At 46.5% G+C, this 115,343-nt stretch carries 80 protein-coding genes, 1 pseudogene, 1 riboswitch and 1 other annotated feature (1 of these 83 only partly in view); of the genes and pseudogenes, 64 read left to right on the top strand and 17 right to left on the bottom strand.

The window, feature by feature from the left end; all coding sequences use genetic code 11:
* Positions 1 to 328 precede the first annotated feature (328 nt).
* The 3 genes from A8709_RS12790 to A8709_RS12780 are packed head-to-tail and all read right to left on the bottom strand — an operon-like array spanning position 329 to position 5,110.
* Positions 329 to 1,942 carry a helix-turn-helix domain-containing protein gene (locus A8709_RS12790; RefSeq protein WP_244163179.1) on the bottom strand — a complete coding sequence of 538 codons (1,614 nt, stop codon included), beginning with the start codon at positions 1,940 to 1,942 and terminating at the stop codon, positions 329 to 331.
* Positions 1,926 to 3,713, bottom strand: coding sequence for a cache domain-containing sensor histidine kinase (locus A8709_RS12785; protein ID WP_065852781.1), 1,788 nt, complete (start codon positions 3,711 to 3,713; stop codon positions 1,926 to 1,928). The genes A8709_RS12790 and A8709_RS12785 overlap by 17 nt, the downstream gene beginning before the upstream one ends.
* Before the next feature lie 35 nt (positions 3,714 to 3,748).
* The gene (locus A8709_RS12780) at positions 3,749 to 5,110 is read right to left on the bottom strand and encodes a sulfatase-like hydrolase/transferase (protein ID WP_065852780.1); all 1,362 of its coding nucleotides are present in this window, start codon (positions 5,108 to 5,110) and stop codon (positions 3,749 to 3,751) included.
* Between the two features lie 189 nt (positions 5,111 to 5,299).
* Here A8709_RS12780 and A8709_RS12775 point away from each other — a divergent pair, with 189 nt between their 5' ends.
* From A8709_RS12775 to A8709_RS12765, 3 genes are read left to right on the top strand one after another with little or no spacing between them, the layout of a single operon-like run.
* The gene (locus tag A8709_RS12775) at positions 5,300 to 6,244 is read left to right on the top strand and encodes a carbohydrate ABC transporter permease (protein WP_065852779.1); all 945 of its coding nucleotides are present in this window, start codon (positions 5,300 to 5,302) and stop codon (positions 6,242 to 6,244) included.
* Between the two features lie 15 nt (positions 6,245 to 6,259).
* Positions 6,260 to 7,090 (top strand): carbohydrate ABC transporter permease, encoded by an 831-nt coding sequence (locus A8709_RS12770; RefSeq protein ID WP_065852778.1) that lies wholly within the window; start codon positions 6,260 to 6,262, stop codon positions 7,088 to 7,090.
* 29 nt (positions 7,091 to 7,119) lie between these two features.
* Complete coding sequence (locus tag A8709_RS12765; protein ID WP_065852777.1) at positions 7,120 to 8,457, top strand: ABC transporter substrate-binding protein; 1,338 nt, start codon at positions 7,120 to 7,122, stop codon at positions 8,455 to 8,457.
* Positions 8,458 to 8,535: 78 nt separating this feature from the next.
* Here A8709_RS12765 and A8709_RS12760 read toward each other — a convergent pair whose 3' ends face one another.
* Positions 8,536 to 9,447, bottom strand: a complete 912-nt coding sequence (locus A8709_RS12760) for a helix-turn-helix domain-containing protein (RefSeq protein ID WP_065852776.1) — start codon at positions 9,445 to 9,447, stop codon at positions 8,536 to 8,538.
* 141 nt (positions 9,448 to 9,588) lie between these two features.
* On the opposite strand from A8709_RS12760, the gene A8709_RS12755 reads away from it, so the two are divergent.
* The 5 genes from A8709_RS12755 (at position 9,589) to A8709_RS12735 (ending at position 18,984) form a co-directional block, all read left to right on the top strand.
* Complete coding sequence (locus tag A8709_RS12755; RefSeq protein WP_065852775.1) at positions 9,589 to 11,721, top strand: glycoside hydrolase family 3 protein; 2,133 nt, start codon at positions 9,589 to 9,591, stop codon at positions 11,719 to 11,721.
* Between the two features lie 84 nt (positions 11,722 to 11,805).
* Positions 11,806 to 12,063: a binding site (T-box leader), on the top strand.
* Between the two features lie 80 nt (positions 12,064 to 12,143).
* The gene (ileS, locus tag A8709_RS12750; protein ID WP_065852831.1) at positions 12,144 to 15,224 is read left to right on the top strand and encodes an isoleucine--tRNA ligase; all 3,081 of its coding nucleotides are present in this window, start codon (positions 12,144 to 12,146) and stop codon (positions 15,222 to 15,224) included.
* A gap of 148 nt (positions 15,225 to 15,372) precedes the next feature.
* Positions 15,373 to 16,116, top strand: a complete 744-nt coding sequence (locus A8709_RS12745; protein ID WP_065852774.1) for a response regulator transcription factor — start codon at positions 15,373 to 15,375, stop codon at positions 16,114 to 16,116.
* Positions 16,117 to 16,118: 2 nt separating this feature from the next.
* Entirely contained in the window at positions 16,119 to 17,867 is a 1,749-nt protein-coding gene (locus A8709_RS12740) for a sensor histidine kinase (RefSeq protein WP_065852830.1), read from the top strand.
* A 136-nt stretch (positions 17,868 to 18,003) separates the two neighbouring features.
* Positions 18,004 to 18,984 (top strand): alpha/beta hydrolase, encoded by a 981-nt coding sequence (locus A8709_RS12735; RefSeq protein ID WP_065852773.1) that lies wholly within the window; start codon positions 18,004 to 18,006, stop codon positions 18,982 to 18,984.
* A gap of 82 nt (positions 18,985 to 19,066) precedes the next feature.
* On the opposite strand, the gene A8709_RS12730 is transcribed toward A8709_RS12735, so the two are convergent.
* Positions 19,067 to 19,381: a hypothetical protein gene (locus A8709_RS12730; RefSeq protein WP_065852772.1), complete on the bottom strand. Its 315-nt coding sequence runs from the start codon at positions 19,379 to 19,381 to the stop codon at positions 19,067 to 19,069.
* 90 nt (positions 19,382 to 19,471) lie between these two features.
* Positions 19,472 to 20,335: an AraC family transcriptional regulator gene (locus A8709_RS12725; protein WP_065852771.1), complete on the bottom strand. Its 864-nt coding sequence runs from the start codon at positions 20,333 to 20,335 to the stop codon at positions 19,472 to 19,474.
* A gap of 147 nt (positions 20,336 to 20,482) precedes the next feature.
* On the opposite strand from A8709_RS12725, the gene melA reads away from it, so the two are divergent.
* On the top strand, positions 20,483 to 21,781 hold the full coding sequence (melA, locus tag A8709_RS12720) for an alpha-glucosidase/alpha-galactosidase (RefSeq protein ID WP_065852770.1): 1,299 nt from the start codon (positions 20,483 to 20,485) through the stop codon (positions 21,779 to 21,781).
* A gap of 350 nt (positions 21,782 to 22,131) precedes the next feature.
* On the opposite strand, the gene A8709_RS12715 is transcribed toward melA, so the two are convergent.
* From A8709_RS12715 to A8709_RS33675, 5 genes are all read right to left on the bottom strand, one after another.
* A complete protein-coding gene (locus A8709_RS12715; protein ID WP_065852769.1) occupies positions 22,132 to 22,449 on the bottom strand; it encodes a dehydrogenase in 318 nt (105 codons plus the stop codon).
* 92 nt (positions 22,450 to 22,541) lie between these two features.
* Positions 22,542 to 23,921 (bottom strand): sensor histidine kinase, encoded by a 1,380-nt coding sequence (locus tag A8709_RS12710; protein ID WP_065852768.1) that lies wholly within the window; start codon positions 23,919 to 23,921, stop codon positions 22,542 to 22,544.
* Entirely contained in the window at positions 23,918 to 24,598 is a 681-nt protein-coding gene (locus tag A8709_RS12705) for a response regulator transcription factor (protein ID WP_065852767.1), read from the bottom strand. Before A8709_RS12705 ends, A8709_RS12710 begins: the two co-directional genes overlap by 4 nt.
* 157 nt (positions 24,599 to 24,755) lie before the next feature.
* Positions 24,756 to 25,202, bottom strand: a complete 447-nt coding sequence (locus A8709_RS12700; protein ID WP_065852766.1) for a cupredoxin domain-containing protein — start codon at positions 25,200 to 25,202, stop codon at positions 24,756 to 24,758.
* A 190-nt stretch (positions 25,203 to 25,392) separates the two neighbouring features.
* Positions 25,393 to 25,875, bottom strand: a complete 483-nt coding sequence (locus A8709_RS33675) for an HPP family protein (RefSeq protein ID WP_244163174.1) — start codon at positions 25,873 to 25,875, stop codon at positions 25,393 to 25,395.
* 113 nt (positions 25,876 to 25,988) lie between these two features.
* Here A8709_RS33675 and A8709_RS12690 point away from each other — a divergent pair, with 113 nt between their 5' ends.
* The 14 genes from A8709_RS12690 to A8709_RS12625 all read left to right on the top strand — a co-directional run bounded on the left by A8709_RS12690 (position 25,989) and on the right by A8709_RS12625 (position 47,026).
* Positions 25,989 to 26,900 (top strand): LysR family transcriptional regulator, encoded by a 912-nt coding sequence (locus tag A8709_RS12690; protein WP_065852764.1) that lies wholly within the window; start codon positions 25,989 to 25,991, stop codon positions 26,898 to 26,900.
* 169 nt (positions 26,901 to 27,069) lie between these two features.
* Positions 27,070 to 27,669, top strand: a complete 600-nt coding sequence (gene uptA, locus A8709_RS12685) for an undecaprenyl phosphate transporter UptA (RefSeq protein WP_065852763.1) — start codon at positions 27,070 to 27,072, stop codon at positions 27,667 to 27,669.
* A 76-nt stretch (positions 27,670 to 27,745) separates the two neighbouring features.
* Positions 27,746 to 28,312: a thioredoxin family protein gene (locus A8709_RS12680; protein ID WP_065852762.1), complete on the top strand. Its 567-nt coding sequence runs from the start codon at positions 27,746 to 27,748 to the stop codon at positions 28,310 to 28,312.
* A 19-nt stretch (positions 28,313 to 28,331) separates the two neighbouring features.
* Positions 28,332 to 28,955 carry an MBL fold metallo-hydrolase gene (locus A8709_RS12675; protein WP_065852761.1) on the top strand — a complete coding sequence of 208 codons (624 nt, stop codon included), beginning with the start codon at positions 28,332 to 28,334 and terminating at the stop codon, positions 28,953 to 28,955.
* Between the two features lie 301 nt (positions 28,956 to 29,256).
* Positions 29,257 to 29,541, top strand: a complete 285-nt coding sequence (locus A8709_RS12670; RefSeq protein WP_065852760.1) for a hypothetical protein — start codon at positions 29,257 to 29,259, stop codon at positions 29,539 to 29,541.
* A 208-nt stretch (positions 29,542 to 29,749) separates the two neighbouring features.
* A riboswitch (cobalamin riboswitch) is annotated at positions 29,750 to 29,954 on the top strand.
* Between the two features lie 158 nt (positions 29,955 to 30,112).
* On the top strand, positions 30,113 to 37,537 hold the full coding sequence (locus A8709_RS12665) for an S-layer homology domain-containing protein (protein ID WP_065852759.1): 7,425 nt from the start codon (positions 30,113 to 30,115) through the stop codon (positions 37,535 to 37,537).
* Positions 37,538 to 37,605: 68 nt separating this feature from the next.
* Positions 37,606 to 38,505 (top strand): DUF4430 domain-containing protein, encoded by a 900-nt coding sequence (locus A8709_RS12660; protein WP_065852829.1) that lies wholly within the window; start codon positions 37,606 to 37,608, stop codon positions 38,503 to 38,505.
* Positions 38,505 to 39,395, top strand: a complete 891-nt coding sequence (locus A8709_RS12655) for an energy-coupling factor transporter transmembrane component T (protein ID WP_065852758.1) — start codon at positions 38,505 to 38,507, stop codon at positions 39,393 to 39,395. Before A8709_RS12660 ends, A8709_RS12655 begins: the two co-directional genes overlap by 1 nt.
* Positions 39,368 to 41,059, top strand: coding sequence for an ABC transporter ATP-binding protein (locus tag A8709_RS12650; RefSeq protein WP_065852757.1), 1,692 nt, complete (start codon positions 39,368 to 39,370; stop codon positions 41,057 to 41,059). The genes A8709_RS12655 and A8709_RS12650 overlap by 28 nt, the downstream gene beginning before the upstream one ends.
* A complete protein-coding gene (locus A8709_RS12645) occupies positions 41,026 to 41,772 on the top strand; it encodes an ECF transporter S component (RefSeq protein WP_065852756.1) in 747 nt (248 codons plus the stop codon). Before A8709_RS12650 ends, A8709_RS12645 begins: the two co-directional genes overlap by 34 nt.
* 320 nt (positions 41,773 to 42,092) lie before the next feature.
* Complete coding sequence (locus A8709_RS12640; protein WP_141692517.1) at positions 42,093 to 43,037, top strand: hypothetical protein; 945 nt, start codon at positions 42,093 to 42,095, stop codon at positions 43,035 to 43,037.
* Positions 43,034 to 44,461: an MBOAT family O-acyltransferase gene (locus A8709_RS12635; RefSeq protein ID WP_065852754.1), complete on the top strand. Its 1,428-nt coding sequence runs from the start codon at positions 43,034 to 43,036 to the stop codon at positions 44,459 to 44,461. Before A8709_RS12640 ends, A8709_RS12635 begins: the two co-directional genes overlap by 4 nt.
* 303 nt (positions 44,462 to 44,764) lie before the next feature.
* Positions 44,765 to 45,919 carry a Gfo/Idh/MocA family protein gene (locus A8709_RS12630; RefSeq protein WP_065852753.1) on the top strand — a complete coding sequence of 385 codons (1,155 nt, stop codon included), beginning with the start codon at positions 44,765 to 44,767 and terminating at the stop codon, positions 45,917 to 45,919.
* Between the two features lie 24 nt (positions 45,920 to 45,943).
* A complete protein-coding gene (locus tag A8709_RS12625) occupies positions 45,944 to 47,026 on the top strand; it encodes a Gfo/Idh/MocA family protein (protein WP_065852752.1) in 1,083 nt (360 codons plus the stop codon).
* Here the strand turns inward: A8709_RS12625 and A8709_RS12620 are convergent.
* Positions 47,010 to 47,912 carry an AraC family transcriptional regulator gene (locus A8709_RS12620; RefSeq protein WP_065852751.1) on the bottom strand — a complete coding sequence of 301 codons (903 nt, stop codon included), beginning with the start codon at positions 47,910 to 47,912 and terminating at the stop codon, positions 47,010 to 47,012. The genes A8709_RS12625 and A8709_RS12620 overlap by 17 nt on opposite strands.
* Positions 47,913 to 48,574: 662 nt before the next feature.
* On the opposite strand from A8709_RS12620, the gene A8709_RS12615 reads away from it, so the two are divergent.
* The 4 genes from A8709_RS12615 to A8709_RS12600 are packed head-to-tail and all read left to right on the top strand — an operon-like array spanning position 48,575 to position 52,277.
* On the top strand, positions 48,575 to 49,303 hold the full coding sequence (locus A8709_RS12615; protein WP_065852750.1) for a (Fe-S)-binding protein: 729 nt from the start codon (positions 48,575 to 48,577) through the stop codon (positions 49,301 to 49,303).
* A complete protein-coding gene (locus A8709_RS12610) occupies positions 49,300 to 50,814 on the top strand; it encodes a LutB/LldF family L-lactate oxidation iron-sulfur protein (protein ID WP_065852749.1) in 1,515 nt (504 codons plus the stop codon). The genes A8709_RS12615 and A8709_RS12610 overlap by 4 nt, the downstream gene beginning before the upstream one ends.
* Positions 50,807 to 51,547, top strand: coding sequence for a LutC/YkgG family protein (locus A8709_RS12605; protein ID WP_065852748.1), 741 nt, complete (start codon positions 50,807 to 50,809; stop codon positions 51,545 to 51,547). Before A8709_RS12610 ends, A8709_RS12605 begins: the two co-directional genes overlap by 8 nt.
* 22 nt (positions 51,548 to 51,569) lie before the next feature.
* Positions 51,570 to 52,277: a FadR/GntR family transcriptional regulator gene (locus A8709_RS12600; RefSeq protein ID WP_065852747.1), complete on the top strand. Its 708-nt coding sequence runs from the start codon at positions 51,570 to 51,572 to the stop codon at positions 52,275 to 52,277.
* Between the two features lie 73 nt (positions 52,278 to 52,350).
* Here A8709_RS12600 and A8709_RS12595 read toward each other — a convergent pair whose 3' ends face one another.
* The 4 genes from A8709_RS12595 to A8709_RS12580 form a co-directional block, all read right to left on the bottom strand.
* The gene (locus tag A8709_RS12595; protein ID WP_065852746.1) at positions 52,351 to 53,436 is read right to left on the bottom strand and encodes a Ger(x)C family spore germination protein; all 1,086 of its coding nucleotides are present in this window, start codon (positions 53,434 to 53,436) and stop codon (positions 52,351 to 52,353) included.
* A complete protein-coding gene (locus tag A8709_RS12590; protein ID WP_065852745.1) occupies positions 53,427 to 54,533 on the bottom strand; it encodes a hypothetical protein in 1,107 nt (368 codons plus the stop codon). The genes A8709_RS12595 and A8709_RS12590 overlap by 10 nt, the downstream gene beginning before the upstream one ends.
* A 3-nt stretch (positions 54,534 to 54,536) precedes the next feature.
* Complete coding sequence (locus A8709_RS12585; RefSeq protein ID WP_065852744.1) at positions 54,537 to 55,874, bottom strand: spore germination protein; 1,338 nt, start codon at positions 55,872 to 55,874, stop codon at positions 54,537 to 54,539.
* Positions 55,875 to 56,112: 238 nt separating this feature from the next.
* Entirely contained in the window at positions 56,113 to 59,049 is a 2,937-nt protein-coding gene (locus A8709_RS12580; RefSeq protein WP_141692516.1) for a glycosyl hydrolase family 95 catalytic domain-containing protein, read from the bottom strand.
* Positions 59,050 to 59,456: 407 nt separating this feature from the next.
* Here A8709_RS12580 and A8709_RS12575 point away from each other — a divergent pair, with 407 nt between their 5' ends.
* From A8709_RS12575 to A8709_RS12485, 20 genes and pseudogenes are all read left to right on the top strand, one after another.
* Positions 59,457 to 61,079, top strand: a complete 1,623-nt coding sequence (locus tag A8709_RS12575; RefSeq protein WP_065852743.1) for an extracellular solute-binding protein — start codon at positions 59,457 to 59,459, stop codon at positions 61,077 to 61,079.
* Between the two features lie 93 nt (positions 61,080 to 61,172).
* Positions 61,173 to 62,102 carry an ABC transporter permease gene (locus A8709_RS12570; RefSeq protein WP_065852827.1) on the top strand — a complete coding sequence of 310 codons (930 nt, stop codon included), beginning with the start codon at positions 61,173 to 61,175 and terminating at the stop codon, positions 62,100 to 62,102.
* A gap of 10 nt (positions 62,103 to 62,112) precedes the next feature.
* Complete coding sequence (locus tag A8709_RS12565) at positions 62,113 to 62,994, top strand: carbohydrate ABC transporter permease (protein WP_065852742.1); 882 nt, start codon at positions 62,113 to 62,115, stop codon at positions 62,992 to 62,994.
* Between the two features lie 159 nt (positions 62,995 to 63,153).
* Positions 63,154 to 65,508 (top strand): AraC family transcriptional regulator, encoded by a 2,355-nt coding sequence (locus tag A8709_RS12560; RefSeq protein ID WP_244163173.1) that lies wholly within the window; start codon positions 63,154 to 63,156, stop codon positions 65,506 to 65,508.
* A gap of 18 nt (positions 65,509 to 65,526) precedes the next feature.
* Positions 65,527 to 67,116 carry an extracellular solute-binding protein gene (locus A8709_RS12555; protein WP_084224884.1) on the top strand — a complete coding sequence of 530 codons (1,590 nt, stop codon included), beginning with the start codon at positions 65,527 to 65,529 and terminating at the stop codon, positions 67,114 to 67,116.
* A 211-nt stretch (positions 67,117 to 67,327) separates the two neighbouring features.
* Positions 67,328 to 68,212: a carbohydrate ABC transporter permease gene (locus A8709_RS12550; protein WP_065852741.1), complete on the top strand. Its 885-nt coding sequence runs from the start codon at positions 67,328 to 67,330 to the stop codon at positions 68,210 to 68,212.
* A complete protein-coding gene (locus A8709_RS12545; protein ID WP_084224883.1) occupies positions 68,209 to 69,093 on the top strand; it encodes a carbohydrate ABC transporter permease in 885 nt (294 codons plus the stop codon). The genes A8709_RS12550 and A8709_RS12545 overlap by 4 nt, the downstream gene beginning before the upstream one ends.
* Positions 69,094 to 69,267: 174 nt before the next feature.
* The gene (locus tag A8709_RS12540; protein ID WP_065852740.1) at positions 69,268 to 71,085 is read left to right on the top strand and encodes a sensor histidine kinase; all 1,818 of its coding nucleotides are present in this window, start codon (positions 69,268 to 69,270) and stop codon (positions 71,083 to 71,085) included.
* 16 nt (positions 71,086 to 71,101) lie between these two features.
* Positions 71,102 to 71,386, top strand: coding sequence for a hypothetical protein (locus tag A8709_RS12535; protein ID WP_065852739.1), 285 nt, complete (start codon positions 71,102 to 71,104; stop codon positions 71,384 to 71,386).
* Positions 71,387 to 71,391: 5 nt separating this feature from the next.
* Positions 71,392 to 73,032: a helix-turn-helix domain-containing protein gene (locus tag A8709_RS12530; RefSeq protein ID WP_065852738.1), complete on the top strand. Its 1,641-nt coding sequence runs from the start codon at positions 71,392 to 71,394 to the stop codon at positions 73,030 to 73,032.
* A 113-nt stretch (positions 73,033 to 73,145) separates the two neighbouring features.
* A complete protein-coding gene (locus A8709_RS12525) occupies positions 73,146 to 74,453 on the top strand; it encodes an ABC transporter substrate-binding protein (protein WP_065852737.1) in 1,308 nt (435 codons plus the stop codon).
* Positions 74,454 to 74,612: 159 nt separating this feature from the next.
* The gene (locus A8709_RS12520; protein ID WP_065852736.1) at positions 74,613 to 80,900 is read left to right on the top strand and encodes a discoidin domain-containing protein; all 6,288 of its coding nucleotides are present in this window, start codon (positions 74,613 to 74,615) and stop codon (positions 80,898 to 80,900) included.
* 80 nt (positions 80,901 to 80,980) lie between these two features.
* On the top strand, positions 80,981 to 82,750 hold the full coding sequence (locus tag A8709_RS12515; RefSeq protein ID WP_065852735.1) for an S-layer homology domain-containing protein: 1,770 nt from the start codon (positions 80,981 to 80,983) through the stop codon (positions 82,748 to 82,750).
* Between the two features lie 99 nt (positions 82,751 to 82,849).
* Positions 82,850 to 86,563, top strand: a complete 3,714-nt coding sequence (locus tag A8709_RS12510) for an NPCBM/NEW2 domain-containing protein (RefSeq protein ID WP_141692515.1) — start codon at positions 82,850 to 82,852, stop codon at positions 86,561 to 86,563.
* 461 nt (positions 86,564 to 87,024) lie between these two features.
* A pseudogene (locus tag A8709_RS12505) lies at positions 87,025 to 89,685 on the top strand (DUF5695 domain-containing protein); the annotation flags it as partial.
* Positions 89,665 to 90,129, top strand: a complete 465-nt coding sequence (locus A8709_RS35665) for a galactose-binding domain-containing protein (RefSeq protein ID WP_425262324.1) — start codon at positions 89,665 to 89,667, stop codon at positions 90,127 to 90,129. The pseudogene A8709_RS12505 and the gene A8709_RS35665, both read left to right, overlap by 21 nt.
* A gap of 466 nt (positions 90,130 to 90,595) precedes the next feature.
* Entirely contained in the window at positions 90,596 to 92,572 is a 1,977-nt protein-coding gene (locus tag A8709_RS12500) for a glycoside hydrolase family 127 protein (RefSeq protein ID WP_065852733.1), read from the top strand.
* A 160-nt stretch (positions 92,573 to 92,732) separates the two neighbouring features.
* Positions 92,733 to 94,139, top strand: a complete 1,407-nt coding sequence (locus A8709_RS12495) for an ABC transporter substrate-binding protein (protein WP_065852822.1) — start codon at positions 92,733 to 92,735, stop codon at positions 94,137 to 94,139.
* Between the two features lie 72 nt (positions 94,140 to 94,211).
* The gene (locus A8709_RS12490; protein ID WP_065852732.1) at positions 94,212 to 95,147 is read left to right on the top strand and encodes a carbohydrate ABC transporter permease; all 936 of its coding nucleotides are present in this window, start codon (positions 94,212 to 94,214) and stop codon (positions 95,145 to 95,147) included.
* On the top strand, positions 95,144 to 96,013 hold the full coding sequence (locus A8709_RS12485; protein ID WP_065852731.1) for a carbohydrate ABC transporter permease: 870 nt from the start codon (positions 95,144 to 95,146) through the stop codon (positions 96,011 to 96,013). Before A8709_RS12490 ends, A8709_RS12485 begins: the two co-directional genes overlap by 4 nt.
* A gap of 225 nt (positions 96,014 to 96,238) precedes the next feature.
* On the opposite strand, the gene A8709_RS12480 is transcribed toward A8709_RS12485, so the two are convergent.
* Positions 96,239 to 97,327, bottom strand: a complete 1,089-nt coding sequence (locus A8709_RS12480) for a stalk domain-containing protein (protein WP_065852730.1) — start codon at positions 97,325 to 97,327, stop codon at positions 96,239 to 96,241.
* A gap of 189 nt (positions 97,328 to 97,516) precedes the next feature.
* Between A8709_RS12480 and A8709_RS12475 the strand changes: the two genes are divergently transcribed.
* The 17 genes from A8709_RS12475 to A8709_RS12405 form a co-directional block, all read left to right on the top strand.
* Complete coding sequence (locus A8709_RS12475; RefSeq protein ID WP_065852729.1) at positions 97,517 to 98,674, top strand: YhgE/Pip domain-containing protein; 1,158 nt, start codon at positions 97,517 to 97,519, stop codon at positions 98,672 to 98,674.
* Between the two features lie 18 nt (positions 98,675 to 98,692).
* Complete coding sequence (locus A8709_RS12470; RefSeq protein WP_065852728.1) at positions 98,693 to 99,280, top strand: TetR/AcrR family transcriptional regulator; 588 nt, start codon at positions 98,693 to 98,695, stop codon at positions 99,278 to 99,280.
* 15 nt (positions 99,281 to 99,295) lie between these two features.
* Positions 99,296 to 100,270, top strand: a complete 975-nt coding sequence (locus A8709_RS12465; protein ID WP_065852727.1) for a PfkB family carbohydrate kinase — start codon at positions 99,296 to 99,298, stop codon at positions 100,268 to 100,270.
* 677 nt (positions 100,271 to 100,947) lie between these two features.
* Complete coding sequence (locus A8709_RS12460) at positions 100,948 to 101,655, top strand: CpaB family protein (RefSeq protein ID WP_065852726.1); 708 nt, start codon at positions 100,948 to 100,950, stop codon at positions 101,653 to 101,655.
* Positions 101,656 to 101,734: 79 nt separating this feature from the next.
* Positions 101,735 to 102,973, top strand: coding sequence for a CpaE/TadZ family protein (locus tag A8709_RS12455; RefSeq protein WP_084224879.1), 1,239 nt, complete (start codon positions 101,735 to 101,737; stop codon positions 102,971 to 102,973).
* Between the two features lie 23 nt (positions 102,974 to 102,996).
* Positions 102,997 to 104,532: an ATPase, T2SS/T4P/T4SS family gene (locus A8709_RS12450; RefSeq protein WP_065852725.1), complete on the top strand. Its 1,536-nt coding sequence runs from the start codon at positions 102,997 to 102,999 to the stop codon at positions 104,530 to 104,532.
* 104 nt (positions 104,533 to 104,636) lie between these two features.
* Complete coding sequence (locus A8709_RS12445) at positions 104,637 to 105,461, top strand: hypothetical protein (protein ID WP_141692514.1); 825 nt, start codon at positions 104,637 to 104,639, stop codon at positions 105,459 to 105,461.
* 12 nt (positions 105,462 to 105,473) lie between these two features.
* Entirely contained in the window at positions 105,474 to 106,373 is a 900-nt protein-coding gene (locus A8709_RS12440; protein ID WP_084224878.1) for a hypothetical protein, read from the top strand.
* A 22-nt stretch (positions 106,374 to 106,395) separates the two neighbouring features.
* Positions 106,396 to 106,545 (top strand): hypothetical protein, encoded by a 150-nt coding sequence (locus A8709_RS34520; RefSeq protein ID WP_167357069.1) that lies wholly within the window; start codon positions 106,396 to 106,398, stop codon positions 106,543 to 106,545.
* A gap of 16 nt (positions 106,546 to 106,561) precedes the next feature.
* Positions 106,562 to 106,708, top strand: a complete 147-nt coding sequence (locus A8709_RS34515) for a hypothetical protein (RefSeq protein ID WP_167357068.1) — start codon at positions 106,562 to 106,564, stop codon at positions 106,706 to 106,708.
* Entirely contained in the window at positions 106,705 to 107,130 is a 426-nt protein-coding gene (locus A8709_RS12435) for a hypothetical protein (RefSeq protein WP_065852723.1), read from the top strand. The genes A8709_RS34515 and A8709_RS12435 overlap by 4 nt, the downstream gene beginning before the upstream one ends.
* Before the next feature lie 43 nt (positions 107,131 to 107,173).
* Positions 107,174 to 107,629, top strand: a complete 456-nt coding sequence (locus A8709_RS12430; RefSeq protein WP_244163171.1) for a hypothetical protein — start codon at positions 107,174 to 107,176, stop codon at positions 107,627 to 107,629.
* Positions 107,630 to 107,720: 91 nt separating this feature from the next.
* Positions 107,721 to 108,899, top strand: coding sequence for a M24 family metallopeptidase (locus tag A8709_RS12425; protein WP_065852721.1), 1,179 nt, complete (start codon positions 107,721 to 107,723; stop codon positions 108,897 to 108,899).
* A 590-nt stretch (positions 108,900 to 109,489) separates the two neighbouring features.
* Positions 109,490 to 111,628 (top strand): 5'-nucleotidase C-terminal domain-containing protein, encoded by a 2,139-nt coding sequence (locus tag A8709_RS12420; protein ID WP_167357067.1) that lies wholly within the window; start codon positions 109,490 to 109,492, stop codon positions 111,626 to 111,628.
* Between the two features lie 92 nt (positions 111,629 to 111,720).
* The gene (locus A8709_RS12415; protein WP_065852719.1) at positions 111,721 to 112,839 is read left to right on the top strand and encodes a BMP family ABC transporter substrate-binding protein; all 1,119 of its coding nucleotides are present in this window, start codon (positions 111,721 to 111,723) and stop codon (positions 112,837 to 112,839) included.
* 107 nt (positions 112,840 to 112,946) lie between these two features.
* Entirely contained in the window at positions 112,947 to 114,515 is a 1,569-nt protein-coding gene (locus A8709_RS12410; RefSeq protein ID WP_065852718.1) for an ABC transporter ATP-binding protein, read from the top strand.
* Positions 114,496 to 115,343 carry the 5' portion of an ABC transporter permease gene (locus tag A8709_RS12405; protein WP_065852717.1) on the top strand. The gene runs 232 nt beyond the window's last position, so 848 of the gene's 1,080 nt are visible here — the first part of the coding sequence; it begins with the start codon at positions 114,496 to 114,498; its stop codon lies beyond the right edge, outside the window. The genes A8709_RS12410 and A8709_RS12405 overlap by 20 nt, the downstream gene beginning before the upstream one ends.

Genomic DNA, 115,343 nt, shown 5'->3' with positions numbered 1-115,343 from the left:
TTGCGTAAATTCCGAGAAATAAGGGATCTACGTTCCCAAACGGGCAGCAGGGGCTCACATGGGCACCACAAGTTGCTTGGACAGTAGCCTCAGTTCACAACCATTGGACCTGAAGTTTTCACCGATGGTGCTCACTTGGCGACACAAGTAACTTAATTGTGAACTTGGACTCGTATCTTTGAGACTCTAAGGCCTTCACCCTAGCAGCATACAACCCAAAAAGACAACCGATCCCGGTTGTCTTTTTTGCTACCAAAGCCCAACGGATGCGGCACTAACTGGCGGTGAGTCTATCGGCGGCGCATCCTAGCATCTCCCTACATCATCCCTACATCCTCCTCCTATACTCCGAAGGAGACAACTGCGTAAACCCGCGAAACAGCTTGATAAAATAGCTCGTATGTTCAAAACCAAGCTGCTCCGCGATTTGTTCAATACTCGCATCGGAGGTGTCTAAAAGTTCGCGCGCGCGCTCCATTTTGGAGCGAGTGACGAACTCGACGAAGGTTTCACCGGTTTCTTTTTTGAACAGGCGGCTGAAATGGGAGGGGTTCAGGTTCAGGCGACCCGCCATTTCTTCCATACTGGTCCGTTCGCCTAGATGAAGCAGGATATAGCGCTTCGCATCGGCGATTTCTTTGCGCACGGTGTGATGGCTGAGCGCTTGTACGGCTGCTCTTTTATCCAAGAGAAACTGATGCGTCCACTCTTGCAGATGATCCAGTGTAACGATCGCATAAATAGTCTGGTGCAGCAGCTCGGCCTTGAAATTCGAGACAAAATGCTGCATCACGATATATTTGAGCTCCAGCTCCATCACCAGATTGACCATCCAGCTGCGCACGGTATCTACAGGATAGTGTTTGGTTCGAAAGAGCCCGAACCATTTGGTCATCGCAGCTTGCAGATCCTCTTCATTGCTGCTCTGGATACAGGTGCGGAAATCTTGAACAGCTTCGGAGTAATGTACGAAGAGGTCGTCGTCCGTGGGCACCATGGGTACAACAGGTCCGATTCGCTTTTCTCCGGCATAGAAACGAAATAACTTGGCATCCAGCAACGCTTGGATTTGCTTTTTCAACGAAGGCAGATCATCACAGAGCTCCCCGATATAGAGCGAGATATCGATGCGCATGTAATGGTGGAAAGCCTGCTGCGCCTGGTGGAGCGCGGTACGGATTTCTTCATGTATGTTTCGTTTCAACGTTCTGGGGAAGGGAAACAGCAGGATCGCGTGCCGCTCATCCAGAGAGAGATTAACGCAGCCCTCGGTAGATATCGACTCGTTTAAGGTGTTATCCAGCACAAACTGCACCAAATGAGCGCCGCCAAAACGTGACTCCACATCGGCGATGCGCTCGGGTAAAGCGAGAACAGGCAGATAGCAGCTGCCATCTTTCAGGTGGATGCCGAAGGACGCGGCCTTCTCTGCCCACTCGGCTGCGTTCAGTACAGGCTGCTCGAGCAACGTTCGCAGGAAGGTGGAACGGATGACGGAGCTGTTTTGCTGCACGACTGCCTGCAGCTTGCGGACGTCCTGCTTCGCAGTTCTTTCCTCATTCATCTGCGAGACGAGCGTTTGGAGCAGCTCGATGAGATGCTCGATCTGCAAGCTCTCCTTAAGCACATACTCGCTTACATGCAATTTAACGGCTTTCTGCGCATAGTGAAAATCTTCGTGGCAGGAAAGGATAATCGTTTTTAACTGCGGATTGCTAGCGCGAACCTTCTCTAAGAGCTCGATGCCATCCATAATCGGCATTCCGATGTCGGTAAGGAGGATGTTAGGGCGATGCAGCTCGCAGGCCTCGAGGGCTTCTTCACCGTCGGCACAAGCGGCCACAAGGGTTAATCCTAAGGATTCCCAAGGGATGCTTGAGGTTAAATAATCTAGGATCGGTATATGATCATCAGCGAGCACGACTTTATACAAGAGGTTCACTCCTTCTGAAATCAGCAGGAATATGGAGTTCAATCGTCATTCCTTGTTGTGGCTGGCTGTGAATGTTCATCTCGAAAAGATCGCCATAAATCAATTTAAGCCGTTCGTATACATTCGAAAGACCGATACCGGAAGAACGTGTGCCATCCAGCATCGCGGATTGGATGACGATCTGCTGCTTGTTGCGAAGGAGGCGTTCTTGTAATTGCCGGAGGGTCACGTCATCCATCCCTTTGCCATCGTCTTTGATCGTAATGAGTAAGGTGCTGCCCGTCTTCTGAGCACGGATTACGATAGTGCCCTTCTTGCGATTAAAGCCATGCTTATAGGCATTCTCGATGAGAGGCTGAAGGATAAATCGCGGTATTTCTTCCATCAGCAGCTCGGGGGCCACATCTACAAATACGGCAGCAGGATGCCGAATGGCAAAATTCATCAAATCCATATACTGCTTAATCGTGGCAAGCTCGGCATGTAAGGGAATGAACTCCAGTTGATTGGAAATCATCGCACGGAGCAGGGAAGACAGGGATTCGACTAGTTCGGCGTTCTCTTTATCCTCCTTCATCAACAGCTTCAAGCGTATCGAGCTTAGCACGTTAAAAAGAAAATGCGGATGAATCTGGGCTTGCAGCATAGCTAGCTCCGCATGACGCTTCAGTTCTTGCTCGAGTTTCACATGCTCCAACATCTCCAAGATGCGGTCCAGCATGTTGTCAAAAGAGCGGCCGAACTGCCCGACTTCGTCACCGCCTCGAATATTCGAGCGGACACTCATGTCGCCAGCTTCGACTTTTTGCACCACAAGACCCAGTACTTTGATCGGCTTTGTGAAACGCTGTAGCAGGTAGACAAGGGCAATCAGAAAGCCTGCTGCGAAAAGGACTTGCAGAATGAGGCCGGAATGGTACATGCCTGTGAGTTTTTCTGTCAGTTGTTCGTAGGGAGCCACACTCACGAGCTTCCAACCGGCAAAGCGCAAGGGAAGGGACGTATAAAGCTGATTGGTACCATGCAGCTGAATCATGCCTGATGGGTTGACTTGGTTGACATCCATAATCGTATGAAAGGATTGCCCGATGAATCCGGTATTACGGTTCGATAAGATCTGATCATTGGCGTCTAGCAAATAGACATCCTCTGTAAACCCATCGAATAAATTACGAATCGCACTCTCGGATCGACTCACGATCAGCGATGCGAGTGGCTTAGGCGAGTCGCTGTACAGCATCCGTGAAGTCATGAATACGTAAGGATTTTCTTTGGCCTGAAGCGGAAGGTAGTTCGGCTCTGCACCAATAAATAGCGTGTCATAGGCAGATAAGCTGGCTAGCTTAGGGAACCAGTAACGCTTCATGAAGAGGAGCGGGTCCCAGTCGTAAAATGAGTAGTCCGAGTATGCGCGGCCGTCTGTCATCAGCAGAGTTAACTGCAAATCAGGCTTTTCACCGGCGATCTGTTCAAGCCGTGTGGTGATCTGTTTCGCGGCTAGCGGGTCCGTTTTGCCATTTTCCATCAAGCCTCGGAGCTCGGGGTCGAATTGAATGAAATTGGAAATAGAAACCATTTCATCGAAAATATTATAGATTTGATTCTGAACGATCTGCAGCGATTGGGCAGATTTCTCTTGTGTCTGCTCACGAATAATGCGTTCAGAATACACAATGGTCACATAAAGCATCAATAAGGTAGGAAATACCAGGCATGCGATCGATGTAAGAATGAGCTTCTGCCGAAGTGATAGTCTATGAAGATATTGTAGGAATCGCATGTCTGGATGACCTCCCTAGGTTGTTTCTCTAGCTGTTATACGTATCCTGCGTTCTGATAAGAGGGATCAGCCTCAGGCCCGAAGCCTAGCTCGCCGCGACGCTTACGGAACTGCACCACTTGCTGCGCATACTCCGGTTCATCAATGAAATTAAGCGATTCCTCCGGGTTTCGGTGTAAATCGAATAGCACCTCGGGCATCGTTTCGCCATAATATTGATACTTGAGATGATCGCGCTTGATCATGAGATTAGTGCCCATAAATTGCGAGATGGTTTCATTATTCCACGCTTCTCCGTTTTTGGCCATGAGGGGGACAAGACTTCGACTATCGAGCTCTTGCGGAACAGGCGTATCGGACAGATCGCATAAGGTTGCAAAAAGGTCACAAAGATTGACGTTCTCTTCCACAACGCCGCCATCTGGGAACTTCCGTGGGTAACGGATGATCAGCGGAACTCTAGCGCTTGCCTCGAAGAACTTCTGCTTCTCCCAAATACCATGCTCCCCCAGCATCTCGCCATGATCACTCGTATAGACGATGATCCAGTCATCGAGGTTTTGCCCGGCGTGGGTGAGGGCATCTAGCACTTCCCCGTACAGGCTATCGATCGTTTCAACCATCCCATAGTAGGCTGCTGTGGCTCGGCGCAGATCGCGCTCTGTGACATCAGAACCTGCTTTCACTTGATGTTGGGACAGAAACGGATGATCAAACACTTCTTCGTTCAAATAAGGATCTACACGATTTAAATAATAATTAAATTTATCTTCGCTCGTAAAGTATGGATAGTGTGGTTGAAGCAAGCTTACCTTCAGGAGTAATGGTTGTGTTTGATCTCTATCATAGTACGGATTGCAGAAAAAATCCTCGATAAACTGCTTTGCTCCCTGCACAGCGTACTCGTCATGAGATACGCATAGCCCTCTGCCGACGCCAGCGCGTGTAATTTCTTTGGCATTCGACCATTTGACTTCTGCGAAATGTTTGCGATGATCCATCGCCTTACCGCCGATATAATAGGGGTTTACTTGGATATCTCCGCTGATTCGTGACGTCCAGCCCTGCATTTGATCCGTTCCGAGGTGATGAAGCTTCCCACTGACGACCGTTTCATAGCCCTCTAAGGCGAATTGCCTAGCGAAGGTCATGGAGCCAGGGGCTAAATCCTGCCCGAACTTCTCGCACTTGCTCGTACGAGGGAGCTGACCCGACATGATACATTGGCGAGCGGGAATGCAGATCGGGGAAGGGGTATAGGCATTGCTGAAAACAACACCATCCTTAGCAAGCTTATCCATAATGGGAGTGCGTATAACGGTATTGCCCGCCCAACCGGCAACATCCGGGCGATGTTCATCACTCATCAGAAATAAAATATTCGGTTTCTTATCCATCGTTCGTCTCTCCTTTGGCTGTTGGATACTTACTATAATAGTGAGTTTTGGCGCCTAGCACATTCAACGAATTTTGCAAAAACCAAAAAAATTCGCGCATTTTTTTTCGCAAATAGAAAAATTCGTTTCATGTATTTCCTAGTCGAGGCTCCTATAATGAGCGTATACAACGATGATTGAGGTGATTACATGGAACAAGTGTTAACCAAAAGTGTAACGGATGCGAAGAGCCAGACAACACCCCGTTATGCGCGTAAGCAGTCATTTTACGATACAATCGCGGGTTATTTGTTTATCTCGCCAATGTTGATTACAACGACGGTACTCACGATTATCCCGATTCTGCTGTCCGCTTTGATCTCCTTTACGGATTGGAATTTTATTACAGGCATAGGGCACATCAAGTTCATCGGGGTCACGAATTACCAAGGTCTGTTACATGACGAAAGCTTCTTGCGGGCGATTAAAAATAATATCTACTTAATGGGTGTCGTACCCGTCGCCATGTTCCTGTCACTGGTCTTGGCTGTGCTGATTAATTCAGCCACCTACTTCAAAACCTTTTTCAAAGTCATCTATTTCATGCCCTTTATCTCCAGCTTTGTTGCGGTAGCCGTTCTCTGGCGAATTTTATTTCATCCGAACAGTGGACCGATCAATGGCTTCTTGAAATCGATAGGCATTGCACATCCACCGATGTGGCTGGCTGATCCCAGCTATGCACTCCTTTCCGTCATGATCATTATGGTGTGGGCGTCGCTCGGGTTTAATATGATTATCTTTCTAGCAGGCTTGCAAAATATTCCTAAAGATCTATATGAAGCAGCTGGGATTGACGGTGCATCGCCGATAAAACAATTCTTCTCCGTTACGCTGCCGATGCTGTCACCAACAACATTTTTCCTGCTGATAACGGGGATTGTATCGTCCTTCAAAGCGTTCGATCTCATCATGATTCTGACAAATGGTGGACCGGCCGGCTCGACATCGGTTATCGTGTTCTACTTATATGAAACCGCGTTCATTAATTTGAAATCTGGTTATGCATCTGCTATTGGGATGATTCTGCTGTTCTTCATTCTACTTATCACGTTAATTCAATGGATTGGCCAGAAGAAATGGGTAAATTATTAATCGGGAGGTGATCCTATGCCAAGAATTCGACTCTATCGCACGTTAATCACACTAGGCATGGCGCTTGGGGGCATTATCTTCGTTCTGCCGTTTGTTTGGATGCTTTCCGCCTCCTTCAAGCCGGAGCTGGATGTTCTGACTTATCCGATTCAGTGGATTCCTCACACCTGGCAGGCTTCAAAAAATTATAGCGAAGTGTGGGCAGGCGCCCTGCCTTTTACGCTATATTATTGGAATAGCTTGAAAGTCACGATCATGACGACACTTTTTTCTTTGCTCATCTCCTGTATGGCGGCTTACGGCTTCTCGAAAGTGGTCTTCAAGGGGCGCGATCTCATCTTCGTACTCGTGCTTGCAACGTTCATGATTCCGCATCAAGCAATTCTCGTGCCGCAATTCATCATGTTCCGCTGGTTAGGCTTATTCGACAGCCATCTGGGTCTTGTTTTAATTGGCGCCTCAGGCGTGCTCGGTACGTTTTTGCTTCGGCAGTTTTTCATGGGCATTCATAACGAAATTATCGAATCTGCCCGCATGGATGGTGCGAACCACTGGGTGACCTTTTATCGGATTACACTTCCGTTAGTGAGACCAGCGATGGCCACCTATATGATCTTGCGCTTCATCTGGACATGGAATGATTATCAGAATCCACTTATTTTCCTGCGTTCCGAACATTTGTTCACCCTTCAACTGGGCATGCGGAAATTTGCTGATGTGAACGGCGAGTACTTATCTCTGATCATGGCAGCAGCCGTTTCAGCTATTCTTCCTTTGTTGATTATTTTCATCATAGGTCAAAAGCATGTCATTGAGGGTGTTGCTTCAGGAAGCGTCAAGGGTTAGTACATTCAGACTTAGGGGGAATTTATAGGATGAAAACAACATGGAAACAAACCGCAATTGGCATGACGGCAGCAGTTGTACTGCTTACAGGATGTGCATCCAAAGGAACAGAAGGCAGCACGACGCCAGCATCGAGTGCCAGTGGCAAGCCAGTAACGATCAAGCTGCATACGTGGAACAACTTAAAGAATGATGGTTTTGATGTTGTCATCGATGCCTTCGAGAAGAAATATCCGAATATTAAGGTGGAATTCGTGTCTGCTGGCGATAACAACTCCTTAGAAGCGCTTAAAAAAATTGACCTTGCGGCAGCGTCGGCCGAAGATATGGATGTGATCATGCTCCCGGCGTCGAGCTATCTGACTCAGCGTGCTGCGCTGGGCATGTTCGAGCCACTGGACGCCTATTTGAATAAAGATGGCATCAAGATCGATGACGAGTATATGGGTGCTACACAATTAAATGGCAAAACCTATGGCATTCCAGGGAAATCCGTGACACAGTTCGTTACCATTAATGAAAACCATTTGAAAGAAGCGGGTCTGACCGTGCCGAAAAACTGGACATGGGATGACTACCTCGACTATGCGAAGAAAATGACGAAGACCGAGGGCGGCAAAACACGTTACGGCACGTTTTTCCATACCTTTATTAACTTCACATACCTGGCTCAATTTGGTCAAATGCAAAACTCCGGCCTCGTCACCGATGATGGGAAAAGCGCCAATATTAACACGCCATTCATGCGTAAATCCTTAGAGCTGCGCTTGCAGGCAGAGAAGGATAAGTCAGCGACCCCGTACGCCGAGGTGCTGAGCCAGAAGCTGAACTACCGTCCGCAATACTTCAATCAGAATACGAGTATGATGGCTGTAGGCTCCTTCATTATTGCGGAAACAGGCGGCTCGGACGCAGTGCCAGCGACGTTCAAGACAGTCTTTGCACCATGGCCGACGATGAACAAAGGAGAGCCTAACGTAACGCCAGTTGGTGGAGACAACTTTGCCATTTACAATAACTCGAAGCATAAGCAAGAAGCGTATACCTTCATTCGTTGGTTCACAACCGAAGGTCTCGTGCTGCAGGGCCGTTTCATTCCTTCTTGGAAAAAAGCAAACCTGGATCAAGTCGTTGATCAAATCGTTTCCAAAACGAAGTCGCCTGCTATGGTAGATAAAGAATCGCTACTGTATGTGTTGAAAAACACGGCGGCTGCGAAAGTAGCCACACCGCTGACATATCAAGCCGAGGTCGAGAAAATCATGCAAGAAGAATTCGATAAAATGATGCTGAAAAATCAGGATATCGATACGACGATCAAAACCGCGCAGGATAAGATTCAGAAGCTGGTGGATTCGAAAAAGTAATTGAAGTGGGAAGAGCCTTCGCCGGGGTGGCGGAGGCTTTCTTACTTTAAGCTGTGTGGGTTTATGCCGTTAGTTTCATTATTTAGGCTGTAAGTGTTTGAATTCTTTTTGTAACTTTTTCGGGGAAAGGTTGTATTCCTTTTTGAACAGCCTATAAAAGCTGGAATAATCGGGAAATCCACATTTTAAGGAAATATGCTCTATGGATATTTGATTTTGTCTAATCATAGTTACAGCGTAGGATAGTCGCTTTAAGGATACATAGCGATAAAAGGGAAGGTTCATATTTTTTGTGAAGTAATGAGAGAAGTAGTATTTATTTAAATGGAAATAATCGGATACGTTATCTAAGCTTAAATCCGACTCTGTCAAATGAGATTCAATGTATTCAAGTATAGCTATGAATCTGGGGTCTTGTTCATTTTTGTTAGAAAGATTTGGGATACTGCTTGCAGGGTCAAAGATGTCCTGAAGTACTTGGAATAATAAATAGTTGATCGAAAAGGAATGATTGTTTTCCCCATTTGTTAGTCTTTGATTCATTTCTTGAAGAGAAGAAGTGATATGTTGAAAGATTTTGGCATGCAGATGGAGCACGTAGGAGCCTTGTGTCTTTTGATTGATAACATGCTCTTTCATAGAGGGGGAGCTAGACATAAAGTCATCCATTAAATGTTCACTGACACTAACAATGATGCGTTTATAGGTATCGAAATTTTTAACAACCGCTTGATGAACGGCATAAGGAGGGATGATTACAACATCTCCTCTCTTGAGGGAATAGGACTGACCTTCACAAAAAAATTCGACCTCCCCCTCTAAAAATACAAGGATTTCTGTCACATCGTGCCTATGTAATCGGAATAAATCCTGGATTTGGGAAGGATGAAGGGAAGACTCGTTATTTTTCATAAGCCAATCGTGAGATTTACTAAAGTAATTCATTTCAAAACCATGACTGATGACTGGAATAAGAACAGATGGCTTCATGGGGATTGGCTTCCTTTCGAACAGCAATAATTACAATATTTCTAGCAATAAGTATCATTTATTTTCAATATTTTGTTGTTATTATAGCAGTATAACAGTAAATCAAGAAAGCGGTAACCCATTCATTAGGAGGTATTGATCATGGAAATGGACAAGAAACAACCTCATTTAGAAGTGAGATCCAAGAACATCATGGAAGTGGATGGATTACAATTTAAAGATTTGAATGGCAACGGGAAACTAGATCCCTATAAAGATTGGCGTTTGAGTCCGAAGGAACGGGCAGAGAACCTGGTTTCTTTGATGAATGTAGATGAGAAGATCGGGATGATGCTGATTAATACACGTCAGATGGGGCTTTCTCAGAAGGATAAGAGTAAGACAAGTCACAATGGTGTGCTGGATGAAGGTATTGTTGAAAAGGGAGAAAGTATTTTCGCCATTACCAAAGTAATGGGAACCACGCATACGCTCGAAAACATGCATTTACGTCACTTCATTCTGAGAGATAACTGGAGCCCAGCTCAAATGGCCGAGTGGGTGAATACTATGAACGAAGTATGTGAAGGAACACGCCTCGGTATTCCTTGTTTAATCGCATCTAATTCAAGAAACGAAAATACAGAATTTATCTTTGGTATGAATGATGCAGCAGGCATTTTCTCCACTTGGCCAGGAACGCTAGGCCTCGCGGGAGCAGCTAAGGGCGATATTAAAAATGGCGGTGATGCCTCACTTATTAGCCAATTTGCCCAAATCGCCCACGATGAATGGGATGCTACGGGGATAAGAAAAGGCTATATGTATATGGCTGATACGGTTACAGATCCTAGATGGCAACGGACGTATGGTACGTTTGGTGAAGATCCAGTATTTATTGCAGATGCCATCGGCCGCATTATCGACGGTTTTCAAGGGGAGCGCTTAGGAACACATAGCATTGCGATGACAACGAAGCATTTCCCAGGTGGAGGGGCAAGGGAAAATGGCTTTGATCCTCATTATGAGCAAGGAAAGTGGAATTTATATCCGACGCCAGGAAGCCTGGAGAAGTATCATTTACCTCCCTTTCAGGCTGCGGTTGATCATGGCACTTCCTCCATTATGCCTTATTATTCGATGCCAAGTATTAAGAAGAGTGTCGTCCAACAATTCGAGGGTGAAGACATACCATACGAAGAGGTCGGTTTTACATTCAATCACTACTTCCTCCAGCATATCCTAAGAGATAAACTAGGGTTCAAAGGCTATGTCAACAGCGACAGCGGCATTACGAGCAAAATGAGTTGGGGCGTTGAAGCATTAAGCGAAGCTGAACGTTTTGCTAAAGCTATTAACGCAGGTACAGATCTGGTTGCGGATACCAATGATATTGAAAATTTGAAAGCAGCAATCACGAATGGATGGATAAGTGAGCAACGTATCGATCAAGCGAATGTACGTCTTCTTACCGAAATGTTTACTCTAGGTCTGTTCGATGATCGTACCTATGTTTCAACAGATGCAGCTACAGCAACCGTTAGTAACCCTGCTCATTGGGAAGCTGCGTATCAAGCGCATATAAAGTCAGTAACCGTGCTGAAGAATCAAAAGCAGACATTGCCTTTAACTGTTGAAAAACTAGGGAATAAGTTGGTTTATGTGGAAGTTTTTCATAAGGAGACAGAACGAGCAACTGCATACACGGCAAAAGCAAAGAGAGAATGTCAGGAGCTTGGACATTTTACGTTAACTGATCACTATGAGGAAGCTGAAATCGCGATTGTGTTCTTACACCCCAAATCGGGCGCTTATTTCTCTGCTACGCCAGGATTATTGGAGCTTGAAATTTGTGAGAATAAGACAGAAACCGCTCTAGATGGTTCTTCCTACCAAGAAACGACCTTAACCGGTATGGATCATCTAAGAGAAGTTGCAGAAAGCATTCATAGCCGTGGCGGTAAAGTTATTATGAGTGTCAATGTGACTTTGCCATGGATCCTCGGCCATGTTGAGCCATTGGCAGATGCTTTGATTGCAGGCTACGATACCTTCTATAAGGCACAATTTGAAGTTATGGCAGGCAACATCCGGCCTATCGGTGTATTACCATTAACCTTGCCAGCGAGTGAAGCCGTCATTGCGGTTGATGAAAATGGGAATTGCGTGTCGAGAAACGATGTGTCGGGTTATGATAAGGACAACTATATGCCCGAAGGACTCACCTATGCCTATAAAGATAGCAATGGTAATCGATACATACTGGGTCATGGTCTAACCTATGAAGACCAATGATCAATAAATCCGCTAATCCATGCGGGTGAAACCATTTGACTTTTTCTCCTATTGATGCAAAAATGAATTAACTGAATGTTCGATTAAAATTCATTGACGAGAAAGAGTACGCTAATCCCCTTGTTCCACAGAGAGTTGGTGCATGCTGAAAGCCAACGTTCAAGACTTAGCTGAAAATCCTCTCCGAGAAGGAAAGCTGAAGTAATTAAGTAAGCTGACCCGGGTTCCAGCCGTTACAAAGGATGCGTATGATGGTACGTAGTAAGAGGTGTCGTAAGATCATGTTCTACATGATCGTTACGGAACTAGGGTGGTATCGCGAGATGAAATCTCGTCCCTTATGGGGCGGGATTTTTTTGCGTTTTCTCACGTTTCCGTCAATGAATGAACTTCAAGTTGTAGGTAGAGAGAGGATGGGAAATATGAGAAAAGTGGATGTAAAAGAGAAGGCAAGGACTCGTGAACTTCGTGTTCTTGAGCAGTGGAAACAACAGGATACGTTCCGTCAATCGATAAAAAACCGCGAGGGGAAGCCGAACTTTGTTTTTTATGAAGGGCCTCCAACTGCGAATGGCGAGCCTCATATCGGGCACGTACTTGGGCGTGTGATTAAAGACTTCATCGGCCGTTACAAAACGATGTCTGGCTACCGCGTCGTCCGCAAAGCAGGTTGGGATACGCATGGACTTCCTGTCGAGCTTGGTGTGGAGAAGAAGCTAGGCATTTCCGGTAAGCAGGAGATTGAAACCTACGGAGTCGCCGAATTCGTGGAGAAGTGCAAAAGCAGTGTTTTCGAATATGAGAAACAGTGGCGTGAAATGACCGAAGCGATCGGCTACTGGACGGATATGGAACACCCGTATGTGACCCTGACGAACGATTATATCGAGAGTGTATGGCATATTTTATCCACGATTCATCGAAAAGGACTCCTGTATAAAGGTCACCGCGTAAGCCCGTACTGTCCAGATTGTCAGACAACGCTCAGTTCTCATGAAGTTGCACAAGGCTATGAGGACGTCAAAGATTTGAGCGCCACCGTGAAATTCACAAGTAAAAGCGGGCCTGAACATTTCCTAGCTTGGACGACAACGCCGTGGACATTGCCTGCAAATGTAGCTTTGGCTATCAATAAAAATTTGGATTATGTCAAAGTAAAAAAGCATGACGAAGTGTATATCGTAGCCAGTAATTTAGTCGAAAAGGTTATGAAAGAAGACTACGAAATCCTATCCACGCATAAAGGTGCTGAATTCATAGGCACGCCTTATGTGGCGCCATTTGGCTATGTAAGTGTGAACAAAGGACATTTCGTCGTAGACGCGGACTACGTCAGCGACACTAGCGGTACAGGGATCGTTCATATTGCTCCTGCCCACGGGGAAGATGATTACCGCACTGTCCGTCAGCACGAATTGGATTTCGTGAATGTCGTGAACACGGCTGGGCGTTACACCGATCTGATCACAGATTTTGCAGGACGGTTTGTGAAAGATTGCGACATTGATATTGTGAAGTATTTATCTGAGCGTAATCTATTGTTCTCTAAGGAGCGATATGAGCATAGCTACCCGTTCTGCTGGCGCTGTAAATCGCCGCTTCTCTATTACGCGACCGAGAGTTGGTTCATCCAAACGACAGCAATTAAAGATCAATTGATCGAGAACAACAGTCAAGTTACCTGGTATCCTGCACATCTGCGCGAAGGTCGTTTTGGTAAATTTCTGGAAGAACTTGTCGATTGGAATATCAGTCGGAATCGCTATTGGGGGACGCCGCTGAATGTATGGGTATGCCAAGATTGCACAGCGGAATATGCGCCAGACAGCCATAAGGATCTCCGGGAGAAGTCGATTCATCCGATCGATGAAAGTCTTGAACTGCACAAACCCTACGTGGATGAAGTGAAACTTCGCTGCTCATGCGGCGGTATCATGGATCGAACGTCGGAAGTAATTGACGTCTGGTTCGATAGCGGCTCGATGCCATTTGCCCAGTATCATCAGCCATTTGAACACATCGAACAATTCCAGGAGCAGTATCCTGCTGATATGATCTGCGAGGGGATTGATCAAACGAGAGGCTGGTTTTTCAGCTTATTGGCTGTCTCCACCCTCTATAATGGGAAAGCTCCGTACAAAGCTGTTCTTTCAACAGGTCATGTCCTTGATGAGAAAGGCCAAAAAATGTCCAAGAGCAAGGGCAACGGCATCGATCCATGGGAAATCATCAACGAATTTGGAACGGATGCTTTCCGGTGGGCTTTGTTAGCTGACAGCGCACCTTGGAATAGCAAACGATTCTCCAAGCAAATCGTAGCCGAAGCGAAATCCAAAGTTATAGATACAATCCATAACACCCATGCTTTCTATGCGTTGTATGCGACGATTGATCAGTATAAGCCAGAGGAGCATTCGCGGCAGAAAACAGTGAATGTTTTGGATCGATGGATCGTGTCGCGATTGAACAGCACGCTGCAGGGCGTTGTGAAGGGGCTTGAGATCAATGATTTCTTGAACCCAGCGAAGCAAATCGAAGCTTTTGTAGATGAATTAAGCAACTGGTACATCCGGCGTTCGCGGGATCGGTTTTGGGGGAGCGGGTTTACGGAGGATAAGGTATCTGCTTATCAAACGTTACGCGACGTTCTATTGATCCTTGCACGAATGATAGCTCCTTATGCGCCGTTACTTGCAGATGATTTATACGGTAATTTGGGAGGTATGGACAGTGTTCACCTAGCCGATTACCCGACGGTAGATGAGTCTGTATACGATGTAACGCTTGAAAATGATATGGAAGCTGTGAGACAAATCGTTGAATTGGCTCGCAATATCCGGAATGAAACGGGAATTAAGACCCGGATGCCGCTGTCTGAATTATTTGTGTCCCTTGACCGCGAATATAATTTAGGTCAGTTTGAAGACATTATCAAGGATGAGATCAATGTCAAAGAAATCCGCGTAGTACAGAGTGATGCTGGTTTCGTACGCTTCCTTTTCAAATTAAACTTGAAGACAGCAGGGAAAAAGTATGGGAAGCTCGTAGGGCCTGTGCAAACGTATTTGAAGCAGTTATCTCCTGAACAAACGAAAGCAACCATGGACAACGGCTATCTGGATGTTACGGTGGAGGGAGAAACCTTGCATATCTTGCTTGATGATTTACTTGTAGAAAAGCAAGCGAATGAGGGCTTCGCCTCAGCATCGGGGTACCAGATGACGGTCGCCTTAAACGTGGCAATGACCGAGGAATTGGAACAAGAAGGTGCTGTGAGGGAAGTCGTACGTGCGGTTCAGGATTATCGTAAAAAGCTAGGGCTCCCGATCGAACAACGCGTTCATCTCGTTCTTGATGTGGATGCTAAGTTGAAAACAGCGCTGCTGCGCTTTGAGGATGTGCTGCAGGAAAACGTGCTGCTATCCAGTGTTAGATATGCCGCGGTGCCAGAAATGGAATCCGCTTCGTTCGGGGAGTACCAATGCAGATTACTGATTGAGTAAAGTAAAGATTTGAAAAAGCAGGACGCCGCGGCGCCTGCTTTTTTGGCATGTGAAATGAATTAAGCTTCCGTTAAGGTTGGTAAAATTCCTAGCCAGAAAAATCATGTTATGATGTAAAAATATCAGTTAGCGGAAGGAGACTGCCTCCATGAATGATGCAAGGATTTTGCTTGTTGATGATGAGCAATCCATTTTGGAGCTATTACAGACGGTACTACGTAAGGAAGGCTATCTACATGTCGATTCAGTGAAAACAGGTGAAGAGGCGATTGAGGCTTGCAAAGCCAAAAAATACGATGTCATTGTATTGGATGTGATGCTGCCTGGACGCAGCGGAATTGATGTGTTTCCGTTTATTCGGCAAACGACCGATGCGCCAGTTCTGTTTCTGACAGCTCGATCGTCCGATTTTGACAAGCTGACCGGCTTTGCAATTGGCGGAGACGATTATATAACCAAACCCTTTAATCCACTGGAAGTGGTTGCCCGCATACGCGCACAGCTGCGGCGATATGTTGGTTCAACATACGGTAAGCTGTCAGAGGCAACCTCACCTAGATCGACGAACGTCTTCGATTACGGCCGGTTTAAGTTAGATGAGTTAGCAGGGGAACTGCTCGTGGAGGGACAGGTTGTTTCCTGTCCAGCGCTTGTCTTCCAATTGCTGCTCTTCTTATGTAAAAATCCGAATCGGATTTACACCAAAAGTGAATTGTATGAAAAGGTTTGGGGAGAAGAAGCTTTCAGTGATGATAATACGGTCATGGTGCATATTCACCGTATAAGAGAACGTATCGAAGCAGATCCGTCCTATCCGAAGTTTATCGTTAACGTCAGAGGTCTTGGCTATAAGATTGTGAAAGATGAGCTGCAAGAATTATCCGCGCCATGACCATGAATATCAAGCGCCGATTAACGCTAAAGTTCGTTCTTCAGCTCGCTATCGCGGGCATGGTTGTCTTGCTTATCGCGGGGTTTACGATCTTCTGGATGCTGCAGCGTTTTGTTGAAATCAGTGTCACGCGTGATTTTGCCAGTGTAGGGTTGGAAAGGGTTGTAGAATCTTCTGTGCTCGGAAAAGAGGGTATTCGTTTTGCTCCGAGCTTGTTGGAACAAGTGAAGGATCACGATGGCTGGCTGCAAAGTCTTGATGAGAAGGGGCATGTAGAAAATGCCTATAATACACCGCAAGATGTACCCACGCAATATGGACCTGGGGAGTTGGTAGCTTATTGGACAGGGGCAACACCGTTTCCATACCAACTGGCACTATTGGTTCAAGAGAAGGACGGAAGGCTGTATACGTTGGTATATGGGGCTCCAAATCGATTAGACCCTCTATTAAAGCAGGTGAGTAATGGAACAGGCGCTGCTGACGACAAGTCGTTAGTGATCCCTGATGCCTTGGCGGAGGAACTCAAAACGGCTCATGCTTTTGTTCAATTGTTGGATTCGTCAGGCGTGGAACTGAACGCTTATAACAAACCTAAAGAGGTGCCGTCCCAATATTCGGTTCAGGAGCTTGCGCTTCGGACACTGTATAACGATCGATACGGCTATCGTATTAAAACTTCCTATGATGAGCAGACGGGACGCACATGGCTAGTTGGAGAGCCAAATACCCGAGGGAATCTGGGCACGAAACCGTGGATGCCAGAGGAAGTAACAGTTTTCATTCGTGGTTCAGCTGTCATGTTGGGTGTCTTATTGATTTTGTTTGTCTTGCTATCCCTATGGCAGGCCCATCGTTTTGGAGCGCCGATGCTCCATATGCTGGTATGGCTGGATTCCATAGGCAACGCGGTGTATCAAGAGCCTGTTGATCGCAAAGGCTTCCATCGCAGCCGTACGCCAACAGGCAAATGGCGGCGACGGTACCGCATTTTTGCCGAGGTGATGGTTTCAATCGAGAAGTTATCCACCGCCTTGCAGAGGGATCTAGCTACGAGGGAGCAGTCGGAGAGCCTGCGGGAAGAATGGATTGTGGGGATTACGCATGATTTGAAAACACCGTTGTCTTCGATTACAGGCTATGCCCATTTACTTGCGGAGCCTGCTTATGACTGGTCCCAAGAGGAGGCACGCAAGTTCTCAGCAACCATGTTGGATAAATCAGCCCATATGGATGCGCTTATCAACGATCTTGCGATGACGTATCGGCTGAAGACAGGTATTCTTCCTCCGGTAACGATGGAGGTTGAGTTGAACGCTTGGCTGGAGCAAATGCTCATTCAGGCTGGGGCTGATCCTGCTTACGGGATGCAGCGCATTGTATTTCATGCTGCGCAAACCGATGTCTGGGCTACGTTGTACACCCCATGGCTGGAGCGCGTCGTTAATAATTTAACAGCCAATTCACTTCTTCATAACCAGCCTGATACGATTTTGACGGTCTCTCTCTGGGGGAGTGAAGATGGAAGCAAAATCATGATTCAATTCGCCGACAATGGCAATGGCATGGATGAAGTTACATTAAACCGGCTGTTTGAGCGTTATTACCGCGGTACGGATACGGCATCCACATCCAACGGATCTGGACTCGGGATGGCGATATCCAAGGGGCTGATTGAAGCCATGGGGGGCCGAATTGCGGTTGAGACCCAACTGGGGGAAGGAACCATTATTCGGTTGATATGGCAGTGATAGATGCTGAATAGGTATCATAGATGCTCTCCGTTAATTACAGATCTTAATAACTAATTAAGCTGGAATTAAGGTGCCGTTTTCTCTCATGTAAGATTGCGCATTTATAATGAGGGCATACAAGGAGAGTGGGCAGATGAAAAAGTGGCTGAAAAGATTAAGGAAGATGGTTGTTATCGCGTTGGCTGTTATTCTTGTTCTTCTGGGATCAGGAGCGTTATATGAACAGGTAAGCCTCCGGAAGGATCTGAAAGCCTATACCCCTAGCGGTAAACTATACAAAGTAGATGGGAAAAATATGCATATATATACCGGTGGTCAAGGGGATGTGACCGTTGTATTCGCTTCCGGTTTGGGCACCGCCAATCCCTATGTTGATTTTTCACCGTTATATGACAAGCTTGCACCGTATGTGAAATACGCTGTTTACGATCGGTTCGGCTATGGGTACAGTGATACGACGGACAAGAAACGTGACATCGATACGATAACCAACGAAATACACGAAGTGCTGCAGCTATCCGGTCAAAAGCCGCCTTACCTGTTTGTCGGACATTCGCTCGGTTCCTTAGAAACACTCAGGTTTGCACAGAAATACCCAGATGAGGTAAAGGGCATCGTCATGGTGGATGGAGGAAGTCCCGAATTTTACTATAACGATACGGAGTATCCAGCATATGGCGGGTTTATCAAAAGTTTGCTCATAAATACTGGCGTTTTTCGGATGCTCTTTCACTTTGATAGTGTTATCGAAAGTTCACGCTCCATTCGCAATAACTTGAAATTCGTGCCCGATGAACGCAAGGAGGTTGACCTGAAAGCCACGTTACTTAAGCTTGAAAATGCCAATATGGCTGACGAACTGCGTCTTTCCCGGACTAATGCGAAGGTCGTTTTGGATGATAAAAAGCCCTTCCCTTTTCCGCTTACCGTGCTGACATCCGATTACTTGGGAGCTACGGGAGCTAGCAATGACGTCTGGAACAAATACGAAGCGGAATTTACTTCTTGGTCCTTACAAGCGAAGCAAGTGGTGGTCAAGGATACCGAGCATTATATTCATCAATATCGCCCTGATCTTGTTGCAGATGAAATATTAGCCATAGCCAAGCGGTAATCATTGGATCCATGAGAAAGAAGGCTGCCAGCAACTGGCAGCCTTTTCGAGTATCGGTAGGTAAGTGTATCTTAACCGTTAATTACGAGTCGAGTTGATCGGGTTCGGCCTGCGCTGCAGTTTCCTCAGCAGCCTGCTCCTCAGCTTGTTCCCCAGCTTGTTCGTCAGGCTGCTCACCTGCCTGCTCCTCAGCTGGATCGGCCTCAACACTAGCTTCTTCCGAAGCGGCAATTTCTTGCTCGACTGGGGATGTGTTCTCTCCTTGGAGTTGTTGGAGCGCCTCAAGTCTAGTGCTTAAGCTCTTAATTCTTTCATTCGCTTGGATGCTATCACCAGATAATTGCTTCGCGTGGCGGAGCAAAGTTTTTACTCTTTCAATTTCGGCTGCGTGTGCCATCGTTGTGTTGCCTCCCCATAGTTTATTCCATTTGTTGAGCACGAAGGAAAAGGATCATTCCTAGAAAAGTGTATACTTTTCCAGGTTGTACTACAAGGAAAATTGTCGAAGTTCTTTGCGGTACACGGAAGGCGCAGAGCCGCTCCATTTGTGGAACTGCTTCGAGAAATAGAGCGCATCATTGAAGCCGACGGAAGAGGCGACCTGATCGATGGTCATAGCGGTTTGGAGCAGCTGCTTGGCCCGTTCCATGCGGATATTGAACAGGTACTGCATCGGCGATAAGCCGGTGGATTGTTTGAACATTTTACACAAATAGGTTCGATGGTAGCCCAAATTACGTGCCAACTGATCGATGGATACCGATTGCGTGTACTGCAGCTCTAAGTAACGGATGGCCTGTCCGACTTGGCGTTTGATATCTGTTTCGGCGGTTGGCTTATTCGTTATGTGATGTGTGTTGGCACGCCCAAGCTCACGCAGGAGCAGCTTCAGCCAGCCTTCGGATTCCAATTCTTCGAGCTGAGGAAAGTCCGACTGTTGGAAGCAGGAACGAATGTGGCGATAGTAGTGTCGAATCTTACGCGGGTTGCTCCCTGAAACGACGGCCTGCTGTGGAGAGACGCCGATCTGTGCAAACGTAGTACCCGCACTGCGCCCAGTGAAGGCAACCCAAATATAATGCCAAGGGTTATCGGCATCCGCGATATAGGTGAAGAGCTCGCCTGGATGTATGAAAAAGGAATCGCCAGCGGTGCAAGTGTAGGTGCGCCCTCCGGTTTCAAAAGTACCCGTTCCCGAGAGGACGGTATGAACGAGATAGTAGTCATGAACGGCGGGGCCCATTTTGTGCAGGGGATGAGGTGTGCCTTCACCGCTGAAAAGGACGGATAAGTCCAGATTACTATGAAGCGGGTTGATGCTTATGGTGAAATATTTATGATCCTGATTCATGGGAGCCTCGACTTGTTTTTATTTTTTAGGTTACTCTAATAAACTACAAATGTCCATATTGGAGTTGTTTCAATCCATATGCTTCCATACGTGTCTGCGCTATAGTAAAGATAAGCTAATAGATTGCAATTTGGAGGAGATTCTTATATGTCTAAGATTACTTTTTTAGGTGCAGGAAGTACCGTTTTTGCGAAAAATGTGCTCGGCGATTGCCTGCAAACTCCAGCATTACAAGGGTTTGAAATCGCTCTCTTTGATATTGATCATGAGCGCTTGCAAGATTCAGCGAACATGCTGAATAACATCAAGAAAACAAGTGGAAGTACCTCCATTATTAAAGCGTATACAGACCGTAAAGAGGCGCTAAGAGGTGCCAAATATGTGGTGAATGCGATCCAAGTAGGTGGCTATGATCCATGTACGATTACGGATTTTGAAATTCCGAAGAAATACGGTTTACGTCAAACGATTGCGGATACAGTTGGGATTGGCGGTATTTTCCGCAACCTGAGAACGATTCCAGTGATGCTTGATTTCGCAGCCGATATTCGTGAGGTATGTCCAGATGCGTTGTTCCTCAACTATACGAATCCGATGGCGGTCTTAACGAATGTTATGAACACTTACGGTGGTGTTCGTACGGTTGGTCTGTGCCACAGTGTGCAGGTGTGTGTGCCGCATCTTTTTGAACATTTGGATATCGATCAAACAGGGGTTAAAGCGAAGATTGCCGGCATTAACCATATGGCATGGCTGCTTGAAGTGACGAAGGATGGCGTAGACTTGTATCCGGAAATCAAGAAACGCGCTGCCGAGAAGCAAAAAGAGAAGCACAAGGATATGGTTCGCTATGAAATGATGCTGAAATTCGGTCATTACATTACGGAGTCGTCGGAGCATAATGCCGAGTATCATCCGTACTTCATTAAAAGGAGTTATCCAGAGCTGGTGGATCGCTTCAACATCCCACTGGATGAGTATCCGCGTCGTTGTATTGATCAGATCAGCCGCTGGAAGCAAATGCGCGAGGATCTTGTGAATGATGCGAATCTGACGCATGAGCGTTCGCATGAATATGCTTCGTATATTTTCGAAGCGATCGAGACGGATGTGCCGTTCAAAATTGGCGGTAACGTCATGAACACAGGCTTGATCACGAACTTGCCGCGCGAAGCGTGCGTGGAAGTACCTTGCTTGGTTGACCGCAACGGTGTGACACCTACGTATGTAGGGGATCTGCCTCCACAGTTGGCGGCGTTGAACCGCACGAACATCAACACGCAGCTGTTAACGATTGAAGCGGCGATTACGGGTAAACGTGAGCATATTTATCACGCGGCGATGCTGGATCCGCATACGTCAGCAGAGCTGTCGATGGATGATATTGTCGCGATGTGCGATGAGTTAATTGAGGCTCACGGCAAATGGTTGCCGGAGTATAAGTAAGAAGAGAGCCGCGGGGATGGAGAATCCCTGCGGCTTTTATTATCGTGTGTGGCGGGCACAGTAATTACATCGAGTAAATGGATGTTATGTAGCTAATTTATCAGGTTTCACTCTTTTATTCCAAATAAATGGAATTCGTACAGTTAATTTTAGCTAGTTTAGAGTAATGTGAGGAAGTTGGCTAAAATACCTGTATGTTATCCAGTTAAACTCCAAAAGTGACGAATATCTCGGGAATTACCTGCATGTTTTCCAGTTGATTTGCGAGCAGCTATTCTAAAAAGTAAAGCCTGCCAACCTCTGGCAGGCTTTACGAGTAGTTGTGGCTCAGCAGACTCCGGCTTGCATCATCAACCGCCAAACGCATCGCGAAACGCGTCATTCAAGACTTCTAATTCGACTTTCCATATTGGAGCGATCTCGGGCCCGACCTGCTCGTCAAACCAGTCGGCAAGTGCCCGACGGTTACTGCCATGATCGACGATGAAGGGGAGATTCAGCATCACTTTTTTCACGTAGATCGTCTCGGCATCTTTAATTTGCTCGGGGGATAGCCAAATTTTGAGCCGCTTGATGGTCCGGTACAGCTCTTTGCTGCAGGCTCTGCGAATGCCGCGAGCATTGGGATATTGCTGTTTATGCTTTTCACTTTGCTTCTGGTACACCATGCTGGGATCGACACTCCTCTCTCTGTTATATGTATGCACAGAGAGGGGGGAGAGCGACTAGAGACAAGAACCTATGGCGCCCAAGTTTGTCATTACAATCGCGGCAATCGAACGGTAAAAGTCGTTCCTACACCAAGCTCACTCTGGACATGAACGGTGCCGCTGTGCAGCTCGATGATTTTCTGAACAATGGATAAACCGAGGCCTGTGCCGCTGCTAGCGCGGTTTCGTGCGCGATCCGCTTTGTAGAAGCGGGTGAAAATATGAGGCAGCTCGGCCTCCGAAATTCCAATCCCTGTGTCGCGAACCACGATAGTGACGGCTGATTCCGAGGGCTTAATTTCAATATGCAACACGTCGCCATGCCGCGCATACTTAATGCTGTTCGTGATGAGATTGAGCCAAACCTGATGCAGCAATTGGTGATCGGCAGAGATGTCTGTTTCGGGAAGATCGAGTTCGATCTCGATGTCTTTCTCGGACCATTGCCATTCCGTATGGATGAGGATTTGGCGGATTTGCTCGTCCAATCGATAGACCGTTCGTTTAATCACATGACTCTCTTTATCTAGCGAGGCTAGCGTTAGCAGCTGCTTACTGAGTGAGGACAATCGTTTACTTTCGTCTAAAATGATATGAAGATAGCGCTCTTTCTCCTCCTCGGAGGTTCCTTGATCCAAGATGGATTGAGCGAAGCCCTGAATCGATGTCAGGGGAGATTGAATTTCATGGGAAACATTGCCCACGAATTCTTGCCGCATCTCATCGAGCTGTTTCAGCGATTGCGCCATGTACGTAAAATCTCGGGCCAGCTCCCCGATCTCATCCTGCCGCGACACGTCCATGGCCATGTCATAGCTGCCGCCAACGATGCGCTTCGTGGCTTCACGCAATCTTTTGACAGGCTTCACGATGAATTGGGAGAAAATCACGATCAGCACGATGCTGAATACGAAAGTTATGCCAAGAAGGAAGGCCATCAGGACGCGCACGGCACCGATTTGCTGCTCCAAATTAGGTCGAACAAAGAGAGCATACGTCTTCCCCTGCACTTGAACAGGAACGCCGATACTGTTGCGCAGGCTATCTTCAAAATACCCAATAACCATTAACAAATGCCGCTCTTGCAGCATCCCGCGATACGTCCCACCCGCCAAAACCTGACGAATGTGCGCAGGATCAAACACCGTATGCTTATAAGGCGTCCCGTAGAAAGTTCCCTTCATCTGCTCGTCCACGACATAAAGTTGAAACCCCATATTGGCAATATGGGTGAAGTAAGTCGCAGGCTCTACATCCGGCATTTCCTCGTAAAGCGTGCGAATCTCCGTTGTTATTTTCCAAATCTGCTCCTCATTCTGATCTCTTAACTTCGCTTGATAGTACCAATTTGAGAGAAAGAGAGCGAGTACCGAACTGACCATAGCAATGAGAATAAATGTAACCACGATGCGAAAATAAAGTGTTTTCACCGATCGTTCACCTCAAGCTTGTAACCAAGCCCTCTAACCGTCGTAATAATAAAATCGTCTGTTAGCTCATAAAACCGCTCGCGTAGTCGCTTAATATGAACATCAATGGTACGGCTATCGCCCTCGTAGTCGGTGCCCCATAACATCTGAATCAATTGCTCACGGGTAAAAATGCGTCCCGGATGACTCGCTAATTGCGCGAGCAGTTGAAATTCCTTAAGCGGCAGCAGGAGCGTCTCGCCGGCAATCGTGACTTCATAACTCTTGCGATTGATCACCGTCTGCCCCAGCGTTATGATTTCCGAGGAAACCAACTGATATCGACGCAGTAAAGCGCGAGCACGGAAAAGCAGCTCCTTCGGCTCGAACGGCTTCACCATATAATCATCGGTGCCGGAGGCGAAGCCTTTTTCTTTATCTTCAATTTCTCCCTTGGCTGTCAAAAGAAGAACGGGAATATCGTAATGCTCTCGAATTTCGGAGCACAGCTCCAAGCCGTCACGCAGCGGCATCATCACATCGACTACCGCCAGATGGATTTGTTCGGTTTCGAGCAGCTTAGATGCTTGTTCACCATCATTAGCTTCAAATACGGCGTAGCCTTCTTTGGAAAAAAGGAAGCGCAGCAACTCACGAATATGCGGATCGTCGTCAGCGACGAGGATATGTGTTTTCACAGGGAAGCACCTTCCATCTACAAAATGGTACAGCTTGGCATCAGTGTAAACGAAAAAAAACCAGAATGCTACTCCTGATCGGAAGGCGCTGTAAGGACGTCTCGATGAAACAGGAGGGGAGCATGCTGGTTTTTGGGAAAGAAGTACGTTAAACCTCTTAGTTGACGTCAATATAACCGATCATCGGGCCATTATGGGCCATATCCGTATGTGTCATGCAGATAAGTCGATAGGTGCCTGCTTGATTGGCGGTAAAATGTACAATGGTTTCTTTCCCTTTTTTGACCTCACCGCTAATATTCATGCCCTCGATGAAAAAGGGATGGCTGTCCCCGTTCACACCATAGATGCTGAGCTTGATATGCTCACCCTTCTTCACGGCAACAGAGCCTGGGTCCCAGCGGTAAGCTTCGATCGTTTTGCCATCTGCGGTGGTGGATTTGAACTCCCCGACTACCATGTGGATGGTGCGTTCTGCGGTTGGCTCCGCTAAGGTTGGCACGATGCTCCCCCGATTCATATACAGCCAGCCTATCAAAATGAGTACAAGTGCGGCTGCGATTTGGTAAAGATGCTTGCGTTTGACAATCCATACTCGGGACATAGGGTCCGCCTCCTGTACAAGGGTCTTGTACATCTTATGCGAGGGCTTGTCAGCGCATGAATCGGGATTGCGCAGGCGGCGTGCGGAGGCTGATGAGGGCTCTAGTGCAGTCTGGTGAGCAGGACGCTAAGCGGGCCGTAAGGCAGGGCGTAAAGCAGGCCGTAAAGCAGGCCGTAAAGCAGAAGAAGGCCTACCACCAGGTGGTTGGGTAGGCAGTGCGGGTTGCCCTATGATACCCCAGGGCAACGAGCACGATCAGCGCTGCGCCGAGCAGCACCGGCGTGAGCAGGAAGCTCCAGCCGGCGCCTGTGAGCATCACGAGCAGCGGGTCGGCGCCTGCGGGAGGGTGCAGCGTGCGCGTCAGCTGCATGAGCGTGATGGCGGTGCCGACCGCGAGAGCGAGGCTCCACGCGTGCACGCCGAACGCGTGGAGGGCGCAGAGCCCGACGAGCGTGCTCAGCACGTGGCCGCCGATGAGGCTGCGTGGCTGCGCGAGCGGGCTCTGCGGGAGCGCGAAGGCGATGACGCAGGAGGCGCCGAAGGGCGCCATCAGCAGCGAGGTGTGTGCGAGGTCGCCGAGCAGGCTGCACAGCAGGATGGCGAGGAAGCCGCCGAAGCCGGGGATGAGCTTGACGAGCACGGGAGAGAGTTTCGGACGAAGACGAGTGAACATGGGTGTGCCTCTTTTCATTGTGATATACCTGATGGTATCATGGATGTATCAATTTGAATAACGAATGATTATGATACTAGGTATTTGATAATTCGATGGGTGGTGGGTGTCCAATGTTGGAACAACTGGATGGCCGAAGCATGAAGACCTTCATCACGGTGATGGAGGAGGGAAGCTTCAGCAAAGCCGCGCACAAGCTCGGTTATGTACAATCCACCGTGACCATGCACATCTTGCAGCTTGAGCAAACCCTGGGACAGTCGCTCTTTCAGCGTTTGCCGCGGGGGGTTGAATTGACGGCTGCAGGGCGGGAAGTGGCGCCGTATGCGTACCGTTTTCTGCAGCTGGGCGAGTCCTTGCAAGAGAAACTAACGGGGCTCGGAGAACCCAAAGGTATTGTTCGCTTGCGGGCACTGGAATCATTCTGCGTACCGCATCTGCCGAAGATGCTGCCTGCGTTGTTTGAGCAGTACCCGCAGATCCAGCTGCAGCTGGAGACGGGCTTCCAACGCGATATTATTCAGGAAGTATCGGCTTATCGCGTAGATCTTGGCATCGTGCCGCGTGACCCGAAGGCGCGCAATCTCACTTTTATCCCGCTGCTGGCGGATGAATTGGTGTGGGTAGGCGCTCCGGCGTTGGTGGAGCGGATTGAGCGAGAGGGCTGGAAGGAGGTCGCACAGACGCAGGTGATTGGCTTCGGCAGCCGCTGCATCTATCAGTCGATGGCCTCGCAGGTTTTGGCAGATAAGGGGATCGCTAGCTTTACTGAAATGGCCTTTGACAGTACGGAAATGCTCAAGCAAACGATGATGTGTGGGATGGGGCTTTCATTGCTGCCTGTTACATCTGTGGCAAAAGAGCTTGCGGAGGGTAAGCTGATGCGCGTGCGGCAGGAACCATCCATTCCGTTGGAGCATGGCCTGATTCATCGCGCCGGCAAGGAACTGAGCACACCTGTAGAAGCTTGCAAAGCGTATATTCAGGCGTATTTTAGCAAAGAGATGCATATAAGTAGAGGATAAGAGCTCGTCTATGTTAAAGTATAAGGGAGAGGAATAGGCGAATTTAACAGGAGAAATTCCAGCTATTCGTTGATTCATGGCTCCTAGACAGAAATTAGATGTAGTTTTTCCCGCTAATGTAAGGTAAGGAGTAATAGGGACGGAAAGTTTACCGAAGAGAGGGTTACGAATGAGTGATATGATTCACAGTGTTTTAGTCTATTTAGAAGGTCTGGGGTATTGGGGGATTTTCCTTGGCTTAATGCTGGAGGTGATTCCGAACGAGTTGCTTTTGGCCTATGCCGGTTATCTGGTTTCCAATGGTCAAATTAACTTCGTAGGTGCTATTCTTTGTGCGGTCGTAGGCGGAACGTTGGCTCAGGTCGTACTCTATTGGATCGGCCGTTATGGCGGTAGACCATTCTTGGAGAAGTATGGCAAATACCTGCTGATCAGCAAGCATCACATCGATGTTGCAGAGGAATGGTTTAACCGATATGGAACAGGGATGATTTTTACAGCGAGATTCATTCCGATTGTAAGGCACGCGATTTCGCTTCCTGGCGGCATGTCCAGAATGCCTTTAGCCAAATTTACACTATATACCGCATTAGCGCTCATTCCTTACTCGTTTCTCTATGTGTATCTAGGGATGAAGCTGAAGGATAATTGGGAAACCATTGGCGAGTACGCAGGGCCTTATATTAAACCTTTGATTATCGCGGCAATTGGACTAACGATTCTTTATGTGGGTTATCAACTGTATTTAAAAAGAAAAGCGAAAACGTAGTGAGATAGATTTGGCGGTTTCGCTTGCTTTTGTTACAATGAGTGAGAATAAGGATGATCTTGGGAGGATGAGAACGATGGGTGCAAATCTTGCTAGTAATCTGGGTACAGGCTTGAAGCCGAAACAGTTTATTGAAAGTATGGAGAAAAATAAAGAACAATTCTTGGCCTATTACGACGGCTTTGCTTGGGACAACGAAGAGGATAAGGAATATTTCGAATCTCTTAACAATCGCGATGATCTTCGTTGTTTAATTATTGCTGCTGACTGGTGTGGCGACGTTGTTCGCAACGTGCCTGTTGTTTTCAAAGCTCTGGAAAACAGCGGTATTCCAACAGAAGTTCTTATTATCGAGCAAAATTATGATGTGATTGATCAGTTCCTAACAGGCGGCGGACGTGGGATTCCAATCGTTGTCTTCACAGATACAGGCGGCTTCTCGCTTGGACACTGGGGACCTCGCCCGAAAAACGTGCAAGCGGTTATGACGCAATTCAAGAAAGAAAATCCAGATCGCGAAGCGGCCGATTATAGCGAAAAAATGCAAGTAGCCAGAGCCGAAATGGGCCGTCAATATGGCGAAGGTAACGGATACCACGCTGTTATTGTGAAGGAACTTCGTTCATTAATCGAGTCGTTCTAAAGGTGAGGGTGGCAGCACGATGATCAACATTCAATCCTTCGTCCTGGGTCCGGTTCAGACGAACGCTTATCTGCTCTCGAATCCAGAGACGAATCAAGGTATCATTATCGATCCCGGCATGAATCCGAAATCGCTGATCAAAAAAATTGCCGATATGGATATCGTTGCTATTTTGCTTACGCATGCACATTTTGATCATATTGGCGGCGTTGACGAGATTCGTAAGCTCAAGGGCTGTCCCGTGTATATTCACGATTTGGAAGCCGATTGGCTGACGAATCCGAAGAAAAACGGCTCAGCACGCTGGCCAGATCTCGGCGCACCGATTGTTACCGATCCAGCGGAATTCGCGTTGGATGAGGGGCAAACCCTTGAGTTCCTGGGCATCCAGCTCAAGGTATTTCACACCCCTGGCCACTCGCCAGGCAGCGTGAGTTTCTTGTATGACAAACACCTGTTCAGCGGTGATGTCTTGTTCAAACTGTCCGTAGGTCGCACAGACCTGCTCGGCGGAGACAACAATACCCTGCTGGATTCGATCCAGGATAAACTGTTCCTGTTGGATGACGATGTCATCGTCTACTCCGGACATGGGGCCAAAACAACGATCGGCTTCGAGCGTGAGAATAACCCATATGTGTAAGGAATTAAGGACCGTCCCCGGCTTGGGGGCGGTTATTTTTTTGCTTGGGTGACATGGGTGGAGAGGGGATGTGAGTAAATGGGGCATGGAGCGTGTGGGTAAATGCATGCACATGCTCGTTCGCCCATGACACCCACCCATTTTAGCGGGTATATGGGTATTTACCGTGTGCAACGTAGGTGCTCCCCCATAGACTGATGTTGTAAGCTATTCACCCAACTTCAACAAATACAATCCTGTTTAGCCTGTTTATGATCGTGAAAGTTCCCGATTGGGAAAATACTAAGGAGGTGCTTCACCCATGGAATATGTTAAAGTTCCGAATTACCCTGTTCAACCAATGCCAATGCCGATGCCTACACCTATGCCTATGCCAATGCCGGCTCCAGCCCCGATTATGCAACAACCAGCACACAACGACATCCACTTGCACGCATCCTACTCACATAACGAATTCGTCTTCCCTAAACCAGTTCACACACAAGCCGTTGCTGCCCCTTGCTACCCGAAAAACAATGCAGCTGCTAGCATTTTGGTACTTTTCATTTTGCTGGTAATTATCACACGTGGTATTTGTAAATATTAATTTTACGAACGTCACATGTAAATGAGGAGGTGATCCCACGGGAGTGGGATTGCCTTTTTTTAATTAAGTAGACGTTCAATTCTTTTGTTAAATATAGGCTCATATATTAAACTAGCAACTAGGAAATAAGATGATGCTCTAGCTTAACGCATTCCTATTAAACTACTAGACAAATGCAGGATTACCCGCTAGTATGAACCCATATAACTACATAAATTGCGAAAAAGGTGCGCTTACGAAATCAAAATCGAAAGTGCTTAAAAGGGAAGTCAGGTGTAAAACCTGCGCGGTCCCGCCACTGTAAATGCGGAGTTACTTTTCTATCAGGCCACTGTCCACGTTAATGGGATGGGAAGGCGAAAAGTTTACGAAGATGCATGAGCCAGGATACCTGCCTAATTTCGTTGTTGCTCTGATTCTCCGGGGGGTGGGAATTCAGTTAGCGTTCTGTAGCCAGTATGGCGCACGTTTTTTTGTGTTGAATTAAGAAGGCCACCCCGCCTGAGGGTTGGCCTTTTTTTGTTTTTACGTGCGATGAATTTAAAGTAAGCAAAGGAGAGAAGAGAAGAATATGTTTAGTAAATTGCATCGTAAAGTGATGTCGTCTATTCTAGCTACACTAATGGTCCTATCAGTAATATTTACAACTCTAGTGCCAAATATCCAAGTTCATGCTACTAGCCAAGATCCGGTTTCTGTTGCACTTCGGGTTGAGGGGCCGCAAGGTCTTATCAAAGAGGGGGCTGCTACAGGCTCAACTGCATTGGAAGTATTGGAATCTGAATTCGTAGCCCCCAACTTAGAAGTTACGAGTTCTTCCTACGGTTCGTATGTTTCTGGAATAAATGGGATACATGCGGGACAATACGGTGGTTATGATGGTTGGAACTTTGCCATCCAACGTCAAGGTCAGTGGATAATTCCAGATTTTGGTATCGATCAGTATAAGTTAGAAAGTAACGATCAAGTACTAGTGTATTATGGTGATCTTGACACGCAATTAGTTCAGTCTATTTCGGTACAGTCATCACCAGTTAGTGAGAATGAATCCTTTTCTGTAACAGTTACGAAAACAACATATGACTGGTACAACACAGGATTTATAACATCTGCGGCAAACGGGGTAAAAGTAACAATCGGCTCTGCAAATGCTGTTACAAATGCTAGCGGTGTAGCGGTATTTGAGCACGGGGTACCTTCTGGGAATTATTCTGTGGAAGTAACCAATTATCATGAAAGCTCAGCACCTGGGGTAGTCCGAGCTTCCCAGCCTTTGATCATAAGAGCCAAACCACAGCAAACTCCGATTGGCAGTGTAACGGTTGCTGTTGAAAAATTTACGTTAGGTCAAGGATATTATAAAGAACCTGTTCTTGTACCTTTTTATGAAGGTGATAATGTTGCTGCTATACTTACACGCTTGTTGGGTGTAGGCAACTATATAAATCAAGGTACCATAGCTGATGCCTTTTATTTGTCTAAAGTGAAGGATGCTAATGGAAGTGTTCATGTACCCCAATATATTTTGGATGAAATTGGATCACCCCTAGGTTCAAAAACCGATGAAGGGTGGCTTGGGGAATTTGATTATACGAATATGTCTGGTTGGATGTATGCCGTAAATAATGAATTTCCAAGTGTTGGAATGTCACAATATACCCCTCAAGATGGCGATGTGATTCGAACTCAGTTTACTGTTTATGGATACGGATCAGACCTGGGAGGAGAATGGGGGTATATTCAAACAGCGAATAAGGATGCACTTACAACCAAGATCGCTGAATTGAATAGTGATCCCAATAAAGATACGCTTATTGCTCAAGCGGGTGTCAAATTAGCGTGTGATCATGCTTATTCCGTGCTTGCTAATATGGAAAGTACGCAAGCTAGCGTGGATAGCTCATTGGCTGATTTGAATAATTCACTGGCACCAGATACAGAAAAACCAGTAATAACAGTAAGCGGGATAACGAATAATCAAGAAGTATCCCAACCGAATCTAAGCCTCAGTGTAGAAGTGACTGACAATAGACCAGGAGTCATAACACCGGTAGTGAAGTTGAACGGAACTACTATTTCAAAAGTGAGTGGTGTTTATCCACTTGTACTTATTGCTGGTACAAATACGATCACAATATCAGCAACAGATGTAGCTGGTAATACGAACTTACAAACATTTACTCTCACTTACAAGATTAGCGCAGCAATTACTGCCAAGGCCCAATTAGATAAAAATTTAGCATATCTCGTAAGAACAGTCACCAACCCAACGTTTGGAACACTGAACGGAGAATGGACTATACTTTCCTTGGCAAGAGCTAATTATGTAGTGCCTGAGGGGTATTATCAAACGTACTATAATAACGTGGTTGCTGCAGTAAAAGAAAACATGATTAAGAACAACGGTGTGTTGGATAAAACGAAGGGCACAGAACATTCAAGAGCAATTTTAGGACTGGCTTCTATTGGTAAAGATCCGAAGCATGTGGGGGATTATGATCTTACGAATGCACTTGCGGATTACAATTATGTCATTGGCCAGGGCATAAATGGACCAATCTTCACTCTTCTTGCTTTTGATACTAGGGACTATCAGATTCCAACAGTAGCAGTAGGAAAAGAACAAGTAACTAGAGAGAAACTAATTGGATATATCTTAGATAAAGAAGTGAAAAAGGGTACAGTCGATGCAGGTGGCTGGGGCTTCGGAACAGCCGATGTCGATTTGACTTCGATGGCGCTGCAGGCTCTTGCACCCTATTATCAGTCTCAACCAGATGTTAAAAGCGCTGGAGACCGGGCAATTGCTTGGTTGTCGAAAAAGCAAGGCAGTGACGGCACATTTGGAGCAAGCAGCGAAAGTATTTCACAAGTTATTACGGCTTTAACAGCACTTGGAATTGATCCCAGTTCCGATACAAGATTTATGAAGAATGGAAAATCAGCCCTGGATGCTTTGCTTTCATTTGCCGTAGCAAATGGCGGTTTCAAACATACAAGTACGGGTAGTGTAAACAACTTGGCTTCAGATCAAGGTACCTATGCACTAGTAGCCTTTGATCGATTTGTAAATGGGAGCAAGCGTCTTTATGACATGACTGATGTCCAGGTTGAAGATACAGAAAAACCAACGATTATTGTTAGCGGACTAACGAATAACCAGGAAGTATCCCAAGCAAGTTTAAGCTTCAGTGTGGAAGTGACTGACAATACCTCAGGAGTCCTAACAGCAGAAGTAAAACTGAACGGAACTGTCATCCCTAAAGTGGATGGACAATATAATCTTGTTCTTAACACGGGAGCAAACACGGTTACTGTAACTGCTATGGATTTAGCAGGTAATACGACAGAACAAACTTTTACGGTCACCTATAATGTACTGGACACAGAAAAACCAACGATTACTGTTAGCGGATTAACGAATAACCAGGAAGTATCCCAAGCTAATTTAAGTTTCAGCGTGGAAGTGACTGATAATACCCCGGGAATCCTAACACCAGAAGTGAAACTGAACGGGCTTGTCATCTCCAAAGTGGATGGACAATATAATCTTGCTCTTAACGCAGGAGCAAATACGGTTACTGTAATTGCAACGGATGTAGCAGGCAATATGGCAGAGCAAATTTTTACAGTTACCTATAAATTACCTGACACAGAGAAACCGACGATTACCGTAAGCGGATTAACGAATAACGAGGAAGTATCCCAAGCAAATTTAAGCTTCAGTGTGGAAGTGACTGATAATACCCCTGGAGTCCTAACTCCGGAAGTAAAACTAAACGGAACTGTCATCTCAAAGGTTGATGGACAATACAATCTTGTTCTTAACACGGGTTCAAACACGGTTACCGTAACTGCTACAGATTTAGCAGGTAATAAGGCAGAGCAAACTTTTACGGTTATTTATAAAGTTAATATGGCAATTATTTATAAAAATCAGTTGAATAAGAATTTGGCTTATATTTTAAAAACAGTTGCTCACCCAACTTTCGGAACAAGTGGTGGGGAATGGTCAGTCCTATCATTGGCAAGGGCTAACTACGAAGTGCCTGAGGGTTATTATCAATCGTATTACAATAATGTGGTTGCAAATGTAAATGAATTAATGGTAACAAATAAGGGCGTACTGGATACGACAAAAGGTACTGAGCACTCGAGAGCCATTCTAGGATTGTCTTCTATTGGTAAAGACCCCAAGCATGTGGGGAACTTTGATCTCACGAATGCACTCTCGGATTACAATTATGTCATTACCCAAGGAATAAATGGACCTATCTTCGCACTTCTAGCATTTGATGCTAAGAATTATCAGATTCCTGTAGTAGCGGATGGGAAAGTACAGGTAACCAGAGATAAGCTTATTGGATATATTTTAGATAAAGAAGTTAAAAAAGGTACAATCAATGCAGGTGGTTGGGGCTTCGGAACCACAAGTGCTGATGTCGATTTAACCTCGATGGCATTGCAGGCGTTAGCTCCATATTATATGACCCAACCAGAGGTCAAAAGTGCGGGAGATCGAGCAGTTGCTTGGCTGTCAAGCAAGCAGGATAGTGAGGGTGGCTTCGGAACAAGCAGCGAAAGCATATCGCAAGTCATTACTGCATTAACAGCGCTAGGAATCAATCCCAATACAGATACAAGATTTATCAAGTATGGTAAGTCGGCTATGGATGCTTTGATGTCATTTGCAGTAGCAGATGGCGGATTCAAGCATATTAAAACAAGCAGTGTAAATGGCATGGCAACAGACCAAGGCACCTACGCACTTGTGGCTTATGACCGATTCGTAAATGGAAACAATCGTCTTTATGATATGTCTGATGTAAAGGTAGAAACGCCGCTTCCAGGAGAAAATGAAATTCCCTTACCGAACGTGGATCAACCGAAAATCTTGATTCCTTCTGACAATAAGGATTATGTAATTTCTGTAACGAATGCCGATACCAATAAAGAAATCACAATAGAAATTCCAAGTAATAACAATTCGAAAATTCAAGTTAATTTGCCTTTAAACAGCAGCTTGCCAAAAATAGAGGCTGTCAAAGGGATTGTCTCAATTGCCATTCCAAAGGGAGCGCAGATTATCAGCGGTGATTCAACGGCGATCGAGTTAATTACCTCTAACGATACGACAGCACCCACGTTAAAAGATAAAGTAAACACGATTATTACGAATGGGGAGCAACTTGATAAGGTAAACCAAGCCATTACACTAGGTGGCAGCAATCGTATCGAGTTTAATGAATTTATTACACTTACCTTTGCGGGAATGAAAGGGAAGCAAACGGCTTATATTCAAAATGGTGTTATTCATGTCATTAAGAAATTTGCTAGTGATTTAGAAGGCTACGCCAGTGGTAATCTTGAATATGCTTATGATAACGGGAATGATCTGATTGTTAAGACGAAGCATTTCACTGACTTTATTGCATACACGTCTAGTGTGGTAGAAACGCCTCTCCCCACTTCAAAGCATGTAACTTTATCTGTAGATGTGCTGACCGTTAATAAGGGATATATCGTTCCAGAATTAAGTCTAGAGCTTCAGAATGGGGATACGGTATGGAGTGTACTCAAGAGAACGCTCGAAAATCGTGGAATTAATTATTTATATATTTGGAATTCCACATATAACAGTGTTTATGTGCAAGCCATTGATGGCTATAAAGAGTTAGATGTTGATAGATATGGGATTGGCAGCGGATGGATGTATAACGTAAACGGCACCTACCCGAATTACGGAGCCGACAGATATAACACGCTTAAGGATGGCGATTCGATTCAATGGCGGTATACAACAAACTATGGGGAAGATTTAGGGCAAAAGATACCACCAGGAACACTACCAACTGGCCCAATCATTAACCCAAATGATAAAAAACCAACCATTGATGTTCCAGCTAATATTAGTCAAGATTACCCAGTAAACATTACCAAAGAACTGAAAGACAAAGAATTAATCACAATTAACATTCCTAATGTGACATCGAAAGTTATCCTTAACCTAGAAGACGTGAAAGACAGCATTCCAATGATTACCGCAGTCAAAGGCGATGTTTCACTTTCCATCGATAAGGGGACGGTGCTGAAATCGGGGAATTCAAATATTGAACTCCTTACTGCGTTAGATAAATCGGATGCATCACTTCAAAACTTGGTGAAAAGCGGCCTAAGCAATGATATCGTGAAGCAGCTGAAGCTAACCCACGCATTTGCAATGGGTAACGCAAACCAATCGGTGATATTCGATAAGCCACTTACTTTAGTCATTAAAGGCGCAAAAGACCAGCAAGCCGGATTTATCGAAGGAAATACCTTTACGCCAATCGAGATTTATGAGTCAGAGGCTAAAGGGATTGAAGCAACTAAGGGTAATGAAAAGATCACATATGCTTATGTAATTGGCAATGATTTGATCATTAAAACGAATCACTTCACGAGTTTCGTTTCGTACACAGTTAGCGATGTAGCGACGTCCGATCTAAATAAACTGTACACAGACGCCACCACCATCTCCACCTGGGCCCTCGACGCGATCGGCGAGGCGTCGCAGAAAGCTTTTGTCAGCGGCAGCTACGGTAAGTTCAACCCACAAACTACTGTTACACGAGCAGAGTTCACAAAAATGCTAGTCGGCGTTCTTGGCTTAGATGTGAAAACAAGCAAAGCCACTAGTTTCAAGGATGTTACACCAGATGACTGGTTCTATTCCTACGTGAATACAGCTTACCAAGCAGGGTTCATCTCTGGGTACAGCGATGATCAGTTCAATCCAAATGAGAAGATGACGCGTGAGCAAATGGCGGTCATCATTGTTAAAGCACTTGGCCTACCAGTTGCTGGACAGACGGCAGTGATCGAAGACGAGGCTCAAGTTTCCGTTTGGGCCAAAGCGAGTGTGCAGACTGCGATTGCGCAAGGATTGATGTCCGGTTGGGATAACCGTTTCCAGCCAAGCGATGAGGTAACTCGCGAAATGGCAACGGTTGTTGCGATGAGAGCATATCACGCTAAAGCGGATACAGGTCAAGGGACGATTAAGCCGGATGCGGCTAAGAAGGCTGAAGTTGAAAAACAAATTAATCAGACTGCGGCATTTTTGCAGCAAACTATAACCGATCCTACCCTAGCTACGATAGGTGGAGATTGGACAATACTAGGACTGGCGCGCTCCGGCGTTCCAGTTCCTGATGCGTATTACGCCAAATACTACGCGAATGTCGAAAAGATTTTAAAAGAAAAGTCAGGCAAGCTGCACGCAGTAAAATATACGGAGTATGATCGAGCTATTCTGGGCCTTACGTCTATGGGTCGAAGTGTGGATGAGGTAGCTGGCTACAACTTAAGAGTGTGGCTTGCTGATTACGAGACTTTGATCAAACAAGGAATTAATGGACCCATCTTTGCTCTTATTGCCCTAGACAGCAAAAACTATGATATTCCAGTAGTTAACGACGTTAAGAAACAGACGACTAGAGAGCTGTTGGTCGACTTTATTTTGAACAGGGAACTATCCGACGGTGGATGGGCTTTAGGTGAGAGTGCGACCGCGTCGGACCCGGATATTACGGCGATGGCGATCCAAGGGCTGACACCTTATTACAAAACGAATAAGAACGTTCAGGATGCTGTAGATCGCGCACTTGCTTGGTTATCGAAGAGTCAGACGTCAGATGGCGGGTATGCCACTCAAGGAGTTGCGAATTCTGAAAGCTCTGCACAGGTGATTGTAGCCCTGACGGGACTTGGTATTAATCCGCATACAGATGCGCGCTTTATCAAAAATGGCAACTCGGCCATCAATGCTTTGTTAAGCTTCTCCGCAACAAACGGCGGCTTCTACCATGTGAAATCTGGTGGTGTCGATAATGGCGGTGGCAAGCCAGGTGATGTGGATCCGATGGCGAGCGATCAGGCCATGTATGCTCTTGTCGCTTATGACCGGCTGCTGAATGGACAAAATCGTTTATATGATATGACCGATGTGAAATAGAAATAGGAAAAGACGAGCAGGGGCATATGATTGCCCTTGCTTTGTTAGTTAAGGATGTGAAGAAGCGCATGTCAATCAAGAAGTGGCTGGTGGCTATTGGCATCATTGGGGTGTTGGCTGCGGCCTTCTTCTGGGGGGGAAATAGCCCGAGAAGTACTAGCGATTCAGCAGCAAGACTGGGAGAAACGCAGGCGATTCCTACTGCAGTATCGACAGTAACACCAGATCGGGAAGGTGCTAAGGAGCAAGGAACAGCAACATCGCCAACACCATCGGAGAACAATCAGCAGAAGGACATCCCACAGTTAGCGGAGTCAGCGAAGCCAAATCAAGAAACGGCTAAGCCACCAACAACAGAGACAAGCAAGCATGCAGATCAGGCAGTATCGACGCTAACTGCGACTACGAATCCTGCAATGGAAACAGCGACTCCTTCTGCGCAGCCAACACCAGCACCAACGAAGGATAAATTCCAAACCGAGCCCGTGCCTGATGGCAAACCGAAGCCCACCGAGTGGCAGGATGTCACCGTCAATAAAAAGAAAACGTTAACCGCAACGTTATCCGTGACCTGCAAAACCATTTTGACTCATATGAGCAGTTTTAATAAGGATAAGCTGGAGGTTCTGCCAGCAGATGGTGTGATTTATCCAGCACAGAAGGTGACCTTTTTCGAGGGAGAATCCGTGTTCGATGTACTGCTTAGAGAAATGAAGAAGAACAAAATTCACATGGAGTTCTCCATGACACCGATTTATAACAGCAATTATATCGAGGGGATTCATAATATTTATGAGTTTGACTGCGGCGAGCTCAGCGGCTGGATGTATAAAGTGAATGGCTGGTTTCCTAATTATGGAGCGAGTCGGTATATGCTCAAAGATGGCGATGTCATCGACTGGGTCTATACTTGTGATCTAGGGCGCGATATTGGCGGGGATCAGGCTGGGGCAGGTGGTCGAAAATAATGAGAGATTCCTTCTCCACATTTCATCCGGTTATTAATTTGGTATACTTCGTGGCAATGATCGTAGGCAGCATGGTGTTCATGCACCCGATTTTTCAAGGAATAGCACTCATTAGTGCTACGATGTATTCCATTTTGCTAAAAGGAAAGAGGGCTGCCAAATTCAATGGGCTGTATCTGATGCCGCTGCTCGTCGTGATGGCTGTGATGAACCCCGTTTTCAGTCACGCAGGTGTGACGATCCTGTTCTATCTTCGTAATGGTAATCCGATCACACTCGAATCCATCCTGTATGGAGTGGCTGCCGCGTGTATGTATATCACGGTTATTGTGTGGTTTTCTTGCTATAACGCAGTAATGACCTCGGATAAATTCATTTATTTGTTCGGCAAAATCATGCCCGCGCTGTCGTTGATTCTCTCGATGGTGCTTCGTTTTGTTCCGAGGTATTTAACGCAGTTAAAGACTATTTCGAATGCGCAGCGCTGTATCGGGAGGGACGCTTCGCAGGGGAATATTGTGAACCGGGCCCGTAACGGGATTCGGATTCTTTCAATAATGACGACGTGGGCGTTGGAAAATGCGATCGAAACCGCTGACTCGATGAAATCGAGAGGATACGGGTTGCCGGGCCGAACAAGCTTCTCCCTTTTTCGATTCGATCGAAGGGATGTATGGGTTAGCATGATTATGGCTGGGCTCATTCTTGTTGTGGGCGCAGGCGCTTGGATGGGGGAGAATACGATTCGTTATTTCCCATCGATTCATGTTCATGACATCACGCTACGTAGTGTGGCTTTCTTTATCGCTTACGGCTCGCTGTGCTTACTGCCTGTGTGCATTCAGATTGTGGAGGGAATCAAATGGAAGTTTACCACATCAAGGATCTAAGTTTTGCCTTTCCTATGCAGGAGAAAGAAGCATTATCCGCCATTCAGCTTACGATTAGGAGCGGTGAGTTCATCACCATTTGCGGCAAATCCGGTTGTGGGAAGAGCACGCTGCTTCGCCATCTGAAGAGCGTACTTACGCCGCATGGCCAGCGTAGCGGGGACGTGTTTTTTCAAGGGCATGCGTTGAAAGAAGTAGACACTCGTACTCAAGCATCGGAGATTGGATTTGTGCTGCAAAGTCCGGATAACCAGATCGTAACGGATAAGGTATGGCACGAGCTGGCCTTTGGGCTGGAGAGTCTAGGCTATGATCAGTCGACAATCCGGTTGCGTGTGGCGGAAATGGCGAGCTTTTTCGGCATCCAGACGTGGTTTCACAAAAGTGTGACAGAGCTTTCAGGCGGCCAGAAGCAGCTGCTGAACTTGGCGTCCATCATGGCGATGCATCCTTCGGTGCTCATTCTGGACGAGCCTACCTCCCAGCTGGATCCGATTGCTGCTGCGGATTTCTTGGAGACCATCAGCAAAATCAATCGGGAGCTCGGCACGACGATTATTATGACGGAGCATCGGCTGGAGGAGGTTCTGCCTATCACGGATCGGCTGATTGTGCTAGATCAAGGCCGCGTTATTGCGGACGATACACCACCGAAGGTAGGAGAGATTTTGCGCAAGCTCCGGCATCCGATGTTCGCTTCCATGCCGACGCCAATGCAGATTTACGCAGGGGTGGATAAGGGAGAGTTGCGCTGTCCCGTTACTGTAAAAGAGGGGCGGCAATGGCTTAGCAGCTATTTGGCAGATAAAGCGGCTGCACCCGAGTTGAAAATAGAAACTACTATCGCTGTCCGCCAAAGCCCCCTTGCGGTTCAGTTCAAAGATGTCTGGTTCCGGCATGAAAAGCATGGAGCCGATACGATCAAAGACCTTTCCTTCGAGGTTCGAGAAGGCCAATTTTACTGCCTAGTCGGCGGCAATGGCACAGGGAAAACGACTACCCTATCCCTCATCAACGGTATCCTACAGCCATATCGGGGCAAAGTGCTGATTGGAGGCCAGAATCCCGCCAAAATGAGTGCAAAGCAGCTTTTCGTCAATCGCTTAGGCGTGCTGCCTCAGAACCCAGCTGCCTTGTTCGTGAAGAAAACGGTCGAGCTAGATCTGTATGAAATGCTCTCAGATACGCCTTTTACGCAGGAAGAGAAACGGCTCAAAGTGGATGCCGTGGTTCAGTTCGCTGAGCTTACGCCGCTGCTTGCGATGCATCCCTATGATCTCAGTGGAGGCGAACAACAGCGGGCAGCGCTGGCGAAAGTACTCCTACTGGAGCCGAGAATCCTGCTGCTCGACGAGCCGACGAAGGGGCTGGATGGCTTTTTCAAAGAGAAGCTCGGCACGTTTCTCAGAAAGCTCCATAGTGAGGGCGTGACGATCGTCATGGTCTCACATGATATTGAATTTTGCGCCAAGTATGGCGAGGATTGTGCGATGTTTTTCGATGGAAGTATCATCACGTCGAAGCCGGCTCAACCATTTTTCGCGGGCAACAGCTTCTACACGACCGCAGCGAATCGGATGGCGCGCCACTTGTGGCCGGAGGCAGTGACGATAGAAGGTGTGGTGGAGCTATGCAAGAGAAGCGCGCAGCTAGCAAGCGTTTGAGTCGGCGAACGATGTTCGCCGCACTGCTGATTCTCATCGTGATTCCAGCCACGATCATGCTTGGGATTTTCGTGCTGGATGACCGTAAATATTACTTTATTAGCTTGCTGATCGTGTTATATACGATGATTCCGTTTGTGATGGTGTTTGAGAATCGCAAGCCACAGGCGAGGGAGTTAATCGTGATTGCTGTATTGGCCGCGATTGCGGTAGCAGGGCGTGGCGCCTTCTTCATGCTGCCGCAGTTCAAGCCGGTCGTGGCGATTGTGATTATTGCCGGCGTGTGCTTTGGCGCTGAAGCGGGCTTTCTCGTTGGCGCGACCGCAGGCTTCGTGTCCAATTTCTTCTTCGGTCAAGGGCCGTGGACGCCGTGGCAGATGTTCTGTTTTGGCCTCATTGGCTTCGTGGCGGGCATCTTATTCAAGAAAGGACTGCTTAAGAAAACGAAGCTTTCCTTGTGCGTTTTCGGCGGATTAGCCACTCTAGTGATCTATGGCGGCATTATAAACCTAGGCTCACTGTTGATGGTGACACCAAGCTTTTCATGGGCAGCCTTGCTAGCGACTTATGCATCAGGCTTCTGGTTTGATCTGGTACATGCAATCGCGACAGTGTTCTTTCTCTTCGTGATCTCGGGACCGATGATTGAGAAATTGGAGCGGATCAAAATGAAATATGGATTGATGGATTCGCAGGATGGCATGCAAAGATAGATTCATAACATAGAATCGTAAGCTAGATCCTAAGCCAGCTCAATAGAGTTGGCTTTTTTCAATGGGATGATCATACAAATTATTGAAATAGAAGAAACTTATAGGTTATTATTAGGTCAGTCTTGATATGAGTCATTTGAGAAGGAGGATTCATCATTCTACTAAGGGAAACGACCAAGAGAATTCCTGCTCCGATCATTGTAATGATCTTATTTTTGGTTATTCTTCATATAATTACTCCGTATTTAGTTCCCGTTAAAGAGGTTTATCATGATCGATTGTCTTACAATCTGATTCTTAATAGTCATCATGATCTCAATGTGGCGCTGGATAAAATAAAAAAAGATATTCAGGAAAAAAAGCTAAAAGATTATGTAATTATCTTAGGAGATTCGGTTTTCTATGGCAGTCCTGGCAAATCAGAAGATACGTTTAATGCAGTTATTGAAAGAGAGCTAGATGGAGGGAAGTCGCAGCCTATCTATAATTTATCGTTACCTGCGTCTCAAACTGGCGATATCTACGCTATGTTACTTAAATTAGATCAGTACGGTATCTCTACGGATCATCTTATTTTTAATGTGCGCTATGCTAGCTTCGTTCCACGTTACAGTTATGAGTCTGCTTTGTTTTGGTGGTTGGATGACCTTCACTCGTTGGATCTAGAAGCCTATCAACGATCACTACCGCTGGAGGCGACTGACAAACCTGCCATAAAACCTTATGCGAAATTTAAAAATGAACTAGAAAATGTGCTTATGCCTTATTTTAATTTATACGCCTATAAAGATTACTTGAATGAAAGCGTAAACAACGAATGGGTGCGTAAAACCGGAGGTGTAGTTGCGAGTGACGAGCTCGGTCCATCAATACCTTGGTATGAAAAGGATACAAAAGATGAATTGGAACAACCCGAAATTCAAAAAGCATTCTCGGATGCTCCCATGGATCTAACAGAGCAGAATGTGGACATCTATTTTATTAATAAAATAATCGCGCATCAGAAGATGAAGGATACCCTGCTTGTGATGACGGGGACGAATCATAGTTTGATGAAACCTTTGATAGAAAAGCCAGGATATCAAGAAAACGCGAGAAAGATCAACGATTATTTAAGTTCGCTGCCTATCCCATTTCTCAACCTCGAGGGAAGTATCCCTGATCACTTATTTACAGATCATACGCATCTCATAGCGGAAGGGTATAAGGAGCTTGGACGCTTGGTATGGGATGCTTACAAATCAGAGGAGCGGCACAAATCATGATGTTTAATACACCGGAGTTTGCTTTCCTGCTTATCGTAACTATGATCTTGTTCTATGCAGTACCGAAGGCGCGTCTCTCCCTATTAACGGTGGCTAATGTCCTTTTCTATGCGATTGTGGGCGTAAAGTATTTACTTCTTTTTGGCGTTGTATCGACGATTGTCTTTATTTGTGCTAGATGCATGAAGGCAAGTAATAAGAAACCATTGCTTTGGCTTGGCATTAGTGTATCGCTCCTTAACCTTATTTTCTTTAAATACACGGCTTTTATTTTCAAATCAGTCGAGCGTTTTCTATCCCTAACGATTGTTCCCCACGATGCGAAATGGCTAAGTTTGGCGCTTCCTTTAGGGATTTCCTTCTATACGTTTGAACTTATTGCGTATGTCGTCGATGTGTACAAAGGGAAAATTGAGCCTGAGAAATCCATCTTCCGTTTTTGGATGTTTATCATGTTCTTTGCTCATATGATTGCAGGACCGATCATGAGGGGCGCCGAGTTTTTCCCGCAAATAAAAAAGATCGACACGATCCGTTTTCACATTGGAAATATGAGGATGGGTGTTTTCCTAATTAGCCTTGGGCTCATTAAGAAGGTCTTTATATCGGATAATCTGGCTCCCTATTGTGATAGTTTTTTTGCTCATCCAGAATGGCTGAACGGTGCTGAGGGATGGACGGCGGCTGTCCTCTACGCATTTCAAATTTACTTTGACTTCTCTGGCTATAGTGATATGGCTGTTGGGATTGGCTATTTGTTTGGGCTCAATTTAGCTGTGAATTTCCTTACACCGTATTTGAGCGGAAATGCGACAGAATTCTGGCGAAGATGGCATATTACCTTATCGAGTTGGATCAAAGACTATATTTATATTGCACTTGGTGGATCACGTCACGGAAAGTTCCGCCAATATGCAAGCCTATTCGTCGCTATGACCCTATCGGGGTTGTGGCATGGCAGTAAATGGACTTTCGTCGCTTGGGGGATGTATCAGGGAGGCTTGTTAATCGGGCATAAGCTCTGGTCAACGGTACTCAATAAGCTGGGTCTGAAAAATCGCGACAATTACTGGTGGTATAGGTTGGCTAATATGATCGGTTTTTTTGCATTAACTTGCTTGGGGTGGGTATTGTTCCGCGTAGAAAGTTTGACTTATGCCTTAGCCTTAATGAAAAGGATGCTGACATTCCCGGAAGCTTTCATCTTCCCAGCTTGGGTGAAGCATTTTTGGATAGTTATTTTGTTCATGGTCATTCTACATGTGATCGAGCATTTGCTTCTGAAACACATGAAAGACATTTCAATGCGATGGCATCGATGGTTCCCTACACCCGTAAGAGGCGCGGTTTATACGCTTTTTGTCGTTCTCTTGATCCTCTTATATAAGCATGAACAAAGCACTTTTATTTATTTTCAATTTTAATTTCCTCCAAATCCGGTGATTACCGGAAGTAGTGAAAGAGTCCTTGCGGAGGCAAGGGCTCTTTGTGCTGGGCAGGACTAGTGCATATGGATGCTTCTTTCTTGTCGCCACTATCCCGTTGCCTCAGTTCGGGAATAACCAGCGAAAGTCTGAGCGAAAGGGATAGTGGCTATAAATAGATTCTCCTCCAGAAGTCTTTCAGAGGAAACCGCAAAGTAGCGGTATTTCTGCACAAGATAGCGTCACATTTGAAAACGTATTCTTGATATGCTTGGAGCAACAACGAGCAGGGAGATGAAGTGGATGCTGAAGGTAGCAATTATTGGTGCTGGCGCCATCTCGAGGGCGCATATTGAAGCGTATTTACAATTTCCAGAGCGCTGTACGATTGTAGCGATCAGTGATATTTATGAGGATAAAGCGCAGGAACGCATTGATCAATTTCAACTGAAAGATGCGCGTGCAGTAAAGGAATACAAGGAACTGCTGCAAGCGGATATTGATCTCGTTTCGATCTGTACGCCGCCGTATACGCATGCTTCGCTGACGGTCGAATTTCTTGAGGCAGGCTCGCATGTCATGGTGGAGAAGCCGATGGCTTCCTCGCTCGAAGAATGCGATTTGATGAATGCGGCTGCGCAGCGGACAGGCAAGCTTCTCTCTGTGGTCGCGCAGAACCGTTTCAAAACGCCGATGATGAAAATGAAATCCGTACTCGACAGCGGACTGATGGGCAAAATCGTTCACGTGCAGGTCGATTCTTTCTGGTGGCGTGGCCATTGCTACTATGACCTCTGGTGGCGGGGCACGTGGGAAAAGGAAGGCGGCGGGCCAACGCTGAATCATGCGGTGCATCATATCGACGCCCTGCTCTGGATGATGGGCAGCCCGACGGAAGTGCAAGCGTTCATGAGCAATGTATCGCATGATAACGCGGAGGTTGAAGATCTTTCGATCGGTATGCTGCGCTATGCGAACGGTTCGCTAGGGCAAATTACGAGCTCGGTCGTTCACCATGGCGAGGAGCAGCAATTGATTTTCCAAGGTGCGAAAGCGCGTGCCTCTGCGCCATGGAAAGTGAAGGCGTCGACCTCGACGTCGAATGGTTTTCCAGAGCCGAACACGGCGCTGGAGGAGGAGCTGCAAGCTTTTTATAATACGCTGCCAGAAGTGATCTATGAAGGGCATGTCGGGCAAATCGACAATGTGTTAACGGCCATTGAAACTGGCGCACCCGTGCTCATTGATGGGATTAGCGGTCGTCAAACGCTGGAGCTGATCACGGGCATTTACAAATCCGCGAGTACAGGCGAGCTTGTGAAATTCCCGCTAGATGCGGAGGATGCATTCTATACGAGAAGCGGTGTGCAGGCGAAGGCGACCCATTTTTACGAGAAGAATACGTCGATCGAGAATTTCGCACCACAGACGATTACAACGGGAAGTACATTTAAATAAACCTGAGTCGGGAGACTAAGTACGATGCAAAAGAGCGATGGCATGAATTACGCACCACAAGGGAGTTTTAAAAAGGTTTGTGAACCGGGTGAGTTTGTTTTTGCGGCGGCAGCGTTGGATCACGGGCATATTTATGGGATGTGCAATGGTCTGCGGGAAGCGGGCGGAGAATTGAAGTGGGTGTATGATCCGGATCCGGTAAAAGTAGATAAGTTCCTGAGCACATACCCGGGTGTTCGGGTCGCAAGCTCGCTGGAGGAGATTCTAGGGGATACCGAAGTGAAGCTAGTTGCGGCTGCGGCAATTCCTTGTGATCGCGGTCCTCTAGGGCTGCGTGTGATGGATAGCGGTAAGGATTATTTTACGGATAAAGCACCGTTCACGACGCTTGAACAATTGGAAGCAGCACGGGCGAAGGTAGCGAAAACGGGGCAGAAATATGCGGTTTATTACAGTGAGCGGCTGCATGTCGAAAGCGCCATCTATGCGGGACAATTGATTGAACAGGGCGCGATCGGTCGCGTTCATCAGGTTATCGGACTTGGGCCGCATCGCATGAATATGAAGAGCAGACCTGACTGGTTTTTTGAGAAGGAACAATTCGGCGGGATTCTATGCGACATTGGGAGTCATCAGATTGAGCAGTTCTTGTATTTTACAGGAGCCAAAGATGCGAAAGTGGTCCACAGTAAAGTTGCGAACTACAACTACCCGCAGTATCCGAATTTTGAGGATTTCGGGGATGCGACGTTGGTCGGGGACAATGGGGCTACGGGCTATTTCCGAGTGGACTGGATGACGCCTGATGGTTTAAGCACATGGGGTGATGGCCGCCTGACGATTCTTGGGAGCGACGGTTACATTGAGCTTCGCAAATATGTCGACATCGCCAGAGAGCAGACGAGTAATCATGTGTACCTCGTGAACAAGGATGGCGAGCAGCATTTCGCTGTGAATGACCAGGTCGGTTTCCCTTACTTTGGACAACTGATTTTGGATTGTTTACATCGTACGGAAGTAGCGATGACTCAGGAGCATACCTTTAAAGCAGCCGAGCTGTGCCTGATTGCGCAGCGCGATGCGATGATCATCACTGCGTCGCAATAAGGCTGGCGGCAAGCTGCTGCTTTTGAAATTGCTTGCGATATTGGTGCGGCGTTACGCCGATCTGGCTTTTGAACATTTTGCAAAAGTAGGAGCAATTCGTCACACCAATGGCCTCGCCAATGCGAGCCACAGTCTGATCTGTTGACGTGAGCAGCAGCACCGCTTGCTTCAGTCGTCTGGCCGTCACATAGTCGGAAATGCTGGTGCCCGTGCACTCCGTAAACAGATGGGACAGGTGGTAGGGAGACAGATGCAGCTCAGCGGACATCAATTCCAAACGCAGCGGCTCGGTGTAGTGCTCCTCCAACCAACTGAGGATGCGCTCGGCTTGATGGGTCTTACGCGTGGGGCCCGTGCGAATCTGACCCTCGCGCTGCTCCCACAGCGGCATAATACTGCGGAAAAAAGCGACGAGAAAGAGGGAGTACTCCTCTAACTCGTCTTTTTTGTTGAGCGAGGGCAGCTTCGCTTCTAAGCTTTGAAAAAGCGCATGAAATTGGTCTAGCTCACTAAGTTCATACAGGCATGGATCTGTCAGCTTGTTGGTGTGTATATGTTTGAAAAAGGCCAGCAACCGCGGCCAATGGCTGAAATAAGACTCGTATAAAGCGGGCTCGAATTGAACAATGGAGCGCACGAAAGGAGTCTCAGGATCCATCTGAATATGATGCAGCTGATACGGCTGAAATACACAGAGCATACCGGAGGTCATTTCATAGCTCTTCTGGTCAACGATCAGTGTTCCGTGTCCCTCGTGAACGATGAGGATTTCAACACCTTGGTGGGCATGGAAGGTGCCCTTGAATTGTTCATGTCCGATGGTTGTACGCTGATAGGCAAAATAAAGCGAGATTTCGTTCAATCGGATATTTTGAACATAGGACATCAGGGTCGCTTCCTTTCCATGGCTGGCGTAGGACTAGGGTGCTTGATACAGCCAAAGTATACAGGAATGCAGCTGGGATCGGCAAGGAAATTTGGTGCTTTGTGGCGAGAACATCCGTGGCTAGACGATTAAAGGAGAGTGGAGCAAATAGGACAGCTGAAAGTGCTTATTTCTCTTGAAGTCGCGCCATTTCGTGTGATAGGACCATGGATCGTGCTTATTCGTGGCACAAGACTCGATTAGGGATGAGTGGTCCTAAAATAGGCAAGCTTACCTTGCTTATTGCAGGTGAAACAGGTGTTTGTAGACATATAGGCAAGCTAAGCTTGCTTAATGGTCTGCAGTTTTTCAAACCCAAGTAATCTGGCTATTGGTGGATTTGTGGTTGGTGCGAATGTGGCTCATTTATGCCTAGTTTGTGTGCAGGTGCTCATATTGATGGAAATCGTGTGTTGGAGTAGCTAGTTTTGGCAGGCTGATCTTAAGTGGGCGCAGAGCGGATTTTAGTGTGGAAAGAAAAGGAGCAAGCTCGTCATAAGCTAACGGTCACAAGTTTATTTCACGCATTCCCCCACAAACCCCTTCTCAAGCGAAGGGGTTTTATGGTAAACTCAACTTGTCTGACAACCTGATAAGTTTACGAAAAGAAAGTGGGGCTTCTCATGAAGGTTTCCTTATTTATTACGTGTCTAAGCGATGCACTATATCCCAAGGTGGGCGAAGCGATCGCGCGATTGCTCGGGCATTACGGTGTTCTCTTAGAGTTGCCCAAGGTGCAAACATGCTGCGGTCAACCGGCCTATAACAGCGGTTACTGGGACGAGGCAAGAACAACGGCGAAGACGCTGCTTACGGCTTTTGAGGATAGTGATTTTGTGATATCACCATCGGGCTCTTGCACGTATATGATTCATCACTATGCGAATCTATTTAAGGATGAACCGGAGTGGTTAGAGAAAGCGAATCAGCTCCAGAACAAAACCTATGAATTTACACAGTTCCTAGTTAGTGTCCTAGGGATCACGGACTTGGGTGCTGTGTTTCCACATAAAGTTACGTACCATCCGTCCTGCCACGGCAGCAGACTACTCGGTGTTAAGGCGGAGCCGCTGGCGCTTCTCCAAGGTGTGAAGGATTTGGAGCTTGTACCGCTTCCTTTTGCTGAGGATTGCTGTGGATTTGGCGGTACATTTGCGGTGAAAATGGCGGATATTTCTGGCGCGATGGTGCAGGAGAAAGTTGACCATGTGAAGGAAACCGAAGCTGAGGTGCTGGTCGGCCTGGATATGGCCTGCCTGATGAATATTGCGGGGAATCTGCGCTATCGGAATGAGCCAGTGAGAGTGATGCATCTAGCTGAGCTGTTGTATGAAGGAGTGAAGCGCGTATGAGTCACACGGAGGGTAAGTCAACGGTTAAAGAGCGGGCGGATCTTGCGCTGAATGACGAGTTTCTGCGTAAAGCGGTCAAGTTTACGACGGAGCGTTTACGCGGCGGTAAGCTTAAAGCAGCGGCAGACCACGGCAACTGGGATGACTGGCGCGAGCGCGGCAGACAAATTCGGCTGCATACGATCGCGCATTTGGATTATTACTTAACGACATTTGCGAACAATGCGCGAGCGAACGGGGTTCATGTGCATTTTGCGGATACGGACGTGGAGGCTGTTAAAATTTCCTTGGAAATCGCAGCTGCAAAACAAGCAAAAACCGTCGTGAAATCCAAGTCAATGGTGACCGAGGAGCTGCATTTGAACAAAGCGCTGGCTTCCATCGGAGTTGAAGCGATTGAGACGGATCTCGGTGAGTACATCATTCAGCTGGCCGACGAAACACCTTCACATATCATCATTCCAGCTATTCACAAAAATAGATATCAAATCGCCGAGCTATTATCGAAGGATGCGGGGGAGACATTGGCCCCGGATACGACGATTCTGGCTGGCTATGTACGGAAGAAATTAAGAGAGAAATTCCTGGAAGCCGATATTGGAATGACGGGCTGTAATTTTGCCATTGCGGAGAGCGGATCGATGGTCTTGTTTGAAAATGAAGGCAACGCCCGCATGGTCACGACGGTGCCCAAGACACAGATCACGCTCATGGGGATGGAGCGTATTATTCCAACGTGGGCGGATCTTGAGGTCATGGCGACCTTGCTCCCACGTTCAGCAACAGGTCAGAAGCTGACTGTGTATATGTCCGGTATCACAGGCCCGCGCAGAGACGCCGATGCGGATGGTCCGGAAGAGATGCACATCATCATCGTCGACAACGGGCGCTCGCAGCAGCTCGGCGACCCCGAGTTCCAAGAGCTGCTCAACTGCATTCGCTGCGGCGCGTGCCTGAACGCCTGCCCGGTGTACCGCCATATCGGCGGCCATGCCTATGGCGGCACGTACAGCGGCCCGATCGGCGCGGTGCTCACGCCAGCGCTCAAGAAAAACGTGGCGGAATGGGACGACATCGCCAACGCTTCAAGCCTTTGCGGTGCCTGCTATGAGGCCTGCCCGGTGAAGATTCCGCTGCACGACATGCTCGTGTCGCTGCGTCGCCGCAAGGTCGAAGCCGGCCATGGTGATAAGATCGAGGCCGCGGGGATGAAAGGCTTTGCTGCGGTGCTGGGCAATGCGAAGCGTTTCAACGCTGTCCTCAAGCTGGGCCGCATTGGCCAGAAGCTAGTCGTTCGCGATGGCGGCATCCGCCTCAAAGTCGGCCCGCTCAAGGGGTGGAACACCTATCGGGTAGCGCCAAGCTTACCGAAGGCTTCCTTCCGCGACGGCTGGAAAACACTAGAGCAAGAAATTCGCCATGGGTTGACGGAGGCCGATCCTGCTATCCAAGCAAGGATGGCTGACGCATTGGCTGCACGGGGCAAAAAGGGAGGACATCATCATGGCTAAACGCGACATTGCGCCAGAATGGCATACGAAGTTAAACCAGCTGGATCAGCAGTCTCTGGCGGAACAAGAACGTTTCATCCAAGGCATCGCACAGAAGCTGGGACGCCCTCGCGTTATCGAGAAGCCTGCGCATCCTTTCCAAGGAGCTTCGGATAGCTGGAAAGCGTTCAACTGGTCCCCAGAGGAACGCGTAGAGAACTTCACGGCGAACTTCCATGCCGCAGGTGGGCACGTCGTCAGAGTCCCTTCGATGGACGGGGCGAAAGCAGCCATCCAAGAGCTCGTTAACACGTTAAGTATCAAACGTGTCATCCACCAGGATCAAGCTGAGCTTCACGCGTTGGAGCTTGACCAAGCTCTCCCGAATATCGACCTCTCCATATGGAATACGGATGAGGACACCAACTGGAAGGCCAGCGCAGCGAATGCCGATCTCGGCATTGTCCTTGCTGACCATGGGGCGGCTTACACGGGATCGTTAACTGTGTTATCATCAAAAGAAAAAGGCCGATCGGTCAGCCTGCTTCCTACGGCATTGATCGTCCTGCTGCCGATTGAACGATTGCACACGAGACTAGGCGAAATTCTCGCTCCTCTCGATCAGATAGCAAGAAAAGACCTGCCTGCCGGCATTCACTTCATCTCAGGACCCAGCCGTTCGGCGGACATTGAGAATGATTTGACCATCGGTGTGCATGGCCCAGGAATTGTGCACGTGCTGCTTATCGGATAGACTGCGATAGAAGAGGTACCCTATGGAAGTTACGAAGCTGCAGAAACAGAATCATTATGATGAGATTGCCCAGCAAATCAAAGATATGATTGTGCAGGGTCAATTGAAGATGGGGGATAAGCTCCCTTCCACCAAAGAGCTGTCCGAGCGCTTCGGCGTCGGGCGTTCCACGATGAGGGAGGCCCTTAGCGCCTTGAAAGCGATGGGACTCATCGAGATTCGCCAAGGCGGCGCGTGCCGTGTCATTCGGCAGGCACCTTCGGAAGTGTCACTGCCTGAGTGGACATCGCTGCGGATGAATCGGACGACACTTCTCGAGCTGATGGAAGTGAGACAATCGCTGGAGATTTCGATCGCAGCGATCGCAGCGCGAAAGAGAACGCCCGAGGATCTCGCACAGCTGAAGCTCATCATGCAGGAGATGGAGAGATCCGTAGGCGACGACGAGGCGGGTGAACGAACGGATCTTGCTTTCCATGAGCTGCTTGTCCAAGCAACGCACAACGCGATCATGGTGCAGACATGTGACTCGATCCGCAATGCGATGGAAATGATGATTCGCGATATCCGCCGCGCGGAATTGTATGCGAATCAGGAAGTGGCCCTTCAACTTTTGAAGGAACATAAAGTGATTTATGAAGCGATCGTCAGCGGCGATCCCGTGCTGGCTTCCGCGGCGATGCGCGAGCATTTGGAGCATGTTGAAAGCATTTTGATCAAGTATATCTAAGGTTTAAAAAAAACCAAAAGCTTAACGCTATCAACAGAAATGTTAATGGTGTTAAGCTTTTTTTAATCCGGTGTCAATGAACCAGCCCCGTACTATTCACAGTTACATGCGTTTCAACCTTGAACTTGACTTCCGGATAGACCGATTGCCAATAATCCCAATCTTTCTCTTTGCCAAAATATTGCGCGAGATAATGCAGCCCGAAGCCGTAGGGATCCACGTGAGCATCCCGGATTTTATAAAGCAGCTCCTCTACTTTTTGGTTCACATGCTGTTCGAGCAACTGCTGGACTTCTTGAATATTCACGTCTGACACCGCTTGTTCGACTAAACCGTTGAGTTTGAACTTCATTTGTACGGTAGGTACCGCCCCCTTCACAATCGTAACATGCCGAGAGACCTGCTCGATGTAGAAAGCCAATTCTTCCCCTCGGTAGATTGTCTGGATCCCTGATTTACTGAACGAGTTCGCACTCATATTAAAAAGCTGTGATTGTTTGGGATCCAGTATGAGCTGCTCACCGGTTTTATTAAATAGGGCCAGATGCTCGACAACGTAGGAATCCCCATCGAAGCTGATAAGGGGTAGAAAGGGGTCCAGTCCTTTTTCCTTAAAGCGCCGGAAGCAGTCGAACAATAGGGCCGTCACTGTGTAAGGTGAGACGGTGCCCTCTTTACCAAAGGTGAGGAAGAAAGAGTTTCCTGCTAACCGCTCCGTTGTTGGATTCGATTTCAATAATTTATTGGCATTCGGCTCGGCAATGGCTACGTAAGAAATCAATTGGATGTCGCGTCTTCTACTAAGCCAATTCAAGGGCTCATCCAACGAATGTTTCATTAAACTATCGCCAAATAGGAAAACACGGCAATGTCCGAAATCAAGCTCTTTATCCACATGGGCTTTGAGATTTCTAACCGCTTCGGCAATGCTTTTCGATTCTAGTTGCTCCACCTGGCTCTCAGCTAAGCCTTCCCCCACTTTGGAAGCGGGAATCGCTAGGCGAAGGGTGACGAGGTAAGGCTTATCCTCCTTCCCTGTCCAATCGACCCCCATGGCGACGACGAAGAATCGCTTATCGATGTCTTTAAAGCCACACCCGCCAAGAATCACAGAGCAGATGAGGAGGGTAAGGCAAGATAGCATTATTTTCACGCGCATGATTGTTCCTTCTTTCGCCTCCATACGAAATAGAGCATCAGGCCTAGGAAGTAAATCTCTATAAAAAATCGACTGACGAGCCAGATTTTAGAGATGATCTGGTTTTTTTCCAAATTGAGGAATTTCATTAACAAGAGGGTGAGCGCTCCTATGGCTAATGCTAACCAAATGTTAATCATAGGGACAGGGTCCTCTTCAACAGCAACGGATCTATGTAGGGCATAACGAATCAGCATGATCGTGGTATGCCAGGTGTTCATGACGAACAGGAGAGATAACCCCGTAAAGAGGAGCAGAAAGACGAATAAGACCCGATTAATGAATCCGTATTCCAATATCATGGAGTCCGCGGTCATACTCCAGAGGTACACATAATCCTCAACCCCAACTGTGCCATGAAAGCCGATCGGAACAAAAAAGGTAACAATTAAGAACACAATGCCGAAAAAGGGGACGACCCAGCGAAAACGAAAACGGAACCCCTCTGTGTGCAAGCGATTGAAGATGAGAAGACTAATGTAGCCAGAGAACAAAAAAGTGGAGGCCGCAATGGTCATAAAAGACGGGGGTTTGTTGATATAACCAGCGACATAGCGAATGGCATCCCAGTTGATACGATCGTTAAACACCGCCTTCATGAGAAAAAAAAGGATAAAAGGAGAGCTTAGAAGTACCATGATTTCATGAATAAATTGGACTGTACGCGTAGACCTGCTGCAGGACCATGTAGCGGCAAGGATCATTAGCAGCATGTTCAGATATGGATTCATGTCTGGGTAGAAAAACATGCGAACGGTTTCGGAATACGCATAAATCGCTATCATGCCGCCGGGTAACCAGATGAGGAGCGCGGTTAAGACATGGATTTGCGTAAACCATTTTGGGGTATAACGAGAACAAAGCTCAGGAAACCCCAAGCCTGGAAACTTTTCAAAACATGCCATCGTGCTGAGGGAGACAATCGTGCCAATGACCATCGCAATGAGCATCCCGGAAACGGCACCATTGAAACGATCTTTAATAAGCAGGGACGGGACGAACATCATAATATTGATCATGCCGACATAGAGCACGTGATAGTAAGTGTAACGGGACATGCGTTACTTCGCCTTCTTTCCATGATGGTGCATTTTTGCCTCAAGCTTTGGCACATAAAGCGCTAAATAGGGTTGACCGAAGCTTCTCAAATTGCACCAATAGGCTATTAAAATGAAAAAGAATACCACCACCCCAAGCAGTCCATAGAAGATAGAAGCTACTACGAAAATATATTTGATGAACCGTACGGAGTATCCGAAGCTGTTATTAGGGATGACGAAATTGGAAATCGCCACCACAGATGTCACAATAATCATAATCGAGCTGACTAGTCCTGCTTGTTGAATGGCTTGCCCTAAGATCAAGCCGCCAACGGTTGTAGCTGTTGAACCAATATATCGGGGGAGCCTAAGACTGGCTTCATTCAAGGCTTCAATCATGAATAACATGATGATCACTTCAATGAAGGAGGGATAAGGGACAACAACTCGGCTTCCGGCGATTGACAATGTCAACTGCACACGCAGCACCTCAGGATTATAAGAGACAATAGCGATATACAGGGCAGGGAGTGTGATGGTTAAAAGCATGGCAAAATAGCGAAGGACAAGTAGAAATTTACTCATCCAATAAGATTCATAATCATCATCCATTGCGTGCAGGAAGTCGAAGATCCGAACTGGTAACAGCAGGCCAAAGCGGCTTCCATCCTGCAGTATGGCGATTTTTCCCCGATCGAGCGTAGCGGCTATGCGATCGGGCCGCTCGGTTTGAAGAATGATGGGGAAGAATCGGTGTCTGCGACCCGATAATGTCTGCATCAGTTGGCCGGAGGCCTGAAGAAGTGAGATGTCGATTTTGGCCAAGCGTTCGTTTAATAACGAGAGAACGTCTTCGTTGACAAGATTTTTGTCATAGAGTAAGGCAATTCGCGTCTTGGAAATCCGACCTAGATTACGTTCCTCCACACAAAGGGTTGTCGCGTTATATCGCATCCGTATGAGACTTATATTCATATCCAAGTCCTCGGTAAGTGCGGTTTGAGGCCCTTGAAGTGCAACCTCCACCTGAACCGTATCGGGCTTGTCCTGAAATTTTCGCTGGACATCATATCGATAAATGCCATCTTCTAGCTGGAAGAGAACCGTACCTTTGAGCAGTAACCCAGCCCAATGTTCGTGAAGTCCGACCCTGTGGAAAGCAGGATTTGCATTTAGCATACGATCGAATTCCTCTGGATTGAAACAATACGAGTAAGGTACCGTCAATCCATTCTTGATCAAAGCTTGGTCACAGAGAGATGGAAAGTAGACTAATTCCATTTGCAAATACCCATTGTCAAGGGTTTCGTAGAAGAGGTCAGACGGATTATTCAATTCAGCACGGATTTGCTCAATCATGTCAATCCCTCCAATTCCCTTACATTACCATGCGTTTTAGCGTGCCCTGAATGGGCGCAAAGCATACGAAGGGAGTGGTTATGATGATGCCCAGGACTTTCTCAAAGTAAAAACTGCCCTCCGTTTGTTAGTATGAGCTAACAAACGGAGGGCAGTTCACTTTGGAGCCAATGTAGAAAGGTGGAGGAGCGGTTACGAAGATGGAACTAAAAACTGCAAAAATACATCTTAGCCGCACTTACTGAATCTTGAACGATGAAATCACGTTATCATTTCCTGTTGCAGCAAGGTTGCTATTATCCGCTGTGAACGTCCAAGACGCACCGGAATAATTGTCATCCGCGTACGCGATAACCGTTCGGCCAGCCGGCACCTTGAGGGACGAGATCGCGTCATTTGGCATGCCCGCGGCGACCATTTGCGCCAAGGTGTAGTTGCCAGGGGCGAAGGTCACGCCGGTACCGCCATAGCTCGCATTCGGGTAAAAGGTTACACCGGATACAGCAGTTGCTGTGATTTTGAACGAGGAGATGGCATTGTCATTCCCCGTGCTTGCTAAATTGCTGTTATCAGCCGTAAAGGTCCAAGATGGTCCGTCGAAAGCACCGTCACCATAGGCTACAACCGTAATGCCCGCCGGCACTTGGATGGAAGAGATGCTGTCATTGGCAATCCCGGCCGCTTGCATTTGTGAGATGCTGTAGCTGCCTGGAGGCAGGGAAACACCTGTACCGCCAAAGCCGCTGTTCGGATAGAACGTAGGTTTCGGTCCCACGTAAGGGGCCGCACTTCCCAGAGAACGAGGGACACCGTTGTAGGTCACCGTTTTAATCCCCGTATTGCTTGTGCCTGTCAGGGCTCCATACGTGTAGCTGCTAAGCTGCTTAGCAGTCCTCTCAACAACATAGACCGTATTGGCCGCTGTAGCAAAATTGAACTCACTGCTTGAAGATGTCAGCACGATGGCATTATCGGACATTCTTCTAACTTGTACCTGCTGGGTACCCCATGGATTCACAACGGTAGCTGTTTTGCCATAGAGGCTCTTGAGGCCGATATATTTGATTTCGCTGCTTTCCCGCTCAGAGCTGACGAGGAAGCCGCCGCTCGCGAGCAGGGTGAACTTGCTATTGAAGCTGGTGTCCGTCGGAAGCGCAGGGAAAACGCGGATCTTGTCATTGTAGCTTTGCAGCAGCGATTCGTTCATCGCAGACAGGTTCACGCCCATATATTCGAACTCACCGTTCGTATTTGTGGTGCGCCCATTCGGATAGTCCTGATACTTCTGGACCATCGTTTTCATACCTTGATAAGCGCCATCGCCCAAGCCAAGCCGTGCCGCTTGAATCGGAGCGGGATCCCAGACATTGTCCCCATAGCCGTATGGCCTGCTGTTGAAGCTATTGACCGCCATTTGGTAATCGGGAGCACCGATACCCGTCACACTGTAAGGCCAAGCCAGCTCAGCGACCGTATTCTCATCATTGCGATTTGTGGAAAGCGGCGGCGTATGCGGGAAATATTTCGTAGCATCGTTCGGATCAACCGGATAGGCGACTAAATTATCTAAAATAGTTTGCCACTGGGTGCGCAGCGTGCTGTCGAGGCCCAAGGTTTGGCTGGTTTGGATCGTAACCGGGAATAAGCTGCGTACAGCGGCCAGATCAGTTAAGGCATTTTGCACATTCCAATATTGTTCGTGCGCATTGGAGGAGGCCATATAATATTTCCCAGTTGTGCTGTTGAAAGAAAGCTTAGCTGCGTAGAATTTGGCGACTTCTTTCATGAAGGGGTAGGCCGTACCGCTGAGGTAAGTAGAGTCATTGGTGTATTTATATTGATTGTACATATTGAGGGCAGCTTCAGCGCCGGTGGAGAAAATGTTCTTCGTGTAGTCACTGCCGATGGTGCCTGCTGCGCTTGCGTTCCAGCCCATCGTCTCTGGTACCCAGATGCCGTCAATGGCATAGCGGGTATTGGTGTAACTTTTAAGCGTAGTGAAGTTACGGCTATACATATTGTTAAAGGTGTTAACGATTTCCGGATGATTCGAAGCGAGGAACGAATGGTAGACATCTCGTTGATTCCAATACCAGTAGGCATTGCTCCATTTGCCGCTGTCGTTATCATTAACCCCGCTGAATACGCCATTGATAAAATGAAACGGATAATTGCCATACGCACCTGCTGCGATGATGTAAGTGCTAAGGTAATAGAAATTCTCCAAGTAATCGGCATCACCAGAGGCATTCGAATACTGGACAAAGGATTTGCTCCAGAAGCTGTGCCACCAGTTTTTGTAATTGGTCAAGGTCGTCGCGTAACCAGTGCTCTTCACCGAGTTAAGTACATTCTTAGCCTGGTTAACGGAATCAAAGCTGGGGGCATTGAGCCTGCTTGCACTAGCGATCCAAATCGTATAGCTCGAAGAAGGCGTTATGTTCAAACGCACCTTACTGCCATTAACCGCCTGCGTTGTAAAGCTTGCCCCTTCAACCGTTGCTGCCAACGTGTATCCGAAATGATTCGCATCCGTTTGTCCCCGGCTTAACCCAACAACCGTCGGATCTGCAAATGTGGAAACCGTCCGCCATGTAGTAATATCCGGGACATCGCCGCCGCCGAATGTACTCACATCCCACAGGCTCAAATCTAGCGCCACGCTGGATAAGCCCGTTCGGCTGTCGTCCACATGGATGCCCATGACCTCGGAATTCGGGGACCCCAGAATCGTCACGGTGCGATTCGAATCATACTTCGTTGTGACCAATCCATCGTACAAAGATAGCCGCTGTTGATAAGTCGTATAGCTCGTATCCAGCCCAGGATTCGTGTAGAGATTGACCAACCCCGATGAAGCAAAGCCTTCTTCTGAAGCATCTACGCCCGAAACCTGCATCGTAAGTCCGCCGGCCGTATTCCAGACCATGCCGCCTACTCGGCCATTGCCGACGGTTAATCCACTCTTGGTGTCGGTTACCGGAGCATTGAACACGACATCATGCTTGGCTAAGTAGCTGGCATAATCCACATTTAGGGCACCCGTCCCCGTATTAAAGGAATGACTGGTTGAACTGGCCATAGCTGTACCCATCACCAGACTGGATGAGAGGATGGAAGCAGTGGTGAACAGCGAAACCAGACGCATGTTGAAAGATAAACCAGCAAGTTTCATGAATTTGGACCTCCATGTACATTCGTTTTTTTGGTTCAAAGTGATATTCATCTTGCTGTGAGTAGATCTGAAAGCGCATTCATTAAATCCTGGTAGCACACGCTCCTTTCCCATTTCAAGTGTCATGCCTACATGTAGCTTAGCTTTTTTTCCTCCAAGAGAGAGTAGAATATTCTCTTATAAAAAGTTGAAAATTTCATGTTTTCAAAACCAACGACTGTCGTACGTAGTAAATTGGCATGTCGTTTTCCCTTTTCATCCATCGAATTACCGAAATCGTCCATTCCTGCTGTTGAAATCATCATGTGTTTTCGGTTTTTGCTCATATCGAACAGTGGTCGATTCGCTTAGTCTTAGGAAAGAGATGCATCTCACGTTTCCTATTACACATTTGGAGGGTCATTAAAATGAAGAAAATGCTAGCTTCCACAGTAGCTGTCATGATGATGGGCACAACGTTAATCGCGTGTTCTTCGCAGACAGATACGAAAGTAACAACAACAGACACTCAAGCGCCTGCAGCTACGACAGCAACAACATATCCGATCCAAACAGATAAAACACTGACCTATTGGGGAGAGTTGAACGGGAATCTGACGGGTGTGAAAACTTCACACAGCGAAGTGCCTTTTTTCCAAGACTGGCAGAAGAAAACGGGCGTACCCGTGAAGTTCACAGCACCGCCTACGGGTCAAGTGAAGGAAACTCTTAACGTCATGCTCGCATCTGGCGATTTGCCGGATATGATCGAGTACAACTTCCTGAATGATTTCCCTGGCGGCCCAGAGAAAGCGATCAAGGATGGCTACATTCTGAAGCTGAATGACCTGTTTGATAAATATGCGCCGAATTTGAAGAAGTATTTGAAGGAGCATCCTGAAGTAGATAAATTGATCAAAACGGACAATGGCAGCTACTACGCATTTCCTTTTATAAGAGGTGATGATTATCTGCAAGTGTTCCAAGGACCTATTATCCGTAAGGATTGGTTGGATGAGCTGGGGCTGCCTGTACCGGAGACGATCGATGAGTGGACAGCTGCTTTAAGAGCGTTCAAAGAGAAAAAAGGCGCGGCAGCTCCGCTATCTTTTGTAAGTAAGCCTCGTTTCTTCAATGAATCGTATAATGGCGCGTTTCTAGGTGCTTTCGGCGTCAACCGCAATTTCTATCTGGAAAATGGTGAGATTAAATTCGGCCCTGCAGAAAGCGGGTACAAAGACTATCTGAATTTGTTCCATCAATGGTATCAAGAAGGTCTTCTGGATAAAAACATCGCGACTGCCGATAACAAAGCACTGGATGGCGGGTTTGCCTCAGGAGCAACGGGAGCTAGTATCGGGAATGCGGGAGGCGGTATCGGCAAATGGCAGCCGCTGGTTCAAGGTAAAGATCCGAAGGCGCAATTGGTTGCGGCTCCGTATCCTGTTTTGAAAAAAGGAGATACGCCTAAATTTGGTCAGCGCGGTTCAGCTTTTGACTCCGGCGGTATGGTGGCGATTTCTACGAAGGCCAAAGATCCGGCACTTGCGGCTAAATTGCTAGACTATGGATATGGCGATGAAGGGCACATGTTCTTCAATTTTGGGACGGAAGGTGTCAGCTACAAGGATGAGAGCGGATATCCGAAATATACAGATTTGCTGCTCAAAAACCCAGATAAATTAGCTCCTGCGCAAGCGATCTCCTTGTATACGCGTGGCAGCTACAACGGGCCATTCGTACAAGATAAGCGGTATGCTGAACAGTTCTTCACGATGCAAACGCAGCGAGACGCGGTTAACATTTGGAAGAAGACGGACGCTGAGAAGTACAACTTGCCGCCGGTTACCCCAACACCGGATGAGAGCACGGAGTACGCCAAAATTATGAACGATATCAATACGTTGGTGGATGAAATGACGCTCAAAATTATTTTGGGGAATGAGAAGGTTGATCAGTTTGATTCTTATGTGGCTAAAATGAAATCGTTAAAATTGGATCGTGCCATTGAAATTCAAAAATCCGCTTACGATCGTTTTAACAAACGCTAATAACATTGAATAGGAGGGAGGGCATTTCTGCCCTCTCTATCCGCTAGAATAGAGGTGACGACGAACATGGCGAAGGCTGAGCCGATCCAGCAAATGCAAACACGCAAACCGAAGGCAGTTGCGAACAAATATGTGCGCGACTTTAAGCTGAATAAATATTTATACATCATGATGATCCCGGTGATCGCCTATTATGTTATTTTCCACTACGCGCCTATGTACGGTGCATTGATTGCTTTCAAGGAATACTCGCCTATGAAAGGAATATTGGGCAGTGAATGGGTCGGTTTTGCTCATTTCAAAGATTTTTTTGGCAGTTATTATTTCTGGCGAATCCTAAAAAATACGGTCGTTATTAGTCTGTATTCCCTTATTTTCGAATTTCCTGCGCCAATTATTTTGGCATTACTCATAAATGAAGTTCGCAGCAAGATGTTTAAGCGTGTCGCGCAAACGATTACGTATATGCCTTACTTTATTTCACTCGTCGTCATCTGCGGGATTATTACAGATTTCACCAATGCCGACGGCATCATTAACAGGTTATTCATGCTGGTGGGCTACGACGGACAAGCGATGCTGCAGAAGCCAGAATTGTTCCGCTCCATCTATATTTTATCGGAAATTTGGCAACGGATTGGCTGGGAGTCGATTATTTATATCGCTGCCCTCATGAGCATTGATCAGGAGCAGTATGAAGCGGCCAGAATGGATGGAGCTAGTCGTTGGAAGCAAATCCTTCATATTACGCTGCCTGGTATTATGCCGACGATCACCATCATGTTTATTTTGCGAATGGGGAATTTACTGAATGTAGGCTTTGAGAAAATCATTCTGCTCTACAATCCGGTCACTTACGATACCGCTGACGTTATTTCTTCCTTCGTATATCGGAAAGGTTTGCTGGAGTTCGGTTGGAGTTACAGCTCAGCCGTTGGGTTATTCAACTCGGTAATTAATCTTGTACTGCTGGTATCAGCCAATTATATTAGCCGCAAAGTCAATAAAAGCAGTTTATGGTGAGGTGAAAGTGATGAAAAAAGGACCTGGTTTACTGGAAAGATCGTTCGATATCGGTATTTATGCAGTACTAATATTCCTTGTTGTTGTTACCTTATATCCGCTGCTCTACGTCCTCATGGCTTCCTTAAGTGATGCAAGCAGACTGATTGCGTTTAAGGGAGTTTTGTACCGACCGCTCGGCTTTAGTTTGGAAGCATACAAAAATGTGATGAACAATCCAGGTATTTTAATTGGTTACCGGAATACCTTGTTTATTCTCGTAGCAGGCGTAGTCGTGAATTTATTCATGACGGCCATAGGGGCTTATGTGCTTTCGAGGAAAAATGTCATCTGGAACAAAGCTTTTATGATGATCATCGTCTTCACCATGTTTTTCAATGGCGGACTCATTCCGTTGTATCTGGTTGTAAAAAATATCGGTCTGCTCGACACCTTATGGGCGACCATTATTCCCTTTTCCATCGGCACGTTTAATCTAATTATTATGCGCACAGCCTTTATGGGAATCCCAGACAGCTTGGAGGAGTCGGCGAAAATCGATGGCGCGAACCATTTCACGATTCTGTTTCGCATCATCATTCCACTTTCCATGCCGGTTATTGCTGTAATGATTCTCTATTACGCGGTGGATAAATGGAACGGCTGGTTCTACGCCTCGGTGTTTATCAAAAGCCGGGAGTTGTTCCCCTTGCAGCTGGTGCTGCGTGAGATCTTGATTGCGAATTCAACGGACGGTATGTCCGCTGGAGCCGATGCAGGTGATCGCTTTCAAATGGCGGAGACGATTAAATATGCGACCATTGTAGTGGCGACATTACCGATCTTATGCGTCTATCCGTTCGTGCAGCGGTTCTTTGTCAAAGGGGTTATGGTTGGTTCGTTAAAGGGATAGTGTAGGAGCAAAGAAGCCGCTAAATGGGCTTCTATTTGCTATTTCGTCTATCCAATTCCTCTTTTTGGACATTCCTCCCCCTGCTTTTATTGATATAATGAGGAGACGTGGAGACGACCCTTCATACATATATCACGCAACTTTTGGGAGGAGAACCATGTGAATCTCCATATGCTTTGGAAGAAAAGAAAGAGTATTATTTTTACCTGGCTGATCTCTTATAGCGCTGTGTTATTCATACCGATGATCATGAGTTTAATCATTTATTCGCAATCTAGTGAAGCGTTGAAAAGCGAAATCCATCGGGCGAATGATTCATTGCTGAAGCAGGTCCGATATTCTATAGATACACAAATTGATTTAATGAAACGTCTGAATATGGAAATTTCCTGGAATACGACACTTCAGACCTTAATGTATTCGACCAAGCCAGCAAGCGAAGCACAATTTCTTGCTTTTCAGCTGGTAAAAGAGCTTCGGACGTATCAGACCTCCTATGCCACCATCGATGAATTCTATGTTACCTGGGACCAGGAGTCTTCTGTATTGAGGCCCGGCAATGTCCGTGATAAACGAACGGCTTTTGAAACGATTCACAATACCGGGACGCTGCGTTACGAGCAATGGCTGGACACGATGAACAATGCGCCAAATAATGAGTTCGTACTGCTGCCGCATGTAGATGCGGCCAGTCCGCAATCTTCGATTGCGCATATCACGCATTTGCCAAAGGATTTGAATGGTAAACAAGCGGGTACGGTCGTCGTCATGGCGGATATGCAACGGTTCCAGAAAGCCATGGAAAGTATCTCCTTATTTAATGGCGGTCAAATTTTAATTCTTAACCATGACAATCAAGTTCTCATGTCCAACTTACCAGTGACGGATAAAGAAAATGTGATCGTGCAGCAGTTGAAAGATGCGGATCATGTGAATTCACTGTCAGGGAGCGGGAATTTAGAGCTTTTCTATACGCAGTCCGAAATATCCGACTTGAAATATGTATTATTGATTCCCAGCAATACGTATTGGCAGAAAGCGGAGTACGTTCGCAAATTTACGTATATCAGTATTGTCATCAGCATCATGGGAGCGGGTGTGTTGACGTGGTTCTTCCTGCGACGCAACTATTCGCCGATTCGGCAATTGGTGAAATCCATATCAGATCGAAATCCGCTTACGGACAGAGTCGACGGGAATGAGCTCCATTTGATTCAGAACGAAATCTTCCAGACGCGTGATGAAAAAGAGAAGATAGCGCAGCAGCTGCAATCTCACCATCATATCTTGCGATCCAATATGCTCAGTCGTCTGATGAAGGGGAAAATGGATACACTGATCTCCTATGAGGAGGCCTTCCAATCCTTCGATATTGAACTCATCTCTAACAAATTTGCCGTTATTTTATTCGCTGTCGAAAATCATGAAACGCTGCATTCGAATCTGCCTGGCATGGATCTCAATGAGCGGCGCAAGCTGATTCAATTTATCATCACCAATGTCGTAGAGGAACTGGTTGGGCAGCGGTACCATGCCGGGTACGTCGTCGAAATGGACGAGATGATGGCCTGTTTAATTAATTTTGGGCAGACAGAGACGTCTGATTTGAATGAAGATTTGGTGTGGGTCGCATCTGAAGCACAACGGTTTCTCATCCGGTTTCGGATGGATTTGACCTTATCCATTGGCGGGATTCATAAATCTTTACCTGGAGTGGCGGTGGCTTACCAGGAGGCTATAGATGCAATGGAATATAAATTGATTATTGGCAAAAAGGAAATTATCGCCTATGACGATTTGCGCAGAGATGCGGATGATAAGTCTCAGTTAGGCTATTATTATCCGCTTCAGGTGGAACAGCAGATTATTAATCTGATCAAAGTTGGCGATTTTAGCCAGGCATCGTCGTTCATGAACGATGTGACCGAACGCAATTTTAACAAACCGTTTGTTTCTTTAACGTTGGCCAAATGCCTCATTTTTAATTTAGTGGGCACGATGGTGAAGGCGATTAATGAGCTTGGTGAGAGAGATAGCGGCTTCTTGGGAAATAATCCGTTATGGATGGAAAATATTATTGCCTGCGATACTTTCGCGGAGATGCAGAACGAACTTCAAACCTTGCTGCAAGAAGTATGCCTTTTTGCGGCGGCCAAAGTGGAATCCAATCTAACCAAAGAGCGGACGGAAACATTGCGTGATCTGATTAGCAACGTGATGACGTATATTGCTGAGCATTATCATGACGCCAATTTAAGCGTCAATACAATTGGTGAACGATTTGAATTGAAAGGCAGCTATATCTCCAAATTGTTCAAGGAACAGACCGGAGAAGGGCTGTTGGATTACATTTCCAAGTGGCGCATTGAACAAGCGAAGAAGATGATGGGAAGCAGAAAAGAATCGATTTCGGAGATTGCTAAGCTCGTCGGTTATAATGAAGCAGCTACCTTTATCCGGGTGTTTAAGAAATACGAAGGTATAACACCTGGTAAATTCAAAGAAATGGGCTAAGTCACGGAGGTACACCTAATGATACGCAAAAGAGAATCTTATATCTGGCTCATGATGTCATTGACCTTCGTGATGGTTTTGGCAACCGCGTGCTCGGAGTCCAAAGTGAAGACAGCTGCAGAATCTCAAGCAGCAAAGCCAAAGCTGACCTATTGGTCGGAGCTTAATGGCAATGCGGGCAGTGTAAAACCAAGCTTTCTGGACGTTCCTTTCTTTCAGGAATGGCAAAAGCGGACAGGTGTTCAGCTCAAATTCATTCAACCGCCAACGAATCAAGCCAAAGAAGCGATGAATGTGCTGCTGGCCTCGGGGGATTTGCCGGATATGATGGAGTATGAGTGGAACCAATTTCCCGGTGGACCCGTAAAAGCGATTAAAGATGGTTATATTATCCGATTAAATGAACTCATTGATAACTATGCACCAAATTTGAAAAAATATTTAAATGAGCATCCAGATGTTGATAAGCAAATCAAAACAGCTGATGGCAGTTATTATGTATTTCCTTTCATTCGGGGAGACGACCAGCTTCGAACGTACCAAGGGCCCATTATTCGTAAGGATTGGCTGGATGAGCTAGGCTTGCATACACCGACAACCATTGAGGAGTGGCATACCGTTCTGCAAGCCTTTAAGGAGAAAAAAGGCGTAGAAGCGCCTTTAACCTTCCTTGGGGTTCCGAGCCCATTATTCGGCATTGAGGGCGGTGGCTTTGTGGGAGCGTTCGGCGTGAAAAAAGGCTTCTACGTGGATCAAGGGCATGTGAAATTCGGAGCCATTGAACCGGGATATAAGGAATTTCTGACAACATTCCGGCAATGGTACGCGGAGGGCTTGCTCGACAAGAATATTGCCACTGTAGATACGAAAACAATGGATGCCAACATGATCTCTGGGCGAAGCGGTGCATCGATCTGGAATGCGGGCGCAGGAATCGGCAAGTGGCAGCCCCTAGTCGAGGAGAAGGATGAGTCGGCGATCTTCGAGGCTGCGCCATATCCGGTCCTTAAGAAGGGGGATCGCCCCAAGTTCAGTCAACGAAGTTACGCGTACGAAGGGACTGGCGGTGTAGCGATTTCAAGCAAGAGCAAGCATCCCGAAGAAGCTGCAAAGCTGTTGGATTACGGCTATAGCCCCGAAGGGCATATGCTGTTTAATTTCGGCGTAGAAGGAACCAGCTACAGTGAAGTGAACGGTTACCCCACCTATACGGAACTCATCTTGCATAATCCGGATAAGCTTGCACCTGCACAGGCGCTTGCGATGTACAGCCGTGCGAGCTATTTTGGTCCGTATGTACAAGATGTTCGCTACATGGAGCAATTCTACACGCTGGATCAGCAGAAAAAGGCCGTGCAAATTTGGTCAGACACGGATGTTGATCGTAATATTCTACCGCAAATTCCGAAGACGGAGCTCGAGAACGCGGAACTCTCATCCATCATGAATGATGTGACGACGCTCGTTGACGAAATGTCGCTCAAAATCATACTTGGTGTTGATTCGCCGGAAGCCTTTGATAGCTATGTCAGCCAGATTAAAGCTTTAAAGATTGATCGAGCTATACAGATTCAGGAGCAGGCATTGGAGCGGGATCGCAGACGTTAGAGCCAGTTTCAATCGAATATTCGCAGCAGAAAACCGCTAGCCAGCGTTCAAGGCTAGCGGTTTTTTCTAGTGGAAAATTCCCTTGATAAGAGTGGGGAAATTGATGGAGACACAAAATTTATCAATTAAAAGCACAAAAATTATCATGTGAAAGCGCGTCCAATCTCTCTAGAATTAGCTTTACATTAGGATAGGAATGAGAGGGACGTACATGAGTAACATGATGCAGAAGAGAGTGCTTATTTTTTCATTTCTGGCTTTGCCGATTGGGTTGCTGCTGTTATTTCTGATTTACCCAACCGTGAAACTGTTTCAATACAGTATGACCGATTGGAATGGGATCAGCAGAGATATGCATTTTGTGGGTTGGGATAATTACTTGAAAGCGTTCAACATGTGGCAAGTATGGCAATCGCTTTCAAACAACTGGCTGTATTTTATTATTCATGCCGCGTTGATCCCATTTGAGATTTTATTAGCTGTCATGCTCAATGCCAAGATGCGGGCGAGTGAATTTTTTCGCGGCATTGTTTTACTGCCCTACATTATTAATGGGGTAGCAGTCGCTTATATTTTCAGTTATTTATATAACCCGGTGAACGGCCCTGTGAATGAGTTATTGACTTCTCTCGGCTTAGAGGATTGGATTCATAATTGGCTCAGTGATGTTCATGTCGTTAACTATTCGCTTGTTGCCATTTCCTTATGGCGGTTTGCAGGTTTTCATATCATTTTATTTCTGGCCGGCGTACAGTCGATTCCGAACGATCTCTACGAGGCAGCAACCATTGATGGCGCGAACAAATTGCAGCAAATTCGCTTTATCGTGCTGCCGGGTATTCGGCGAGTGATTGAAATTATTTTGTTCCTCAATATTCGGGGAGCGCTGCAAGTGTTCGATATTCCTTTTCTCGTTACGCAAGGCGGTCCTGGCAACGCAAGCAGCACGTTTACGATTTTCACCATCAATACCGCGTTTAAATACAACAGCTACGGCTTGGCTTCGGCGATGGCTATTATTCTAATGTTGATGATCATTGTGTTCACTACCATTCAAAATTTATTGATCCGCGAGAAGGGAGACAAAGCATCATGAGTAAGCCACAGGTTCAAGTAGCAACCCAGTCGCAAAAGAAGCTAGAATCGTCTGTTTTGTTTGCTGCGTTGGGTAAAATCCTTTATTATGTGCTTTTATCTATCCTTACACTGATTATTTTCGTTCCTTTGCTTGTTGTTGTTTTCGCCGCCTTCAAATCAGCACCCGAGCTGGCAGCTACATCGCCATTTTCGCTTCCGGTCAGCTGGTCCTTCAAAAATTTCATGGTTGTGTTCGAGAAAACGAATATGCTCCTCGGATTTCTGAATTCCATTAGTATCACTGTCACAAGTGTGGTTATTAACGCGATACTGGGAGCCATGACTGCTTTCGTTCTCAATCGGTTCAATTTCAGATTTAAGAAAACGATTTTTCTCTTATTTATCATTGCATCTGTCGTGCCTACGTATACAACAGAAGTGGCCCGTTTCCAAACCATCAAGTCGCTGGGTGTCTACAATACACTCTTTGCTCCGCTGATTATTTATGCAGGAACGGATTTGATGCAAATCTTCATCTACTTGCAGTTTATTGAGAAAATATCTAAACAGCTGGACGAAAGCGCGCTTTTGGATGGGGCATCTTATTTCCGAATTTTCCGCTCCATCTTATTCCCGCTCATGCTCCCGGCTACGGCTACGCTGGCCATTATTAAAGCGGTCGATATTATGAATGACATGTACATTCCTTATCTCTATATGCCGTCCAAGAAGTTAAGCACGCTATCAACGGCATTAATGACGTTCGTAGGCGAACGCGCTACGTATTGGAATGAGCTTTCGGCAGCGATTATTTTGGTCATGTTACCAACTATTTTAATCTACTTGATCCTACGTAAATTCATCTTTGCTGGACTGATGGATGGAGCTATGAAGGAATAAACGGTGTGAATCGAGGTGAGGGGGAAGGGGGAGGCGTACGCCTTCCTCACTCTGGCAGGAGATATATGGGATTTATTGTGGAATTGACGCTATCTAGGATCCATTTTACAATGACGATAAGTCAGTGTAGAATCATGTCGAACCAAGGTAGTCTATAAAAATGGGGGCGCTTACATGCGTATGTTCAAAAAAAGGTGGTCAATCACATCGATTCTATATGTCATGTTTTTCTGTGTGATTGTCATGCCGATCGCATTGGTTACCACGTTATCTTTGCGAGCTTATACAGACGTTTTGCTATCCAACATTACGTCACGCACAATGCAAACGTTAGAGCAAGTGTCCTATTCCATTGATCAGGAGCAAAGCCGATATATTCGAACAAGTGCCGCCATTGCCACGGATAAAAATCTCATCTCACTCGCCACTTCTTTCCATCGGAGCAGCCAATCCAATGAGCAATTCAACTATTCCAACCAAATCGAAAATCAGATTAAGAGCTATTTGCACGATATGCCCGACTTTGTTTCAGCGATGTTCGTTTACCGAGACGAAGGTGCGTACTTCTTTGAGGGGACCCATTTTCATAACATTAACACGCGTATTAACGAAAATTTCTTAAAGAGCACGGCTCTTTATAAGCGAGCGCTTCAGAACCAAGGACGTGTCATGCTGTTCGGTTCTGAAGAGAATACGTTAATTGAATCCGGTGATAAATATATCCTATCCGCTGCCATTGCGCCGCAATTTGAGAAGTCTTTCAATGATGTTGAAATGATCTATTTCGTGATCCAAGCCAAGATGTTCGAGAACCTCGCGGAATCCAGTTCCAACCAGAACGGTAGCTTCATTATCCTCGATGGCAACGGAAATATCATGTTGGATACGAGTAGGGATAAAAATAAAACCATCGAAAAGCAAACGATTGAGAAAACAAAAAATAACAAAGACGGCCATTTCGAAACGATCGAACACGATAGCAAAATGTTTGTCACCTTCATGACGATGGAACGGAGCAATTGGAAAATTATTTACATTACGCCCTATGATCAGATGACTTCGCAGGTCAAACAGATTTATAGCTTCATTATGAATGTGTCTGCTGCAGGGCTAGTCCTATTTCTCATCGTATCGTTTTTTCTTGTTCGAAGTATTGTAGGGCCTATTAAATCACTAATCTATCAAATGAATAAAATGAAAAGCGGTTCTTTTCAAATTGACTTGGATCTAAAGGGTCCGTTAGAGATATATTCACTTGGGAAAACATTTCAGAATATGGCAGTGCGCATTCATGAACTCATTATAGAAAGGCAAGAACAAGAGAAGTTGAAAAATCGAGCAGAGATTGATGCGCTTCAATCTCAAATTAATCCACACTTTCTGGTCAACACCCTCAATGCGATTAAAATTATGGCGATGCTGTCTAAAGCAACCAATTTGGTCGAAATGACAGATTCTCTTATTAAATTGTTATCGGCCACCTTTCATCGCGGCGGATCCTATATTCAACTTTTTGATGAAATGCAGAGTCTAGAAAAATATATTCATATTATGAAGGTTCGATATGGGGATCGTTTTAAAGTGGAATATGACATTGAGGAGGATATCACACAGACCTACATTCTTAAGCTTCTTCTTCAGCCCATTGTTGAGAATGCGATTATTCATGGATTTTACGGTAAAGATGCGATGGGGATCGTCAAAATTGCTGCTAAAAGGAACAATGATCAGCTTATTCTCACCGTTACGGACAATGGGAAGGGCATGGAGCAGCAGACGAGGGAAATCTTGCTGCAGGAGAAGAAAGTAGAGTCCTTGTGCGGAATTGGGATTGCGAATGTCAATGATCGAATTCGGTTGAATTACGGGGATGCTTTTGGACTCATCATACATAGCGAGCTTGGGGTTGGCACAGAAGTCGTCGTGACTTTACCGCTTCTTTCTCACAATCCTGACCAGATTTCGAAAGTCATACAGACAGATAAGCAATGAAAAGGGGGCTATTTGTATGAGGTTTTGCCTATACGATATCAAATATGACCGCGTTATTCTTGTTGCCAAAAACTTTGCTAGCGCTTTAGAGCAGAAGGAAAAGTTCGGGATTTTCAATGATGTGTCTGTTTTTCCACTCCTATCGAAAAAAGAATATATGTTGGTTCCTCATTCCTATCGTGGCAACGTTAGTGGTCGTCATTATTTGCTATATGAAATCCCAGGTGTCATCGAGCAAAGGTACGATCAAGTGATTGTTCAGGAAGAGAAGGATGATATGGACTTTGAAAATGGGAGTTGAAGCGCATGTTTAGAGTGATGCTCGTTGATGATGAACCGCTTGTGAGACTAGCGCTGAATGCGATAATTCCTTGGCCTGATTTAGAATGTGTGGTGGTTGCTGAAGCTGCAGATGGCCACGAAGCTTGGGAACGAATTTCCGTCCACCAGGACATTGATATCATGATTGTCGATATGAGTATGCCAATCATGGATGCGCTTACGCTGTTAGCGAAGCTGCAGGAATCCGAATTGGATCATACTCCGCTTAGCGTTGTATTGAGTGCATACTCTGATTTTGAGTTTGTGCGTAAGGCGTTTGTATTTGGAGCTGTGGATTACATCATGAAGGCGGACCTAGATCCGGAGCATATTAACCCGGTGATTGAGAAGACTGTGAATCTGTTGAAAGAACAATCTCAATTTTCGGCAAATTTAAATAAGCAGCATCATGAGTTGGATAGTAAACAACGAGAAACCTGGCTTCGCGGTCTCATTTGCGATAAAGACTTCATCTATAGCCATAACGTAACGCAAGACGATGCTTTCCAACAATGGGTAAGCACATATGCAAGCTACCAGGTTGTCCTCCTATCCTTACTGGCAGATAAATCGTCGCCGGCTATCTCGCTTACAGACGCTGTGGAGACGGGGAATTATCAACATTTAGCTAAAATTATCCATCAAGGGATGGAGAACGTGAAGCTGCCTTTCGAGCTTATTACCGTTCAAGAAGATGAGATTTCTCTTCTTCTCTGTTTCGAATCCTCCGTGTCGTATTTAAATTTGCGTGGACGTGTGATGGAGCTTCTGGACTCTTTACGTAATACGGTCAAGAACTTCTTAAACGTATCGCTGTCTATAGGCATCTCTGAGTCGTGTAAGGATTGGAAAAGCTGGCATCAGAAATACAGTCAGGCTAGAAGTTTGGCTAGTTTGCGGTTCTCTGAAGGCCCTGGGCGCGTCTATTACCCGGAAACTATCTCCATGAGCGAAAGTCCGCATCTGACGCCATGGGACCACGCCGTCATGATGCAACGCATGGAGAATGGGGATATTCAGTGGCAACAGCAGTTATATGCAGGTTTACGCCAACTGAGTGATATCCCGCATGTAACCTTGGAAAGTTCACTTCCTGTGTACGAAGAATTGATTTGGAATATTGGCGCTTTGCTGCATGCCAAGGCCATGAATTGGACGCATGTGCTTGAAACACGGCGTAGGCCCTATGAGATTGTTGAGCAATTTATGTTCCGTGATGATCTGCATGAGTGGATTGAGCAGCTAGTACTCAGATTCGCAGAGCTGCTTCATCCAGATAAAATACGTGAGGAAAACCCGCAACGATTGGTTGAAAAAGTCAAACGATACGTAGAGAAACATTATTGCAGTGTGATTACGCTTAGTCAGGTTAGTGAGTGGGCGCAGGTGACAGAGAGCCATCTCAGCAAACAGTTTGTCAAAGAAACGGGTGAGCATTTTATTGAATATGTCACCAAACTCCGAATTAATGAAGCAACGAGGTTAATTGAGGGTGATATGAAAATGTATGAGATAGCTGTGAAAGTGGGGTACGAAAATCCTGAACACTTCAGTCGTGTCTTCAAAAAATACCGGGGAATGAGCCCTCAGAAATACCGCGATAGTTATGCTAGGAAAAAAGAGTAGACCCCAAAATATATCATCGGAATGACTAAATATATCAATGAAAGCGTATTCCGAACTTTTGTAAGATAGGGATGTAAACAACTTACGTAACTTCAAGGGGGTCAAGAAAGATCATGAAAAGAAAATTAGTAACATCTGTACTTTCTATTGCCTTAACCGTTGGCTTAGCAGGCTGCGGAGGAAATACGGCAACTACTGGCAGCAGTTCATCGGCTGCTCCAGCAACCGCAGACACTGAGAAATCGAATGCGATCACACTGAAACTTGCAATGTGGGATAGCGACAGCGAGTTCTTAGACAGCTGGACGAAGAAAGTGAAAGAGTTCTCGGCGGTAATGCCTAACGTGAAAATGGAAGTTGAAACGTTCAAAAGTGATGGCGACTATTTGCAAGCAATGAAAGTTAGATTAGCTGCGAATGAGCTGCCTGATATTATCGAATTGAAGCCTAACTTTATTAATGACTTTAAGGCGGAGCTTCTTCCTTTAGAGGATCTAAGCGTTACAGCCAAAAATACGAAAGCGAAGCAATTTGCTGTTGATGGCAAAATTCTTGCACTGCCGATGATTTCTTTCCCTGAACTTGTTTACTATCATCCAAGTGTGTTTAAAGAATTAAACATTAGTGTGCCTACAACTTGGGAGCAATTTGTAAGCGCATTAACAACGATTAAACAAGGCGGGAAATATCAGCCTTATGCCATGGGCGGCAAAGATTCTTGGCCGAATTATCCGTTCAATGAGTTCATGCCATTGTTGGCTTCTGGCGATGAGAATTACTACGACAAAATTGCCGCGATGGATAAACCATTTGAGAAAGGTACACCGTTCTATCAAGCCTATAGTGATATTCAAACGTTGTATAACGCAAAAGTCATGGGAGCTGATCCGCTAGGGTTAAGCAATGATCAAGCAACTGGATTGTTTGAAGCGAAAAAGGCAGCCGTCATTGCTGCTGGATTGTGGTACTTGCCGCAATACAAATCAAAGGTAGGCAACACGGATGACTTAGCCGCGTTCGCGCTTCCTACACGTCATTCGGAGACGGAACCGTTGAAGGTAATGACATTCACCGATAACTTCTTCGGCCTTAACAATAAATCCAAGAATAAAGAAGTAGCTAAGAAGTTCCAAGAGTGGATGTTCGGTTCAGATGCGTATGCCTTCTACGTAAATAAAAAGCAATCCAATTCCGTGATGGAAGGCGTCAAAGCTGACGTTCCTTTCTTAAATGACTTCTACAAAACGAACAAAGTTGAAGAGTTTATTTACCGTCCAGGCGGTGAGAATTTCAACAAGTATGTGAATGCGATCCAGCTGGACTGGAAAAAACTTGGCCAAGACATGATGGGCGGGACGTCACTGGATAAAATTTCTAACGATCTGAATAGCAATTGGACGAAGGCAAGAGCTAGTAAGTAAAGGCTTTGGTGTTAATGGGGAAAGTGGGGTGCATGGGCATCTGCTTTCCCCATCTTAGGGGAATTGACGCAAATCAGTTCCCATTTTTTCGAAAGATTCGGTAAGCGTTTCCAATTAATGGGTATTGTGAATGTGAGATTAAATGAAGGGAGTTGTTTTATGACTAGACAGATTAAACGAAGGGTATTTGCTTCTTGCCTAGCTTTTACGCTAGTTTCACCTGCGTTTTATGGATTAACGGCACAGAAGGCAAATGCGGCTACGACTGCTATCACGTTAGATCCAAGTAATATGCAACAATCATGGGATGGATGGGGAACCGCATTAGCCTGGTTTGGTAATGTAACAGGAGGTTGGCCCGACGCAAAGCGAAATGCATTGGCCGATGCGCTCTATTCGCCGCAAGGCTTGAATTTCAATATTGCCAGATATAACATTGGCGGCGGTGAAAATCCGGCTTATGACACAATGCGTCAAGGTGGTGAAGTGCCTGGGTTCTCACCATCGGCAGGTGTGTACGATTGGACGCAAGATGCGAATCAGCGTTGGTGGCTTGAGGCAGCCAAACAAAGAGGAGCAGATAAATTGGAAGCGTTCTCCAATTCGGCTCCCTATTATATGACAGTCAGTGGCAGTACGACGGGGAATCAAGACGCAGGAAAAGATAACTTGAAAGCGACAGAGTACGATCATTTTGCTGAATACTTGGCCAAAGTTGTTGAGCATTTCGATACGCAGGGCATTCATTTCAATACCTTATCTCCAGTGAATGAACCGAACACGAATTATTGGGGATTTGGCGGAGGGCAAGAAGGATCTCACTGGGATCCAGCTTCGCAAGCCAAAATGATTAATGCGACTCGTGCTAAGCTCAATGACAAGGGATTGCAATCTGTTCAGATTTCGGCCATGGATGAGACGAGCGTAGATACATTTATGACCGATTGGAACTCCTACGACGCTGCTACAAAGGCTAACATTGGACAAATGAATACGCATACGTACAGCGGCAATAATCGAACTGCTGTCAGAGATGCCGCCAAATCTGCGGGCAAGCCGTTATGGATGTCGGAAGTGGATATGGGTCCTTCAGGTGTTGCTCACAGTCACGATGATTTTGAACCCGCTTTGGCATTAGCCGAAAGAATTATGACGGATATTACTTGGCTAGAACCGAAGGCATGGGTCCTATGGCAGGCAATTGAGAGTGAGAAGAATATGCAGAAGGAAGACATGAACTGGGGTCTCCTACACGCAGATTTCGATACACAAGATTGGTATTATGGGAAAAAATATTACGCCGTGGCGCAATTTAGCAAATTTATCCCGGAAGGTTCGAGATTCATAGGGGATAACAATGACAACACCTTATCCGCGTATGATCCTGCAAAGAATAAAATCTATGTTGTGTATCGAAATCCGAATGGGATCAGTCAAGATATTTCCTTAAACATGTCTAAGTTTGATTCGATCACTGGGAATGCTACGCCTTATGTATCTTCTGCTACGGAAAACGTGGCTCAGAAGGCAAGTCTTCCTGTTTTGAATAACACATTGAATGCAACAGTTGGTGCGAAGTCGATTACGACTTTTGTTATTGATGGAGCTTCTTATACGAGCAGCACGGTTATTCCTCAAAGCCAAATGAGTGTAACGGCAACCAGCGCAGCCTCAGGGGAAGGACCGGATAAAACGTTAGATGGCAATACGGGATCCAATTGGCACTCTGCGTGGTCAGGCACGCCGGCTCCGGCTCCACACTCCGTCACCTATGATTTGGGCGGCAGCTATGACGATGTGTACCAGTTGAAATATTTGCCTAGACAGGATAGCAGTTTCAACGGTGTTGCTACCAAGTATGAAGTCGCAGTCAGCACGGATGGCTCGAATTTCACTAAGGTTGCCGAAGGAACATGGAGTAACGACAAGACAGAGAAAACGGCAACATTCTCGTCAGTGAGCGCTTCCTATGTGAAGTTTACAATCCTTCAGTCCAACAACGGATCTGGCACTCAGTATGGTTCGGCTGCAGAGATTAATATTGTAAGAAAGCCAGGTTTTACTGTAGACAAGGCTAAACTCGACAGAGCCGTAACGAGTGCAGAGGCACTGCTTGCTACAAATCCAGATTTGACTACCTTGCAAACGTTAGTTAACCAAGCTAAGACAGTTCGTGATACGGCCAACGTAACACAGGAAGATATTTCGAAGATGGCTGGCAGTCTTGTTACGGAATACAACCTCCGTTACAGCCCGATCGGCCGCATCCCGCAAAGCCAAATGACAGCCTCATCTACGAGTTCAGCCTCCGGCGAATCATCAAGTAAGACGTTGGATGGAGATACCGGAACGAAATGGCATACGGCCTATGACGGATCCTACACACCACTTCCACACTCGATTACTTATAATCTTGGCAAAGCTTATGACGGTGTGTACAAGCTTAGCTATGTGCCGAGGCAGGATTCAGATTGGAACGGTGTGGTGACGAAGTATGAAATATCCGTCAGCACAGACGGTACCTCGTTTACCAAAGTCGCGGAAGGGACATGGGATGCGGACAGAATAGAAAAAACAGCAACATTTAGCCCGCACGGTGCTTCCTATGTGAAATTTACTGCACTTGAATCGAAAAGTGATGCCAGTAAGCAGTACGCTTCGGCGGCAGAGATCAATATCTTTAGCTTGGCTGGTTTTACAATGGATAAGTCCAGTCTCACAGAAGCGATTGCTACGGCAACTACTTTCATGAATGGATTTACGAAAGATCCTTCTTATTTGGTTAATTTGCAATCACTTCTTACACAGGGTACAGCGCTGCTGAGTAGTGCAACCGCTACACAGGAAGGAATCGTGAAACTAGCAGGGAAAATAACTGCGGAAATTTCAAATCTCCAAGTCGATGAACAGAAGATTACTGGCATTAAGCTTTTCTATGCACCTGAAGCGTATGCTTCAAATCCTGCCAGTCTCATGTTGGATAACAACAGTTCTACTTACTATGAGACAAACTGGGCATCGAACGGTAGAACATACACAGCAGGCGATTATTTGATCATAGATTTGGGTCAGAGCAAAGCCGATGTTGGCAAGATTACGATTACACCAAGGCAAGATAAGGCGAACGGCAGATTTAAACAATTCAAGGTCTACTATAGCGATGAAGATCTAACGAACGTACCTGCTAGCGGCACGCAAGATTACTTGAATCAGCACTTTACTTTTGTGGCGAATGGTGTTTGGGACGCTACAAGCTCAAGTGTTCAGACAGCTACGTTCAATTCTAACAAAGCCAGATATATTGCCATTCAGGCGATAACGACTGGCGGAGACGGCGATACGCTGAGTACAGCAGAAATCGCAGTCAGTCAGAAGCAAAGAACGGCTTTCAATACAAGCAGTTTGGCAAATGCCATTAGTCAATTGCGGACAGCTTCCAGCATAAGCCCGAAAGTAGCAACCGCGATTGAAAATCAAATTGCAGCGATCGGTCCGCTTAGCGATTTGACCAAGGAAAGTATTCCTTACTACACAAGTGTTTTGCAGGATTTATACAAGTTATATCAGGGTATAGGCAAAACGAATTCCATTAAGAGCGGAGAAGTATGGCTTGATGGAGACGGTGTCCCAATCCAAGCCCATGGTGGCGGCATTCTGTATAATGAATCCAATCAAACGTACTATTGGTACGGGGAAGATAAAACGGAAGATAACGTGCCAACAGGCGTTCATGCGTACTCCTCCAAAGATTTATACAATTGGAAAAACGAAGGCATTGCCTTGCCGGTATTCAACAATCCGCAACTTGGCGAAGCTGTGGTGCCTAGCGGTAGCGATCTGCCCTTATACTTGGATGAGAATTCGGATGCCTACAAGAATAGCGGTGTACCGTACAACCCGAATCGTTCTATCACGATCACAAGTAAAGATATCGACTACACTGGAAACATGAAATCACCAGCTAATACGCTAAGTAAACACAATTCGACAGCACGCATTGCAGCACTAAATGACTTATATGCAGACAAAACGAATGCAGAGAAGCAAGTGATGTATAAAGATTTCAACTGGGATAAAGTAGTCGAGCGTCCGAAAGTCGTCTACAACAAGAAGAACAACAACTATGTCATGTGGTGGCATCAAGACGGGCCGATTATGGGTCAGTATTGGACTGCGGAAGGCGGCGTTGCCGTGAGTGACTCGCCAACAGGGCCTTTCAAATACCTCGGTACCTTCAGATTGCCGAATCAGGGTTCAAGCAATGGCAATGAGGGCATGCTTCGCGATATGACGCTGTATGTAGATGATGATGGTAACGATGCTACGAATGACAAAGCATACCTCGTCTACGCATCCGAAGAAAACCATACAACCGTTATTACGATGCTGAATGATGATTATACGGGTCCTTCCCTGAGTGGGAACGGTCAGGCGGTAGAAGGAACGGATTACGTATTGGCATTTTCCAACAACAGGGAAGCGCCAACCATCTTCAAACAAGACGGCGTCTACTATATGATTACGTCCGGTCTAACCGGGTGGGATCCAAACCAGGCGAATTATCGCGTATCCACGAATGGCATGTTTGGTCCATGGGTGGATAAAGGCGATCCGTTTGTAGACGATTATCAACATAAGACTCACTATAGCCAAAGCACGCATGTTCTACCTTATCGGGATGGCAATGGCGATATTGTGCCGAATAAATTCATCTTCATGGCCGATCGCTGGAATCCTGGCGATTTGGGGGATTCCAGATATGTGTGGCTTCCGATCGATCTGAATGCTCAGAACCAAACGATTACAGCAAGATGGTATGCGGAGTGGGATTATTCGCTCTTTAAAACAGGCACGACAGTGAGTTTCAACACAGATGGAGGCAGTGCAGTTCGTTCCGTGTACGGAGCTGTATCCGGTTCGAAGATCACAGCGCCAGAAGCTCCGACGAAAAGCGGATTTACCTTCGCAGGCTGGTACCAAGATGCAGCCTTGCAAACAGCATGGGATTTCACGGTTAATACCATCCCAGCCACTGATATCACGCTATATGCGAAATGGGAAGCTACTGCAGCACAAGTGATTACAAGCGTTATGCCAGTAAGCGTAGTTACAGCTACCTATGCACCGCCAGTACTTCCTGCGAATGTGACTGTCGTGTATAACGATGCAACAACGGCCACTAAATCGGTCCAATGGAATCCGATTGATGCTTCTGCTTATGCGGCAGCTGGCAATTTTAGCGTGAATGGAGCTGTAGATGGAACTGCCATACCTGCTGTAGCTAACGTTACGGTGACAGATAACACGTATAACGTACAATCGATTGCAGTCACAAGTTCGACGACGACGATTACTACGAAGGATGGAAGTCTTCAACTGCAAGCTTCGGTACTCCCTGCCAATGCTACGAACAAGTCTGTGACTTGGGCAGTTTATGAAACGGATGGCGTAACCCTAACAGATAAAGCAATCATTAATACAAATGGTGTGCTGACAGCCAAGAAGAACGGGATCGTGAAAGTAGTAGCGACAGCTACAGACGGCAGCGGCATTCAAGGCTCCAATTTTATCATCATAAGCAACCAGACCCCATTGCCGACCAACGTACCGCAGGCAACGCTTACGGGTCCAGCCACGGTTCAAGCTGGCGCTTCATTCTCTACGAGTTTCGGCTTAAACAATGTGTCCAGCAGTGATTCTTCTTCCGTATACGCCGTTGATATGACACTGAAATTTGATGCAAATGCCGTTAATTATGTATCAGTGGTATCGTTAAGAGCCGATTTTGAAGTGCTTCAGACCATTACTGATGTGCCGGGACAGATTCGAATTATCGCTGCTAGTCAAGGAGCAACGGGGGCTATAACAACAAGCGGAGATGTATTTAAGATCAATTGGACAGCCAAACCGAATATGCCATCATTACCGCTGAACTTCGAACTGACGAAGGTAGCTGTTTCTAATGCCCTGGCTCAAAAAATAGATTCCCTGCTTGCCACTTTAACGGTTTCTGTTGGTTCTTCTGTAGATAAGACTACTCTTCAGACGCTTATGAGCCTAGCGCAAGTCATCTATGATAGAGCAGTAGAAGGAACTGAAGTCGGACAATATCCGGCAGGTACCAAGGCAGTACTATTATCCGCAATCAACGCTGCCAATATCATTAACTCGAATCCTGCCTCTACGCAGCAACAGCTCGATGAGGCGGCTAATGTGTTAAATCTAGCCCTGCAACACTTTAACCAACAAATGATGACAGTCTTCGCACCAGGAGATGTCAATGAAGACACTTTTATCAACATTGGAGACTTGGGCAGAGTAGCTTTACATTACGGAAAGAATACAGACAGTGCGGATTGGAATGAAATTAAAGCGGCTGACTTCAATCACGATGGCAAAATCAACATATTTGATTTAACTGGTATCGCTAGATTGATCCTAGAATAATTCATGATATGAAATGGAAGAGAAAGGGTGATCCTTTCTCTTTCCAGTTTCCTATGCTATTACAAAGGAGTGTACCCATAATGCGCAAAGTTGGAGTATTGTTAATGACTTGGATGCTCTTGTTGACTGTGTTTCCGATCGGAATGGCCCTAGGGGCAGGAACTCCATCATTTACAGCAGAGTCAAATGTTTCTCGCGTGACGGTAGGTGGCGACGTGAAAATTACAATTAAAGGTCAAAATATAACAGATTTGTATGGCTACGAAGTTGTTCTAACCTATGATGCAGAGCGGCTGGAATTCAACAAAGAACAATCGAATGGATCATTCGAGGGCTATAAGGTTGTTCAAAATGCTGGAAATCAAGTGACTTTCGCTTTGACCAAAATGGGTAACCTAGCAGGTGAAAGCGGCAATCTTAGCATTTGTACGCTAGCATTCAAGGCTAAGCAAAGTGGATCGGCTAACGTATCTCTACAACAAGTGACGACAGTGAGTTCACAATTATTACCTGCCGTTTGGCAGGTAAGCCATCAAGCTTCCATACAGATTGATGCATCGACTCCTAATCCAGGCACGGGCACAGGAACAGTTACCCCAACAACGCCGACGAAAGAAGATCCGACTTTATATGTACCCAAAGGAACGGAAATTCGGACTGAGGACGGCGGGGCATCGGTAACTGCGGTTATCGATCGTGAACGACTGGTTCAGAAACTATCAGATCTTCACGCATCAAGCAATAGGGATCATCCTGTTCTCAATATAGATATTCCAGGAACCGGTGTTTTGAACGCGGTAGAACTGCCACTGGATATCTTGTTAAACAGTCTGAAAGATAATAAAGGCACCATTTTGACCATCCACACGTATTTAGGCACGTATGATCTGCCGCTATCGATCCTAAACCAAGCCGGTAGGGACGGCAGTTTAGATGCTAGCGCAACACTCATTATTCGCATCGATAAAGCAAAAAACCAGCATGAACTGCAATTTGATCAGTCCATCGCAGAGAAGGGTATGAAGCGAGTAAGCGATATGATCGATTACAAAATCATTCTGAAATCCAAGGATAAAGAAGAAGAGATCCACAATTTTGGCAATACGTTTGTGACACGTGTGATGCAAGTAGATGGCGTTATTCAGGATCCTTCGAAGGCTACTGCCGTTGTTTACGACCCGATCACGGGTGAGATGCATTTTGTGCCATCTGTATTCACCTTAAAGGATGGTAAGACAGAAGTAACCATCATCCGTAACACGAACAGTATGTACGCTATTGTGCAGAATAAGAAATCCTTTGATGATATGGCTGGACACTGGGCGCAGAAGGATGTTGAGGATTTAGCTTCCAAAATGATTATCAACGGGACAACGGATCACACGTATACACCGGAGATGCAGGTCACACGGGCTCAGTTTGCAGCACTTCTCGTAAGAGGACTGGGGTTGCCGACAGAAACGAAGGCATTCGGATTTACAGATGTCGCCGATACCCAGTGGTATGCGTCAGAGGTAGGTACAGCAGCGAAGTACGGTTTGGTTGACGGTGTGGGTGAAGGCAAATTCAACCCGGATCAACTGATTACGAGAGAGCAGATGGTCGTGATGATGATGAAAGCTGTTGGACTCGTTCAAGGAACATCAGCTAACGCCACCTCGACGAAAGCTCCATTCGCCGATCAAGACCTTGTGTCGGATTATGCCCGCAGCGCGGTAGCAGATGCCGTGGCCAAAGGATTGGTTCAAGGTAAAACAGAAACGACGTTTGCACCTCAAGATGTAGCGACTCGCGCTGAAGCGGCTGTCATCATCAAACGAGTGCTGCAAGACGTTAATTTAATCAATTAATAAATTGCGTTAAGCGACGATGTCCGCAAGGAGGGGAATTATTTGTGTAAGAGGATTTCAACATGTGTAGGACTTATATGTATACTACTTTTTGTCTCGGTGGCACCCGTTTTTGCGGATACAAATAATCAAAACACAGCAAGCCCCGTTGTGAATGATAATTACACGAATCAGAAAAACTACGTGGATCTCAGGTTTGGCATGTTTATCCACTATAACATGGGAACCTATCACGATCAGGAATGGGTAACGCCAGGACAAGATCCACTATCATTTAATCCTAAGAATGTAAATACGGACCAATGGGCGCAAGCCGCTAAATCTGCAGGTATCAAATATACCGTTCTCACGACCAAGCACCATGATGGGTTTGCCCTGTGGCCAACCAAATATGGTAATTACAACGTGATGAACAGCTCCTACAAGAAAGATATCGTAAGGCAATATGTAGATTCCATGCGGGCGCAAGGAATTTTGCCTGGACTCTACTTCTCCATCTGGGATCGTCAGCAAGGTATCGCGAAAGGTTCCGTCTCCAGAGCGGATATCGAATTTATCAAAGGACAGCTAACAGAGCTGCTGACGAATTACGGTGAAATTCCGGTCTTGATTATCGACGGCTGGGCCTGGGAGATGGGTCATAATGAAGTTCCCTATCAAGAAATTCGTGAATTGATCAAGCGCCTGCAGCCTAATATTCTGATTGTGGATCACAATGGACAAACGCAGCCATGGGATGAGGACGTCATTTATTTCGAAGAACCTAAGGGCGTTTGGGCACCAGACAACAATATGTTTGCGGCCAACCAGGGCATGCCGCTTGTTTCCAGTCAATGGTTCTGGCACAATTGGATGCCTTCTACAGAGCCAGCAAGCGTAACGAATATTGTGCAGGATCATCTCGGTTATTTGGAACCGCGTTATACAAACTTTCTGCTCAATATTTCCCCGAACCCGGATGGGGAGTTTGATACCAACGTAGTCAAACGATTGGCGCAGATTGGACAAGCATGGAATCCAAATTCGTCTCGTCCGCCATTGCCGCAACAGCCAGTCGTAATGGAGCATCCGATTACAGCGAATTCGGCCACAGCTACTAGCGGGACTGCGAACAATGCGATTGACGGTTTTATGGATTATGTAGGAAACTACGTTGAGACGCTTTGGCAAACTAACAACTCTCTGCCTCAATCCATAACACTAGATTTGGGCTACACGTACAACAACATTACTATGTTAAATTATTTGCCTTCGCAAAATTTATCACAAGGCATGATTACCGGCTATACGTTATCCGTGAGCGAAGACGGAACGAACTTCACTGCGGTTAAAAGCGGCACATGGGATGGGGACAAGACCATGAAACGTGTGACCTTCCCATCGCAAACAGCACGTTATGTCAAAATGGAAGTGAATTCGGCCGTAGGCGGCTTCGCTGCTACAGCGGAGCTCGAAGTCGGTTCCTACACCAATGAAGTTCCAACCCGGACGGGGATTGACTCCTTTGATGTCAACACGTTGTACCGCATCGTCAATAAAGCGACCGGCAAAGCATTGGGAGTTGGGAATTCGGTGGAGAATGGTGCCGCTGTTGCCGGACGGACCCTTTCAGCTGCGCTGGATCAGCAATGGGTTATCGATGATTTGGGTCTGGGCAAATATAAGATGGTCAATAAACAAAGCGGACAAGTTATGGACGTTCCAGGCGCCAGTAAAACAGCTGGAAAACCAGTCATTCAATGGACAGATTCAGAAACTGCTGCAGATCCTTCAGCCATCAACCAGCAGTGGGCCATCTCCAATGTTGGCAGTGGCTACTTCAAAATTAGGAACGTAAACAGTGGGATGGCACTGGAAAACAGCAACGGTTCTACAGCTGACGGAAATCCGATTGTTCAAAATACGTACACCGGAAGTGATGGTCAATTATGGAAAGTGGAAAAACTGGCTTCTATGATTACAAATGTGAAAGTCAACGGAGTGCCGGTCAAAGGCCTTCATACTGAGAATCGCATGGTGACAGTGCCTGTTTTGAGAGAAAAAAACCTGGAAGTTCCAACCGTTACAGCGGATAAAGCATCTGAAAACGTGCAATTGGTCATCACCCCAGCTAACAGTTTGCCAGGCACGACGACCATCACAGCTATAGCTGACGGCGGTGCGACGCAAGAAGTCTACACGATTAACTTTGAACTGGTGGACCGTTTTGCGAGTGATCTGAACTGGTTAAGTGCATCCTCTGGCTGGTCAACCGTTAAGAAGGATAAAAGCCTGGACGGAAACACGATAAAGTTAATGGGCAGCAACGGTATTGTAACGTACGAGAAGGGCTTCGGCGTACATGCGAATTCAAGAATTATCTTTGACATTTCCGATAAAAATTATAAGTCCTTCAATGCTCTTGTCGGAGTCGACCAAGAAATCGCCAAATCGCCGTCTTACGCCGATGTAGAATTCAAGGTGCTTGTAGACGGCGTAGAGAAATTTGCGAGCGGTGTAATGAAGGTTACTGACGTGGCTAAACCGGTCGATGTCAGTGTAGCTGGAGCAAGCATTGTTGAACTGGTTGTTTCGCAGAGCGATAGCGATAATAGCGAGGATCATGGAAGTTGGGCCAATGCAACGTTTAGAGTTGCGGAAGGCAAATCCGAACTGGGGGAAGTCTTGCCTGAAGTTGAGTATTTGAGCGATCTGAACTGGTTAAGCGCATCTTCGGGCTGGTCTACTGTTCAGAAAGACAAGAGCATCGGTGGCAACGCGATCGTATTGAATAATGGGGATCAGGAGCTCTCTTTTGCCAAAGGGCTTGGGACTCATGCCAATTCAACAATCAAATATGATCTCACTGGAGCAGATTATGAAACTTTCTCCGCCTTTATTGGCGTAGATAAGGAAGTAAACGGAGGAAGCAACAACGGCTCGATTCAGTTTAAAATAGAGGGAGTGAAGAACGATGACACGATCGAATCACTTTACTCCGGAAGTTTAATACGAGAGTCAGATGATGCCAAATTTGTGAAGGTGAATGTTAAAGGTTATAAGCAACTTATACTGGATGTGACCGATTCCGGCAATGGAAACAGCGAGGATCACGGGGATTGGGCAGATGCGAAGCTGACTAAGATGACTGTTGAAGCAATCTCATATAAGGCTAATTTAGTGGCGCTTATCGCGAATGCTCAAGCACAATATGATGTTGCTGTAGTAGGAACAGCAGTCGGCAATTATCCAGCAAGCTCGAAATTAATCTTATTGGCAGCAATCGCACATGCGCAGCAACTTGTAGACCTGAATACGGCTACTAATCAGGAATTCGAAGCTGAAACGGCAGCGTTGAACACCGCACTGCAAACGTTCGTGGCTACAAAGATTGGGCAAGGAAACGTACAGCAAGCTAAGACAACTCTTCAGGCTGTCATGACTGTCGCGCAGTCCGTCTACGATAGAGCAGTTGAGGGAACCCATGTCGGGGAATTCCAGATAGACTCCAAGGCAGTGCTGCTACTCGCTATCAATGATGCTAATAGCATGTACTCGAATCCTGTAGCTACTCAAGAGCAGCTTGAAGAGAGTGCCAATGTGTTAAATCAAGCGCTGCAGCACTTTAACCAACAGATGATTAGAGACTATGAGTCAGGAGATGTCAATGAAGATGGATCCATCGACATTGGAGACTTGGGTCAAGTGGCTCTGCATTACGGAAAGAATACAACGAGTACGGATTGGAATCTGATGAAAAATGCTGACTGCAATCACGACGGCAAGATTGATATTATCGATTTAGTGGGTATCGCTCAATTGATCCTACAATAATGATTTTGCGATTGCTCTCAATGGTTGTATATGCCTGGAACATAGGGTAACAGGGAGAGATGGAGCTGCAACACAGAAAGACCTTTGCCTTTTATTATAAGGCGGAGGTCTTTTTACTTTGTTTGTAATGCACATCCATTTTGAAGATTATGGGAAATGGTACTTGCAACGAGTTCATATTTTGAAAAAAAGAGTTGTGAATCTTAAAGTAAAGATTAGCTATTTTCTATATGATGATTCTATAGGCACTGTAAAAAAATGTTTATTGTGCTTACATACGTAGTAAATCTGTGAAATAGTGGGGGTGTTAGGGCTTTTGGCGTAATGAAATATGGTAGGAAGGAATCACCTCACGTGTTTGCTGAAGGGTTCACAAATTCACAAAGAGAAAGAGAGGATAACTAATGAAACAGATGCTTAGTAAGTTTTGGGGGTTCATGTCAAAATCACAGCGCGTGCAGATGGTGGCGGCTTCCACTTTTGCAACTGCTGCGATCCTATTGATACCGCAAATAGCCTCTGCTAACACGATTACCAACAGTAATTTCACCGTACAAACAGGCACGAATGGGGAAATCACTTCTTTACAGATTGGCGGGGACACGTATCCAACCAATTATGTGATGAACGCTACGAATGCACCTAATCAAAATACCACCGATCATGAATGGGTTGGGGAGCTTATGTTTACGTATAGGCTTGGAACAGGGGCTTGGGCGCAAGCGCTTACAAATAAGTCGGCGGATGCGAGAACGATTTCCCAAACAGGAAACACGGTTAATATTACCTATCAAAATTCTACCAATAGTGCAGGCATTAAAAATTTTAAAGTAGATGAATCGTATTCCCTTGTGAGTGACTATCTGAAATGGCAGATTACGGTCACCAACACGAGTACTCAGACATTAGAAATTGGAGATTTCGGTCTTCCTCTTCCTTTCAATGAGTTTTTCTCTGGCGGCAATAACGAAGAAATCTATGAGACACGTGTCATCACCCATTCCTTTATTGGGAATAACAGTTCTTATATCGTAGCTCAGCGCCCAAGCGGTATTGGACCTTCGTTACTGATGGTACCCGATACAACTACGGGAGCAGGGCTCGAATATCAAGATAATTGGCGTGTTGAGGAGCATGCGGGCAGTATGTGGGCGGCTGATCAAGGGGGATACTCGAAAGGGTTAAACGTCTATTATATTCATTCCAATGTGATTAAAAGCAATAATCGTGGCTACTTGGCGAATACAAGCCTAACTCTTGCACCAGGCGCTAGTAAAACGTATGCCTTTAAGTTTTTTAAAGCAGCAGATGAGTATGCCGTTCAAGACAGACTCTATAGCGAAGGTATGGTTGATTTCAATGTCGTACCTGGGATGATTGTGCCAACGAATCAAACGGCTAAATTTGACCTACATACTTCGAAAGCGATTACAGCTGTTAGCGCGCAATATCCGTCGGAAACGACGATTACTTCGTTGGGCACGACGGGAACGAATCACAAGCTGTATCAGCTAACAATGAGTCATCTAGGGCAGAATAACATTACGGTGACCTATGGAAGCGGAGAGAAGACGGTCCTTCAATTTTATGCAATAGAATCGATCGATACGGCGTTGCAGCGTCATGCAACGTTTATGGTAAACAACCAGCAGTGGAATGTAACGGGCGATCTTCGAGATAAAGTATTTGACGATTGGATGATGCAATCGAAGGCCAAGCGCAATAGTTTCGCAGGGTATTGGGGTTGGGGAGACGACTGGGGGCTTACGCATAGTCAATTCTTAGCTGAGAAAAATACCATTACTCCTGTGGCTACGGAAGTAACAGCCGTTGATAATTATCTGGAAACGGCGATATGGACCAACTTGATGAATGGCCATCATACGGATTACCTCGTGCCAGACTTCTTAATGCCGCAGCCGAATACGACACCAACCTATCGCGGTTACGCATATCCGCATATTTACAATACGTATTTCAGTATGTATAAGATCTCCAAACTATATCCAAATCTGATTACGTACAAAAACCCAAAAACGACGTATTTACTTCGTGCGTACAATATCTTCAAAGCCCTATATGACGGCCCAGTTGCTTACAACTGGAGTACGGGTCTAATGGGTGAAATGACGACTCCTGACATCATCAAGGCCCTCCAGGATGAAGGTTACACGACACAAGCCAATGATATGATTAGCAAAATGGCGACCAAATACAACAATTTCTCAGCGAATGCATACCCGTACGGTTCTGAGTACAGTTATGACAATACGGGTGAAGAATCCGTGTATATGCTGGCCAAAATGAATAATAACAATACAATTAAAGGCAAGATTAATGCCAAGACAAGAGCATCTAGAGGGCATATGCCTGTGTGGTATTACTACGCAGATCCAGTCACCATAACAGGAGATAACTGGTGGAATTTCCAATACAGTACATCGCTCGCAGGCTACGCCATGGACGATTGGATTCGTTCAAACTCCGCGAGTCCGGAACTGGAGCAACGGTTATCCTATGCAGCTAAAATTGCCAATGTCAGTGCGATTAACTCTGGACAAATCAGCAGTGACGCTGCGAATATTGGTGCAGTCTCTTGGACTTATCAAGCGAACAAAGGTAACTATGGCGCACTAGGTCTCGATGGAGGTCCATTATTTAACGGCTGGCGTGGCATGAGCGGCGAAGCGGATCTTGGGCTTTTCGGCGCCTTGAAGGTATTAAGTGCGGACATTGCGGTTGACCCTATCTTTGGCTTATATGGGTATGGGGCGGATGTTTCGTTAAATAGCGGTAAGTACACGATTACGCCAAAAGACGGGTTGAATAAACGGTTAAATCTGATTACTGAGAAGCTTTCCATGGAGCTTGAACGTGATCAGTATACAGCTGCTACGGTAGCTACGGCCAAAAACGATGTGAACTTCACTCTGAAAAACGTGACACCTACTGCAGCTCATGTGACCAAAGTGACGTTTACCGGGCTTGCAGCTGGTACGTACAATGTCCTTTTGAATAATGCGCAAGTAGGCACTGTAACGGCAACAGCCGGTGGCAAAACAGTTGTCAGCCTCAGCATTGGAACGAATGCCACGTATGACGTGAAGCTTCAAGTAGGCACTGTAACGGGTCCTCAAGAGATTTCAGCGCTAGGCACAGCATCAACTTCTTTCGTATCCTCATGGGAGAGTTTGGCTGGTCTGAATGATGGTTATGCGCCAACAAGCTCGAATGACAGAGGACATTCCGTGTATGGTAACTGGGATAATCCAGGTACAACACAATGGGTACAATATGATTTTGCAGCAGCTAAGACCCTTTCCAGCACGTCCATTTATTGGTTCGATGATGACCAAGGTATCGATCTGCCAGCTTCCTATACCATTCAGTATTGGAATGGAACCGCATGGGTCAACGTTGCCAGTCCATCTGGTTTGGGCATTGTTGCGAATCAATACAATACGACGACGTTTACGGCTGTTTCTACAACCAAAATCCGTGTCAACATTACGGCAAAAACGACAACCTCCACAGGGATTGAGTCTTGGAGAGTTTATGGCATGTAAGTAAGGAATGGAGCTGCCGATCGGGTATTTTAACTGCCTGATTGGCAGTTTTCTTATAGATTTACCTGGCATAGTGAGGTTTTTAATAATAAAGAGCCAATGACCTTAGTAATCGGAGGTCACAGGTTCTTTGTTAGCTTACTCGTCATATAACGCGTCTTCATTTGCTAGCATGTCAACTTGTACAGAATTTGCCGCAATTTGATATAAAAACGTAAGAGATTAGGTATTATTCCGGATAATAAATCTCTCCCCTTCGCCGAAGAACGCATGCCACAATCTATGAAATCAGGAATCGGTGGTGAGAGAAAAGGTAAGAAGAGGTCCCATTTGGGATATTTTCTATTGGTTGTAATTTTTAAAAAAGTGGTTGATAATGCTTAACTAAAACTATGATATCCCATGTATTATAAATATAGCGCTTTCAAAAAAAGGCGGAATTGATAAAAGTAAAGGGGTATACTTGATGAGTAATATATCCATCTCAACACTCGTTCAATCGAAGAACGTGATCATCCAGGATGAATTCTGGTCCCCTTATATTTCATTGATTCGCGATGTTGTCGTTCCTTACCAGTGGGAGGCGCTTAATGACCGAATCGAAGGTAACGAGCCGAGTCACGCCATCCAGAATTTCAGAATTGCTGCCGGATTGGAGCAGGGCGACTTCTACGGCATGGTGTTCCAAGATAGCGATGTGGCCAAGTGGCTCGAAGCCGTCGGTTATCTTTTAGAGCAAATGCCGGATCCCGATCTGGAAAAGGTAGCGGACGAAGTCGTCGATCTAATCGCTAAGGCGCAGCATGCGGACGGATACGTGAATACTTATTTTACATTGAAAGAAACGGCAGGCAGATGGACGAACCTAGCGGAGTGCCACGAGCTCTACTGCGCGGGCCATCTGATCGAAGCGGCGGTCGCCTATGAGAAGGCAACAGGGAAGAGCAAGATTTTGGACGTGGCTTGCAAGCTTGCCGACTGCATCGATGCGACATTCGGTCCCGAAGATGGAAAGATCAAAGGGTATGACGGACACCAAGAGGTCGAGCTGGCGCTAATGAAGCTCTACAGAGCCACTTCGAACGATCGGTATATGAAGTTGGCGAAGTTCTTCTTGGACGAGAGAGGGCAGAGTCCCCACTTCTACGACTTAGAGTTCGATCGCCGCAATGGTGAGACACATTTCCAAGCGCTGAAGATCGCCAAGGACAAATCTTACAGTCAAGCGCACATCCCGATTCGAATGCAGCAGACGGCTGAGGGTCACGCGGTGCGGGTCGTATATATGTGTACGGGTATGGCCGACGTCGCTGCTGCGACTGGAGACGAGGAGTTGCTGAAGGCATGCCGGGCTCTCTGGCATAATATCGTGAACAAGCGAATGTACATTACGGGATCGATCGGCTCGATGTCTTACGGCGAGTCATTTACGCTCGATTACGATTTGCCGAATGATACCGCTTACGCTGAAACGTGCGCATCAATCGGTCTCATCTTCTTCGCACAGCGCATGCTTCAGATCGAGCCGAGAAGCGAATACGCGGACGTCATGGAGAGAGCGCTATATAACACCGTTATCGGGGGAATGTCTCGCGACGGACAGCACTTCTTCTACGTGAATCCATTGGAAGCTTGGCCTGATGCAAGCGGTAAGAATCGGAATTTCGATCATGTGAAAATGGAAAGGCAGCGATGGTTCGGCTGCGCTTGTTGCCCGCCTAATATCGCTAGACTGCTTGCCTCTCTCGGCAGCTATATCTACTCGTTCCATGGGCATGCCCTTTATGCTCACTTATATATTGGGAGTCAAGTCATGGTGGAGGTAGATGGCAGCACCGTTAGGCTCACCCAACATTCCGAGCTGCCTTGGAACGGTAACATCAGATTCGAGCTGATGATGGATGGGCCCAAAGTCTTCTCGTTGGCTCTTCGGATACCAAGTTGGTGTGAGTCTTGGAATGTCAGGGTTAACGGGCAACCGGTAGTGGAATCGGATATGCGCTTGTTTAACGGTTATCTTCATCTCGAACGGGAATGGAACGCCGGCGATATCGTCGATCTGCTTCTACCGATGAACGTTAGTCCGATGAAAGGCAATCCGGAAATTCGAGAGACCGTAGGTATGGTCGCCATTCAGCGAGGGCCGATGGTGTACTGCCTGGAGGAAGCCGACAATGGCAGAGGGCTGCATAAGCTGATTATCCGTCCGGGCTTCGAAGATCAAGTTAGCTTCGATGAAAGCTTGTTAGGCGGACTTCTTACCATCGACTTAACCGCTTATCGGATCCAAGACGAAGGCTGGAAGGATCGACTGTACCGGATGAATGCCGAGGATCATTTAGAAGCGACAACTGCCCGATTCATCCCTTACTTTGCTTGGGCGAACCGAGGAAGTGGCGAGATGAGAGTGTGGATCAGAGAAAATACGGTTTTACCCTCATGAGGTGCAAGAATAAATAACGATTGGTGACTCTGGTTAAGGAGGGAAGGGAGCAGCCAACAGTATAACCATCTTATAGACAGATGAAATAATCCCTGCCAACGCGGGAGGAATCAAGGACTGACGACGAATTATATATGATGGAGGGGTTAATGTGAAGACAATGAAAAAAGGATTCATGTTTAGCGTGTCTATGGTCTTGATCTTAAGTATGATGGCAGGATGCTCCACGAATAACGATAAACCGAGCGCATCACCAACTGGAGAAGCGGCCACGAAAGCACCGGAAACGGCGACGAAGGCTCCTTCCACAGAGAAGGTTAAGATTACCTATTCGATGTGGGGAAGCGAGGCTGAAGGAAACAAAACTCAGGAAGCTGCAGACAAGTTTAATGCTTCCCAAGACAAAATCGAAGTCAAAGTACAAGCGATTCCTTGGGAAAACTACATGACCAAGCTGAATACGCAGGCAACGGCGGGTCAATTGCCGGATACGGGGATTTTAAAAGAAGATGGCGTCATCCAGTGGTCTTCTGATGGCATGTTGAATGATGTAAGTTCTATGTACGCAGGAAGTGACAGCAAGCCACTTGATAGCCTAGCGTACAAATATCAAGGCAAAACCGTAGCCTATGCCGCTGCCAATGAAATCCTCCTTCTTTATTACAACAAAGACATGTTTGACAAAGCCAAGGTACCTTATCCTCCATCCGCACTAGATAAAGCATGGACATGGGATGAATTCGTAGCAACGGCCAAAAAGCTAACGATTGACAAGAATGGCAAGCATCCTGACGAGGCAGGCTTCAATGCGCAAAGCATCGTTCAGTATGGTGCATCCGTCGAAAATCTGGCATGGCAATTGGAAGCCTGGGTGATTAGTAATGGCGGCGGCTTCTATTCGGCTGACGGCACAGAGGTGAGAATCGGGGAAGATGCTAGTATGGAAGCGATTCAAAAAGTCGCGGATCTGTACTTGAAAGACCATGTTGCCCCGTTGTCTGTCGGACAGACCGATGATGGTATTCAGCGTACTATCATTGCTGGAACGGTTGCCATGGCTACGAACGGTGCGTGGAACGTAGGAACTAGCTTGAATGCGGCTAAGGATGCAGGACTGAAATATGGCGTAGCCGTATTACCTTACTTGAAGGATAAGGTTACCCTCAACACGGGCGGTGCCAATGTCGTATTCTCCCAGACAAAGCATCCGAAAGAAGCGATGGAATGGCTCAAATGGTACAATGCCGAAGAAAACAACTGGGGACTTATCTCATCGGGCATTTGGATGCCAACACTGAAAAAATGGTATACGGATGAAACGCTTACACATAAATGGGTCGACAATCCGAACTTCCCTCCTTATAACGAATACAAGTCCGCTGTAGTTGATTATGCGCAATCCTCAGCTGCGAGACCGGCTTCTTGGTTCTATACGAATCATACGACAGATTTTAACACCTTGTTGGGATCGACTTTGGGGGATGTATGGACCGGGAAAACGACCGCCAAGGACGCCATTACCAAAAATCTTCAAGCTTTGAAAGCAGCGAATAAAGGCACAAAATAACGTATAGGAAGGATGACCGCCAAGAACAAGCAAGCGACGGTCATCCTTCAAATATGAGGTGGGGAGAAAGATATGGAGACCATTATTAAACCCATTACTAAACCTCAGCGACGCCGTTCCCGCTTGCATTCAAGCGAAGCACGCGTTGCTTACATATGCATGATTCCGGCAATACTCGGACTGATTTTCCTTACCTATCTGCCTCTTCTTGGCGTGTTGGGCATCAGTATGACGAATTGGACGGGACTTAAAAATCCCCAATTCGTCGGCTTCAGTAATTATATAACGCTATTTACCACCGATCCTTATATTAAAGATTCCATTATAGCGACGCTCTACTTCGCATTTTTATCCGTAGCCGGAAGCATGATTTATTCACTTTTCGTCGCCATGCTCCTGAACCGTAAAATTCCGGCAAGAGGTTTTTTCAGAGCTGTATTCTATGTGCCTTTCGTGTTGCCTGCTGCCGCTATATACGTAGGTTGGTCCTGGCTGTACGAGGCGAATTTTGGTTTCTTCAATTATCTCCTCTCCACAATCGGATTGAACAAAGTTCTCTTTATTGCGGATTCCAATTACGTCATCCCCTCTCTCTCTTTGATTGCGGTTTGGCTGTCGGGGAACTTAATCGTTATTTTTTTGGCCGGGCTTCAAAGCGTGCCGAGTGTCTATCATGAAGCGGCTGAAATGGATGGCGCGAACGGATGGAATCGCTTCCGGCATGTCACCTTGCCTTGCATGACGCCGATCATCTTTTACAACCTGCTATTGAGCCTGATCGCTAATCTCCAAGTCGTTACGCCGGCCCTAGCTCTGACCAATGGGGGACCAGGCAATTCTTCCCGATTCATGACATACCTGATGTATGATCAAGCTTTCGTCAATTACAAGCTGGGTTATGCCTGTGCGACGACCTTCATTATTTTCGCCATACTTGCCGCTTTTACTGCCGTTTTGTTCAAGACGTCGAAACGGTGGATCTTTTCCGAAGGAGACGAAGATAAATGAGCGAAGTCGTATATGCCAGATTGAAGAGCAAGAAACGCAGTGAACGAATGATGAACGTGCTTACGCTTATAGTGGTCATTGTACTAGCCCTCATCGTGCTCTTCCCGATCTGGTGGATATTTCGTACGTCTCTAATGACGAATCCCGAAATCTACAAATACCCGCCATCTCTCTTACCGAAAAATTGGTTGTTTTCTAATTATGAAAAAACGTTAAAGATATTTAAATTTTGGAGATATTTATGGAACACAATGGTAATTATCGTTCCTTCGTGTTTGGCGGGAACATTCACGGCTACCTTGTGCGGTTATGCCTTTGCAAGGCTGCGGTTTAAGGGCAAACAATTGATCTGGATCCTTTGCGTCGGTTCTATGCTCTTGCCTGCCATGGTTACGCTCATTCCCCTGTATATTGGATGGACACGAGGGTTGGGGCTCCATGACAGCTATCTGCCATTGATTCTGCCGTATTTTTGCGGCGGCGGCGCTTTTAATATCTTTTTGATCAGGCAGTTCATTCTCTCCATACCGAGAGAACTCGACCAAGCGGCAACGATTGACGGCGCCGGGTACTTCCGCATTTTGTTCAACATTATTATGCCGGCGATCAAGCCCGCTATGATCGTTGTCGCATTGTTTATTTTTATCGGCTTATGGAATGATTTGCTCCAACAGATGATTTACATTAATTCGAGCGATAAATTCACCATAGCGTTGGGGCTAACCAATTTTAAAGGTCAATTAAAGCAAGATTGGTCATTGACGATGGCGGCCACGTGCCTGTCCTTTGCTCCAGGCGTCATTTTCTACCTGATTGGTCAAAAGTATTTTGTAGAGGGAATCACGTTGACCGGGTTGAAAAGTTAACTGAACTGCCTTTTTCGAGTGATTTGGCCTATGAAAACCTCTGGTGTTGGATAAGTAACAAAGCGATGGTACTTCAATAGTGGGATCGCCAGCTGCCGCGCAGTCTGACGGTCCCTATTTTAATTTTTAATTACATTAATTTAGTAACTAATAAAAAATGTATATGTGAAAATAAAAGCCATGAGATTCAACGGAGGTTGAATTTCATGGCTAGTTAGCATTCGTTTATTTTCTAATGTTGAAGCCAACAAAAGCTTTTGTATTGAAATCGAACACAGCTGTTAACGGCCCAAGAAGCTGATCTTGATCTGTGTTGTAAGTAACCGTCAGGAAATTGCCGTTTGCAGCTTGAACGTCTGCGAGCAATTTCTTCTGCTCGTCAGTGGAAGCTATTACGCTAACTTCTTTCGAGGAAACGATTTGAACGACTGCTTCGTCTTGTTTAGTTGTAATATGGGACGCTTGTTCTTTCACTTGCGCCCATGCCAAGTTACGGTATTCCTGCGCTGTCTCTGGCGGCATTTTCGGTGAGGTTGTTACAGACGATTGAGCCGGAACAACGAGAAGGAATACTGGGCTTTGTGGAGGCAGGCTTCTCGTTTCAATTGGACCATAGTAGGCTTTTACTTTCATGCCAGTTTTCAGATCTTCCCAATTCACGGATTCTCCTTGAGACGTCAGGACACGCGTTTCTTTACCACCGTTAAGTACCAGATTATCGCCCAATTGGACTTGCCAGCCGTCATCCGTATGTTTCACTTCTTTAATCGTATCTTCTTTGACCAATCGGTCTGCTTGGACGTTAATGCTTACAGCATGGGCTTGACCCGGATAGCTCATCGCCATTGCTGGACCGAAAGCAGCATCGATTTGAGTACCGGCTTTAAGATCGGCTGCAGTTAGCGTTTTGCCGTCTAAGCTCTTAATCGTAGTCGATTTATCTACAGTTAAAATAACCCATGTGCTGCCGAGCAGCTCAATGCGAGTATTACCGTCTTCCTTAGCTTGTACGCTGACGATCACACCCGATGAACGCATCAGGTCAGCCGCTTCCGCTCCGTTTAGCTCAATCTCTTTATTCGCTTCGTCATAACTCACCGTATATCCAAGTTGAGTCGCAGCGTCGCGCACAGGGAGGTACGCTTTGCCATCAATATAAACAGGCGTTAGCGCACTATCTTGTCCGTTAACAAGAATCTTTACATCTTTTTGCAAGTAACCTGTGACCTTTTCTACCAGACTCTCAGCTCCGACAGCGGCTGTTGTGCCGAGTAACCCAGCCAAAGTTAGTATAACAGTTAGTTTCTTCTTCATAATGATAAGGCTCCTTCCGATGTTCAAAATGTAGCGTCAATCATGTTGACAATCCATCAGACGGAGGTCAGTTCCAATATGTTGCAGTTGATCGTATTTTAGTCTCAAGTCATTATTGACATTTAGCCTTATTCACCATATTATTAAACAATCGTTTTAAATGATTGTTTAATAAAGAGGAGTGGTTACATGAGACAGGCAATAGCTGCATTTTTAAAACCAGGAACAACCAAAGTAGGGATCATCACAGCGATTACGTTTCAATTGCTATTTAGTATCATCTGGATGACGGGGTATGCAGGAGTATCCGATAATACGAAGAATTTGAAGATTGCCATCGTTAATGAAGATCAAGCTATGGGCAGTAAAATCGTGCAAAACCTGCAGAGCAATCTTCCGTTCCAAACGGAGGTAATCGCTTCAAATGAGGAAGCACAGAATAAGCTTAATGCGCGTGACGTGCAGATGGTTATGCATATTTCACCGGATTTTTCGAAAAAGCTGCAAACACCCGGACAAACGGCACCCATTGCCTACACAGTGAATGAGTCAAACCCGTCCATGACCAAGTCGATCATGCAGGCTGTGGCGGGGAACATTACGGCTACGGTAAATAAAGAGGCTGTCGCGGCAGGCGCATCCGCTGTTCTCACACAAATGAACCCGCAGCTTCCCGCTGATCAAGCGGCACAGATTGCACAAGGGCTAGCGAGCAAAGTAAGCTCGGACATTCAAAGCACCAACAAAGTGAAGGATATGCCGAACCAAATGCTGCCTATGATGCTAGTGCTAGCTTCAATCGTAGGTACGATGATCATGGGTATGAACTTCAGCGTTTCTACAAATCTCATTGGGGCTTCCCTTTCCAAAACGCAAAAAATGGCCGCACGGATCATCATCACGGTAATCGCTGCAGTTGTTGTTGGACTGATTAGTGCGATCATGGTCGTCTCGCTAGGAGGTCATGTGGATAAAGGCTTTGCCGCACTTTGGGGCTTCGAATCGTTATTTTTATTAACCTTCGCGTTGGTTGCACAAATGTTTTTGACATTGTTTGGGAACGCAGGTATGCTATTTAACATTGCGATGTTATCGTTGCAGCTGGTCTCTTCTGGAGCGATTGTGCCAAGAGAGCTATTGTCGAATTTCTATCATGCTATCAGCAATTTCTTTCCTGCGACTTACGCGGTGAATGGGTTGATGAACATTTTATTCGGCGGGCCCGATGTAGGCAGCGAAGTTGGCTATTTACTACTGATTGCTGGAGTTGCGCTCGTCATTGATATGCTGGTTGTAGTTGTTAAAAAGGTAAAACCAGCCGTCAGCCAGACTTCGCTTAACGCTTAATTTAGGAGGACGCAGTGCATGGTTCAACATGATTCAGATATGAAAATGAAAATCGTGCTAGCCGCGAAGAAGCTGTTCGCGAAGCATGGTTACGATGCAACTAGCGTTCGTCAAATATGTGAGGAGGCCGGGGCCAATGTGGCTCTGGTTTCCTATTATTTTGGTGGAAAAGAGAGCGTTTTCCATGAGATCTTTCGGCAGTTTTTTCCACATGGCAAACTAGTGGATTTCAATGCTGTCGAAGATCCTTTAGAAGGAATGCGGCGCGTTATTCAAGAAGTTATACAGATGCGAAACGCGGATCCTGAGATGATCAGCCTCATTCAAATGGAAATTATCATGATTACTCCACGTGTGGAGGAAATGAGAGAGCTGGTTTTTCCACTGTGGAAAAAAGTCAGAGATTTATTGGACAAGGGTAGACAAGAGGGTTTCTTCCATTTTGAGTCGCTAGATAGCACGTTGATGTTCGTACTAGGGGCGATGTTCTTTTATAAGCAGAGGGAGTTTTTTGAACCATTGTTTACAGATGAACGACCCAATATGGAAACCTTAATTGGACAAACGACATCGTTTATTATGCTTGCGCTAGGCTATCACACATAGAGGGGAATGGTCGTTATGGGGAAAAGCACCATCGTATGCTTAGGTGAGTTGTTGATTGATTTCGTGCCGGAGGTCAATGGCGAAGCGCTGGCTGACGTGGCCAAATTCGGCCGGGCGGCGGGCGGAGCGCCGGCTAATGTAGCAGCGGCGGTCGCCAAACTGGGCGGCGACGCAAGGTTTATAGGCAAAATCGGCCGAGACCCCTTCGGCGATTACTTGGTGCGCACGCTTCAGGACGTTGGCGTGCAAACGGCTGTGCACCAGACCGATGAGGCGAAGACCGGTCTGGCATTTGTTTCGCTGCGCGCGGACGGTGAGCGCGATTTCTTGTTCTTCCGCGACCCGGCGGCGGACATGCTGCTGCGCGCAGACGAAGTCGAGTCGCAGTGGCTCGAAGATGCCGCGGTCTATCATTTCGGCTCGGTGTCCCTGATCGCCGAGCCCTGCCGTACCGCCACGCTTGACGCTGCGCGGCGAGCAAGAGAATACGGTGCATTGGTGTCGTACGACCCCAATGTCCGGTTAGCCCTGTGGCCGAGCGCCGATGCGGCTCGGACGGAAATCCTTGCGCAGCTAGGGCTGGCGGATGTGGTCAAGGTCAGCGAGGAGGAAATCGAATTCCTCCTCGGTGTTGACGCGACCACAGGTGCGCAGCAGCTGCTGCAAAGCGGGCCCAAGGTGATCGTTATCACCTTGGGGGCGCAGGGCTGCCGCGTCGTAACCGCGCGGCAGGATGTCGTGATCCCCGGCGTGCCTGTGGCAGCCGTGGATACGACGGGCGCCGGCGATAGCTTCGTCGGCGGCATGCTCTTTCAGCTGGCGTCGCTGGACGCTACGCCAGCCACGATCGTGGACGCGCTGGCTGAGCCAGGCGCGGCAGAGCGTGTTTTCGCCTTCGCCAACCGCGTCGGCGCCATCACCACCACACGCAGGGGGGCCATTCCTGCGCTGCCAACAATGAATGAAATTAATGAGGGTATGCAGCCTTAAGCTGTATACCCTTTTTTTTCAATTTCATACGACTTAGCTGCGGGTTAATTAGTACGTATCAAGTAACGCTATACCTTTAACGGAAAAAAATTCTGAAAGCCAACCAACGTCGATCAAACTTACATCCTGTTGTATCTGCAAGCTTACCTTGGCGAGGGTAGAAGTGAGATGTCATTTGACCCGAAATTCTGACGTAACTACAAGATTAACTGGGCAATGGCGGAGTAAGCGGGATCGTTCGAATCGAATTTCTGTGTTATCTACAAGATTAACGGAGTTGTATAAGTTGGGAAATGGAGCCGACTGTTGTAAAAGTGAATACTATTAATCTCCTGAGTGGAAGGGATAGTCCGAATAGCTATCTTATGTTGAAGTAATCCAAGGAATATACTCATGGCTCAAGTTTCATTCAGTTAGGTACAGGGAGAGTTGTCAATTGATAGAGATGCTAGTATTTCTGAGTCAAAGGGATAGTGTGAGTAGAGGGGTAGCTTGTACACCGTAAATGAAAGATGACAGAATTCTGTAAATAGATGTTGAAATTTGGAAGTTAATATGATATTTTAATTATATTGTTTCGAACTTAGTATAGTTTGATTTGCGAAGAACGCAAATTTCGGAGATGGTTTTCCGAGGTTTGCGTTCTTTTTGTTTTGGGATTGAGAGGAGGTGATCGATTGAATCGCAGGAGAAGCCTGCTGATTAGTGTAGTTGCTGCGGTGCTAGCAGGACTGCTGGTGTATGGTGTGTATGTACTGCAAGTGAACCAAGTCGAGATGCAGCAGACGGTTCAGGTCGTGGTTCCGAAGGATTTTATTCGTGCGGGGCAGTTGATTCGTGATGATATGGTCGAGCTCCGGGCAATACAGAAAGGGGGCTATACGGAGGGGATGATGACGCAGACGAGTGATGTTGTGGGTCAGGAATCTCTGATTCCTCTAGGTACACAAGAACCGATTTTACAATGGAAAATGAATCGGTATCACTTACTGCCGAATGAGCAACAGGCGACTTTTCAAATTCCTAAGGAATATTTACTCTCTGTTTCTAATGGCATCCGTGCGGGCGATCGTGTTCGTATCTATGTGTCAGGGACTGATGGAAGCTCACGAAGGATTTTTGATGAAAAAGAAATTACAGTTGCTTCTGTAAAGTCCTCAGCCAATGTGGAGGTAGACAATCCTAAGAACTCTAATCTCCTATCTAAGGTCGACGGCGATCAACAAAAGATGTACACCTCTCGGATGGAAGCCAATGGCGCGATTGACCAGATTAATTTGAATTTAACGGAGAAGGAATGGCTTCAAATCGATCAGCTGTGCTCCTCGAAAAAAGCGAAACTGGTCATCGCCTTCAGCTCGACGTCGATCCTTACAGATAAGTAGGGAGTGGGGGAAGAGGGATTGAAACTAAGATTAAGAATAGGAATGAGCCATGAAGGCTCAAAGAGAGAGGTGAGGCAAGGTGCAGATCGGCTTAGTCTCGACGGATCAGCGATTGATTGATGAGCTTACGAATGTCGTTTATGCCCAGACATTTGGATGGCGAATATTTTCAGATGCGAATGATTTACTACCTAAAGGAACGGTAAGTGATAGTTACTCACACGTCATTATTTCGGATCGAGATCTATCGTATGGGGAGCTTGAGGAGCTTCTTGAGGGCTTGCAGGGGCAAGATCCTGTTATGAAAATCATTGTGCTGCTTTCCAATTATCATGAGGCCTCGATCAATGAGAAATATGTGAAAATGTGCAAGTTGATGCAGCTGGATTATATTTTGCCGGGTCGCAGTACGGCTGTGATTGCAGACGATATTCGAGCATGGGTCGATGGGATGAATGGCAGCCATTCACAGCAGATGCTGTCGGGTAAATTAATTACTTTCGTTGGGTCTACACCGAATATTGGCACGACGTTAGCGTCATATGGCGTAGCGTGCATGTTAGCGATGGAGACATCGAAGAAGGTCGGCTATCTCTGTCTAAATCTCAAAAGTTCCAAGCTGCATCGCTATTTGGGGCGGGAGGATCACTTTTTTACGCTGGATGGCCTGAGAGCGGAGCTGAAGGCGCAAAGCCTAACACCGGAGCGGTTGCTGCATGTGTGTGATAAGCCGAAGGAGGCGCATGGGCTGCACATTTTATACGGGAATATGCTGCGTGAGCAGGCTGAGTTCTTTACACCAGCGGAGATCATTCACTTGCTGCGAGTGGCGCGAGGCGCTTTTGACATCTGCATTATTGAGGTGAGTGCGTATTGGGACAATGCGGCAACAGTAAGCGGGTTGCTCGAAGCAGATAGTAAAATCGTCGTCACGACAGGAGATATTGCCCATTTCCAAGAGGATTTCTCGAGGTGGATTAGGCAGGTTGGGTCTGTTTTTGGCTTGCAGCCCGATGCTTTCGAGTTGATGGCTGTTCAAACGGATCGACATGCGAAGCAGAGTGAATTTACGATCAAAGATATTCGCAAAGAAACACAGCTGCATCTCATTGGACATGTTGCAAGACATGCGGATGCGCTCGCTCGCTGTAACCAAGGGAAGTTGATGGAGTTACTAAGCCCTGGCCACTCGATGCATCATGAGGTGAAAGCTGTGGCACGTAAGTTTGCCGATTTTTATAAGCTGCCTAGAAAGATGAACATCCGGGAAGAAACGTGGTTTCAAAAACTTATCGCCGGTAAACGTGCGGTCAGTTAAATCAATCACAGGAGGTGAAGGGAGTGAGCGGAAAAAGGTTCTCGATGATTACCTATATGCATGAACGCAGGACAGAGGAAGCTGTAGTAGGCTTACAGCATTTTTCGGGTTCACACGCAGTTACGGGGCTGCATAAAGCGAACGAAAGAGGTAGCTTAGGAGAATTTACGGGAGATCCGGGAGAACTCACGCAAGATGCTCGGGCAAATGGAAATAACCAAGAGCCATTGGGCGAAGAGATGCTTTTTCAACAATGGGTGCAAGAAATTCGCAGTGAGCTCGTTTCCCTGAAAGGCCGGTCGGAGAGCGAAAAGCAGCTCTATAATGAGACGCTGAATCGCGCCATTCTGGGCTATGAAGAAGATCGAGGCAAGCTGCTGGCGATTATTCACGACCTCGTGTCGAAAAGAAGACTTTCCGACATCCCGCCTCGGACGAGCGGGTATACGACATTGCCAGAGGCGATTTTTGCCGAAATTATTGGCTTAAATGTCCTTGAACTTGTTCTTAAACAGAAGGAAGGTCTGGAGGAGATTCAGGTTGTGGGGAGGCAGATTTTTGAGGTGCGTGGCGGAATGGCCAGACCTTCTCACTATGAACTGCCATCTATCCGTGAATTAGAGCGAATTCAACAAAATCTTGTGCTATTTAACCATGATACGCTGAACCCCCGAAAACGATGGGCCGAGGTTGTACTCCAAGATGGCTCACGCGTGACGATGACGGGCTTTGGGTTCACGGCAGAACCGACCCTAACGATCCGATTTTATACGGTAAAAAGATTTGATTTAGCCTCACTAACCTCGCCAGACCTCGCTACAATGGATAACCGCATGGAGATATTACTTCGTTGTTTCATCCGCACATATTTCAATCTGGTCGTTATTGGACCGACAAACTCCGGAAAGACAAATTTAATCAAAGCGATCATCGCTGAAATGGACGATAACGAGCGTATTATCACGATTGAATCTCGATTTGAATTGAATTTAAAGCGAGATTTCCCGTATAAAAATATCGTCGAATACGAAATTGACGAAGAAGATCCGAAACACTCGGGTTTGCAGGCTTTTAAACTGGCGTTAAGACAGTCTCCGAAACGGATTTGTCATGCGGAGATCCGGGACGAGGATGCGAATTTATATGTTCGCGCTTGTACACGCGGTCATGAAGGCAGCTTGACGACCGTCCACGTGAGTGAACTGGAGGATGTGCCGGATGCGATCACAGATATGTGCATGCTGGATGGCAGAGGGATGAACTCGCAGCGTTTGACGAAGCGGATTACGGAATTTGTGACACATATCGGCATCGAAATGCGGGTAGTTCGGGGCAAAAGAAAGATAGTACGAATCGTCGAATATCGTTATGAAGATAAATGCGTTTTCGTCACGAATCTAGCACGTTATGACAACTCGACAGACAAATGGACATTTCCCGGGAAATTGTCGCTTCATGCATCGCGAAGAATTAGAAGGGCAGATGAGGATAGTTATTCGCTGTTGATGCAGCACGGATTTATCGAAAAAGAAGGGGAAGAAGGCGATTTAAGGGAGTGATTTTCGCCAAATATGTCTTTCTCTTGTTGTTATTTATACTTGTATATGTAGGTTTCCAAGCCCTTCTGGAGGTCCTGGTTCGCCAACGGAAGGCAAGATTTCGTTTGCATTATGTCAAAAATGCCACAGTCGGTGCAAGATTAAGCGCATATTTGGAGAAAAATAGCAGAGCTTTTAAACATATTGAAGATTTGCTGGAATCTATCGACTCTAAACTGAGTATGCGGGCGATGTTGACGATCAGTGTCATTGGGATGTTATCTGGTTTGTTGGCGGGGATTTTGTTTTTTGCAACGGTTAAAGGAGCAGTTATTATCACGACGATTGGCAGTTCACTGCCGTATTTATTGCTCCGAGTGAAGCTGGTTAGTGTCCGATTGCAGACGAGATTAGAGTTTCTGCCCGCTGTGGAAGTCTTTTACCAGTACTACATGATGGATCCGAATCAAAATATGAAAATTGCCTTAAAGTATTGCCTAGAGGAAAATCGTATTCTTTATCCGATAAAGCCTGTTTTTGAGCAATTGTATCGTCATTTAATGACGCAACGGGATACCGAAGAGAGTTTACGGATCTTTTCTCTTACGCTCGGCCATAACTGGGCGGACTATTTTACCGGCATTATGCGGGTTGCGTTGAAAGAAGGCAGTTTTGTTGGCGATAGCTTGAAGGAGCTTATCACGGATATGCGCAAGGCGCAACGTTTCGATCAAATGGAAAGAAATCGGCTGTTGGAGATACGGATTGCGAATTTTACGCCGATTGGGTTTCTAGCCTTGTTTATGTGGATTAATTTCAAAGTGAATGCGGATAATGCTTATCTGTATTATGTGGTAGACCCAGCGGGTAGGAATATGATTTTGGATGCCCTTTTACTAATATTTGTCTCGTTTTTGATGGGGATTTACTTATCAATGCGAAGAATGTGAGGAGTTAATACCGTGATTTTGGTCAATACCCAGCTGTTAATGTTACAGTATGCCTCTCGGTTGCTATTATTTATTCTTTTTATGATGATGATCTACCACGGACTTAAGTTGATCCCGGCACGCAAGAGAAGATGGCGAGCTTGGCAAGTGACAAGTGCATTAAGAGAAGCCCAAATTCCTCCCTGGTTATATCAGATGTTAGGGATGAGCGCGAAAAAGGTGGAGGAAAAGCGACAACTGCTGTTAGCGTGCGGCTTTTGGCTGAATGCTAGCTTGTACGAGGCTGCCAGAAGGCTGCTTCTTGGTGGAGCGTTGCTAATCGGATGTATGTCGTATGCAGCTTTCAGGCATCCATGGTTTGCCCTGCATGTGCAGCCCGTTTATGTGCTTGTTGGCGCTGTGGTGACGTCAATCTTCTTATTTTGGGACAGGAAAGTGCTCATACAGATAAAAGAAAAACGATCTCAGCGCATTGTTCGAGATATCTATGCGATTAGCCGACAGCTCTTGTACTATAACGATTCACGTTTAAATTTGCACGATAAATTGTCCTTATGCGTCGGTCAAACGACGTCAATTCGCGCCCATGTTCAGCTGCTGCTGAATGAGTGGTATCAGGGAGCGGAAGAGGCCATTTCCCATTTTAAAATGAGACTTGGCACAGAAGAAGCGCATAGCTTTGGAGAAACGCTGAATGCACTCCGGTTGAATGAACATAGCGGCTATTACGAACTGCTGAAGCAGCGGATTCAAGATTACAAGGAAAAGATGGAATTGATTCGTGATAGTAAGAAGGAAACGGTATCGTATGTGCTGTTTGTTCTGGCAGGACTACCGATTCTGAATACATTTCGGGTATTTATGTACCCATGGATTGCCGAAGGACAACGATTATTTGACGCTATTAACTAAAAAGCGATGGGAGAGCGAGAAGATGAGAAATATTTTGGTAACGGTAATGATGATGATTGTGGTGGCACTCTTATTTACGACGATTATTAATGATGGATCAACAGGGATGAGGAAGAATATCGGAACCCATGGAACGACTGCCAATACGAACATAAATGCTCTTCAACCTTAGATATGGTTTGTTGTCTATGAGATCGATTCTTGTCACGGTGCTGCTGATGATTGTTGTCATCGGAATTTATATGGATATTGTAGGGGGAAGTACGGGGACACGCAGGCAGGTGAGTGATAGCGGAGCTAGGATTAATGGTTCGATTGAGCGGATTAATCCATGAAGCAGATCTTGGTGTTTATTCTATTTGCGACAATGCTTTGTTGGTTCATGTTCGCCCCCGTGTACAAGCACGTTATTATTGTTCGGCAGGCTGTATTGCAAAAGGAAGTCGATTATTTACTTGAGGTTGGTGCAAGTGGCAGTCGTGGATATATCAATGCAGCGATGATTGCGGAATCCAGGGAGCGTATGGAGGAAAGAGGCTTCGTCGCCAGCGAGCTGGCGTACGTGGTTGCCACCAACACGGGGGTAGCTGGGATGGATGCAAGTGCACCTGTTTGGAGAGGAACGGGCTTGCGGTTAACGATGACGTATCCGTATCACCGGCTTTTTGTTATCGATCAGCTCGTTGGTATCACAGTGCCATCTGCTTCTGATCGAATGGGAGCAACGGGCATGAAAATGAGTGAATATGTGCCTTGAGAGTTGAGGGAATGGCGTGTACAAGCTGCTATTAATGGTGTTAATGAGCGTGGTATTCATGTCGCTGTATGCCCTTCAAACAGATGAAGAGTTGGCGATGCATACCGTCTTTCAAGGAAAGCATGGGTTGAATGATGCGGTGCATGCGGCAGCCCAGCAAAGTGATGGGGCGAAGCTGGCACAAGGGATTCATTCGATTGATGAGACGAAAGCAAGGGAAGCTGCGCTGGCCTATCTACAAGCGAATCTACGATTAAATGAGGATAATGAGCCGCTGCCTGACACTTTTTTGAAGAGTAGAGTGGTGGTTGAGTTATTTAAGGTTGTGAATGAAGATACCGTGTTTCCTTACATGTATCAGGATGATCGTTTGGATTACTCGGTCACGCTGGAGCGACCTGGGGTCATTATGTTTATCCGGTTGGAGTTTCCGCGGACTTATGCGGTTTTGCAGCCGATTACGTGGGTGATTAAGTCTTCTGCGGAGATGGTTTATTAAGGGAGAGGAGGCAGCGACGATTGTGCGATAGAGGTTATTTCAATGTATAATGGGAGAAGGTGTGAATGACGGGAAATAGGAGTGGCTCAAAATGACAATTTTTCAGCAAAGGCAGCGATTGCTGCAAGATGAGATGCGTAAGCGTGGATGGTCAGGCTTCCTGGTCACGCAGAATGTCGATATATATTACTACTGCGGCTCGATGCAGACAGGGTTTTTATTTATTCCCACGGAGGGCGAAGCGATCTATCTCGTTCGTCGGAGTTTGGTCCGAGCGGAGGAGGAAGCAGCAGCGGCCGTCGAAGCGCTCGGCTCTTGGAAGACGCTCGGCGAGCGGCTTCGCGCGCGGGGAGGCGCAGCGGCGGGTGAGCCGCTGCGTGTGGCGATGGAGCTGGACGTGTTACCCGTCCAGCTTTATGTAAAGCTGCAGACCGCGCTGCCCGGCGCGGTCTGGGAGGACGGCTCACTGCTCGTGCGAGAGCAGCGCATGATCAAATCGCCGGACGAAGTCGCGGCGATTCGAGCGGCAGCGCGCGTCGTGGACGACGCGCTGGAGGCGGTCATCCCCCACATTCGTGAGGGGATGGCGGAGTTTGAGCTGATGGCGCTCATTGAGCATCAGCTCAGGCTGAGCGGGCACCAAGGGCTGATGCGTATGCGCGCGTATAATTCCGAGTTAATCACCGGAATGGTCGCGTCAGGCGCATCGGCAGCGGTGCCCACCTATTTTGACGGGCCGGCTGGGGGCACGGGGCTTCATCCGTCCAGCCCGCAAAGCTCAGGCCGCGCGCTGATTCAGCGCGGCGATCCGATCCTCGTCGATATCGGTTGCACCATCGACGGGTACTTGATCGATCAGACGCGCACGCTCGTGATCGGCGATCTAGACCCTGAGCTGCAGCGAGCCTATGACGTGGCGGAGGAGGTCCTCCGTGCCACGGAAGCCAGGCTGCAGCCTGGCAAGATCGCCGAGCATCTGTATCTGCTCGCGCTGGATCAAGTGAGTGAAGCGGGGCTTAGCCCCCACTTCATGGGGTACGGCGCTGACCAAGTGAAATTCCTTGGTCACGGGATCGGGCTCGAAATCGACGAGCTGCCCGTTCTCGCCAAAGGCTTCAAGTACCCGCTGGCGCCTGGCATGGTCATCGCGATCGAGCCCAAGTTCACCTTCCCCGGGCGCGGGGTCGTCGGGATTGAAGACACGTATCTGATCACCGAAGGTGGATACGAGAAATTGACGGTATCCCGTGGCGGGATACGCCATCTATAGACCGAACGAAGACCTTCGGGAATTCGTTGGCAGAACCCAGAGACCCCTTGCGGACTGTTTCTTCGGAAACAGCCGTAGGGCCCTCTGGGTATTTTTTTGTTTAGAAGGGAGGAGTACTACTCATAGCAAAACCTCCCCCCACTATCCCGTCCGCTCAGTCCAGCACTAGTCGAACCACTTCCTGAACTAACGGTATAGTGCCCAAAGAAAAACCTCCCCCCACTATCCCGTCCGCTCAGTCCAACGATAGTCGAACCACACCCTGAGCTAACGGTATAGTGCCCAAAGAAAAACCTATCCCCACCATCCCGTCCGCTCAGTCCAACGATAGTCGAACCACACCCTGAGCTAACGGTATAGTACCCAAAGCAAAACCTATCCCCTCGGCTCAGTTCAGCACTAGTCGAACTAGGATACGCACGTTACAAGCACATGATCCAAAAACGAACTATTGACACCAACTTGAAAACGCTTTATAGTTTACTTAACCGGTTAAATAAACAAAAAGGAGCATATTTTATGATAATTTTCATGAAGTGCCATGTCATTAGGAAAGTAGCTGGTCCATGTTGAAAAAGCTGCTTTGCATAATGTGCGGAGTTACATTAGCCTCTCAATTCGCTCTTATAGCGAGTGCTCAAGAGGCAAGTAAGGATGATTGGACACTTCGCATTTTACATACCAACGATACTCACGGACATTTGGAGAGTGTTGCTCGTTTATCAACGGTGATTAACGAAGCAAGAAAGGAGCATCCGAATTCGGTGCTTTTATCTGCGGGAGATGTTTTTGATGGCACGCCTTATTTTAAGCAATATCGGGGGCTTGCTGATCTCAAGTTCATGAATTTGCTTGGCTACGATGTAATGACGATTGGAAATCATGAGCTGTATGTGGAGGATTTGGCCAATTTCGTGAAGGGAGCGCAGTTTCCGATTCTCAATGCGAATTATGATTTTAGTAAAGAGCCCTTATTAGCACCTTTACTTCATGAGTCGATTGAAGATAGCAAGAAAGCTAGTGGTGAGATTCACCCCGCCGTCGTCATGCATGTGAAGGGTGAGCAGGTCGGCGTAGTGGGTTTAACGACTGGCGAAGACATTGAGCTTGAGGATCATATGCAATTATATGACTTGTATAGTACGACTAGAAAAACGATTGCAAAGCTGGCAACACAAGGTGTTAACAAGATTATCGTGCTCAGCCATCTTGGCTATTATGTCGATTTAGAGCTAGCTAAGAATGTGAAAGGCATTGATGTCATCGTTGGCGGACATACGCATACGCAGCTTGAGCATCCGGTCATCGTGAAGCGAGATCAGGATGAGGCACCAACGCTTGTCGTTCAAACTGGTCAATATGGAGAGTTTCTAGGGAGTTTAGATGCTACATTTGACAAGAACGGTGTTGTAACAAGGTGGAATGGTCGATTGGTGCCTGTAAATGAGCAGGATGATAACGAGAATTTTCGGGTAGCAGATGACCCGAAGGTTAAAGCTGTGCTAGACGAACTAACGGCTCCTCTGGAGGATATGAAGAAGTCGATTGTTGGTAAGTCTGCCGTAGAGCTCAATGGTGAGCGATTTGCCGTTCGTTCGAAAGAAACCAATATGGGGAATTTGATTACGGATAGTATGTTGTCCAAAGCTTCAGAGAAGACGGATGCGTCGCTAGCGCTAATCTCAGGCGGCAATATTCGTGCCTCCATTCCAGCAGGTACTATTACCCTGTCTGATGTGACAACGACCATGCCATTTGAGCATAATTTGTTTACACTCCAGCTCACCGGCAAACAAGTCATTCAAGCCTTGGAGAATGGGGTTAGCGAAGTTGAGAAAAAGACGGGGAAATTCCCGCAAGTCGCTGGCATGAAATATGTGTGGGACCCAGCGGGGCAGCCGTTTAAACGGATTGTTAGCGTGGAAGTAAAAACGGCAAGGGGATACGAACCGATTCAGACAGAAGCAATCTATACACTCGCGACGGTCAAATATTTGGCAGATGGCGGCGATGGTTACGTAGTATTTAAGCAAGCACAAGATGCAGGACTCATGAGGAATATTGGTGATGTTGATTACGATATTCTTATCGCGTATATGCAGCGAATCGGTGAGATTTCTCCTCAAGTTGAAGGAAGGATTACGGAAGGGAGGGTAACCGAAGAGCTGAATCAACCTAGGTTTATCGATATGCAAGGCCACTGGGCGCGCAAGGAAATTGAGTTTTTAGCGGATCGACAGATTGTTACAGGTTCAAGTGAGGGACGATTTGTTCCCGATGAGAAGATAACTCGCGCTCAAATCTCTGTTATGCTAGCGAAAGCTTTGTCGCTAACAAGCTCTGCAGAGGGATTACCGTTCAGAGATGTTACTGCAGATGCCTGGTACACCAATGCGATTAACCAAGTATATTTGGCCGATCTACTCACAGGTCGTGATGAAGTCACGTTTTCCCCAAATGAATCCATTACACGTGAAGAATTAGCAGGCATAGCCATGAATGCGTATGGGTACATCACAGGAAAGCGACTGGCTGATCTGACGATGTGGTCAACAGATGTGTTTGCAGATGAGCAAGAGATAAACGCTTTGGCTAAAGCTAGCGTACAGCAAGCAGTAGGATTAGGAATGCTGCAACGCGGAGATGACGGCATGTTCCGCCCTTCCGAAGAAGTGACAAGAGCACAAGCGAGTATCGTGATTCAAAGATTGCTATCTGTAAAGCCATAGTTATTTGGTAGGGGATATAGGAGTAGTTAAGAAGTACTTGGATAAGTTGTCCCATTTACTTAACCGATTAAATAGAATAAGGGGGAATTCGAATGGCGAAAAAACTTAAGTTTATTGCTGCAATGACCTTATTAACTAGCATTTTAATTAGCGGATGTGGGAGTACGGAGAAAGATACGGCTTCCGAGTCAACTAGCAAAGCGGGTAAACCACTAAAAGTTGCGTTGCTCATACCTGGAAATGTAGGGGATAAGTCATTTTTGGATTCTGCGGCGAACGGTTTGACGAAGATGAAAGATATGCTTGGCGCGGAAACAAAAGTCGTCGAGATGGGGATGGATCAAACGAAATGGGAGCCAACGATGTCGGATATTTCGGAGCAAAATTACGATGTCATCGTGACGGGGCCTTGGCAAGTAGAAGAGGTATTAGCGGAGGTCGCTCCACGTTACCCGAAAAAGAAGTACATTCTGTTCGATTCGGAACTGGATTACGCGTCAGGTAAGTTTGGCAATGTAGCTTCGCTGCTCTACAAACAGAATGAAGCTTCCTTCCTTGCAGGTGCTTTAGCTGCTAAAGTGACGAACTCTGACATGCCGCTCGCAACGAAGTCGAATGTGATCGGTTTTGTAGGCGGGATGGACATTCCTGTCATTAATGATTTCCTCGTGAGTTACATCCAAGGTGCCAAATATGTTAACCCGAACATCAAGGTGGCTGTCTCTTATATTGGTGATTTCGTCGATAGTGCAAAAGGGAAAGAAATGGCACTCGCGCAGTATAACGAGAAGGCAGATGTGATTTATAATGTGGCCTCACAAGCCGGCTTAGGCGTTTTGGAAGGTGCAAAGGCGAAGAAGAAATACGTGATTGGAACGGATACGGATCAAGCTGAGATTTTTAAAAGCACAGATCCGGAGAAATCTGAACTTATTCTGACCTCTATTTTAAAACAAATTGATAATTCGTTACTTCTTGCTGTGAAAGACATGGACCATATTAAATGGGGGGCGGCGCAATCCTACGGCTTGAAGGAAGGCTCTGTGGGAATGGCTTTAAATGAATTCTTTAAGAAGAATGTGCCGGAGGGTATTCGCAATGAGCTTGCTGCTATTCAGAAAAAGATCGAATCAGGCGAGATTAAGGTAGATACAGGACTTGGTATGAGTACGGATGAGATTGATAAGATCAAAGCCAGCGTAAGACCATAACCGAAGGTATAGGGCATGCTTTATCCCTAACGTGGCCTAAGAAGAATCGCTAGACAGGTAGGTTGGGGATAAGGTTTGTGTTCTTTCAACAGATGAGGTGTAGACGGATGGATGACCATATTCTAAAGCTTGAGGGGATTACCAAGGTGTATCCCAATGGCATCGTAGCGAACAAGGACGTATCTTTCTCCGTAAAAGTTGGAGAGATTCATGCGTTAATGGGAGAAAACGGTGCAGGCAAAAGTACGTTAATGAAGATGATTTTCGGGATCGAGAAGCCGGATGAGGGTAGTATTTGGCTGAATGGTTCGCAAGTTGAGATCAAGTCACCAGATGCAGCGATTAAGCTGGGAATCGGCATGGTTCATCAGCATTTCATGCTGGTTCCTTCGCTGACGGTGACAGAGAATATGATTCTTGGCATTGAGCCAACGAAGCGTGGTTTCGTCGATGTACAAGCCGCAATGCGAATGACTCGCGAGATTGCAGAGAAGTACAATTTGCATGTGGATCCGCAAGCGAAGGTAGCTGATTTGCCAGTCGGGATGAAGCAGCGCATCGAGATTCTCAAAGCATTACTGCGCGGAGCCAAAATTCTTATTCTGGATGAGCCTACCGCTGTTCTAACACCGCAAGAAACAGAGGAATTATTCAAGCAGCTTCTCCTATTAAAGGAGAACGGCCATACGATTATTTTTATCTCACATAAGCTGAAAGAAATTAAAGATATCTGTAATCGGATCACGATTATGCGGGCAGGTCGAAGTGTCGGGGTGTATGAGGTCGATGCGGTGAGTGAAGAGGATATTTCCAGGCTAATGGTCGGTCGAGATGTCGTGATTAAATATGATAAACAGAAGAATACGCCTGGTGCAACGGTACTGAAGATTGACAAAGCGGGCTACATGAATGCGATTGGTAAGCAGATGGTGAAGGGTGTAAGCTTTGAGGTGCGTGAAGGCGAAATCGTTGGGATTGCAGGTGTGGAGGGCAATGGACAGCGAGAATTAGTCGATATGATTGCGGGATTGAGCGGGTGGAACAGCGGTGAAGTGTTGCTGCAAGGCCAGAACACGAAGTCGCTGAGTATTAGACAGATACGCGAGCTTGGAATGGCACATATTCCCGAGGATCGTATGACCTTTGGCGTAGCTCGTGAGGCTAATATACAAGACAATCTGATTTCGAATCGGGTGTTTGATAAACGATGGGGCAGCTTTTTCCTTAATAAGAAGCGAATTAAAGAAATGGCCGAGAAGTCCGTTGAGAATTATCGTGTAAAATGTGAAAGCTCCGAACAAATCGTGCAAATGCTCTCTGGCGGCAACATTCAGAAGGTTGTCGTGGCAAGGGAGCTGGCCCTCTCGCCAAAGCTCCTCATTGCGGACCAACCAACACGGGGGATCGATATCGGGGCAGCTGAGTTTATTCATAAAAAACTGATTGAACTGCGAGACGAAGGCAATGCGATTCTGCTTATATCGGCCGATTTGAATGAAGTCATGGAGCTTAGTGATCGTCTATTGGTCATGTATGGAGGCGAAGTTGTTGCGGAGTTCGGAGAAGGCAGACAAGTGACTGAGAAAGAATTGGGCTTATGCATGTTGGGTTTAAACCGGACATCAGAGAATATCGGAGAGCAGGAGGAACAGGTTTATGGAATCCGAACGCAGTAAGGTTCTGTTTGAGATAGTCAGAACTGTCGTGACGGTCGCCATCGCCTTGCTGTTGGCATTCGTTTTTATACTCATTGTGAGCAAAGAGCCTTCCAAAGCGCTCTATCAATTTATGGTGGGACCATTTTTATCCGTCAGAAATATGGGGAATGTGATTGAATTATCCATCCCTTTCATCTTCACAGGCATCGCTGCTTGTATCATGTTCCAGGCTAGGCAGTTCAATATGATTGGAGAGGGCGCTTTTTTCTTCGGAGGCATCATGGCGACGGTCGTCGCTTTGAAGATTACCTTGCCGATGGGCATTCATCCGATCGTCGCTATTCTCATGGGAGGAATTGCGGGTGCTGTCAGTGGTTACTTCATCGGATATTGCAAAGCCAAATGGGGCGCGAACGAGTTCGTGAACTCTTTGATGTTCAACTATGTTTTACTCTATGCGGGTTTGTATATGCTGATAAATTTCCTTCGGGATCCGAAGAAAGGACAGCTATCGTCTTTCCTAATCCCGGATTCTGCTCAGCTGCCCAAAATCGTGGACGGAACACGTATTCATGTCGGTCTATTCATTGCCATAATCGCGGTTATTTTAACTTATCTTTTCATGTACAAAACGAAGTGGGGATACGCAATCCGAATGACCGGGTTTAACGCTAAATTCGTCGCATACTCCGGCATCAACGTTGCGGCAGCGATTGTCATCTCCCAGGTTGCTGGTGGATTTTTAGCCGGAATTGGGGGCGCTACGCAAATATTAGGGATGCACCAACGCTTCGAATGGAGCACGCTCACCGGTTATGGGTTCGATGGTATTATTGTCGCGACGTT

It is taken from the genome of Paenibacillus pectinilyticus, assembly GCF_001700435.1.
GTDB lineage: Bacteria > Bacillota > Bacilli > Paenibacillales > NBRC-103111 > Paenibacillus_E > Paenibacillus_E pectinilyticus.
The sequence above is the reverse complement of the archived record's forward strand: the minus strand, read 5'-3'. Positions and strand labels throughout refer to the sequence as shown.

Excerpts from the sequence above, each read along its gene's own strand:
- A8709_RS12785 (WP_065852781.1), bottom strand. The coding sequence starts at position 3,713 with ATGCGATTCCTACAATATCTTCATAGACTATCACTTCGGCAGAAGCTC.
- A8709_RS12780 (WP_065852780.1), bottom strand. The coding sequence starts at position 5,110 with ATGGATAAGAAACCGAATATTTTATTTCTGATGAGTGATGAACATCGC.
- A8709_RS12775 (WP_065852779.1), top strand. The coding sequence starts at position 5,300 with ATGGAACAAGTGTTAACCAAAAGTGTAACGGATGCGAAGAGCCAGACA.
- A8709_RS12770 (WP_065852778.1), top strand. The coding sequence starts at position 6,260 with ATGCCAAGAATTCGACTCTATCGCACGTTAATCACACTAGGCATGGCG.
- A8709_RS12765 (WP_065852777.1), top strand. The coding sequence starts at position 7,120 with ATGAAAACAACATGGAAACAAACCGCAATTGGCATGACGGCAGCAGTT.
- A8709_RS12760 (WP_065852776.1), bottom strand. The coding sequence starts at position 9,447 with ATGAAGCCATCTGTTCTTATTCCAGTCATCAGTCATGGTTTTGAAATG.
- A8709_RS12755 (WP_065852775.1), top strand. The coding sequence starts at position 9,589 with ATGGAAATGGACAAGAAACAACCTCATTTAGAAGTGAGATCCAAGAAC.
- ileS (WP_065852831.1), top strand. The coding sequence starts at position 12,144 with ATGAGAAAAGTGGATGTAAAAGAGAAGGCAAGGACTCGTGAACTTCGT.
- A8709_RS12745 (WP_065852774.1), top strand. The coding sequence starts at position 15,373 with ATGAATGATGCAAGGATTTTGCTTGTTGATGATGAGCAATCCATTTTG.
- A8709_RS12740 (WP_065852830.1), top strand. The coding sequence starts at position 16,119 with ATGAATATCAAGCGCCGATTAACGCTAAAGTTCGTTCTTCAGCTCGCT.
- A8709_RS12735 (WP_065852773.1), top strand. The coding sequence starts at position 18,004 with ATGAAAAAGTGGCTGAAAAGATTAAGGAAGATGGTTGTTATCGCGTTG.
- A8709_RS12730 (WP_065852772.1), bottom strand. The coding sequence starts at position 19,381 with ATGGCACACGCAGCCGAAATTGAAAGAGTAAAAACTTTGCTCCGCCAC.
- A8709_RS12725 (WP_065852771.1), bottom strand. The coding sequence starts at position 20,335 with ATGAATCAGGATCATAAATATTTCACCATAAGCATCAACCCGCTTCAT.
- melA (WP_065852770.1), top strand. The coding sequence starts at position 20,483 with ATGTCTAAGATTACTTTTTTAGGTGCAGGAAGTACCGTTTTTGCGAAA.
- A8709_RS12715 (WP_065852769.1), bottom strand. The coding sequence starts at position 22,449 with ATGGTGTACCAGAAGCAAAGTGAAAAGCATAAACAGCAATATCCCAAT.
- A8709_RS12700 (WP_065852766.1), bottom strand. The coding sequence starts at position 25,202 with ATGTCCCGAGTATGGATTGTCAAACGCAAGCATCTTTACCAAATCGCA.
- A8709_RS33675 (WP_244163174.1), bottom strand. The coding sequence starts at position 25,875 with ATGTTCACTCGTCTTCGTCCGAAACTCTCTCCCGTGCTCGTCAAGCTC.
- A8709_RS12690 (WP_065852764.1), top strand. The coding sequence starts at position 25,989 with ATGTTGGAACAACTGGATGGCCGAAGCATGAAGACCTTCATCACGGTG.
- uptA (WP_065852763.1), top strand. The coding sequence starts at position 27,070 with ATGAGTGATATGATTCACAGTGTTTTAGTCTATTTAGAAGGTCTGGGG.
- A8709_RS12680 (WP_065852762.1), top strand. The coding sequence starts at position 27,746 with ATGGGTGCAAATCTTGCTAGTAATCTGGGTACAGGCTTGAAGCCGAAA.
- A8709_RS12675 (WP_065852761.1), top strand. The coding sequence starts at position 28,332 with ATGATCAACATTCAATCCTTCGTCCTGGGTCCGGTTCAGACGAACGCT.
- A8709_RS12670 (WP_065852760.1), top strand. The coding sequence starts at position 29,257 with ATGGAATATGTTAAAGTTCCGAATTACCCTGTTCAACCAATGCCAATG.
- A8709_RS12665 (WP_065852759.1), top strand. The coding sequence starts at position 30,113 with ATGTTTAGTAAATTGCATCGTAAAGTGATGTCGTCTATTCTAGCTACA.
- A8709_RS12660 (WP_065852829.1), top strand. The coding sequence starts at position 37,606 with ATGTCAATCAAGAAGTGGCTGGTGGCTATTGGCATCATTGGGGTGTTG.
- A8709_RS12655 (WP_065852758.1), top strand. The coding sequence starts at position 38,505 with ATGAGAGATTCCTTCTCCACATTTCATCCGGTTATTAATTTGGTATAC.
- A8709_RS12650 (WP_065852757.1), top strand. The coding sequence starts at position 39,368 with ATGGAAGTTTACCACATCAAGGATCTAAGTTTTGCCTTTCCTATGCAG.
- A8709_RS12645 (WP_065852756.1), top strand. The coding sequence starts at position 41,026 with ATGCAAGAGAAGCGCGCAGCTAGCAAGCGTTTGAGTCGGCGAACGATG.
- A8709_RS12635 (WP_065852754.1), top strand. The coding sequence starts at position 43,034 with ATGATGTTTAATACACCGGAGTTTGCTTTCCTGCTTATCGTAACTATG.
- A8709_RS12630 (WP_065852753.1), top strand. The coding sequence starts at position 44,765 with ATGCTGAAGGTAGCAATTATTGGTGCTGGCGCCATCTCGAGGGCGCAT.
- A8709_RS12625 (WP_065852752.1), top strand. The coding sequence starts at position 45,944 with ATGCAAAAGAGCGATGGCATGAATTACGCACCACAAGGGAGTTTTAAA.
- A8709_RS12620 (WP_065852751.1), bottom strand. The coding sequence starts at position 47,912 with ATGTCCTATGTTCAAAATATCCGATTGAACGAAATCTCGCTTTATTTT.
- A8709_RS12615 (WP_065852750.1), top strand. The coding sequence starts at position 48,575 with ATGAAGGTTTCCTTATTTATTACGTGTCTAAGCGATGCACTATATCCC.
- A8709_RS12610 (WP_065852749.1), top strand. The coding sequence starts at position 49,300 with ATGAGTCACACGGAGGGTAAGTCAACGGTTAAAGAGCGGGCGGATCTT.
- A8709_RS12605 (WP_065852748.1), top strand. The coding sequence starts at position 50,807 with ATGGCTAAACGCGACATTGCGCCAGAATGGCATACGAAGTTAAACCAG.
- A8709_RS12600 (WP_065852747.1), top strand. The coding sequence starts at position 51,570 with ATGGAAGTTACGAAGCTGCAGAAACAGAATCATTATGATGAGATTGCC.
- A8709_RS12595 (WP_065852746.1), bottom strand. The coding sequence starts at position 53,436 with ATGCGCGTGAAAATAATGCTATCTTGCCTTACCCTCCTCATCTGCTCT.
- A8709_RS12590 (WP_065852745.1), bottom strand. The coding sequence starts at position 54,533 with ATGTCCCGTTACACTTACTATCACGTGCTCTATGTCGGCATGATCAAT.
- A8709_RS12585 (WP_065852744.1), bottom strand. The coding sequence starts at position 55,874 with ATGATTGAGCAAATCCGTGCTGAATTGAATAATCCGTCTGACCTCTTC.
- A8709_RS12580 (WP_141692516.1), bottom strand. The coding sequence starts at position 59,049 with ATGAAACTTGCTGGTTTATCTTTCAACATGCGTCTGGTTTCGCTGTTC.
- A8709_RS12575 (WP_065852743.1), top strand. The coding sequence starts at position 59,457 with ATGAAGAAAATGCTAGCTTCCACAGTAGCTGTCATGATGATGGGCACA.
- A8709_RS12570 (WP_065852827.1), top strand. The coding sequence starts at position 61,173 with ATGCAAACACGCAAACCGAAGGCAGTTGCGAACAAATATGTGCGCGAC.
- A8709_RS12565 (WP_065852742.1), top strand. The coding sequence starts at position 62,113 with ATGAAAAAAGGACCTGGTTTACTGGAAAGATCGTTCGATATCGGTATT.
- A8709_RS12555 (WP_084224884.1), top strand. The coding sequence starts at position 65,527 with ATGATACGCAAAAGAGAATCTTATATCTGGCTCATGATGTCATTGACC.
- A8709_RS12550 (WP_065852741.1), top strand. The coding sequence starts at position 67,328 with ATGAGTAACATGATGCAGAAGAGAGTGCTTATTTTTTCATTTCTGGCT.
- A8709_RS12545 (WP_084224883.1), top strand. The coding sequence starts at position 68,209 with ATGAGTAAGCCACAGGTTCAAGTAGCAACCCAGTCGCAAAAGAAGCTA.
- A8709_RS12540 (WP_065852740.1), top strand. The coding sequence starts at position 69,268 with ATGCGTATGTTCAAAAAAAGGTGGTCAATCACATCGATTCTATATGTC.
- A8709_RS12535 (WP_065852739.1), top strand. The coding sequence starts at position 71,102 with ATGAGGTTTTGCCTATACGATATCAAATATGACCGCGTTATTCTTGTT.
- A8709_RS12530 (WP_065852738.1), top strand. The coding sequence starts at position 71,392 with ATGTTTAGAGTGATGCTCGTTGATGATGAACCGCTTGTGAGACTAGCG.
- A8709_RS12525 (WP_065852737.1), top strand. The coding sequence starts at position 73,146 with ATGAAAAGAAAATTAGTAACATCTGTACTTTCTATTGCCTTAACCGTT.
- A8709_RS12520 (WP_065852736.1), top strand. The coding sequence starts at position 74,613 with ATGACTAGACAGATTAAACGAAGGGTATTTGCTTCTTGCCTAGCTTTT.
- A8709_RS12515 (WP_065852735.1), top strand. The coding sequence starts at position 80,981 with ATGCGCAAAGTTGGAGTATTGTTAATGACTTGGATGCTCTTGTTGACT.
- A8709_RS12500 (WP_065852733.1), top strand. The coding sequence starts at position 90,596 with ATGAGTAATATATCCATCTCAACACTCGTTCAATCGAAGAACGTGATC.
- A8709_RS12495 (WP_065852822.1), top strand. The coding sequence starts at position 92,733 with ATGAAAAAAGGATTCATGTTTAGCGTGTCTATGGTCTTGATCTTAAGT.
- A8709_RS12490 (WP_065852732.1), top strand. The coding sequence starts at position 94,212 with ATGGAGACCATTATTAAACCCATTACTAAACCTCAGCGACGCCGTTCC.
- A8709_RS12485 (WP_065852731.1), top strand. The coding sequence starts at position 95,144 with ATGAGCGAAGTCGTATATGCCAGATTGAAGAGCAAGAAACGCAGTGAA.
- A8709_RS12480 (WP_065852730.1), bottom strand. The coding sequence starts at position 97,327 with ATGAAGAAGAAACTAACTGTTATACTAACTTTGGCTGGGTTACTCGGC.
- A8709_RS12475 (WP_065852729.1), top strand. The coding sequence starts at position 97,517 with ATGAGACAGGCAATAGCTGCATTTTTAAAACCAGGAACAACCAAAGTA.
- A8709_RS12470 (WP_065852728.1), top strand. The coding sequence starts at position 98,693 with ATGGTTCAACATGATTCAGATATGAAAATGAAAATCGTGCTAGCCGCG.
- A8709_RS12465 (WP_065852727.1), top strand. The coding sequence starts at position 99,296 with ATGGGGAAAAGCACCATCGTATGCTTAGGTGAGTTGTTGATTGATTTC.
- A8709_RS34520 (WP_167357069.1), top strand. The coding sequence starts at position 106,396 with ATGAGAAATATTTTGGTAACGGTAATGATGATGATTGTGGTGGCACTC.
- A8709_RS34515 (WP_167357068.1), top strand. The coding sequence starts at position 106,562 with ATGAGATCGATTCTTGTCACGGTGCTGCTGATGATTGTTGTCATCGGA.
- A8709_RS12435 (WP_065852723.1), top strand. The coding sequence starts at position 106,705 with ATGAAGCAGATCTTGGTGTTTATTCTATTTGCGACAATGCTTTGTTGG.
- A8709_RS12430 (WP_244163171.1), top strand. The coding sequence starts at position 107,174 with ATGAGCGTGGTATTCATGTCGCTGTATGCCCTTCAAACAGATGAAGAG.
- A8709_RS12425 (WP_065852721.1), top strand. The coding sequence starts at position 107,721 with ATGACAATTTTTCAGCAAAGGCAGCGATTGCTGCAAGATGAGATGCGT.
- A8709_RS12420 (WP_167357067.1), top strand. The coding sequence starts at position 109,490 with ATGTGCGGAGTTACATTAGCCTCTCAATTCGCTCTTATAGCGAGTGCT.
- A8709_RS12415 (WP_065852719.1), top strand. The coding sequence starts at position 111,721 with ATGGCGAAAAAACTTAAGTTTATTGCTGCAATGACCTTATTAACTAGC.
- A8709_RS12410 (WP_065852718.1), top strand. The coding sequence starts at position 112,947 with ATGGATGACCATATTCTAAAGCTTGAGGGGATTACCAAGGTGTATCCC.